Below are 115,343 nucleotides of genomic sequence, written 5' to 3' on the forward strand. Positions count from 1 at the left end.
CATATTTAGGATTGTTGCTTTTTAAATCTTCAATAATTTGTGATGCCTTCTTGCAATGAGGACAATTCTGCAAATAAAACATGGTAACTTTTTTCATTGTATAATCCTTTCTTTATCATATATTTTTTTAATACAATAACAAATATTTAATTTACAAACGGGTTCCCTAATTTTTCAGATTTTATAGTTGTAGGTGAATTATGTCCAGGATACAATATTATATCATCATCGTATTTAAATATTATTTCTTGAATTGAATTAATAATTTCATCGAATGACCCACCTGGTAAATCAGTTCTTCCAATTGATTTATTAAAGAGAGTATCACCAGTCATCATTATATTATCTACTTTAATACAAATTCCACCTTTAGTATGTCCAGGAGTATGAATTATATCAAATTCCAAATCACTCATTTCAACTTTATCTCCGTCTTTAAGTTTTACATCTGGATTTATAGATAAGTTCTTTCCAAACATAACCTTTGAGAAATTAGATTTGCTATCATTTAAAGTCTGCACATCTTCTTCATGTACATACACAGGTATATTGTATTTTTCTACTAATTCATCGACTGCTCCAATATGATCTCCATGAGCATGAGTTAATATAATCATCTTTGGATTTAATCCTAGTTCATTAATTTTTTTATCAATTCTATCAAATTCTGCCCCCGGATCAATTATAGCTGCTTCTTTAGTTTTATCACTTCCAACAATATAACAATTTGCATAATATGAGCCAACAGCCATTGCTTCAAAAATCATAAGTATCCTCCTAAAATAATTTTTTGCTATCTAGTAATATTGTAACAGGCCCATCATTTATTAATTCTACTTGCATATCTGCTCCAAATTCACCAGTTTCTGTTTTAATCCCATTATTTTTAAAATTTTGAATAAAGTTCTCATAAAGTGGTATTGCTAATTCAGGTTGAGCCGCATTAATAAAACTAGGTCTTCTGCCTTTTCTTGCATCTCCTAGCAATGTAAACTGAGATACAATTAATATGCTACCTTTAACATCTATTAAACTTTTATTCATTTTACCATTTTCATCTTCAAATATTCTTAAATTTGTAATTTTATCACACATATATTCTACGTCTTTTAAGTCATCATTGTTCTCAATGCCGAGTAAAAGCATTATTCCATGGTTTATACTACCAATTATTTTACTATCTACTGAGACCTTTGCGCTTTTAACACGTTGAACTACACTTCTCATTTGTCCACCTACTTTTTAACATATATCATTTTATCTTTTATTTCTTACTTCTGTATACTTCTAAAACTCCGTCAAGTTTTTTGATTTTTTTAATTAAGTCCTGTATCTCTTTAGTTTCATTTATTTCAAAAGTTATGTCTATTATAGCAATTTTGTCTCTACCTATCCTTAAATTCAAGGAAACGGCATTTAATTTTGCTTCTCCATATAAACCCGTTAAATCTTGCATTAAATTTGGTCTGTCTATGGATTTTATTTGTATTTCTATCAAAAATGTAGCTTTTTTCCCTGTATCCCATTCAACTTCTAAAAACCTTTGATCCTCAGAATCCCTTAAGTCATGTATATTTGTACAATCTGATCTGTGTATAGATACTCCTCGACCTCTTGTTATATATCCAACAATTGCATCTCCAGGTACTGGACTGCAACATTTTGAAAATTTAACTTTTATATTATCTATTCCTTTTATTATTACACCTGAAGCGTGCTTTTCTTTCTGAGAAAGAGGTTTTTCTAATATTATTGAATTCTTCTCTATATTTTCAAGTTTTTCAAGTGCTAATTTATCCTTATTCTTTTCTAAATATATTAATTTTAATCTATTTACTATTTGAATATCAGTAATTCCACCGTTACCTACAGCAGCATAAAGATTACTAATAGAATACATGTTGTATTTTTCTGCAACAGTTTTTAACCATTCTTCTTTTAAAAAATCTGAAACAACATAACCTTGTTTCTTGATTTCTCTTTCTACTAATTCTTTACCTTTTTCAATATTAAATTCTTTATCTTTTTCTTTAAAAAATTTTCTAATCTTAGCTTTCGCTTGACTACTTGCAACAATTTTCAACCAATCTCTGCTTGGACCTATACTAGATTGAGAAGTTAATACTTCTACTTGATCACCATTTTTCAACTTTGTATCTATCGGTACAATTCTTCCATTTACTTTAGCTCCAACACATTTATTACCAATAGCACTATGAACTCTATAAGCAAAATCTATAGGTGTTGAATTAATTGGCAAATTAATTACTTCTCCCTTAGGAGTAAAGACAAAAACTTCATCTGTATATAAGTCAATTTTCAATGATTCCATAAATTCTTGAGGATCATTAGTTTCTTGCTGCCATTCAAGCATTTGCCTCAACCAATTCAATTTTTCTTCAAATTTAGTTTGATCATCAATTCCTTCTTTATATTTCCAATGTGCAGCAATACCATATTCAGCAGTTCTATGCATATCCAAAGTTCTAATTTGTATTTCAAAAGGTTCTCCATCAGGTCCTATTACAGTTGTATGAAGGGACTGGTACATATTTGGTTTAGGCATTGCAATATAATCTTTAAACCTTCCTGGTATTGGCTTCCATAGGGTATGGACTGTACCTAAAGCACCATAGCAATCCTTTATAGTATCAACAATAATTCTTACAGCAATTAAATCGTATATTTGATCAAAGGATCTTTTTTTATAATACATCTTTTTATATATGCTATATAAACTTTTAGGTCTACCTTTAATTTCTCCATGAATATCTGCTTCTTCAAGCTTTCCATTAATTATTGATATAATTTGATTTATATAATCTTTTCTTTTCTCATTTTTTTCTTGAACCTTCTTTTGTAAATCTCTATATCCATCAGGATCAAGATATTTTAAACTTAAATCTTCTAATTCCCATTTTATTGATGCCATACCTAAGCGATTTGCTATAGGAGCATATATTTCTATCGTTTCCATAGCTTTTTGTTTTTGCTTTTCTGATGGCATATATTGAAGGGTTCTAATATTGTGTAAGCGGTCAGCAAGTTTTATAATTACAACTCTAATATCTTTAGACATGGCTATTATCATTTTTCTTAGAGACTCAGCCTGGCGTTCTTCTTTATTTCTATATTTAACTTTACTTAACTTTGTAACACCATCAACCATATTTGCGATTTCTTCACCGAATTCATTCTTTATCTCATCATAGGTTATGCCAGTATCTTCTACTACATCATGTAATAAGCCAGCAGCTATAGTCTGAACATCAACATGTAAGTCAGCTAAAATAAGCGCGACATTATAAGGGTGAGTAAAATATCTCTCCCCTGAAAACCTCATTTGTGCATTAGAATGAGCCATTTCTGCAAAATTATATGCCTTTATTACTACTCCAATGTCAACATTTGGACTATATGATTCTATTTGATTTATTATATTTCCTAGCATAAATTCACCACTTACTATTAAAATACCTATATTTTGTGTTAATTTAATTATATGTTTTTAAATATAGACGGTGAGCATAAAATGCGCTCCCTACATTGTTTCTAGTATTTAATTAGGGATTCTACCCTATAATTTGCAAGTTTGTCTCTTCCTTTTAATTCTTCTAGTTCAATTAAAAAACCTAAACCTGCTACTACACCACCAAGCTGTTCTACCAGCTTTGCTGCAGCTATCATTGTACCACCTGTAGCCAATAAGTCGTCGATAATTAATACTTTCTGTCCTGGTTTTATAGAATCTTTATGAATTTCTAGTGAATCCGAACCATATTCTAAAGAGTATTCATATTTTATTGTATCTCCAGGTAATTTACCTGGTTTTCTTACAGGTACAAAACCAGTTCCTAATAAATAAGCTAACGGTGTTGCAAAAATAAACCCTCTTGACTCGGGTCCAACAACTAAATCCACTTTTACATCCTTAAACTTTTCAGCCATTTGGTTAATACTTTCCTTTAATCCATCTGCATCCTTCAACAATGTAGTTATATCCTTAAAACTGATTCCTTCTGTTGGAAATCCATCAATAACTCGAATTTTCTCTTTTAGATCCATAATTCCTCCGCTTTATAGCTATTTTTAAATTATCTCTTAATATACAATATATCATTTTTCAATACATATTGAATATTTTCATTCTTCTTTAGTATGCACATAATTTCTTCAGCAGTTGTTTTTGTATTATATATTTTATTTAACTTTTCTACAAGTAAAAATATATCAGTTTTAATTATTTTTGATTTCGATTTATTAATCATTGAATTCAAAATTTTATTTTTGTTTTCATCTACAATATAGTCAAAATCTTCAGGTTCTCCAACATTTAATAAAACTAACTGTAAGTTACTCTTACCATTATACTCATTATTTTCAATTGAAACAATGTAAGATGATGGCTTAGTTAATACTTTTTCTAAAATATTAATTTTACTAAAACCAATAACAGGTAACTCTTTATTTTTATCTGATAGTCTAAAACTTAAATGATTTTGATTTTTTCCTACCCTTCGAATATCTTTTATATTAGATTTTTTAAGAGCAAAAACTGGTTTAGGATTACCATGTCCAAATGGTTCAAACATTGTTATTTCATTATATAGCTTATATGATATATCTTTACATTCAATAAATGTATCTACTACTATATCCTTAACTTTATCTTCTTCTGATATGTTCGTTTCTATATAATTGTTGAGTTCGCATGCAAATTTGCTAATATTTTCTTCTTTAATTGTTAAACCTGCAGCCAACTTGTGTCCACCATATTTAACTATATATTGATCTGCATACTTAAAAGCTTCATAGATATTTAAATAATTCATACTTCTTGCAGATCCCTTGCCTATTCCATCTTTAACGGAAATAACAACAGATGGTCTATCGTATTTTTCAGTCAATTTAGAAGATACTATTCCAAGAACTCCTTCATGCCAGTTTGTCCCAAAAACTACAAGGATATTTTTTTTGTATAATAAATCTGCTTCAATTTTTCTTACAGCTTCTTCAAAAATATCTTGCTCAGTTTGTTTTCTATAATCATTTAATTTTTCCAGTTCTTCAGCTAATAATGTTGCTTCTTTTTCGTCCTGAGAAAGCATAAGTTTTATAGCCTTTTTAGCTGAGCTCATTCTTCCAGCTGCATTAATTCTTGGAGCTAAAATAAAACCTATATGATAGGATTCTATTTTTTTACTCTTAATTCCTGAAATTTCAATTAATTTTTTTATACCTATAATCTTAGTTTCATTTAATTTCTTTAATCCATTATAAGTTATAATTCTGTTATCACCTTTAAGTTCAACTATATCTGCAACAGTTCCAAGACATGCAAGCTCTAATAACACATCCTCAACATCCTTGATTTTCAAATAATTGTTTAAATACCTCAAAAATTTAAAAGACAGTCCTGCTGCGCATAACTGCTTATTTTTAGAAGGACAATTCTCTTGTTTTGGATTTATAATGGCAAATGCTGAGGGTAATATATCGCCACATTGATGATGGTCTAATACTATTACATCTTTATTAAGTTCAGTAATTTCTTTTATTTTTTCAACTTCTGCAATACCACAATCAACAGTTATTAGTAAATCTATATTTATTATATTTGTTTTTAATTTTTGAATAAATTCAGAACTGATGCCATATCCCTCAGTTTCTCTTTCAGGCACATAATAGGATATATCTGCACCAGCCCTTGATAATAGAATAACAAATTGACTTATTGAAGTAACACCATCAACATCATAATCCCCGTAAATTAAAATTCTTTCTCTTTTATTTACAGCTTCTAAAATTCTCTTACAGCCTTTTTGTACATCTTTATAATTCTCAGCATCTTCAAAATATTTGAAGTCTGGATTCAAAAATTCCTTAATTTCATTTTCATTACACAAATTTCTATTTAAAAGAACTCTTGAAGATATATCAGTAAGTTTAAACTTTTTACTAACTAAGTCTACATCTTTTTGTTCAAAATTATTCACTTTCAACTTCACTTTTTTCATTACTTAAATCAATACCTTCGTCTTTATTATCTGTTTCTTCATTTGCATTTTGTAACTTGTCATTTAATTTTTTAATTGTTTCTACATGTACATTGTTTGTTTCCTCTAGTTTTAAAGCTTTTGTCTCAAGTTCATTATTACTCTCTCTAAGTGTTAGAATATCAGATTCCATTGTTTTTATGTTATTTTCAAATAGAATTTTATCATTTTCTAAAACCTTGATTTTATTCTTCAATTCTTTAACTTCAGAACATTTTCTAAATTGTCTGTAAGTACCAAGAAGCAAAACTATAATTGCACCAAGGATTAAGCATACCATAATGATTACTGCCAGCGGAATATCATACTGAGCTAAAAACAAATCTACTTCTACTGGAGTACCGTTTTGTATTGCAAAAATCGCAACAAAAATTGCAATAATCAATATTATTATAAAACCGACTTGCATAGTAACTCTCCTCTCTCGTATTAAATTAGTTTTTTATATTATACTACATATTAGTATATATTTACCACCATTTTTTTAATTTAAACTTTTCTTAGTAACTTATTAATTTATTGTAGTTTAGCTTTTATAAATATTGAACATTCTATTCTCTTTTTTTCAAGCTCACATCCTACATTGTATGGAACTTTAAAGTCATTGTTAAAATTATATGCATTTGCGTGACAGCCTCCACTACAATAGTATTTTGCCCAACAATCTTTACATACAGGTTTTTCATTTACTGATACATTTCTAAACATATTAACTACTTCATCATTAGTTATACCATCATCAACATTTCCTATAATAAACTTTTTTTCTCCAACAAATTGATGGCATGGATAATAATCACCTTCTGGTGTTACAGCTACATATTCAGTTCCTGCTCCACAACCTATTGAACGTTTATATATACAAGGACCTCCATCTAATTCAATATTAAAATGGAAAAATTGAAATTTTTTATCATTATTTTTATAATCAATATATAATTTAGCCAATTTTTCATATTCAGATTTTAATTTTTCAATATGCTCTTCTTTTAATGCATATTTTTCTTCTGGTTTTGCAACAACAGGTTCAACTGATATTTTATCAAAACCTAAATCTCTCATATGCTTAACATCATCGGCAAAGTCAAGATTATAAGCAGTGAATGTTCCTCTGGCAAAATAATCCTTATCTTTTCTTTTGTCTACAAGTTTTTTAAAATTCTCAACTATTATGTCGTAGCTTCCTTTATTATTTACAGTTTTTCTCATTCTATCATTTATATCTTTTCTACCATCAATACTTAAAACTACATTGTCCATAACTTCATTGATATAATCTCTTTTTTCTTCATCCAAGAGCACACCATTGGTTGTTATAGTAAACCTAAAATGCTTATTGTATTTTTCTTCTAAAGATCTACCATAATCAACTAGTTTTTTAATAGTATCGAAATTCATTAATGGCTCTCCACCAAAGAAGTCAACTTCAAGGTTTATTCTATTACCTGAACTTTTAACTAAATAATCAAAAGCTTTTTTTCCAGTTTCATAGCTCATATACGCTCTTTCACCATTATATGTTCCTTGAGAAGCAAAACAATACTCACATCTCAGATTACAGTCATGAGTCATATTAAGGCACATGGCTTTCACTGCAGGCTCTATCCGATTTACAATATTGTTTTCCTCTGTATAAAGCATTTTATTATCAATAAGATATTTAATTTCTAAAAGAGCTTCATCAATAATATCTTGTCCATATTTTACACATAATTCTTGTAATTTATTCTCATTTTTAAAATTCTCTTCTATTAATAAATCATATATAATTTCATCAACAGAATGAACTAATCCACTATTAGTATCTATAACAAAATGCATATCTTCTATTTTATAAACATGTATCATTTTTTCCTCCAATCCTCCAATTAAATTGAATAATATAAAAAGTAGTGGCTTCGCCACTACAAGTTTATTTATTCTCGCACTTTTGATTTCCTACAGTACAAGAAGTCTTACAAGCAGATTGACAAGAAGTTTGACATTCTCCACAACCTTTTGAGTTAATATTATCAGTTAATTTTGTTTTGTTTAATGTTTTAATATGTATCATCTTAAACCTCCTTATTAGCTTTATAAATTATAGCATCTTAAGGGATTTTTGAAAAGTACTTTTTTTATTTTTTAATATTTACTCCTATTACACCCCCGAGAATCGATATAGGCAAATAAATTATATGTTGTAATATGTTAGATTCAAATGCAAATTGAAAAACCAACTTCAATAAAAGTATTATTCCCATGTATATAATCCATATTTCTAAACCTCTAACTAATCCTCTCTCATGAATATTTCTAGAATATAAAAAAGAAATAATAAACATACATATTGGAACAATAAAATAATAGGCAATTTCAATACTTGGTTTATTTGAGAAGAAATATAAATACGTTGTAAGAATTAAAAATGTTATTAATATAATCAATAATAAATATAACGAATATTTAAGTAACACACCTATTTTCATAACTAGCCTCCCTAGTAATATACTACAGTATATATTATTCTAATAATTATAAAAAAGAACATATATTTAAATTGCATCTCAGTGTCGCACTAAAACCTATATCTAAACCAATGCTATAGAGATATTTACATCATATAACTCATTATTCATTGTAGAATTTTACATTATTTTAACAATTAATGTTCTTTACATTATGAAATTATGATGTTATACTTAGCTCATTCCAAAATTAGTAAGTAACTAAAGGGGAGTAGTTTTAAATTTTTAGTCAACATCTTGAATTCTATAATTCTGGCTAAAAATCCGCTTAGGTAACAAGACTTTTAGTATATTTTTTTATTTTTTATAAAAGATATGCTAAAGGTCTTTTTTTTCGCAAAAAATTTATATTAAAGGAGAAATTATGTTTTATAAAAAAAGTGTAGATGAAACATGCTCTGTATTAGGTTCAGATGTAAAGAATGGTCTTAGTTTAAATGAATCAAAAAAAAGATATGAAAAGTATGGACCTAACACTTTAATTGAAAAAAAATCTAAAACTAAAGTACAAATGTTTTTATCACAACTAAAGGATACAATGATATATATATTGTTTGCTGCTGCTATTATCTCTGTTTTTCTTGGAGAAATTAGCGATGCTTTAATTATCCTTGCGGTTGTTCTTGTAAATGCAATAATAGGAATGGTTCAAGAGTCTAAAGCTGAGCAAGCACTTGTAGCTTTAAAAAACCTATCAAGTCCAAATGCAGTGGTAAGACGAGATGGTAAAATAATAGAAGTACCAGCTAGTGAGCTTGTAATAGGTGATATTGTAGTATTGGAAGCAGGCCGTATTATACCTGCTGATATGAGATTGCTATCAACTGTTAATCTAAAAATAGAAGAATCAGCATTAACTGGTGAATCAGTACCAGTTGATAAAGATTCTAATTATGTTGCTAACGAAGATATAGGTATTGGTGACCAAATAAATATGGCTTTTTCATCTACAAGTGTAGCATATGGTCGTGGCGAAGGAATTGTTGTTTATACAGGAATGAACACTGAAATAGGCAAAATAGCAACTCTAATCAATGAAACTAGTGATGAGTTAACTCCTCTTCAAAAACGTCTTAATGACTTAGGAAAAGTTCTAGGTATAGTTGCTATTGTAATTGTTATAGCCATGTTTGGTATAGCAGTTATTCAAGGTAGAGATATAGCGGAAATGTTATTAACCGCGATATCATTAGCTGTTGCAGCAATTCCAGAGGGACTAACAGCTGTAGTTACTATAGTTTTAGCTCTAGGAGTTCAAAGAATGGTGAAAGTTAATACAATAGTACGTAAATTACCTGCTGTTGAAACTTTAGGGGCAGTTAGCATTGTTTGTTCAGATAAAACTGGTACCCTTACACAAAATAAGATGACAGTCACTAAAGTTTATTTAAATGGACAAACAAAAGATGTTAATGAAATTTCATACGAAAAGGATAAATTATTTATAGATGGATTCGTTCTTTGTAATGATGCTTCAACTGAAAATAATGTAAGAATAGGTGATCCTACTGAACTTGCTCTATTAGACATGGGTGACTTTGCTAACGTAACAAGAGAAGGTCTTGAAAAAAAGAATCCAAGAATAAACGAACAGGCATTCGATTCAGGGCGTAAAATGATGACAACAGTTCACAAAAATGAAAATGGCAAAATTATGAGCTACACTAAAGGTGGAATGGATATACTCTTAACTAGGTGTAAAAAAATACTAATCAATAATGAAGTAACTAATATTACGGAAAAACATATTGCAGAAATTAATATAGCTGCTGGTGAAATGGCTAAAGAAGCTCTAAGAGTATTAGCTTTAGCTATAAAGGAAGATGATGATTCTGCAAAGGAAGAAAATCTTATATTTACTGGTTTAGTTGGTATGATAGATCCTCCTCGACCAGAAGCAAAAGATTCTGTTAATGTATTTAAGGATGCTGGAATTAAAACAATTATGATAACTGGCGATCATAAAGATACTGCTCTTGCAATTGCAAAAAATCTTGGTATTGCTAATGACGAAAGCCAATGTATTACTGGAAATGAATTAAATAATATAACTCAAGAAAAATTAAATGAAAAAGTTAAAAATTTACGTGTCTTTGCTCGTGTATCACCTGAACATAAAGTTATGATTGTAAAAGCTTTTAAATCGAATGGAAGTATCGTGTCTATGACTGGTGACGGCGTTAATGATGCTCCTTCATTAAAATCAGCAGATATAGGTGTAGCAATGGGGATTACTGGAACTGATGTTGCTAAAGGCGCTGCTGACATGATTCTCACTGATGACAATTTTGCAACTATTGAAAAGGCTGTAGCTGAAGGAAGAGGAATTTATCAGAATATTAAAAAGACTGTACTATTCCTTCTTTCTTCAAACTTTGGTGAAGTAATATCTATGTTTACTGCCATTGTTGCTGGTCTTGCATCTCCATTAAAAGCTATTCACATACTATGGATTAACTTAATAACAGACTCCTTGCCAGGTTTAGCTTTAGGTGTAGACACTAAAGATGATGATATCATGAAAGCCAAACCTAGAAATCCAAATGAAAGCTTATTTGCTCACGGTGGTATGGCTTTTACCATATATAATGGATTCATGATTGCAGCTTTAACTTTAGGTGCATTCTTGTTCTCTCCTATTAAAGAACTAAATATAACTGGTCAACAAATTACATTAGAAAGTATTAAAATAACATTACAAAATCCTAATATATTAATTCATGCACAAACATATGCATTTACAACTTTAGGTGTATCGCAACTATTTCATGCAATTGGTATGAGAAATTATGATAAATCGCTATTCAAAATGAATCATTTTGAAAACAAAGCTATGATAGGTGCATTCTTTGTAGGACTATTATTGCAAGTTGCTGTAACTGAAATACCATTCTTAACAGAAGCATTTCAAACAGTTCAACTTTCATTACTAGAATGGATTGATTTAATACTATTATCTATGATTCCATTATTATCACATGAATTTGTTGTACTATTTAAATATTTATTTAAAAAGTAGGGGACGCATTTTATGCGTCCCGCAACAGTGTCACTGGATGACGAAAAGAAAATTGTCAACAATAAAAAGAGTTGCTTCGCAACACCCGCTAGGGGGACCTATGTCCCCCTTCGGCGTAAAAATGCTTTATTAAAGCATTTTTACTGAGCACCCCCCTTAACGGCAAGGACGTTCCGTCCTTTGCAATCCTCGTTTTTTATTATATAGGAAAGGAGAACTTTCCTATATAATAAAAAAAGGAGCAATGCTCCTTTTTAATATGTAATTTATTCTTTGTCCTCATCAACTTCTTCAACAATTTCTTGCTTATCTTCTATTTTTTCTTTACCTTTTTTTACTACGCTTCCAATAGCCCATTTAGAAAATTCTATTCGTTGCTTAGCATGTGATAATTCTACAACAACTATTTCATCACTTACTTTGACTACCTTACCATGAATGCCACCTATAGTTATAACTTCGTCTCCTTGAGACAAGGTATTTCTCATGTTTTGTACTTCTTTTTCTTTCTTTTTCTGCGGTCTTATCATCATAAAATACATTATTGCAAATAAAACCACTAACATAATCAAACTGCCGTATTGTGAACCCATAATTCCTCCTAAATATTTTTTCTAATAACCATAATTTTCATAAAATTCTTTTTTGAAATCCATGAAATTATCTTCCATAATACTAATTCTAATACTTTTCATCAAATTAATCAAGAAAAATAAATTATGAATAGATGCAAGTCTTGCACCCAGAATTTCCTTTTCATTGAAAAGATGCCTAATATAAGCTCTTGAATAATTTCTACAAGTATAGCAATTACAATTTTCATCAATAGGTGAAAAATCATTTTTATATTTTGCATTTTTAATAGTCAATTGCCCTTTGCTTGTTATAAAAGCTCCATGTCTCGCCATTCTTGTTGGTAAAACACAATCTGCCATATCAATTCCTCTTTCTACTGCTTCAAAAAGGTAATCAGGACTACCAACGCCCATGAGGTATCTTGGTTTATCCTTAGGCAATAAATCCACTGTATAATCCATTACTTCACACATTAAATCTCTAGGTTCGCCAACACTTAATCCACCTATTGCATATCCAGGAAAATCCAAATTTGTAATTTGCTTAGCACTTTCTTTTCTCAAATCCTCAAACATACTACCTTGAACTATTCCAAACAAAGCTTGATTATCAGTATTTTTATGAAAATCCTTACAGCGTTTCGCCCATCTAGTAGTTCTTTCCATTGAATTTTTAGCATATTCATATGTAGCTGGATATGGAACACATTCATCAAAAGCCATCATAATATCTGAACCTAAATTATTTTGTATTTCCATCGACTTCTCTGGACTTATAAAATGTTTTGAGCCATCTACATGAGATTGGAATTCAACACCTTCCTCAGTGATTTTTCTAAGTTTACCTAAGCTAAACACTTGAAATCCGCCGCTATCAGTTAAAATTGGTCTATCCCAATTCATAAATTTATGAAGTCCACCAGCTTCTCTTATTAACTCATCACCTGGTCTTAAATAAAGATGATAAGTGTTTCCTAAGATTATCTGTGCTTCTAAATCTTTCATTTCATCTGGAGTCATTGCTTTTACTGTAGCTTTAGTTCCAACTGGCATAAATACAGGTGTTTCTATAACTCCATGATTTGTATGTACTTTACCAAGCCTTGCCTTGCACTCCTTAGATTCTTTTATTAATTCATATTTAAACATAACTCACCTGCTTTTTTATTTTATAAACATAGCATCTCCAAAGCTGAAAAATCTATATTCTTTGTCTACAGCTTCTTTATATGCTTTTAATATATTTTCTTTGCCACACAAAGCACTTACTAACATAATTAGAGTAGATTCTGGTAAATGAAAATTAGTAACTAGAGAATCTACTACTTTGTACTTATAGCCAGGGAATATAAATATATCAGTCCATCCTTTTTGACCTTTTACTAATCCATTATGATCTCCTATAGTTTCAAGCGTTCTAGTACTAGTAGTTCCAACTGATATTACTTTATTTCCTTGTTTTTTTGCATTATTGATTTTTTCTGCTTCTTCATTAGTAAGTTCGTAATATTCTGAATGCATCTTATGCTCTGAAATAAATTCAGATTTAACTGGTCTAAAAGTCCCTAATCCAACATGAAGTGTAAGCTTAGCTAATTTAACTCCTTTTTTTTCAATTTTATCCAATAATTCATCATTAAAATGAAGACCTGCTGTAGGCGCTGCTGCTGACCCAGGATGCTTAGCATAAATAGTTTGATATCTATTTTTATCCTCTAATTTTTCATGAATATATGGTGGCAAAGGCATTTCGCCTAATTGATCTAATATTTCCTCAAAAATACCTTTATATTCAAATTCTATAATTCTATTTCCATCTTCATGTACATCGACTATTTTTCCCGTAAGTAGATTTTCCTTAAATATAAGTTCTATTCCTTTTTTAGCCTTTTTTCCCGGTTTTACAAGGGTTTCCCATTTATTATCATCAATTCTTCTTAACAAAAGTAACTCAATTACTGCGCCTGTATCCTTCCTCACACCAAAAAGCCTTGCTGGCAAAACTTTTGTATCATTTATTACAAGACAATCACCTTTATTTAAAAAATCTAATACATCATAAAAATATTTATGTTCCATTTGTCCAGTTTTTTTGTCTAAAACTAACAATCTTGAATGATCTCTGTCTTTCAGTGGTGTTTGAGCTATTAATTTTTCTGGTAAATCATAATAAAAATCACTTGTTTTAAAATTTATTTCTGTCATCTAATATTTACTCCAGTATAGTAATATTTAAGTATTTTTTCATAATCAAATCCTTCTTCTGCCATTTCTTTTGCACCGTATTGGCTCATACCAATACCATGTCCCCATCCTCTACCATTAAAAGTATATTTAGAAGAATTTACACTTTCTATGGTAACTCCTTTTGAGCTTATAAAAGCTACATTCTCTTTATTTAATTCATAATTACCATTACTTGATATTACAGCTCTTCCATTTAAAGCACCAGAATCTAAAAATTCACTAGAATCTGATAACTCATCTTCTTCTAATATAGAACCTATTATACCATCTTCATCTGAATTTGATTTAAAATTACTAAAGTAATTTTCATTTGTAAAATAAAAGAAATTACCACTACCAATCATGAACCATGAACTTTTAAGTCCTAATAATAATCTTGCGTTTTCCTTCTTATATGAAATTTCTCCAATATCAGTTGAAAATATACATTCTATAACTCTGTTATTCTCAGATATATCTGTTATTTCAATTCCATAAATTCTATTTATGGCATGTCCATCTTCTCTTAACATATCAATAATATCATCTTTTGAATAAGATATTTCCCATTCATTATGAGGTGAGTCCGAATTATTTGAAAATTCATCATCTACGCCTCTTAAATAAGGAACCTCTTCATACCAAATATTCTCAGAATCTTCAGTCATGCCCCCACTTGTAGAATGATAAAATGCATGTATTAGTTCTCCATCATAATAAATCATTTCTCCCATAGTTTCATCAACAGCTTTATTAGATAATTTATTTTCACTAAAATATCCCCTATATACTTGGCTGTTTTGATTATCGTCTAAATCATAGCCATAAGATGAATTAGGAGTTATACAAGAAACAGCATAAGTTCTAGCTGCTACAGATTGAGCCTTTATTGACTCAATATGCCATGATGCTGAAATCTCATTAGGTACTACACCATATAAATAACTTTCTAAATCTACATAATTTATTGATATTAATTTATAATTTTCAATTATATAAAATCCAATCATCCCTCTATATGGCCTGTTATCAATTTTTATCATTTCTACTTCTTCGCCACTATTGTAGGAAGTAAAGAAAATATTGTAATTCTTACTATACATAAATTCTATATCATTATTATCATTATAAATAACGACATTTTGACTTTCACCATTTTCAATTATACTATCTAAACCATTATCTTCTAAAACAGTCACTAATTCATTTGCCTGCTTTTCATCAACATAGGAACCAGAGTAAATTTCATATTCCGAACCATTATAAAAAGGGTAAAATTTAATTCCAGTTCTTTCATTAAGTATCTCAATTTCATTTTCAACTTCTTCATAAGTAAAAAAACTATCTTTTAGACAAACATGATATGGTCCAACAACTGCACCGTTTCCTTTTCCTTCAAAAAAATTGAATTTGCTATCATAAAAAGAATCAAGCAATATACTCAAATTGTTATCTGTTTTAAATAATAGTTCCATATTGTCATTTTTATTCTTATACACAGATATATTATCATATCCATCAAGTTCAGCTTGTTCATTATATTGCCTTGGGGATCTAATTCTAACCCTTACATTATATTCCTCATCTTCAAATGCTAATACAACATTAGTTGAAAACAGAATTGTAATTATACATATTGATAAAATTATGTAAATTTTTCTCATAATACCCACCTGTCACTATTCTAAGTCAATAATAATTTGATTAGAATTAGAATTATTTTTTACCTTATTTACATGTTTATAACCTAGTTCTGTAACAACTCTTCCTCTAGGCGTACGATTTATAAATCCAATTTGTAGAAGAAAAGGCTCATAAACATCTTCTATGGTTCCTTTTTCTTCTCCTATTGATGCTGCAAGAGTATCTAATCCTACAGGACCACCTTTATAATAGTCAATTATAGTATTCAAAATTCGTCTATCTAACTTATCTAGCCCAATTTCGTCTATTTCAAACATTCTTAATGCCTTGTCTGCAGTACTTATATCAATAGAGCCATTAGATTTTACTAAAGCATAATCTCTAACACGTTTTAAAAGTCTATTTGCAATTCTTGGTGTCCCTCTAGAACGCTTAGCTATTTCTTTAGCTCCTTCTTCGCTAATCTCTATATTCATTATGACAGCTGAACGTAAAACAATTCGTTGTAAATCTTCATTATTATAAAAGTCTAAATTGCACAATACTCCAAATCTATCACGTAAAGGTGATGCAAGCATACCTGATCTAGTAGTTGCTCCAATTAACGTGAACTTAGGTAAGTCTAGTCTTATTGATCTAGCAGATGGTCCTTTACCTATAATTATATCTAATGCATAATCTTCAAGAGCAGGGTACATTATTTCTTCAACACTTTTATTAAGCCTATGAATTTCATCTATAAAGAGAACATCATTTTCATTCAAATTAGTTAATATTGCAGCTAAATCTCCAGGTCGTTCAATTGCTGGTCCAGAAGTTACTCTAATATTAACATTCATTTCATTTGATATAATATTCGCCAAAGTAGTTTTACCTAAACCTGGTGGCCCTGATAAAAGAACATGATCTAAAGGTTGATTTCTCATTTTTGCAGATTCAATAAATATTTCTAATATTTCTTTAACTTTATCTTGGCCAACATACTGGGTAAGCTTTTGAGGTCTCAGACTTAGCTCAATATCTTCTTCCCCTGGTTTAAGAGTGCTAGTAACTATTTCATTTTCTCTATCATTCATCCCATTACCTACCTACCTATTTATATTTTTTAATGCCTCTTTTATTATATCATTTTCGGATTTTCCAGTTAAATCCATATTATCTAAAGTTTTTTTAGCTTCAAATTGATTGAAACCAAGAGATATTAAAGCATTTAAAACATCAGAAGTTTCTGAATTACTTTGAATAGAAATTTCATCTATTTTATCATCAGAAGTTATGCCTTCCAATGTACCAACTTTATCCTTTAGTTCAAGTATAATTTTACTTGCAGTTTTCTTACCAATACCAGGAACTTTTGACATTTTGACTGTATCATCTTTTAGTATTATCTCTTTAATCGTATTTATATTATAAGTTGACAGCACTGAAAGTCCAGCCTTTGGACCTATGCCATTTACTAATATAAGTTTTTTAAACATTTCAAGTTCCTCAGATTTTAAAAAACCATATAAAGCCAATATGTCTTCTCTTATATGTAAATATGTATATATACAAACATTATCCCCTTCGTTAAGCATTTTTAATGTAGAAAGAGAAGTGCTAATAAAATATCCTATATTATTATTTTCTATAACTAAATAATCTAAACCTTTTTTTATAACTTCACCTTTAATAAAGCTTATCATAATTCTCCTCTCTAAACACATGTTATCTTGAAACTGCTAACTTTTCTTTAATCTAATATTTCAGTATTTTAAAATTTTCAGCATATTTCAGTGAATGAGCATGGCAAATTGCAACTGCTAATCCATCAGCAACATCATCTGGTTTTGGTATTGAATCTAATTTAAGAATTATTTTTACCATTTCTTGTACTTGTCTTTTTTCTGCCCTTCCATAACCAACTATACCTTGCTTTATTTGGAGAGGAGTGTATTCATACAAAGGTATTGAATTATTTACTGCTGCCAAAAGATGAACACCTCTTGCTTGTGCAACTGCAATGGCAGTTTTAACATTTTTGTTATAAAACAATTCCTCTATTGCTACAGCTTCAGGCTTGTACATTTTAAACAACTCACTATAACAGTCATATATTTTTTTTAACCTTAATGGAAATTCTTCGCAACTTTCAGTTGTAATAGCTCCATACTCTAAAACATCAAATTTATTCCCTATATAATTTAAAACACCATAACCTGATATTGCAAGGCCAGGATCTATACCAAATATTATCATTGTAATTCCTCTAATTCTTAATCTTGACAAATATGTTTACCTATTCCTTTACTATCGTTCATTATAGCATATGTTACTTCCTTTGTTAAGAATAATTTACATATAGTTCTTAAGAAAAAATATAATATGAAGCTTTAGAACTAGGAAAAATTATATTTTGCAATATATTAAATTGTGATATAATATATTCATTAAGACAATTGGAGGAATTATGTTTAAGAAGGAAAGCAAACTTAAAAGGTTTGATTTTATATTGTTTTTTACATCAATATTTTTATCTATATATGGTTTTATAATTATTAACAGTGCAACAATGAGTAAAGTTAACGGAAGTGAGCCTTTTTTAAAAACACAAATAATAGCTTTTATTTTAGGATTGTTTATAATGTTGTTTTTGCTTTTTATTGATTATGATATTTATGGAAGCTTTTACATTCCAATTTATGTTATATCTGTTGGACTGTTGTTATATGCTTTAATTAATTCTGTAAGTGCATCTGATTGGGGGGATGTAAGGAGTTGGATTGCAATAGGACCAATTGTATTTCAGCCATCAGAAGTAGCTAAATTCGGCGTTATTATATCATTGGCGAAATTTATTGATTTACACAAGGAAAGTATAAATGAACCAATTGTATTATTGAAAATATTAGCATTTGCACTATTCCCTGTTTTTCTGATTTTGTTGCAACCTGATTTAGGAACTTCTTTAGTTTTTATATTTTTCATTGCAATTATGATATTTATATCAGAAATTAATTATAGATATATTATGACAATATTAATTATTACATTAGTACTTCTTATTATTGGACTAGGTGCATTCTTCTATATAATGCAAGATTACACATTAGGAGACAATTATCAATTTGATAGAATTGTTACATTCTTTTATCCTGAACTTGATCCCGAAGATACTGGTTATCAAGTAATTCAGTCAAAAACTGCAATCGGATCTGGTATGCTTTATGGTAGAGGACTTTACAACGGAGTACAAAATCAGCTTGGATACCTGCCAACAAAGGAAACAGATTTTATATTTGCCGTTATTGGTGAGGAATTAGGATTGTTAGGTGGACTTCTATTATTGATTTTGTATGCTATTTTATTGTACAGATTAATTAAAATAGCTAAACATGCTGCAAATTTATTTGGCTCCCTAATTGTTACAGGTATTACAGCTATGTTCTTATTTCATATCTTTGAAAATGTAGGGATGACAATGGGACTTATGCCAGTTACTGGTATACCTCTCCCCTTCATTAGTTATGGAGGAACATTTATGTTAATTAATATGATAAGCATCGGACTAGCTTTAAGTGTTGGAATGAAACGAGGTAAAATTGATTTGAACGATTTATAAATAAATGTAGTGTCGCATAAAATGATATTCGGGTCGCATGCAATGCGACCCCTACTACATTTATTCGAAACAGCTTCCTCCAATAAACTCTCTTAAAATAGATGTATTAGGAATAGCACTTTCACATTCTAAAGTTTTAAAGTAACTTAAAAACTTTAATAGTCTTTGTCTTTCAGGGAAAAATTCACTGTCTTCATCAATTTCCTTTATCAACGGTAAAGCATATTTTTTTAAAACACATAATTCATATACTAATGCAGAATTAAATATAGCGTCTGCATTTTCTTGATATGGGAAAATATATTTCTCCGCACCTCGCAATACATTATCCCATAATTCCATTGTTTTTAGAGCATTATTACCTCTATGAGTATTATCTCTTACTATACGTCTAATAAGTCTTAAATCAGAGGTAGCAATATGATTATGATTATCAATATTTAATTGTGTTAACGCACTTATATAAATTTTATATTTATTCTTGTGAGGAATATTTTTAGTCAACTCGTCGTTAAGACCATGGATTCCCTCAACAATTATTATATGTTCCTTTGATAATGTAACTGGTTCTCTCGTAAATTCCCTTTCTCCAGTAATAAAATTATAAACTGGAATATTAACCGTATCACCAGCCATTAAATCTAATAATTGTTCATTAAACAAATCTAAATCTACAGCTTTTATTGTTTCAAAATCATAATCTCCGTTTTCATCTTTTGGTGTAAGGCTTCTGTTTACAAAATAATCATCTAATGATAGTGCATATGTTTTTTTACCATTCACCCTTAATTGAATTGAAAGCCTTTGTGCAAAAGTTGTTTTACCAGAAGAAGATGGACCTGAAATTAATACTATTTTAATATTTTTGTCACTTGTTATTTCATCTGCTATATATGCAATTTTTTTCTCATGTAATGCTTCGTTGATGCGAATCATATCTTCAATAGTACTATCTGCTATTTTATTATTTAAAGCACCAACATATCCAACATCCATTATTTCCCCCCATTCTTCTGTTTCTCTGAAAACTTTAGATATCTTCTTTTGTTCAATATATTCAGGAAGCTCGAAATTGTTTTCTTTTGTTGGGAAATTTAATATCACTCCAGGATAAAATAACTTTAAATCAAACTTATCTATAACATTCGTATTTGGAGCTAAATATCCATAAAAATTATCATAATAATCTTCTAGCTTATATACTCTAATTTTATCCTTATTCCAATGATTCAAAAGTTCTACCTTATCATCCATTCCCTGTTTGTTAAAAATTTCCTTTGCATCCTTAACATTTAAAAATGTTTGTTCTATAGGTTTTTGATCATCTATTATTTCTTGCATTTTGATTTTAACTTTGCTGACATCATTTAAGTGAATTGCTTTTTTATTTTTAATTTCAATATATAAACCCTTATTAAGAGAATGCTCTATAGAAACATCTATATTTTCAAATATATCCTTACATGCCTTAATAAATACTAAACTTAATGTTCTAACATAAACCCTATGACCATCATTATCTTTTATATCTAAAAATTCTATTTTGTCATTTTCTGTAAATGAACTACTTATTAATTCTTGTAACTTATTATTTACTTTAGCAACAAGAAACCTTTTATAATCATCTTTATAAATTTTTTTTGCCAAACTATATAATGTTTCATTATTATTAACTTCTACTATTTCATTGTTTCTATTAACTAAAATAATCTTCATTTATTTCCTCCCTGGTTTTTAGATATTATCTCTCTTTCTTTTATATCAGATTTTATTATCTTACCATTTAAATAAGCTAATTCCTCTTCATAACCGTTTAATATTAATTTATATGCATGTAGCACTTGATATTTTTCATTGTCCTTTTTCCCATACTTTTTATCACCAACAATAGGGTGTCCAATTGAAGATAAGTGAGCTCTAATTTGGTGGGCTCTCCCTGTTTCAAGTTCAATTTCAATCCAACTATACTTACCTTCATTTTTAATGGGATGAGCGTATGTAACTATTTTTTTTGTATTTTCTCCTTTCCTTTTCACAACTTTAACCATATTCTTATTTTCATTCTTAATTAAATAGTCACTTAATTCTAAATCATCACTAATTATTCCATGTATTTTTGCAATATAATATTTTTTTATATTCCTTTCTCTAATAGCCTTATTCGTCTGCTTTAAAGTATTGTAATTTTTAGCAGCAATTACTAATCCCGATGTATTTTTATCAAGTCTATTACAAACTGCTGGTTTAAAAGTGAAACTTATATTTTTCTCTTTTGCATCTAAATACATCTTAATTTCATCTACTAGACTTTTTGTACTAGTTGCGTCAGGTTGAGTACTTAATCCTACAGGTTTATTTACAATTAATATATTATCATCTTCGTAAACTGTCTTAAAATGTATGCTAGTTTCTTTTAAAGATTTCTTTTCTCTAAACTTAGAAATTGTTTCATCAGATAAATAAATTTGAACTTTATCATCTATTTTTAATATTATTTCAGGTTGTATTCTTAAATTATTTAACTTAATATTCTTTTTTCTTATCATTTTATGAATAAAAGATTGATTTGCCTTATTTAAGTATTTTTTTAAAAACCGATCAACCCTTTGCCCTGCTTCGTTATTTGTTATAATTATTTCCTTCATAATTTCTCCATTTTTACTTTTTATTAATTATATCAAATTATAAGAAAAGTTTATACAATAAATTGAAAATATTAACATGTTTTTATTGAATGAAATTATTGAAAATGTATTCTTTTTATGTTAATATATTATGTGGTAGTTATAAATTGACGAGGTGTACATATGAAAAAAATAATAAATGCCATAAGAGATTTTTTATACAATATAACTGACTATGGATTGATAATTGCTGTAATTGTAATTATGGTTGCTATCTTGGCATGGAGGTTTAACTTATTATTTAATAAAGATATAGAAAAAGAAGTAATTGCTGATGGAGCAGACATAATACAAATTGATGATGAACACGATTCAACTTCTAACCTTAATGATAATACTGATGAAATAGATGATGAAATAGATGATGAAAAACCTGAGGTTTCTGATAATGAGGATACGGAAGAACCAGATAATACTGATACAAAGGAACCTGATGATACTGAAGGCAATAATGTAAGTGATGTTATTGCTACAATTGAAATTCCAGAGGGATCTTTTCCATCTAGTATAGGCGATATTCTTGTAAACTCAAATTTAATTAATAATAAAAATGAATTTTTAAATAGATCTGTTGAATTAGGACTTGATACACGATTGAGAAGCGGAACCTTTGAAATTGCAGTTGGAACTTCATTGGATAATATAATCAAAATAATAGCAAACGCAAATTAAGCGAAGGAACTAATGCGGGACGCATGCAATGCGTCCCCTACAAAAATGGGCGAATTAATCGCCCATTTTTAATATTTTTGATTTACGTAATAATCAATAACTGATTTTTTTCTTTTATCTAAAAATACATTCTCTTTTTTTAAAACTTCTAACAACCATAAGCACTTTGAATGCAAAACTGCATATTCATAATTACTAAGTACTATTTCGTATAGTTTACCTTCTAGATTTAAAGACTCCATTTTAATAAAATATGCTTCAACATTTTCATAATGTAAAAATCTTAAGAGTCTAAATGTAGTTTTATCCTTTTCGTTATAATAATAATCAGCTTCATTTAAATATTTGTTATAGAAACTTATGTGTTTACCCTTATCCTTAATTTCTTGAGCAATCATCCTGTGGTATTTAGCCATCATATTATAATATTGATAATTGTACATTCCCTTTTCAAAACTATCAATTCTTTGAAATGGTTTAATGCTTTTTTCTAGCATATATTTATAATTGAGCTCTAAATATTCTTTTTTATTAATATCTCCATTCATATGTTGAATAATCAACATATCTCGATGCTCAAAAAAATCATCAAAAATTGTTTTATTAGGTTTAAAATAATTCATAAATTCACTCTTTCTAATTTGTCATTCCTTACTAAGAACTACATCAATTTTAACAGAATGTACAAACTTTAGCAAGAGCAAAACATTTAAATTTAATCTAAACTTAAATGAATCCACTGACTAATCGCCAGTGGAATTATTTTCTAATTTAACTTATAACTCTATCTTTTAGTACTTCTGGAACAGCCTCTTTATCATGGTTTACACTCATTACAAAATCAACATCAAATTTTTTTGATAAAAAATCTAATCTTTGTATTACAGTTTCTAATTTATCCATATTTGCTTGGGCAATCTTGTATAATCCATCTATGTAAACTAGTTCTACATCATAATCAGTTGCTATTAATCCACATACAAAACCTTGAAATTGCTCATCATTGGTCAACCCAAACTCTTTAGTGTTAATATATCTGATCTTATAATCTAAATCAAATATATGCCTATTGCTAGCTTCTAGGAAAACCATCTTACCTTGAATACCATCAATATAATTGTTTGCCATTTCAATCATTCTTTTTGTTTTGCCTGTACCATTGTGTCCACAAACTAATTGCACCATAATAATCACACTCCTATTCCATATTTTTATAATTGTATACCTATATATATTGTACCACAAATTGAAAATGTTTACACTAATTATTTTCAATTTTAATAAATAGATTTCATCCCCTGATACCTTTTTTCATTATTCATTTTATCCAAAATTTCATCTTTAATTTTCCACCAACTCATACCCCAATTCACAAAAATAGAATTTTCTTTTGGAGCTCTACCTATTAACCTCTGTACAACTATATTTTTATTTAAATTCTCAAGAAATGTTATTACTCTCTCAATATATTCATCTTTTGATATTAAAGTAAACTCTCCATTTTTATACTTTATTCCCATAATTGTATTTTCCATTAAATACAAGGAATGAATTTTTACTGCATCAATACCTAAAACAGACAATATTTTAGCAGTTTCAATAGTATCTGATATATTATCTTTTGGTAAATTTAAAATAACATGTGTACATATTTCAAATTCATATTTCTTTATTCGCAATACTGCATCAATAAAAGAAGCAAGAGTATGTCCTCTGTTTATATCTAGTAATGTATGATAATTTACAGTTTGTAGTCCAAGTTCAATTGTGATATTTATATTAGTTTCTTTTTTAAAGTTATAGAGAAATTCAAGATATTCATCTCCTATACAATCAGGTCTCGTTGAAATAGAAATTTCAACTATATTATCAACTGCTGCCTCTCTAATATAATTTTTAAAGTTTTTGAGCTCCATATACGTATTTGTATAATTTTGAAAATATGCAATGAACTTTTTAGCATTATATTTTCGTGAAATATAATCCATATTCTTATTAATTTGTTCCTTGACACTTAATGTGCTTTCAAGCATTTCAAATCCGGTGCCTATTTCTGCACAAAAAGTACATCCACCATACCCTATTTTTCCATCTCTGTTCGGACATGTTACAGGAAGATTTATAGGAAGTTTATAAACTTTTTCATTATATTTTTTTTTCAAGTATTTTGAATATTCGTTAAATAGTTCGGTCATTTTTATTCCCTTTTTAATTTACAAATTCAATTTTATTATTTATTTTAATTTTATTTCTTTATTTTATTATAAGCATTAATTATATTAAAATCAATATTTTATCATAATTTGTTTATATTAATATTATTAATTAAAGATTTATCTTCTTTTCCATTAATTAATTTAAATTATTTTAATTATATTGTAAATAATAATAATGCAAATTAATATATTGGAGGTATGATATGCACATTAAAGAAGGAATGATTCCTACTGTATTAGGAACAGTTGCTACTGCAACAGGTTTAGCTTTAAGAAACTCTAATCTACCTGAATCTTATAGAAATGGTATTATTGGTTTTGGATTAGCCAATATAGCTTTAGGTTCAGCTGAAATGATGAGTAATAATATTCAAAATCGTGATATGATGGGAAAAATAACAAAGGCTATTAATATGAAATAAACATAAAAGAAGCATGCTTTTTAGCTTGCTTCTTTTATACTTTCAGGCAAATATAACGTAGAACAGTGTATATAGTCCAGCAATTCCTATTAATATATAAAATATTCTACCTAATTTGTTATTCCAACCACCAAAAAAATTTTCTACTATATCAATTTTTGCTATTCCATATAAACCCCAATTCAAAGCGCCTATTACTATAAGAATTGATGCTATCGCCGCTAATATTTTCATATTTCCTCCTATATACTTTTTATTACATTATATTGAGCAATCAAAGGAAATATGTACATACTTACATAAAATTTTAATTAATATTGAATATCTTAGACAATTCAAAAGAAACTGCTGAATTATTATTATCATATTTTGATATCATATTAGATGACTTAATACAACTTTCAGTTCCATTTTTCATGGCTATACCTAGCCCTGAATTAAATAATAATTCAATATCATTATTATCATCTCCAAAAGCTATTATCTCTGATGGCTTCACGTTAATTCTATCTAAATATTTTTTTAAAGCTCTCCATTTACAACCATTTACATGCAAGAACTCTAATAAAGCTCTATTACTTATATTCCTGTTGCAAATTACATTATATTCTCCATTTATTGTTTTTCTTACCTTATTACTAAAAGTATCAAGAACTTCAAACTCAGCTAAATAACAAACTGATAAAATATTCATAATATCTTTTGGCTTAAATTTAACATATTTTACTCTTCTATCTTCTTTTTTTACATAACCAAGATAGGCTTCTTCATAATCTTCATTTTCAAATATCATATCAAATCCATTATCATATTCATCTACATGTATAACAGGATTCAAGTTATACTTCAAACCCTCCTCGTATATACTTGAAAAAATTGTAGAATCTAAATAACTGTGCTCTATTAGTTCATCATTGTATGAAAGTCTACTTATAGCACCATTATTTGCTAAAATAATAGGCTTAGTTTCTTTAATCCGCTCTGTGAGTTTTTTAGCCATATAATAATTTCTACCAGTAGCTATTACAATTTGAATACCTTTAGAATATAATTTTTTAAGAATAATTTCATCTTTTTTACTTATGATCTTTTCGTCATTTAACAAAGTTCCATCAAGATCCAATACAATAATTTTATAGTCCATCATATCATCTCCAATATTATTATACTATTAATAGTCATAATAGTCTAGTTGAAATAAGATAAATGAACGTTCAAAATCATATTACGCAACACCCGCTACCCCCCTTAACGGCAAGGACGTTCCGTCCTTTGCAATCCTCGTTTTTTATTATATAGGAAAGGATAACTTTCCTATATAATAAAAAAAGCAGCTCACATTGTGAACTGCTTTTTAAAATTCTAATTATTGAACTATTTCAGCGTATCTGAAATCCCATTTATTTGTTAATGTTAATTCTACTCCTTCTACTATTGACTCATCAACTATATTTGTAAAAGTATAATAGTAAATAGGTGCTACAACATGGTTGTTCATTAAAGCATCTTCTGCTGCTTTTAAAGCTGCATCTCTATCTGTACCAGTTGTTAAACGAGATTCATTAAGAGCATTTTCAAATTCTTCTTGCTCTGGATTCAATGTAGTGTCATGTGGTGCAACTACAGGTTCTTCTTTATATCTCCATTGTGGGTCGTTGTTTCCAGAGTTAGAAGCAAATAAATCTAGCATAGTCATAGCATCACCGTAGTCACCTAACCAACCACCTCTAGCTATCATATATTCTCCAGCTCTTCTAGTTTCTTGGAATACTGCCCAGTCTTGGTTAAGAAGTTCAACATCTATACCAAGGTTTTGCTTCCACATACCTTGTAATGCTTCTGCTATTTTCTTATTATTCTCATTTGTGTTGTATAAGAATGTTATTTTTGGTAATCCTTCACCATTTGGATAACCTGCTTCAGCCAATAAGGCTTTTGCTTCTTCAACTAAAGCTTTATTAGGATCTATACCATACTCATTTACTGGTACACCATCTTCATTTAATTCTCTTATTTCATTTCCATCAGAATAAATTAATCCAGTTGGAATAAAACCTGTTGCAGGAATTTGTCCACCCTTAGTTACTTGTTCAACAAATTGAGTTCTATCAATAGCTAATGAGAATGCTTTCCTTATTAAAGGATCACTAAACACTTCATTATCAACGTTAAATTGAACATAATAAGTACCTATATGTGGCGTAATTTTGAAGTTAGGATCTTCTTTTTGAAGTCTAGGAATTTGTTCTATAGTAATACTATCAAGAACTTGGATTTCTCCATTTTCATATCCATTAAGAGCAGTAGTTCCTTCAACTATCATAAGACCTTTAATTCCAGCTAATTTAACACTATCAGCATCCCAATAATTTTCATTTTTAACCATTGTTAAATGATCACCAGTCTTATATTCAGTTAAATGGAATGCACCATTTGAAATACAAGTTTCAGGATTCTTTTCCCAACCTTCACCGTTAGCTTCAACTATATCTTGTCTAACTGGCATATAAGTATAGAATGAAGTTAAACTTAAGAAGTATGGTACTTGGAATTTCAAATTAACTTCTAAAGTAGTTTCATCAATAGCTTTAACTCCAACATCATCTCTTGAAGCTTCTCCATTGAAGTATTCATCACCATTAACTAAATAGTTAGTTACTAAGAATGAATAATCTGAAGCTGTAGCTGGATCACATGCTCTTTTCCAAGCATATTCAAAATCTGCTGCAGTCAAAGGTTCTCCATCTGACCATTTCAAGCCTTCTCTTAAATGGAAAGTATAAGTAGTTCCATCTTCAGAAATATCCCAAGTTTCTGCTGCTGCTGGTTCAATACCATCTGCAGTTTCTCTTGTTAAACCTTCAAACAAGTTTTGAATTATGTGTCCACCATCAGATGCACTGTTTAGAGTTGGATCCCAAGTTTGTGGGTCAACTGCTATATTCCAAACTAAATAGTCTTCGCTTCCAGCAGGTGTTTCATCTGCAGGTGTTTCATCTCCTGGTGTTTCTGTTTCATCTGTTGCTGGTGGTTGATCTTGTTGTGCACAACCAACTGTTACAGATAATACCATTGTAAGTACAACTAATAATGATAGTACTCTTTTTAACATAATATCCCTCCAAAAATCTATGTATTTACAGTTAACAAAAATTAACTGCATTTATATTATCCTCCATTTTATACAATGTGTCAAGATTAACTTATCATGTATAAAATGGAAGTAATATCTAATTATTTATCAAGAAGATGACATGCTACATAATGTTCACTACCTATATCCTTAAATTTAGGATTTTCTTGAGAACATATATCCATTGCATATCTACATCTTGTTCTAAATTTACAACCTGAAGGTGGATTAACCGGACTAGGTACATCTCCCTCAAGTACAATTCTATTAGAAGATTCTGCTACATCAGGATCAGGTATTGGAATTGATGATAGCAAAGCCTGTGTATATGGATGAACTGGATTATTATACAATTCATTACTTGCAGCAATCTCTACAAGACTTCCTAGATACATTACACCTACTCTATTTGATATATGCTTAACCATTGAAAGATCATGAGCTATAAACAAATATGTCAAGTTTCTTTCATTTTGTAAATCTTCAAGCATATTTATAACCTGTGCTTGTATTGATACGTCAAGAGCTGATATCGGCTCATCACAAATAATAAACTCTGGGTCTACAGCCAAAGATCTTGCTATTCCTATACGCTGTCTTTGTCCTCCAGAAAATTCATGAGGATAACGAGCTGCGTGGTCCTTGTTTAACCCTACAGTATCAAGCAGTTCATAAATTCGCTCTTGTCTTTCCTTGCCATGAGCAAGATTGTGAATATCCATAGGTTCACCAATAATATCTGAAACTGTCATTCTAGAATTAAGGGATGCATATGGATCTTGGAAAATCATTTGAATCTTCTTTCTATATGGCATTATTTGATTTTTATCAAATTTAGCTATATCTTTGCCATCATATATAATCTCACCTGCTGTTGGGTCGTATAGTTTAATTATAGTACGTCCAGTAGTAGATTTACCACAGCCAGACTCCCCAACAAGACCAAATGTTTCTCCTTTTTTTATATAAAACGAAACATCATCAACTGCCTTTGTAATTTCTGGATTTTTCTTAATAAATCCTTTATTCTTTATAAAGTACTTTTTTAAGTTCTTTACTTCAATCAATTTATCATTACTTGCCAATTCTTACCCCTCCCTTCAAACTTTCATAATTTTCATTTTTAGGTGCATCAGGGTGGAGTAGCCAACACATTGACTCATGTTTTCCATCTTCTGATTTAAAGTAAGGAGGCTGTTCTTGATTACAAATACGCATAGCGTAATCACATCTTGCATAAAATGGGCATCCTGTAGGAGGATTTAATAAATCAGGTGGTGTACCTGGTATAGGAATTAATTTTTGTTTTAAATCTGATGTAACTTTTGGTATTGATTTTAATAATCCCATTGTATACGGATGTCTTGGTTCATAATAAATATCTCTAATTGAACCTTTTTCCATAATAAGTCCGCCATACATTACAACTACTCTAGAACAAACATCTGCAACAACTCCCAAGTCATGAGTTATTAATATTGTAGATGTATTTAATTTCGAATTTAAAGTTTTAATAAGTTCGAGAATTTGAGCTTGAATAGTAACATCAAGAGCTGTTGTAGGCTCATCTGCTATTAAAAGCTCTGGTTCACAAGAAAGCGCTATTGCTATCATAGCCCTTTGTCTCATTCCACCTGAAAATTCATGAGGATAATTTTTTATCCTTTTTTTAGGATCAGGTATATTAACTAAATTAAGCATCTCTAAAGCCTTTTCATGAGCTTCATGTTTCGATAATTTTTGATGCTTCATTATTGCTTCTGAAATTTGATCTCCTATTGTATAAACAGGGTTTAATGATGTCATAGGATCCTGAAAAATCATTGCTATTTCATTACCTCTAATATTCATCATCTCTTTATTAGATTTTTTTGCTAAATTTTTACCATTAAAAAATATTTCTCCGTCAACTATTTTTCCTGGATATAATAAAAGTTTCATGATTGATAGTGAAGTAACACTCTTACCACTACCTGACTCTCCTACTATACCAATAGATTCTCCTTTTTCTACGTCAAAACTTACGCCTCTAATTGCTTTTACTTCGCCTAAGTGAGTGAAAAAAGATGTTCTCAGATTTTTAACTTCTAATATTTTTTCTGACATTTTTATACACCTCACTTTACTTTCTTTGTTTTGGATCTAGAGCATCTCTAAGACCATCACTGAATAAATTAAAAGCTAATATTGTTATTGAAATAGCTGCCGCTGGTATAAACAACTGATATGGATATGTCATATATGTTAGTAAAGCGTCATTACACAATGAACCCCAAGATGCTTGAGGAGCGGATACTCCTAAGCCTACAAAACTTAAGAAAGCTTCCGTAAATATAGCTTGCGGTATTTGCATTGTTGCTGATACCATTATAGGTCCCATCATATTTGGAACTAAATGTCTTAACATAATTCTTTTTGATGACGCTCCTAATGTATGAGCAGCCAATATAAATTCTTGTTCTTTTAATCCTAACACTTGTCCTCTTACAAGTCTTGCCATAGGAAGCCAATAAGTTATACTTAAAGCAATTATAATAGGCATCATTCCATTTCCTAAAACTACCATTAATAGTATAACATATAATAATGTCGGAATTGCACTTATTACGTCAACAATACGCATCATGATATTGTCAACCTTTCCTCCAATATAACCAGCTATACCACCATATAATACTCCAATAATTAAGTTTACAAAGGCTGCAACGAAACCAACTATTAAAGAAATACGTCCGCCATGTAGTACTCTTATGAACATATCTCTTCCCAGATTATCTGTTCCCATTATATATGTTTTATTATGAACAGAGTTTACAGGTAAAACCTCTTTATCATCCATAAGAATTTTTACTTTTTTTGTATTGTCTAATTTAAATTTTGCTTCAACAAGATCTATTGAAGGATCTCGCCTTGCTTTCTTTTGTAAATTTTTATATTCTACATTTGCCTCAAAATAAGGGCTATAATCTACAATTACTTCTTGTCCATCAAAATCATATAAATATCTTTTGTTTTCCAAATCATCCTTAACTAAAGGACGCTTTTGTAATAAAGTACCATCTTCTGATACATCTATAAGATAATATTCTCCGTTCATATAAAAATAATTTCCATCAATTTCATAGATATCCATCATTATACCTATATTTCCGAAATCTAGCACCTGATCTTCAAATGTTATAGGATAAAACATAGGTACTAAAACACAGGCCAAAATGATTATTACTATAGCAACCAAAGAAACCATTGATACTTTATTTTGTTTTAATCTTCTTTTTGCATCCTGCCAAAATGTTAGACTTTGTCTAGATACTTTTTCCGCATCTTTTTCTGATTTTTCTAAAGGTGTCCACATGTCAGGAGACATTTTAAAGTTATTTCCCATTTTAAATATTCCTCCTAATCATATTTTATACGCGGATCTATAAATACATACAGTATATCCACTAATAGTGTTGCTATTACGATAAAAATTCCAAAGAACACTGTAATTCCCACTATAAGAGTATAATCTCTGTTTGTAATGCTTGTAGTAAACAATGAACCTATACCAGCTATACCGAATACCTTTTCAACAACAAATGACCCAGTTATTAAAGATGCAATCATTGGTCCAAGATATGTAACTACAGGTATCAATGCATTTCTCAAAGCGTGTTTAATTATAACTATACCTTCTGATAGTCCCTTAGCTCTTGCAGTACGTATATAATCTTGCTGTAATACATCTAGTACTGAAGTTCTTGTAAGCCTAGTTACATAAGCAAGTGAAAACATACCTATACAAAGAACTGGACCAATATAATGCTTCCATGTATCTGCTCCAAAGGAAGGAACCCAGCCAAGTTTTCTATTAAAAATATAAAGAAATAATGTTGCAAAAACAAAACTTGGTATCGTTGCCCCTAATGTAGCAATAATCATTGAAATCCTATCTGGTACTTTATTTTGCTTAAGAGCAGAAACTATACCTAAGAAAATACCTACAATAATTATAAACACTGAAGACCAACCCCCAATTCTCAATGAATATGGAAATCCATCTGCAATAATTTGATTAGTAGTTAATCCTATTTTTTGGAAGGATACACCAAAATCTCCATGCATGAAATTTTTTAAATATGTTACATATTGCTCAAATAAAGGTTTGTCCAATCCATACTTAGCTTCTACAGCTGCTCTTACTTCTGGCTGCAAAGCCTTTCCAGTCGAAATAGGATCACCTGGAATGGCGTTCATTAACACAAATGTTAAAGTCATAATAAACCATATAGTAATTATTGCTGAAATAATTCTTTTTACTATATATCTTGCCACTTTTATTTTCTCCTCTCTAATATAATAGTGATATAATTATAGCACAGGAATTCTTAAATATCAATATTTTAATTTATATGCCAAATTTGTTTAAATATGTAAGAAATCGTTTATTATAATCATGAAAACGTGTTCATATTCTAGGGTTTCTATTCTTTGCTTTGTATGGAAATATTTTAAATCGTGCATATTTATGCATGTTCTTACTTCTGAAAAGGTAAAAAAAGCGTTTTAATTGCAACCAAAAATATATAATTGTAAGTATTTTACAAACAGCGGTAATCTTATTCTACCTTTTCTAAGTATTAAATTACTATATGTTTGTTTAATGCTAAATATTGTACTTTAATTCTTTATCCTCTTTAATATTTCACATGTAAGTTTATAAATATTATCTATTGATTTAATACTAATATGTTCATTTGGTGAATGTACTTCCCAAGCATCGGGACCAAATGAAATTGCATCTAAACTGTCTATTTTTTCCATCAACAAACCACATTCAAGACCTGCATGTATAGCTTCAATTTGCGGCTCTTTACCATACATTTCTTTATATGTCTCTATACAAATGTTTCGTATTTTTGAATCTTTAGCATACTCCCAACCAGGATAATAATTTCCAACTTTACATTTAATATTTAATATATCTCCAATTTGCTTTATAGTTTGTTCAAAGCTATGTGTCAGTAATGTTTTAACAGAACTTCTAGCTTGATTATATAATTTTATACTTTCTTCGTCAGTAGTTATAACACCAAGGTTATTAGAACATACTACAAGATCAATTTCTGTACTTTTTGACAAAACACCATTAGGAGTTAGATTAATCGCAGATATTACTTTATTGAAAATCTCCTTATCTAAAGGTACTTCTTTTGTATTATTTTCTATTAACAATACACTAATTGATTTATCAGTAAAAGCATATTCACTCTTGAGAATATCATTCCATTCTACTACTTTGTTTTTTACTGATTCTAAATTAAGAATAGTAATTTTAGCACTGGCTTCTCTTGGAATTGCATTTGTTTTTGAACCTCCATTAATACTAACTAAGTCTATTTCATCTTTTAAATCATAAAGAATTCTTGCTAATATTTTATTAGCGTTACCTTTTTCTTTATCTATATCTGTACCAGAATGCCCTCCAGATAGCCCTTTTATCATAAGTTTATAAGTATTTTTTTCTTTAATATTTTGTAATTTAATAGGTATTTCTAATATAGCTTCACATCCACCTGCACAACCGCATGTAAATATACCTTCTTCTTCACTGTCTAAATTCAAAAGATATTTACTATTAAAAATACTTCCATCTAATCTTTGTGCTCCAGTCATACCTTTTTCTTCATCTGTTGTTATCAAAACTTCTATTGAAGGATGTACTAATTCATCTGAATCTAAAATAGCAAGGGCCATTGCCACTGCTATTCCATTATCTGCACCTAAAGTCGTTTCTGTGGCATAAATACAATCGTCTATTATCCTCAATTTTATTGGATCTTTTTCAAAGTCATGAACAATACCTTCGTTTTTTTCGCAAACCATATCCATATGTCCTTGTAACATTACAGTAGGCGCATTTTCATAACCTTTTGATGCTGGTTTTTTTATAATTATATTCAAATAATCATCCTGTATTACATCCCAGCCTTTATTAATTGCTAAATTATAAAGATAGTCTGAAATTTCCTTCTCATTACCTGAACCTCTAGGAATTTTGGAAATCTCCTCAAAATAGTAAAATACCTTTTCTGGCTTTAAACCCTGTAAAACTTTTGACATTTAGTACCTCCTTTATTTTTCTTCGTAGAAATTTGATTAACAATGAGATATTTTTATTCTACTTTTCCCATTCTATTAAATGGGAAAAATCTAAACAATACTTTTCCAATTATTTGTTCTTCTGATATATATGGATTGTTCCAATACCTTGCATCAAATGATATTGGTCTATTATCACCTAAAAAGAAATACGATTTGTCTGGAACTTTGAAAATTTTTGCTTCCCCTTTAGACTCTATAACATATGGCTCATCTAATTCTTCACCATTTATAAAAACACTTCCATCTTCTTTTATTTCAATTTCTTCTCCTGGTAAACCTATTAACCTTTTCACTAATCTTTTATCATCAAGTTCTTCAGACTTAAACACAAGTATATCACCACGTTCTGCATTTTTAATATTAAATAATTCATTAACATACAGTCTGTCTCCAGGAATAATTGTATCCTCCATAGAGCCTGTTGGTACTGTAACTAATATAAAAACAAATTTATTTAAAAATAACACTATAATTAAAGCTATAACTATAGGTATAACCCATTCTTTAATAAAATACTTCATTATACCACTTCCTATTCATTTTATTTTGCTGTATTATTTAAATATTTCATTTAAAATCCTGTAGAAATTACCACCTATAATAAGCTTCACATCATCTTCATGTATTCCTCTTTTTAAGAGTTCTTCCGTCAAAAGATAAACATCAGCATGGGACTTCAGACTATCACTGTCTTGTTCTACATAATTGAACTTTAATTCACTATCATAGTAATTATTGCATAAATCAAAGCCATATCCTACATGTTCTGCACCTACTAAGTTAATTATATACTCTATATGGTCAGCTAATTTTTCAATAGGATTATCTTTTTCTTCAACTCCTGCAATATTTTTATATGCATTAATTCCTATTACACCGTTTCTTTCTGCTATTGCCTTAATTTGATCATCATTTAAATTTCTCATCCTGTTATGTATGCTTCTGGAGTTTGAATGAGAAGCAATGAATGGCTTGTTTGTAAACTTAACTATATCCCAAAATCCTTCATCATTTAAATGACTTACATCTATAACCATATTCATTTCTTCCATCAATTTTACTACCTCAACCCCAAAATTAGTAAGTCCGCCTCTTTGACCTTCTTCAACAGGATTAAAGCTACAGCCGTCTGCAACAAAATTTCTTCTGCTCCAAACTAATCCTGCAGCTCTTACACCAAGTTCGTAGAATATTTTTAAAAGACCTAATTCGTTTCCAATAGGCTCTAATCCCTCAAAAGATAAAATTATTCCAATTTTATTTTCATTTATTACTTTATTTAGATGCTCTTTTGTCTTTACTAAAATTACTTCCCCATTACATGTTTTTATATCTTCCATAATAGCATTTATTTGACCAAGAGCAACTTTCAATGCCATTTCAGGGAGAAATATGCCATCAATATACAAAGATGACACAATTATATTAAATCCACCTTTCTTAAAATTTTCAAGATATCTATTTTTGATTACATCTTTTTCTCCTGCCATATATCTATTGTATATTTCTCCAGCTAAATCTAAATGTGTATCAATAATTATATTATTTTGATGCAAATTTAATGCCACTTTTTTATAATCCATTAAACGCTCCTTTATGATTATTATTGATTATATTATAAATACTTTAAGTGAAATATACAAGTTAATTTTGAGAACGACTCTGATTATAACAAAAAAACAGAACGCAAAAGCGTTCCAAGACTTTCTTATCATACCTAACAATTGTAGGGTATGCATTGAATGCATACCGCGGTACGCATAGAATGCGTCCCCTACGTTTGGGATGTTGCAGGTCGCATGCAATGCAAAAACAGGACGCATAGAATGCGTCCCCTACAATTAGTTTTTGATAATTTGTATTTCTTTTGTCGCTTTATTTAAAATCTCGTTGCCATTTTCTGTTACTGCAACTATATCTTCTATCCTCATTCCTACTTTTCCAGCTATATATATGCCAGGCTCAACGCTAAATACCATTCCTTCTTCTAAATATCTTTGATTACTTGCTTTAATGTCTGGAGACTCATGAACAGAATATCCAATACCATGTCCAAGTCTAGTGAAGAAATATTCTCCATATCCAGCCTTTTCTATCACTTCTCTAGCTGCTTTATCTACATCTGGTATATAAGCTCCATTAACTGCTGCTTTTTCTCCAGCTTCTTGTGATTGTAATACAATTTCATATATTTTTCTTTCTTCATCAGTAATATCACCTACAAAAACTGTTCTAGACATATCTGCACACATATCATTATATTTACAACCCCAATCAAGAACTATAACATCTTTTTCCTGTATAACTCTTTGATCGTCATTATAATGAGGATAAGAAGAATTAGGACCTGAACAAACCATAGTAAAACCTTCATCAGCGCCTTTCGCTTTGAAAATTTCATTCATTTTCTTAGCTATATCTGCTTCTTTTATACCTGGTTTAATAAATTGCAATAATTCTTCATAAGATTCATCTGTTATACGTGCAGCCATCCTCAAATTATCAAGTTCGTCAGCATCCTTTATCATTCTCATTTCTTCTAATAGAGGCTTTCCGTTTACAAATTTAACATTCACTGCTTCCATAATTTGAAGTATAATAAAAGCCCTTTCTGTTGAATTAACTCCAATAGTTTTACCTATTAATCCATTTTCCTGAAATGCCTTCTGTACAGTATCAATAAAATTGTCACCGTCAAACCATCCATAAACCTTAATATCAGGACCTAATACCGCTTGTACTTCATCTACCGTCAACAAATTACATATGTAAAAATATGTTCCGTCACTTTTTATAATTAACCCTTGAAATCTTTCACACAAATGTGTATTATGTCCCATAATAAATTCCATTTCTTCTGATGGAGCAATTAGTAACGCATCCAATTTTCTATCTTTTAAAATATTGACTAGTTTATCAAAATATTTTTGTCTCATATTATATTTCTCCCTTCAACCTATTGTTCTTATTATAATTCCATATATTAAATAAATCAACATTAGTTTCCATAAAATCTTCGTTGTTCTAAACTACTGATGGTTCAAGTAATAAATTTCCTGTTTTAAATCTATTTAAATTCAGCATGCTTACATCGATAGTAGGTTCCTCATCTAAAATCATTTCTGACATCACTATTCCTGTAATAGGACCAAACATAAAACCATGTCCACTGAAACCCACAGCCATATAAAAACCTTCAACATCTTTTGATTTTTCGTATATAGGTTGTTTATCAGGAGTCATATTATAAAGACCCGCCCACTGTCTGACTACCCTTAACTTAGATATTGGAGGAAGAATTAAATCGATTGTTTTAGCCATTTCTTCAATGAATTCCCAACTTGAAGTCATTCTTAAATCTCTTGGTTCATTAGAATCTCCTCTTCCCATTATAAAAGAACCTTCCGGTGATTGTTGAACATAAAGATTTAAACCAAAGGACATTACCATAGGACCTTGCATAGGTTCAACTGGTTCAGTTGCTAAAATTTGATGTCTTTCTGAATATACAGGAATATCAATACCCACCATTTCTGATATTTCTTTAGACCATCCATTAGTTGCATTAACTACGCAATTTGTAGCTATATTTCCATTATTAGTTACTACACCAACTACTTTATCACTTTTAACAATTATATTAGTTACTTCAGTGAAAGTATTAAACTCTACTCCTAATTTTTTAGCAGCTTTATAAAATGCATCAGTTGTATGAAATGGATTCAAAAATCCGTCTTTTTCACAATAAGCAGCACCCTTTAAAATACTAGTATTTAAGTATGGTACGATTTCTCTTGCTTCATCTAAATTTAACATACGCGAAGGTATTCCATATTTATGCTGTATCTTTATATTTTTCTTAAACTGTTCAATTTCTTTATCAGTATCTGCAATTAACAAATATCCACTTTGCTTAAAATCAACATCCCTATCATATTCTAGTATTTCATTTGCATGTTCATAAAATTCTATACTTTTTTTAGCTATTTTACAGTTCATATCTGTTCCCCACTGCATCCTTACTCCAGCACCACATCTTCCTGTGGAACCACTACAAATATAACTTTTCTCTAGTACAATTATATTTTTAACTCCTTTTTTAGCTAAATTGTATGCTATTGAACAACCAGAAATTCCTCCTCCTATAATTACTATATCTGCACTAGTCTTCATCTTTTCTACCCTCCTCTGCAATTAATCCTAGTTTTACACCTACAACAGGAGGTCTATTTGTTTGAAATTTTACATCTTTTATATTTTTGCCTGTTGCTAAAGCAATTTCCCTCATAACTAGTTGACCGCAAGTTTTTCCCTGACAAGGTCCCATTCCTATACGGGTTATTCTTTTTATTTCTTCAAAAGTTATATACCCTTCGCTTATTAAATTTCTTACTTCTTTTAAGGTAACGTCTGAACATCTACAAATAATTGTATTTTCATCCATTATAACTATACCTCCACTTTTATATTTCTTATATCATATAAATATTTCCTATCAATTTCTATTGTAATTATTGGAGTTCTATCAAAAGATTTTGGATTTAATATCTTTAACACCTTTGCATCTGTTATGTAATTTCCTTCTCTATCTAACCCCTTTACTATTTCATCTTTTTTAGGTAATGGCAAAAATTCATAAGGTATCTTTACTTCTACTGTATAATTTGATTTGGAACCATCCACTATCATTATAGCTAAACCCGGACATTTACTTAAACAAATTCCACAACCAGAACAATTCTCAAAATTCACTTTAGGGACACTATTAATATCTGTTCCTACTTTAATTGCATCTAACTTACAAGCAGTTTGACATGGATTACATGGTATTTCTTTATAACACTCAACTACAGCAACTGGCCCCCTATTAATTCTATCTACTAAAGGAAACTTTTCCATAATCATATCTTTACTTGGAATTCCCGTTTGTTCGAACATTTCATACCTCCTTTATCTATTTACAATTTGCTCAATTCCAATCAAAATTTTTTGTCCAACTGGTCCTGAGCGTAAGTTATATAATTGTTTCTCAAATTCTGCCCTTTTTACTTCATAGTCATTAGACTTATGTCCTATTTTCGCTGCTGCACAAAGGCCAGCTAAATATCCTTCTACCATTGCTGAACTTGCTTCTTCTATACCACATGCATCACCTGCTACAAATACATTTTCTATAGAGGTTTCGTAATTATCGTTTCTCACGGGAACAGAACCGCTTAATTGGGGAACATACTTCATTTCACATCCCCTCATTGATAACAACTCATTTAAAGGAGTAAGGCCAACAGAAATGCACATAACATCAACATTAAATTCTTTTTCCGTATCACTAATTTGTTCAAATTTATCATTAACTTTACATACTATTACTTTTTCTAAACAATCTTTTCCAATAGCCTCTTTTACCGTATGAGAAGTTAAAATAGGTACACCCATTCTCCTAATTTTTGAAGCATGAACTAAATATCCTCCAATTTTTGGAGCTGCATCAAGAATAGCTACAACTTCTACACCAGCTTGCATCAATTGATAACTTACTATGAGACCAATATTTCCAGCCCCTACCATAAGAACTTTTTTTCCTGGTTTAACACCATATACATTCATTAATGTTTGTACCGCTCCTGCACCATAAATTCCTGGTAAATCATTATTTGGAAATGCTAGGTATTTTTCAAAGGCTCCTGTTGCAACAACAATAGCTTTTGGCTTTATTTTAAAATAATTGTCTTCTTTATGTAAAATAGTGATTACACCATCTTCATACATACCAACAACAGTAGAATCCATCATTACTTTAACGTTTTCATATAACATTTTTAATTCATTTACTAATATTTCTTTTATGTCAATTCCTCTTGTTGAAGCATATTGTTTTTCTGAACCAAAAAACATATGTGTTTGTTTAACTAATTGACCGCCGAAGTCTTTGTTTCTCTCTATAATAAGTACCTTTGAACCACTTTTAGCAGCACTTATTGCAGCACATAAACCTGCTGGACCACCACCAATTACAACTAAATCGGCCTCTTTCATTTTATCACCCCTTTTCCTTCCTGAGTTTCAACTATCATCCCTTCTTTTAAATCAGTAACACAAGTTTTAATATTAGGTACACCATTAACTACCATAAAGCAAGATGAACAATTACCAATTGCACAAAAAAATCCTCTTGGTCTGTTAGAAAATAAACTTTTGCCTAAAACCTTTACACCTGCTGCATGCAAAGCTGCAGCTATCGTTTCTCCTTCATATCCTTCTACTTCTTGTCCATTAAAAGTAAATTTAATTATTTTTTTTCTTTTAAATTCAAGAATAGGATGGTTTTCAATTCGCATCATTTAAACACTCCTTTAATATTTTTACAGCAATATCATAATTTAACACAAATAGACGAAACATACATCTATTTCCTATTTATACTTTATTAGAGCAATTACCATGCCAATACAATATAAAATTATTACATTTTATAAACCTCAAATTTGAACTAATTGAATTAACTAATAATTTACTGCATATATATAATGTCAAATTTATGACAATTCGTCATATTTCTGACATGTCAGTTTTTCGATAAGATACTAATATGTTTTCACATTAATTACTTTAATTATTCAGAAACTTTATTAATTATATATATTATAACTATATGATAAAATGAAATAATAATATTATTGACATGCTTAAATAAACTAAAATTACAATAAAATCAAGATTAATTTTCATTTTATTAGTATTATTATATTTATAATAATTTGTATAGAACTATAAAAATTATTGATTTATAGTATGTCATGTGCTATACTATTTGGAATGTAGCCTAATGCTATACTTTTTATTGGAGGAAATTAATGAAAATAATTATAGTCGGTGGAGGTAAAGTTGGTTATACTCTAGCTCAACAACTCTCTACTGAAAATCATGATATAACGCTAGTTGATAACAATTCTAATGTATTGAATCGTGCTGATGAAACCTTAGATGTTATGTGTATAAAAGGAAATGGAGCAAGCGCAGAAATATTAAAGGCAGCTGGTGTTAGTCATACAGACCTATTAATTACCGTTACAGATAGTGATGAATTAAATATGATTTGTAGTGTCATTGGTAAAAAGTTAGGTGCATTGCACACAGTTGCTAGAATTAGGAATACAGATTATTCCAATGAGCATAAAATGCTAAAGCAAGAGCTTGAGCTTGACATGGTTATAAACCCTGAAATGGATGCTGCTGCAGAAATATCAAGAACATTGCAGTTTACTTCTGCCACCAATGTTGAAACTTTTGCAAATAATATGTTAGAAATGGTTCAATTTCGAGTATTAGAAACAGACCCTATAGTTAATAAAACATTAATTGATTTAGCTAAAACCAGACCATCAAATGTATTGTTCTGTGCAGTTAGCAGAAATAACGAAGTCTTTATACCAAAAGGAAGCTTTGTATTTAATCCAAATGATGTAGTTTATGTAATTGGAGAAAGAGGCGATATATCAAGTTTCTTTAATTATTTAGGACGCAGTTCTCAAAAACCAAAAAATATTACTATAGTTGGTGGAAGCAGAATTAGTATTTATTTAACATGGCTTTTAAGTGAAATTGGAATGAATGTAAAAATAATTGAACTTAAAAAAGAGAGATGTCTTCTCTTAAATGAAATTTTATCTAATGCATTGATAATTTGTGGGGACGGTACAGATCAGGAAGTTTTAGACAATGAAAATATTGTTTCAGCTGACGCTTTTGTAGCTCTTACTGACAGAGATGAAGAGAATTTAATTAGCTCTCTATATGCACATCAATGCAATGTGCCTAAAGTAGTACTAAAAATAAATCGTTTAAATTATGTGCCAATTGTTAAAAAACTAGGTTTAGACAGTATAATTAGTCCAAAATATACAACTGCTAATAATATATTAAGATATGTAAGAGCACTGAATAATTCAAAAGGAATCGCTGTAGAAAAATTATACAAAATTATGGATGATAAAGCCGAAGTTGCTGAATTTACTGCAAAAAACCCAAACGAATTAGTAGGACTTTTAAATATTAAATTAAAAGATTTAAACTTAAAAAAAGATATATTGATAGCAGCAATAGTTCGAAATAAAAAAATTATTATTCCATATGGTGATGATTTAATAAAAGCAGGGGACAAAGTTATTGTTGTTACAAAAAAAGGATTTATAACTGATTTAAAAGAAATTCTAGAAGCTTAATTGGAGGCACTTGAATGAATATACGAATTGTACTTAAAGTGATTGGTACAGTAATGTTTTGGGAAGCATTTTTAATGTTCCCATCTCTTATAATTTCACTTGTAGACAAGAGTTATGATATTAACGCCTTTCTTATATCAATAATATTAATAGGTATAATCGGTGCTATATTAAAAAACTTTAAAACAAATGGATCTCATATGAGAAAACGTGAAGGTTTTGCTGCCGTATCTATTAGTTGGTTAGCAATGTCCATATTTGGAGCCCTTCCATTTTATATAAGCGGTTCAATTCCTTCTTATATTGATGCACTTTTTGAAACAGCTTCAGGATTCACTACTACAGGAGCTAGTATATTACTAGATATTGAAAGTTTACCAAGAGGATTGTTATTCTGGAGAAGTTTTACTCACTGGATAGGTGGTATGGGAGTTCTTGTTTTTACATTAGCATTAGTTCCTTCATTAGGTGCTCGTTCAGGTTTCTTAATGAAAGCAGAAAGCCCGGGGCCTTCCCCTGGGAAACTAGTTCCTAAACTATCTGAAACTGCAAAAATACTATATATAATATATGGTGTAATGACTGGAATTTTAATAATTTTCCTTGTGATTTCTGGTATGTCTGTTTTTGATTCATTTATACATGCATTTGGAACAGCAGGTACAGGTGGTTTTTCTAACCGTGCATTAAGTGTTGGGGCATATAATAATCCATGGATTGATTGGATTATTACGATTTTTATGTTTTTATTTGGAGTAAATTTCTCCTTGCATTATTTTATATTAAGAGGTGACTGGAAAAATGTATTTAAAAATGAAGAATTTCGCTTTTATGGTATAACTGTTTTAATAGCTATACTATTAATTTGCATAAATATTTTGCCATTAAATGATTTTTCTATAGCTGATTCATTAAGGCAATCAGCTTTTCAAGTATCAACAGTAGTTACGACAACAGGATATGCTACAACTGATTTTAATCTATGGCCTACCTTTTCAAAAACAATTTTGATGATGCTTATGATTTTTGGTGCTTGTGCTGGTTCTACAGGTGGAGGTATTAAGTTTGTTAGAATTTTAGTTTTAGTTAAATCTGTTTACTATGAAATTAAACATACTATACATCCTAATTCAGTAAGAACTGTAAAGGTTGATGGTAAATCACTTGATACAGATACACTAACAAGCATTATGATTTTCTTTTTTGCTTATGTTGCAATTTTAATAATAGCTGTAATTATTATATCTTTAGATAATTTTGATTTTATGACTACTTTTTCATCTGTAATTGCAACCCTTAGTAATATTGGTCCAGGTTTTGAGATGGTTGGACCAATGGGTAATTATGAAGCCTTTTCAAATTTAAGTAAAATTGTTTTAACAGCTTGTATGATTATAGGTAGATTAGAAATAATACCAGTCATCGTTCTACTCTCACCATCTATTTATAAGAAAAACTGAGGGTATGCATATAATGCATACCCTCACAACCTATCTATTTTTTATGCAAATATCTTCCTACTACGTACATCATCATATCTCCCATTTTTTATTTATTAATATAGTTGTAAAATACGATATATCTTCTTTTTTCATATCACTTATATTTTTATATATCACTTCTTCGTTTTTAGATGAATTACTAACTGCTATGGCATATCTTTCAAGTTGTTCATCTATCAAAAGGTTAATAATTTCATCATAATCTTTATATACTTTCATTATTACGATAGAATTTTCGTTTATTATGTACCTTTTCAATTTATCAATTCCAATTGTAGCTGGTATAATTACCAATGAATCATTCCCCTCAACTAATGGAAAATTATTATTTGCAGCAATATCTAAAAATGATGTTATACCAGGTATTGTAATTATCTTTACTTTGTCTTTTAATAATTTTAATAAATAAATATATGTACTGTACACCATTGGGTCTCCAATAGTTACGAATCCAACTTTTTTATCTTCTAGAACATCTTTTTCAATTTCATTTGCTATTGCTTTCCAAGTATTTTGCAATTTTTTAGTATTGTAATTCATTGGAAAATATCTATCTTTAATAATAATATTATCTTTTAAATAGCATTGAACTATATTATGAGCTACGCTAAATGAATCTAAATTTTTAGCAGTTGGAACAAATAAAATATCTAACTCTTTTAAAATATCAATGGCTTTTTTTGTAATTGTATCGCTACTTCCAACTCCAACTCCTATTCCGTAAAACATTTTTCCCTCCTGTCTAAATATCATTTTACATTTTAAACTGATATTTACTTATATATCGTAAAGCAGAGCATTACAAATTGCTGCTGCAATATTACTGCCACCTTTTCTACCCTTTGCCACAATAAATTCTACATCGTCAAGGCTCATTATAAGCTCCTTTGCTTCAATTACATTTACAAAGCCTACTGGTACTCCAATTATAAGTTCAGGTATAAAATTACCTTCTTTAATAATTTCATATAGCTTAATTAATGCGGTAGGAGCATTTCCAATTGCAAAAATTACAGGTCCATTTATTTTAGATGCTCTTTCCATTGAAATTGTAGCTCTTGTTTCTCCCCGCAATTCAGCTTCCTTTAATACATCTTCATCTGCCATAAAGCAATGAACATTTACACCAAATTTGGCAGCTATCTTTTTATTTATACCAGCGTAAACCATATTAGTATCTGTTATAATAGTCGCACCCTTTTTTATTGCTTCTTTGCCTCTTTTAACAGCATCTTTTGAAAATTTCAATGAATTTAAATAATCAAAATCCGCTGATGTATGTATTGCTCTTTTTATTATTGGTTCTATTTCAGGACTTAATTTTATATCACCAATTTCTTGTTGTATTATCTTAAAACTTCTTTTTTCAATATCATGGGGTTCTACAAATTTTATATTGTTCATATTTCCTCCAGTTCTAACAACTTTTATATTTAAAATCAATATCAAAATTATCTATAGCTACAGCTACTGTTATAGAATTTTTAACTGTTTTCTTTATTGTAAGTTTATGTGAATTGCTTCCAATAATAGCTGCTCTTTCGCAAACAGTATCAACACCAGTTATAGAATTTACAAAATTTGATTTTGAAAATTGTCCATTAATCTTATTTAACTCATCTTTACTATAAGTAAAAAATGGTACTTTAAAAATGCGTGCTGTTTTGATAATAGCTTCTTCATCTTTTTTTAAATCTATTGAATTTAATGATTTTATTGCCCAATGAGATATATTATTTTCCGTCAATACATCTTTTATTGCATAATATATATTTTTAAAATTTGTGTTTTTTCTACAACCAACTCCAACAGAAACTATCTTTGGAATTACATTTAAAGTATTATCAAAGGGTTTTTTATTACTATCTAAACTTAAACATATTCCTATTTCATTTTGATTTACATCTATTTCAGGAGGAAATTTTTCTGTTATTTGAAAATCACTTGCAAGTCCTATTTTTTTATTCTCTAATATGTCTGCTGCTATATCTCTTGCAGCTTTAAGGCTAAATAAATGCATATTTTTATTAGCTGCCCATTCATCAACAGCAAATTTACCATTAATATCAGTAGCTGTTGTAATAATTGGATTTCCCCCTACTATATCAGCAATTTTAATACTCAATTGATTTGCTCCACCAATATGCCCACTTAATAAAGAAATGATATTCTGTCCTTTTTCATCTATACATATTATTGCAGGATCTGTTTTTTTGCTTTTTATAAAAGGTGCTATAGCTCTAACTGCAATTCCAAGAGCGCCTATAAAAATAATACAATTTTTTTCTTTAAAAGATTTTTTAGTGCTGTTATATAAATTATCTTGTCTAACTTCAACATAACGAGCTGAATATACATACCTTTTAGGTACAAAAGCTTCTATATTATGCTCATTTAATCCTTCAATAATTTTATCACACAATTTTGCACCGTTTCCAGAAAATGCATATATATCTATATTCAAATAAATGCCTCCCTTCTTATAGAATACGCAAGCCTAAAGTATTCCTATAATTTTATATATTTTCTTTATATTAATAGCCTCTCTAACAGAGTTTGCCAAAATATCATACTGACTTTCCTTATATTCTGCTAAATCAAAATTAACTAATTCGTCTGAATTTAAGCCTTTTTGTTTCATAAGTATTTCTACTATTGTATTTGCTATTTTGCTGTTGTCAAAAATTCCATGTATATAGCTACCTGCGACATTGTCACAAACACATCCTTCTAATTTTAAACCAATATTATTCAATGGTTCTCCTTCAGATATTTCTGTATTGCCCATATGAATTTCATATCCCCAAATTTCAATATCAGATAGCTGTTTGAAAAGACCACTAATGCTATTTATATTGCCTCTAACTTGAGTCGTTGTTTTACTATGGTTAAATGTTGTTTTAGTTTTCAGTAACCCTATTCCATTGATATTGCCTCCGCCTTCTATATTGTCAGGATCATTTATACTTTCACCTAACATTTGATAACCTCCACAAACACCAAATACAGCCTTTCCTTCATTAGCATGTTTTATAATTCTTGTTTCGAGTCCAGATTGCCTTAGCCATTTCATATCATTGATAGTATTCTTTGTTCCAGGTATAATTATCATGTCAGGATTTCCTAACTCTTTTGTATTAGAAACATACCTCAGTGATACACCTTTAATTAGAGAAAATATATTAAAATCAGTAAAATTTGAAATATGAGGCAACTTTATTACCCCAATATCTATAAGACTAACATTATACTTATTAGTGAGTTTTTGTGATAAACTATCCTCATCATCAATATCTACATTTAGATATGGTACGACACCTAACATATCAACCTTTGTTATATCATAGAACATATCCAACCCAGGTTTTAGTATGTCTACATCACCTCTGAATTTATTAATGACAAATCCTTTTACTCTTGACTTTTCATCATCATCAAACAACAACATAGTTCCAGCTAAGGATGCAAATACACCACCTCTGTCTATATCTCCTACTATTATTACAGGAGCATCTACTAATTTTGCTAACCCCATATTTACAATATCATATTCTTTTAAATTGATTTCTGCAGGACTTCCAGCACCTTCAATAACTATTATGTCATAATCATCTGATAAAGAATTATAAGCTTCCATAATATGAGGTATTAATTCTTCTTTATATTCATAGTATTCCTGAGCTGTCATGTCTTTTAAAACCTTTCCATTCAATATAACCTGTGAGCCTTTATTACCCATAGGTTTTAGTAATATTGGATTCATTCTTACATCAGGTTCTATGCCTGCTGCTTCCGCCTGCATAACCTGTGCTCTGCCCATTTCTAATTTATCCTTAGTTATATATGAATTTAAAGCCATATTTTGAGACTTGAATGGTGCAACTCTATATCCATCTTCCTTGAATATTCTGCATAATGCAGCTGTTATTAAGCTTTTACCAGCATTAGAAGTAGTTCCTTGAATCATTATAACTTTAGCCATTTAACAATCATTCCTTTCACTTTCTTTAATACTCATTATAATGTCAACACATCCCTTTTCATGTTTCCCTGTTTTTGAACTAGTTTGATGATCAGATACTATAATTAAATTTATTTTCTCTTGAGTGTTTTTATATATTGGATTTAAAAATTCTCTATCTATTTTTTCTATAAATTGTATCTTTCCCCAAAGGTCCTTCCTATGGGACACTTCGTCCGTTCCATTTATATGAGCTATTACAATATCATGTGTTTTTATTTCGCCAATAACTGCATTTGCTTTTTCATATAAATCTGTATTTGTATCTCCAGTTGAGTTTTTTAAATCAACAACATCAATTTTCATCGCTTTTGCTATACCTTTTACTATTTCAGCATTACAAACACAGGAACATGATTTATTGTGTAAACTTGAAAAAACAGGCAATTTTATTTTTTCTGATACTCCCCATGGATAAAACATATAATCATTACTTTTAATTACAATTTGATTTTTCTGTACAAATTCATTTAACTTTTCTATTTTTCTAATATCATTAATCATAGTTTCCATACTTTGTCCCATATTTTCATGTGGAGGCACATCTTTTAATGAGACTATGTCTTTATCTTTTTTTACAACTATTATGTTTCTATATTCGCTTATGTGATAAAACTTTAAATTATTTCCTGTCTTTACATTATGAGAGACACTTTCTAATTCGTCAATAGACAAGCCTTTTCCATAAAAAGTTTCTAATTTATTATCTTTTACACTTATCAAATTACACCTTAACACAACTTCATCATCTTCAATGTTAATATCTGAAGCTATCGCCTCTAAATATGCTCTATTTTTAGGTATACAGCTTTCTGCTACACCTAATATTGTAAGTATGCAATTTAGACTATCAGGATTTCTGCTAGTCGGACAAAATGTTGTTTTACTATGACTGCCTTTTTTTATTATTTTATTTAAAGTTGGTGTTTTTGCATATTCTAAGGGAGTCATATTATTAAGTTCCGGTACTTTTTCTTCACTAACTCCATCTAATATAATTAAAATTGTTTTCATTTTGCTCTTATTATCTCTTTCAATTTTTTTATAAATAATTTATTTTCATCTTTAGATTTAACAGCAATTCTATAATAATGATAATCTAAATTCATATAATTTGAACAACTTCTAATTAAAATTCCTCTTTTAAGCATCTCTTCTTTTAAATCTATTTTTTCAATAATCTTAAAAAGTATATAATTAGCATAAGACTCATAAACTTTAATATTAAGATTTTTCATTTCATTAGCTAAATATTTTCTTTGTTCAGTTACATAGATAATAGATTTAGCTAAATAATCTCTTTCTTTTAATGCTGCTAGTCCTGAAGCCTGTGCTATTGTCGATACATTCCAAGGAGGTCCTGAATTTTTTAGGCCTCTTATAATTTCAGTATTTGATGACAAGCAGTATCCAAGTCTAAGTCCTGGTATAGCATATGTTTTAGTAAATGCCTTTAAAATAATAAGATTATCATATTTTTTTAAAATATTACTTACACTGTACTTTTCTTTATCTTCAACAAAATCTAAAAAACATTCGTCTATAACGACAACTACACCTATGCTCTTACTGTGAGAAATTATTGTTTCTAACAATTTTTTATCTGTTATTTGACCAGTAGGATTATTTGGGTTGCAAATAAATACAATATCGACTTCATCATTAATGCTATTTAATATTTTATCTGTAACTTTAAAATCATCTTCTTCAATAAGATTAAAATACTTTATATTAGTACCTACTGTTTTCAAAGCTTGTTCATATTCACTGAATGTAGGTGCCAATAGAAACCCATTATGAGGAATGAAATTAAGAGCTATTCTATATATTGCTTCAGCTGCACCATTAGAAGTAAATATCCATTCTACTGGTATATTTTCATATATAGATATGCTATTTACTAATTCTCTACAATTTATATCAGGATATCTATTTGAGTATTTTATTGAATCTATTGCTGCTCTCTGAACGCCTTTTGGTATTCCTAAAGGATTAATATTTGATGAAAAATCAATTATTTTATTTTCACTTATTCCTAATTTTCTTGCTGCAGTGTAAATATCTGCACCGTGTTGTTTTTTTTTCATTATTACACCTACCTAGTCATTACTGTTATAGAATTATCTTAATTACCAGTCCTATTATCAGACAAATTAATGATGTTGCATACATTAACTCATTTGCCCTTTTTATATCTTCTGTTTTAATTTCCCTTATATCGTCGCCAATAGTTGGTTTAGATACTAATTTCCCACCATAGTAGTTGTTTCCTCCAAGCATAATACTTAATGCTCCAGCACATACTGACTCTGTCTGGGCTGAATTTGGACTTCTATGATTAAATCTGTCTCTTTTATAAATTTTATATGCATTTTTATAATCTATTTTTAAAAAATAAGATGCTATAATCATTAAATTAGCTGATATCCTTGAAGGTATATAATTTACAACATCATCAGCAATAGCTGAAAATCTCCCTATGTTAATATACTTTTCATTTTTATATCCAACCATGGAATCTAAAGTATTTATTGCTTTATACATAAATCCCAAAGGTGCTCCTCCTATTAAAATAAATATTATTGGAGCAATAACACCATCTGATGTATTTTCTGCAATTGTTTCAACAGTCGCCTTTATTATTGATTGTGAATCAAGATCTTCAGTATCACGTCCCACAATGTAAGATAACAATCTACGAGATTCAATAATATTATTCTGCTTTAGCGTATAATAAACTTTCATACTTTCATCTTTCAAACTTTTAGTTGCAAGAATATAGTAGTTCATTATGCTTTCTATTATTATTGCTGCAACAATATTTATCTCTGATACAAAAAATAAAATTACGTAAGGTATAATAAATGATATCCCTACAACAATTAACCACAGTATTATTCCAGCCCTTATTTCAGAATGTTGATTATCACAGTTTTTTCTCAACCTTTTTTCGATACTATTAATTGTTTTTCCTAATAGTCTTATCGGATGCGGAAATCCTTGAGGATCTCCAAAAATTAAATCTAATATGTAACCTATTCCTAATGAAATCATTGTTTTATCCTTTTTTCATATTCTATAATTTACCTTTACCACTTATTATATATATTGGATTTTGACCAATCATCATATCATGAATTCCTGCTTTTTTAGACTTTGATACTGATACATTAACTATTTCAACATCAACAAATTTATACTTTCTCATACACTTTAATGCTTCATTTAAGCTTTGCAATGATATAGCATTTATTACAATGCTTACAAAGGGATTTTTATTTAATACAACTTTTATTATTTCTTCTAATTTTCCAGCACTACCTCCAATAAATACACAATCAGGTTTTGGAAGGTTAATTAACCCATTTGGTGCAGCAGCATTCACTAACTCAATATTATATGCTTTAAACTTTTTAATATTTTGTTTAATCAATTCTATTGCACTTTCATTTTTTTCAATAGAATATATAGAGCCATTATATAGTTTTAGTGCAATTTCAATAGATACAGTACCTGTTCCTGCTCCAATATCATATACAATTGAATCGTTAGACAAATTAAGTTTACTTATGGAAACAGTTCTAACTTCAGATTTTGTCATTGGAACCTTGCCTGAGATAAAATCTAAATCCTTAATAGAGCGTAATCCTAAATTCTTTTCTAAAGCTTCATCATTATGTATAATCATTACAGCAAGATTTCCAAATTGCATTTTAGCAATTTTTGATGCCTTATCTTCTACAATTCTTTCTTCGTTATATGAAAGATTTTCACCAACACTTACCAAAAGATGCCCTAAATTTTTAGACACAAGAATCTCACATATATTATTAGGTTTTAAATCTCCGCCTGTTAAAATAAATACTTTCTTATTAAACATAACATTTGAAATAATATTAATTTTTCTTCCATGGGCACTAACATATTTTATATCTTCCCAAGACAAGTTTAACTTTGAACAAAAATACTGCAATGAACTTAATGCTGATATATTTTCAACATAAATATTATTCTTAGTTAATATATCTGTCAGTTTTTTTGAAAGACTATAAAATCCTGTATCTCCTGAAACTAAGACACTAAACTTGTTATGCTTACTATTTAATATATATCTATATATTTCTTCTGGATTAATACTTTCAAAAATTTGTTTATTTAAATTAGAAAAGCTATTTATCATCCTTGTTGCTCCAATAATACAATCTGATGATTCTATAGCTTCTATAGTTGCTTTACTTAATAAATCTTCATTACCAATCCCATATCCAACAATGCAAACTTTTTTCATTTTATTAGCTCCCTGAAAATATTACAAATTTCTTTTAATGTCATACCTTCCTCATGTGGTTTTCTAATGACTAGACATTTTGTTCTAGAATTTATACATGCTTGTACTTTTTCATTAAATCCTCCAGTATTAGAACTTTCTTTAGTTACTAAATATTTTATATCTAAACCATTAATCAAAGCACTATTCATTTCTTCAGTAAAAGGTCCTTGCATGCATATTATATTTTTATTTTTGTAACCTAAATCAATACACCTTTTTAATGAACTTTCCATTGGAAGTATTCTAACGAAAATTCTATCCTCATAATTCATTATTTTTGTAAATTCATCAAGATCTTTACTTCCTGTAGTTAATAAAATATTCCCTGAACAATTATTTAAATAATTTATAATTTCAATTAATTCATCAAAATATATATAGTTATTATTGTATTCAGCAGATTCTCTAATAATCCTAAAATAATTAATGTTACAATATGTTGTAGACTTAATTAAGTTTTCTGTAACTATTCTTGCAAAAGGATGAGTGGCATCCACGACATAGTCGTATTTATTATTTGAAAATAAATATATCATTTCTTTATCGTCTATTCGTCTTTGATAAATTCTGATATTTTTAATATTTTCAATAAATTGTTGTCCATAATTGGTAGTAATAAACAAATCTGCTTTTAAATTTATTTGTGACAAATACTTTGCAAACAACCTACCTTCTGTAGTACCACCAAATATACAAATACGTGGATTTTTCATCACATTTTACCTTTTCTATATTCATGAGTAAAATTTGGGTTGTATAATTCGCTTCTATTGTAATCATTACCTAGAAAATTACCAATTAGAATTAAAGCTGTTTTATTTATATTGTTTTTTTTCATAGTTTGTGGAAGGGTTTCAATTGTACACTTAAATATTTTTTCATCTGGCCATGTCGCTTTATATACTACTGCAACAGGAGTTTCCGGCTCATATCCTCCTGCAACTAATTCAGCAGATAATTTATCTGTTAAATTAGAACTTAGAAATAAAACCATAGTTGATTTATGGACTGCAAAAGAACGTATACTCTCCCTTTCAGGCACAGGAGTTCTTCCCTCCATACGTGTTATAATTACAGATTGACTAACACTAGGTAATGTATACTCTGCCCCTAAAGCAGCAGCAGCTCCACAGAAAGAGCTTACTCCTGGCACAACCTCATATTCAATTTTTAGTTTATTTAACATATCAATTTGCTCTCTAATTGCCCCGTATATACTTGCATCTCCTGTATGCAATCTAACAGTCATCTTATTTTCTTTTTCTGCAATTTTAACTACATCTATAACTTCTTCTAAAGTCATATGTGCACTATTATAAATTTTACAGTTCTTTTTTGTATATTGTAAAAGTTCAGGATTTACTAATGAACCTGCATATATTACAACATCTGCCTTGCATAACAATTTTTGTCCTCTTATAGTAATTAAATCTACTGCTCCAGGACCTGCTCCTACAAAATATAACATATTTAATCTCCTTTAATCTAAAATTCCAAAATTATTTGAAAAAATTATAACTTTATTTTTATTTTATTATCAACCCTTTTACTTATATAATATTATTTCATTTTCTATTAGCGATTTTTTTATATCTATAATTCTTTGATTAGTAGAACCTCTGAACCTAAGATTGTTTTGAAAAAACTTCTCATCGTATCTACCGTCAACTAATACATCGCAAAATTTCAGCAGCTTAAAATATTTTTTATTTTTTAGTATCTCTTCATAGGTGTGTCCGCTGTATATCCATATATCCTTACAGGTATTGGTTTTGATTTTTTCAGCAAGCACAGCAAGAGGCTCCGCTTGCATCATTGGCTCGCCGCCTATAAATGTAATGTTGGTAAAGGTTCCTATAATTTTTTCAAAGACTTCATCAATTTTCATGGCATATCCCGAATTAATGTCCCAGAGTTCTTTATTATGACATCCTTCACATCTTAAATCACACCCGCTTAAATAGAGAGCCATTCTTCAATACAGTCTCAACTTTGTCATCAGGTTTTAATTTTTCGCTTTCAAGCCACATTCCCGACATAAGCATAGGAAATTGCTTTTTTATTGCAGTACTCTGAAATACATATCTGTCATAAAGCTGTTCTGCAGACACGTCTATGCATTTTTGAAGTTTTTTAAAAAACTCTCTTTTCTTGTCGGTAAGGCTTTCCATATCCCTACATTCCAATGCAAGCTTAACTATATTAATAGTTGTGAAGGATAGATTCATCTGTTATTTCTTGTGCGATTTGCTTTGCCATTCCTATATCTTGTCCCATAGCTGTGTGGCTCATTGCCTTAAGTATGGCATCAGATATTTTGTTTTTATCAAATTCTATCAATCTTCCATCTCTTTTTATAACATTCATTTAGTACCCTCCTCGAATTCATTCCCAAATAATTCACTTTCATTTTTGTAAAGTTCTTTCCCCAAATATTTATGGACCTTAACTAAAAATGGTTCTTCCAATTCAGCTTTATCTAAAATTTCCTTATTAAGAAATATCATTTCCTTTTTTCCTTCAAACAGCACATATCCCTTGTTAAGTACATATATATAGTCACACATTTCATAAATAAAATTCATATCGTGACTTGAAACCACAATGGATTTTTCTTCTTTATCGCTCAGTTTTTCTAATATGTTCTTAACATTTTCTTGTGAACTGTAATCTAAGCCTGCAGTCGGTTCATCAAAAAAAATAATATTATGATTCATTGCCACCACACTTGCAATTGATACGTTCTTTCCTTCCTTCTGATTACTTAATATTTTGCCTCATAACCTCTTTTAGTTATAATTTTATTATTTTTAATATATGTTGAGCTGTTGCCCACTATTACTATGCTTAGCATATCAACCGTTTCATAATCAATTGTATCCATTGTACAAATTTGAACCTCTTGATTTTCCCTACATGCATTTTTTACTATGCCTACAGGAGTTGAATTGGATTTATATTTGCTCATTATTTCAAAAGCATTTTTCAAATAATCCGGTCGTCCCTTGCTCCGAGGGTTGTAAATGCATATTACAAAATCACCCTCTGCTGCTAAAGCAACTCTTTTATATATTAAATCAAGCGGTGTTAATAAATCACTTAAGCTTATGTGACAAAAGTCGTGCATGAGAGGTGCTCCCAATACAGCAGCAGCTGCTGTGGATGCTGTTACTCCACTGACAATCCTGACTTCTTCATCCTCTGACAATTCTAAAATCAAGCCAGCCATACCATATACCCCTGCATCTCCCGAGCTTATAACCGACACTGTCTTGCCTGTCTTTGAAATTTCTATTGCCTTTTTAACTCTATCTATTTCCTGTTTCATACCATTTGAAATAACTTCCTTTTCTTTGAGTAAATCTTCAATTAGATTTATATATGTTTTATATCCAACTATGACATCTGATTGTTCAATTGTTTCCATTGCCTTATATGTCATTGTTTCCTGGCTTCCGGGGCCTATACCCACAACGTTTATCATACTAACTCCCATCTTTTATTTATAATCTTCTTTAATCTAAAATTCCAAAATTATTTGAATAAATTATTAACTTTATTTTTAATTTATTATCAACCCTTTTATTTATATAAAATTCTGCTCTTTCCCTTATTTTGCTTAAAACTTTGTTTTCAATATTTTCCCTTATTAAAATTTCAACTACTTGTTCGGTAGTAATACATGATAAAATTTCTTTAATTACTTCCTTTCCTACTCCGTATAAAGCTGCATAACAACTTAATATCTCCATCCTAAAGTCACCATTATTAGAATGAGTGTTCATCATACCCCCAGCAACTTTAACCATTTTTCCGATATGCCCAACTATTAAAATTTCATTAAAATTTAGTTCAATTGCATAGTCTAAAACTTCACCTAAGTAATTGCTAAATTTTAAGCTGTTTTCTCCTCTAATTCCTAATGATTTATCTATAAAAGACTGAGCATAATTACCTGGAAATGCTAAAAGCTCATTGTAGCCCTTTTCTTTTATAACCCTCATTTCAACCTTTAAACTTTCAACTAATGCCTTTTCACTCATTGGTTCAACTATACCTGTTGTACCTATTATAGAAATTCCTCCTTTAATGCCTAAATGCGGATTGAATGTTTTTTTGGCAACTTCTTTTCCATCTGGTGCTGAAATTATTACGCTAATACCTCCATCATATTTATATTCACGACAAACTTGTCTTAAATTATCAATTATCATCTTTCTAGGAACAGAATTTATCGCAGCACTACCTACAGGGCAATCAAGACCTTTTTGGGTAACTCGTCCTACTCCCTCACCTCCATCTATGCTAATTTTTCCAGTTTCATCAAGTTTAATTTTAGCAAAAATTAGTATACCATCTGTTACATCAGGATCATCACCACTGTCTTTTTTTACACAGCAACTTACTCCTTGACAATCAAAAGTAGGATCTATTATTTCAATTAAAACCTTATTTTCATTAGGCAGTTGAACATAAACTTTATTTACTATTTCTCCAGAAAAAATCATACGAGCTGCTGCCACTGCCGCTGCTGTAGCACATGTTCCCGTCGTATAACCACATCTTAACTTTTTGCCATTTTTAATAATAAACTCTTTCATAATTTTCTCCAAAATAAAAAAGTCTTCCAATTTTCGGAAGACGTAATAAGCTTATAATATTCTCATATCAATAAATTTATTTTAGATAATCCTCCCGAAAATCTACAAATACTAAACTTGGCAGGTCTCCTGACTATCGGTTCATCTAATGTTCACCTTCCCATGTTTTAAAACACAGTGGTATAAAAGCATTATCACCTTTCACAGTAGCGGGGGCTGTAACAGATTCGACTGTTTTCCCTATTAAAACTTACGTTACCAAATTTATCAATATTCTATTTGTTTTGAATTATATATTAAGTTCATTTGAATGTCAACAGCCAAATTAAACTATTATAGAGATAAAGGCTTGTTTTTACCCATAATAATAATTTTTAGTTATTATAAGAGGAATTTTTCATAAGATTAAATAAGAAAATAAATTGGGGGAGCTTATGGAAAATACTATTAAGAAAATTAATATAATATTTGCAATAGCATTATTAATTGTAATAATTATTACTCTTTGTATTGATACTACAAAGTCTACAGAAACTATAGATGCATCAGAAAAAGAAATATCAAATAAAATAAAAATTCTCATTGATCCTGGTCACGGAGGAGTTGACCAAGGAGCATCTGGTAATCTAAAAAAACCTGAAGCACCAATAAATTTAGAAATATCACAAAAATTAATGAAATTTTTAGAAGCAAGCGGCTTTGAGGTTTTTATGACACGTTATGAAGATAAAGGTTTATACACAGAAAAATCTACTACTATAAGAGCCAAAAAAAATGAAGACTTAGCTAACAGAGTAAAGGCAATTAATAACTCTGAAGCTGACTTAGCAATTTCTATACATCTTAATTCTTTTACTCAAAAGCAATATTATGGAGCACATGTATTTTATCAAAAAAAATTTGATACAACTAAAGTAGCTGCCGATATTTTACAGGATAATATGATAAAAATACTTGATAACAGTAATAATAGAGTTGCTCAAATTAAAAAAGATATAAAAATAATGGATGATACTAATATTCCAACAATACTAATTGAATGTGGATTTCTTTCAAACGCTGAAGAAGAAAAAAAGTTAATTTCAGAAGAATATCAAGAAAAAATTGCATGGGCTATTTACGCAGGACTAATTCAATACTTTAATCAATTGTAATCAATCACTATATTCTAACAGATTTCACTAGCAATTGCTTCACACTGTTTCAACGAGTTATATATTGCCTCGTTATAAGTATGGAGACTTGCTTTTTTTTGTTATTTTGAGATTTTTTGTAAAAATACTCGTTATTTAACATATTTTAATTGAAATAACAAACATTTTGTAGTATAATTTATTAGATGTATTTAAATGGAGGACAGTTATGAATTTTAAGGAAATCGAATCTTTTTTAAATAGTATAAAATCTGTCATATCATGCAAAATTATTGCTGATAAAAATAACATTACTGAAATACATGTATTGTCAGATAGCAGTAGACACACTAAACAAGTAGCTAGAGATATACGTTCAACTTTATTGTCACAATTCGATATAGTTGTTGATTATAAAGTAATCAGTGTGGCACAAATTATAAAAAATTTATACATTAATTCTAATTTCAGACTTGTATATGAAGGACATACAAACGAATTTACTTCTGACAGAGTAAAAATATGTACAATTCTTTCTTGGGATGATAAAGAATATACAGGTGAATCTGATGGAATTAAATCAGAAAAAAACACACTGAATGTAGCTGCAATGTCTGCCCTTGATGCTATAAAAAATGCAATTGGATTAGATTGTTTCATTGTTGAAGATATTCAATTAGCAAAAATAGCTGGACAAGATACTATTTTAACAGCAATTACACATATAGACCATGGTACAGAAGATGTACTAATTGGTTCCTCAATGATAGTGAATAATAAAATAGATTCTGTTATAAAATCAACATTAAATGCAATAAACCGTAAAATATGTTTATATTTTAAAGAATGATTGGGCTGACAAAACTTTTAAAACTAGCGTAGCGAATCCTTCCTGTTCTCTTAGCGAACAGAGCAGAGATATCTTTAGGAGGGGTTTAAATGAAAAAGTTAATGCCTATAATCGCATCAATAGTTGCTTTAATATTAGCAAGTGGTGCAAACTATACAGCACTTTAAGAAAATATAATTATGTCAGCCCTTCATTATATATGTGAGGTATAAAAATGAATATTAAATTACAAAAAAAAAATCTTCAATTATATACATATGTTTTTATACTATCTCTTTTAGCTATTGTAGTTTTAGCATTTTTAATAAAGTCATATCAAATAACAGATATAACATTACTTATTGTATTTTCAATTCTTTCAGCTATTGCTGAAACTTTTCTAATACCTTTACCTGTATTTGGAGCAATATCCGTCAGCTTCGCATTAACATTCTCATCAATTTTATTAACCGATCCACTAACTGCAGCAATAATAACAGTTTCAGGCGTTTTCTTTAGATGTCCATATGTAGATGGTAGAGGTAGAGTTAACATATTAAATAGTCAAATTTATAAAACTATATTTAATATAAGTCAAAGCATAATAAATGCAGGAATAGCTGGTGTTATATATGTGTATACAGATAAAGTTTTTAATTTTGGTTTTGATTTCTATAACCCTATTGCCGGCTTATTAACTTTAATTGTATACTTATTACTTAATTCTTGTTTTATGGCAAAATTAATGTCTATAATACTAGCCGAAAGCTTTGCTAACGTATGGAGAAATTATCTATTAGGATTCATAAATATTGCATTAGTTAGTCTTTTAGGAATAGTAATTGCTTTTTCATATAATAGCTATAGTTTAGGAGGAATATTATTATTCTTCATTCCACTACTTCTTGCTAGATACACATTTAAATTATATTTAGATATGAGAAAAAATTATTTTGATACAATAAATATGCTTATCCGCACAATAGAAGCTAATGACCCTTATACAAGTGGTCATTCCATGCGTGTCAGTAATTATGCTGAAAGTATAGCTAGAAAGTTAAATTTACCTCAAAATAAGATAGATATCTTAAAAAGTGCTGCTTTACTTCATGATATAGGAAAGATTGGAATTGATAAAAAAATATTAAATAAAACTGGAAAATTAGAGGATTATGAATTTGAAATAATTAAAAAACATTCAGAAATAGGAGCTACAATAATATCTGATTTAAGTTACATGGCTAATATTTCTGATATTATAAAACATCATCATGAAAGAAATGATGGTAAAGGTTATCCAGACGGGCTTAGTTATAATAATATTCCACTGGAAACATCTATTTTAACAATTGCTGATTCCTTTGATGCTATGACATCAGACAGGCCTTACAGATATGCCTTATCTTTGGATGATGCCCTAGAACAAATAATGTCAAATTCTGGTACTCAATTTAATCCAGACATAACTGATAATGCTATAATTGCATTAAAAGAAACTTATTTAAAACTATCACAATTGAATAGTGGGTGAATTATGCTTATAGAAATGGTAATTATATCAATAATATCTTTAATTATATTAATGATACGAAAAAGAAAAACTGTAATTTTATCAAAAATAGATATAGAAATAAAGGGTTACAAAATAATTATAATAATGGCAATAATAGAAATTACTGCTCAATTTTTATTTAAAAGATTCAATAACAGTAATTTATTGCAGATATTATCTTTAAATTGGTTGATTTATCTCGGAATACTAATTATAGCTATTATAAATATTAAAAAACATTATATGAAAATATTTTTAATTGGAACACTATTAAACTTTATTGCTATAATTACAAATAATTTTAAAATGCCAGTTTTAGTTTCTGAAAGCCTTTTAAATTATAAAGCTAATATATTATTTTTAAAATCGGGGCAAGATTTGGTACATTCATTACTTACAGATGCTACACACTTTAAAATATTATGTGATATCATAACATTACCTCCACCCTATCCTTTCGTTAAAGCAATAAGTATTGGTGATGTTTTTCTTTTAATTGGTGTTTTTATCTTTTGGCAAGAAACTTTTGGTAACAAAGAAAGAGAGAATGCATAAATCCAATAATAATCTACTTTATACTAAAACATATATTGGCTAACTATAAAAGCTGCTAGTAACGATGCTACATGAGCAATAATTCCTACTTTAACAGTATAACGAGTCTGAGTTATACCTACAGCACCAAAATAAACTGCTATAGTATAAAATAGCGTTTCTGAAGAACCCATCATAACAGAAGCACATCTACCGATTAAAGAATCAGCTCCATATTTTTCGATTATTGTTTGAACAACTCCTAATGATCCTCCACCTGACAACGGTTTTATAATTACTAAAGATAATAACTCTGAGGGAAATCCTATTTTTGAAAAAATGGGACTTAATAATTTTACTATAAATTCTTCAGCTCCTGATTGTATAAATAAATTAATTGCAAAAATTATTGCTAATATATATGGAAATATTTTTAAAGCTGACATTGCACCTTCTAATGCTCCTTCAATAAATTCTGAATAAATGTCTACATCTTTTATTATTCCATAAACTAAAATCACACCTATTAATACAGGTAAAATCAAATCAGATATATTCATGATATTTAAATCCTTTCATAGTATTTAGCAAAAACAACAGCAATTATAGTAGAAAAAGTTGTTGCTAATAATGTAGGCATAATTATATCTGTTGGATTTACAGCCCCTGCTTCTGCCCTAATCTTTATAATACTCAAAGGGAGTAACTGTATGGATGATATATTTATAATTAAAAGCATGCACATAGAATTAGTTGCAATTTTTTTATTTTTATTTGTCTTTTGAATTTCTTGCATTGCTTTAATACCGAGAGCAGTTGCAGAATTTCCCATTCCAAGAAAATTTGCTGCTATTGTCATTATTATTGCATTAACTGCTAGAGAATTATTTTGAATATCTTTAAATAAAAATTTAATTAACGGCCTTATTACATAAGCAATTTTATTTAGTATTCCTGATTTTTCTACTATACGCATCATACCAGTCCAAAAAGCCATAATGGAAACCAAGCTTAATATTAAATCTACAGATTTTTGTATGTCATAAAATAAAATATTAGAAATTACCTCAGGTTTATTATTTAAAAAGGAAAAAATTAATCCAAGTCCTATCAACCCAAACCAAATATTTCTCAAATATAACCATCCTTTCATTCAAATATTAAAACACAAAAAAACAAACATATTATTTAATAATATGTTTGTTTCCATTTATAAATACATATTTTGTATATCTATCTTTAAATCACATCACATTCTCTATTAACTCTTTCTACTTTTATTTCTAAAACTTTTTTTGCTTCTGCTTTTGTAACGGTAATATCCAAATTTTTATATGAAATTTTATCTCCTTCTTCAGGAATTTCTTCAAAAATCATCGTAAGCCATCCATTAACAGTAGTAACATCTAGTTCTTCGTCCTGTTCAATATCAAATAAATCAAACATATCATCAATATCTGCATTACAGGATATAAGAAACTTTTCATCTCCTACTTTCTTAAACCATTCTATTACCTTGTCATGCTCATCCCAAATTTCACCTACAAGTTCTTCTATTATATCTTCCATCGTCACTAAGCCTTCTGTACCACCGTACTCATCTATAACTATTGCCATATGAGCTTTTGACAATTGTAAGTCCCTTAACAATTCTGATATTTTTTTATTGGGTGTTATAAATAAAACCTTTGATATAAGTTTTTTAATATTCTTTTCTTTTCGATTAAGTGATTGATAAAAATCTTTTTCATGTAAAACACCAATTATATGATCAATATCTCCTTGAAAAACAGGAAGTCTTGAATATCCACTGATTAAAAAAATATCTTTTATATGTTCCAGACTATCATTTTCTTCAATTCCCAATATATCAATTCTAGGTGTATAAATATCTTCAACTATAGTTTCGTTAAATTCTATAGCAGATCGTAATAAATCACTTTCACTTTTATTTATTACTCCTTCATTTTCTACTTCATCAATCATTGATTTTAATTCATCTTCTGTAATTGAAGGTTGTTCCTCTTCTTTTACTATTTTGCTACATATTTTTTTCCATGAACAAAAAAATATATTTAGAGGTTTAAATAGTATTACTAATATTCTAATTATTGGTGCTGATAACATAGCTGTTTTTTCTGGAGCCATATTAGCTAAACCTTTTGGTAGCATTTCACCAAATATAACTATTACAATTATTGTAATTATCGTTGCCATTGTAATACTAATATTTTGAAAATTTTTAGAAATAATAAATAATGATAAAGATGTTATAGTAATATTTACTATTATATTACAAATAAATATAGTAGCCATTAAACTATCAAAATCTTCATCTAACTTCAAAGCCAAGTCTGCTTTTTTATTATTTGAATTTGCTAAGTATTTCATTCTTATTCTATTATAATTAATATATGCATTTTCAGTACCTGAAAAAAATCCTGACATAATTAATAACAATAAAAATATACTGACCTGACTTATCCCGTCACTGTCCATTTTTGTAAATCACTCCCAATATAATTATTTAATCTATATATAATTATAATGTATATACAAGATGGTGTCAACAACATTAAATTTATTAAAAGCTCCAAAATAAATTTATCTTAATTTATTCTTTAGACTTTATAACTCGAAATTTTATATGTATAATTTCACCAATTACTTTTCTGCTGAAATTGCTAAAAATACTAATTTAATTCTACCTTATTTGTATTCTAAAAACTATATACCCTCCTCTATACTTCCTTCTGTTTCAATATATGCCTTACAAAGCTCTTTATATTGTTCTTCGGTTGCATTCCAGTACCCTCGTTCTTTAGCTTCTATCATTCTCTCTATTATGTCAGAATATGCCCATTTGTTGTTATCTTTCATTCTTTCTCTAATATTTTCATTAGCTATATAAGTTGAATGCAGATTGTCGAATATCCATCCCTCAACTTCGTTTGTAGTAGATGCAAGTCCTATAATATTTTCAAATATTTTTTCTATTTTCTGTGCTCCATGATATTTATTCTCCAGCATACCATCTATCCATTTAGGATTTAATAGTCTTGTTCTAACCCCTCTAGCTATAGAATTTTGCACGTTATCGGTTTCTATTTTTTCACCTGTTGTGTCATTTATATATATTTTTACTTTTTCACCTTTAGATACTTCAACTGCTTTTGCCATACCTCCAAAATGAGTATAGAAATCATCTAAATCAGTAACTTCATAACCATGATAACTTCTAATTTGAGTTACTAAATCAACTTTCGAAAGCATCTCATTGAATAAGCCTTCTATTTTTCTTCCTCTATAATTTTTAGTGTAGATATTTCCTGTGTTTTGTATAAACAAATTTCCTAATTGTGATTCATCTTTCCAATTTCTTGTTTCTATTAGTTTATTTACGCCATTGCCATATTCCCCTTCTCTCGGACCAAATAATCTGGAATAGGATAATTCTTCTGCCTCACATTTTTCGTAGCCTTGATTTATAAGACTATCATAAATTTTCTTGCTATTTGCTTTAAAATAGTTGAAATCATCTGGTTCATCTAACAAATATATATCTCTAAAAATATTATTTAACTCATCTACCATATTAGGATACATGTCTCTAAAAAATCCTGACATATCAATTGTTATATCTGTCCTTGGGTGGTTTAATTTTTCCATTGGGATTATTTCATACTGGAAGTTGAATTTATTTTTGTTATTGCCTATTTTCACTCCTAAATAATTTAATATTTGCCCTAATGTTTCACCCTGTGTTCTTGATGTTTCAATTCCCCAAAGAACAATTGCTACACTTTTAGGATATTGACCTGTTTCAGCTTTGTATTTTTCTATTGTATTTTCAGCTATATTTTTTCCTCTTTCATATGCAACTGCTGTAGGAACGGAATATGGGTCAAACTGATACATATTATAGCCAGTAGGTAAAACTTCAGGATTTCTAAATACATCTCCTGACATCTTTGCTGAAAGGTATTCACCGTTTAAAACCTTTAGCAGTCCATTCATTTCATTACAATTTCTAACAGCTTCCATGCATTGCTTACCAAAGTTTAGTGCATCTAAATAACAGCTATCAACTTCACCCTTATCTATAAAATTATCTATAATTTCATTAGAAAAAACATCTAATCTTTTCAATAATTCTACATTATTTTGTTTTAATTCTTCATCATAATTTAATCCTTCTTGTTCGCATATTAGTCTTTTTAAAGATTTAGTTTCTGTTCTATCGTATCTTAATACAAATTTCATAAAATTAATTGCTTCTTCTACATTATATCCCTTTCCAAATGTATGTAACCCACAAGGTATTAAGGACCTTTTCATTCTATATAGTTCATTTTCAAGTTCATCTAAATTCTCTGCACAGATGTTTAACTTTTCTGCCTTTTCTTTAATATTACTAAAAATATCTTTGCATTTTGTAGCATCTGTATGTTCTGCTACATGATATTCATTTATTAGTGATTCTATTAAAATTAAATCTCCATATAGTTCTCCCTCCGTGAAATTAGGGGGTTGATAACTAATCATAACAGCATGAGCACGTCTTTTTGCTATAGATGACTCAGCAGGATTAGTAATATTATAAATATAGGCATGTGGCATATCATATACCATAATATCTGGATAGCAATCTGATGACATACCACATTCTTTTCCCTTTAAAAATTCAAGTGTACCATGTGTACCAACATGAACTATTATATCTGCCTCAAACTCTTCTTTTAACCATTTATAGTATGCTTGGTATTGATGATGCGGCGGAAGAAATCTATCATGATATGTTTTTTCAGGGTTTTCATGAATACCTCTAGTTGGCTGAAGCCCAACAAATACATTTTGAAAAATTTTCCCTGGTATTAAAAAATCATTTCCTTCTACCATTATATTTCCAGGTGCTTCTCCCCATGTTCCACAAGTATCCTTATAGTTAACTACATTTTTAATTTCTGAAATATAATTTTTCGAATTATATTTAATCATATGTTTACTTGTGTCTTCTGTACTCCACTTTCCTGAATTTACTATTTTGCCCGCAGTGAAATAACCCATCAGATCTTCTTTGCTTATAGAATCTACGCTGTAACCTTCATTTTTTAAATTGCTAAGTATGTTTTCTACTGATTCAAATGTATTTAAAAAAGCACCTCCAAAGATATTTCCTTCTGATGGTGGATAATTGTAACATATTATTGCAACCTTCTTGTCCTTGTTTTGTTTATGTCTTAGATTAATCCACTTTTTAACTCTTCCAATTAACTTTTCAACTCTATCTTCTATTATGTCTAATTCAATAATTTCAACGTTATATTGTTTGTTAAAGCTATTATTCTTTATACCTCCAACTGGGTACATTTCAATAGAACCATCTAATTCTGGAAGCATTACAGTTGTTAAAAACTCCCCTGTACTAATTCCCTTATCAGATGCTTCCCATTCTGCAATTTCTCTCTTTGCCATGAAGAAAGGATGTATGCAAGGCACATTTAGCTTCTTTAGTAAATCAAGATCATGTTGACTTTCTTCTCTCATAGGTCCTGACGCCAATCTAAATGCCATAAAATTTAGTATAATATCTATTTTAGGAGAATTTGGTGATAATAATATATTCTCTACTTCATTTAAATGCCTTCTGCCATAGGAAGTAAATGCAATAGGAATTACATTTGCAAATTGGGATATTCTATCTGATATCTTCCCTATTTGATCTTGTGTCCTATTTGGTCCACTATTTCCATAGTAGAGTATTGCAACTGTTGGTTTTTCATAATTAATATATCCTTGTTTTATATAATCATCTAAATCTAGAAATCTCTTCATATTTGATGGGTCACAAATTGATATTGGCTTAGGTTTGACTGGAGGTTGAGGTTCTTTGATTTCTTTATGATTTTGATAATCTCTTAAAATTAAATACAACATGTTGAGGATTTCTTCTACTCCTGCATTCTTCCAGTATTGCCTAATATATATATAATTTCGTATGTCTTTATTGTTAACTAACTCAGTATTTTCATATGATCCTGTTACTTCTATAGCTTCTATTTGTGATGGGTGCTCTTTTACTAAAAATTCTCCTAGCCTTGAAACAGTGTTTAACTTATATCTTTCTCCATTGCCTATTATAACTAGATTTTTATTATAATGTTTACAACTATTAAAGCATGTTTTACCTATTTCAGGGCTACTTCCCATTAAATCAAGTATGATGAAATTGCTCTCTACTATTGAATTTTCTATCTCTTTCAAACTATCTGGGGAAACCTTACTTCCCACGTAAAACAATTTTAAATCCAAGAGATTACCGTATTTTTCTTCTATTACACTTTTTGCTTTTATAATGTCTGATATAACTGGATTAGACACTGTTACTATCACTAGCTTTAACATATTTGCCTCCACACTACATAATCATACTTTCTTTTACAGCTCCAACTATTTTATCTGCTGCAAGATCTCCTAAGCTATAATATTTAGAGTTCATTGCATTTGCAATTTGTTTAGCAAGCCCAAGCTTTACGAAACCTTGTTCAGTATCTATAACAAGTGATTGTATGTTTGATTTATTAATTTTAATAGCCATATTAATTGCCTCATGAAAAGCATCCCCACCATCTAATGATGAATTAGCTCTTCCATCAGTTACAAGAACTATGACTGGCAACATATCAGGATCTTTCCTCATATTAGTCTTTATAATTTCATACCCCTTAGAAAGACCTACTGCTAAAGGTGTTTTACCTCCTGTTGGAAGCACTCTCAAACTCTTTTGAGCTAGTTCTACACTTCTTGTAATTTCCAACAAAACTTCTGCATCTTTTTTCTTAAAAGCAATCATACCTACCTTGTCCCTTTTTTGATATGCATCTGTTAGTAAAGATAAAATTGCTCCTTTAACTTCTGTCATTCTTTTTTTAACTCCCATTGAACCACTTGCATCTACTATAAACAATATAGTGCTTCCTATCCTTTTTTCTCTCATCTTTACTCTAAAATCATTTTTATCAATAGATATAGCAAGATTATTTTTTTCTCTTATTCTCTGATATGGTGCTGCCGCTCTAATTGTGGCATCGAAAGCTATATCATTTACTTTTTCTTTAGTAAATCTATATTTTACATATCTGCCTTGTTTCAAATTTGTTTTTGTTTTACTTCTTTTCCCACTACCTTTATAAATTTTTCTAATTTGCGCATCTATTTTTAGTGGCTTAATTGAAAAGATACTACCAATATCATCTATATTACTATCATATTTGTCATCATTGTCTGTTTCTTTTTCATTATTTTCAAAATTTATATTATCTTCCGATTTGTTTTCTTCTTGTTCTATTTCATGCTCATTATTATTTTTGTTTTCATCTTGATTTTCTTTTTCTTTTTCATTATTGTTTTGTTTATTGTTTTTTTCATCTTTATTGTCTTCGCCATTGCTTGTTTTAGGAGGCAATTCGCGTATTCTATGAGCAAGTGCAAATCTCGCTGCTTCATAAATGTCCTCATTACATATATTTGTTCTATTATCAAATGCAGCTATAGCCTTTGCAGTTTCTATAATTATTATCTCTGCTCTATGTCCCTGACAATTAGATTTTACGGATAATTCTGCTGCTAATTCCATTGAACTTACTGATACTTCAATTCTTTCAAGACAGTTCTTCGCACATATTATTCTATCATAAAGCTTATTCGATTCTTCTTGCCATTTTTCTATATATTTAACTGGATTATTATCGTATTCTAATCTTCTTTTTATTATTTCTTTTCTATCTTCTATGACCTGTATTCCCTTAACATCAACATACAATCCAAATCTATCTAAAAACTGTGACCTCAAATTTCCCTCTTCTGGATTCATAGTTCCAACTAAAACAAAATTAGATTTATGCGAATATGATATTCCTTCCCTTTCAACATAGTTTATTTTAGATGATGATACATCTAATAAGCTGTTTACAATATTTTCACTCAATAAATTAACTTCATCAACATATAAAAAGTTGCCATCTGCTCTTTTCAAAATACCTGCTTCATAATTTATTTCACCATTTATGATTGTTTTTTGAATGTCAATTGTTCCTATCAATCTATCTTCGGTTACATTTAGTGGTATTTCAACTACTTTTAATGAATGCATTAACTCTGCTAAACCTCTAACTAATGTAGATTTTGCATTACCTTTTTCGCCACTTATTAAAACTCCGCCAATTAAAGGATTTATTAAATTTAATATTAGAGCTCTTTTTATTTTTTCCTGGCCAATAACTGCTACAAAAGGAAATACATAAGTTTTTTCCATTTTATAATCACCCCTATTCTACAACTCGGCTATGCAATTTATTATTTCTTCAACTTTAGAAAAATCTAATAAACCTTCCTCGAATGGTCTTCGTCTCATTCTGTGTGGGAGTGTCAATTCTGCTGCTTCTATCATATCTCTATTATTTATTTCATCTCTACCATCAAAGGCTGCTATAGTCATTGCAGTTTTTATAATACTTATATCTGCTCTATGTCCGTCTACTTCCATTTTTATACTAATTGTAGCGGCCATTTCAAGTACTTTATCACTTATTTTAACTAGTCTAAGCATCTTTTGTGCATTTAATATTTTATCCGTTAATTGATTTTGTTCTTCTATGTAGTTTTTTATGAAAACTGAACTATCCATTTCATATTTGAGCCTTCTTTTTATAACTTCTACTCTTTTTTCTGTTTCTCTCTCTCCTACCACATCTACGACCATTCCAAATCTATCTAATAGCTGTGGTCTTAAGTCGCCTTCCTCCGGATTCATTGTTCCCACTAAAATGAATTTGGCAGGATGACAAAACGATACACCTTCTCTTTCCACTGTATTTACACCCATGGCTGCTGAATCTAATAAAATATCTACTACATGGTCATCAAGCAAATTCACTTCATCCACATATAATATATTTCTATTTGCATATGCTAAAATACCTGGTTCAAATTTCTTCTCACCATTTTTTATTGCATGTTCAATATCTAACGTACCTACTACTCTATCCTCTGTAGCACTTATGGGTAAATCTATAACTTTCATTTTACTATTTGTTGAATTTAGTGTTATACCATTATTAATTTTTTCCATACATTCTGTACACATACTGCTTTTATCATATGGATCACATCCAAAAACACATCCTTCAACAATAGATTTTTGGGGTAAAAGCTCAGCTAATGCTCTAACTGCAGTTGATTTAGCTGTTCCTTTTTCACCTCTGATTAAAACTCCTCCCAAAGAAGGATTTATAACATTGTATATCAATGCTTTTTTCATATTTTCTTGTCCAACTATTGCCGTAAATGGATATATTGCATTTGTACTTTTCATTTATAATAACTCCTTTCCTTATCACTCGATATTGCTTGATATAACTTTATTCAGCTTTTTTACATCCTCTTATACCTATAACAAATACTATTAAAAAATAACACACTAATATTAGAGGATGAATAATTAAATTTGTTATCTCTTCACCGTTGCTTCTTAAACCTAAACTTGTATGGGTAAGTGGTAATATCCATATAACACCTTTCATTACGCCTGGCATTTTGTTTAAGGAAAAAAATGTTCCACATAAAAACGACATTGGAGTTATTACAAAGCTTGAAAATTTAGACAATGTTCGATGAGAATTTATTAATATTCCAGCTGCAAATCCAATAGCAGCAAAAACTAAACAATTAAGAATGACAATGAGAACAAAATATAATGATAATTCTAATTCAATACCACATATTAATGTCAAAAAAATTATTAGAAAAGCTGAATATATTCCCATTAATGCACCTGAAACAATTTTGCCCAAGGCATAGGAAGTCAAAGTAATGGGTGCTATCATAAATGATTCAAATGTTTTATAAAAAATTCTAGATACATTTACTGATGTTGCTGTATTGTTATAGCTTGATGACATTGTAGTCAATGCAACAATACCAGGAATAATAAATTTAATATATGATTGACCTTCTACGGTTACTCCTCCACCCAGCCCCCAACCAAAAGCAATTAAATATAATATTGGTGAAACCATGGAAGCTAAGGTTATAGTCCAAAATTTTCTTTTAAATAGCACATATTCTTGCCATAAAATACTTAAAAAAGCTGACATTATTCACCCACCCTTTTATTAGTCAATTTTATAAACACATCTTCCAAATTAGATGGTCTAATATTTATACTTCCTGTTAAAGTATCCGCAAAAGAAGCTGCTTCTTCTTTTTTCTGAAAGAATTCGCTTTTTGTTGTTCCATTTTCATAATATTCAACGGTATATTTGCCAACCCCTTCAATTAAACTTTTAGGGCAATCTAACCGAATTAGCTTCCCTTCATCTATAAGCCCAACTCTATCACACAAAACTTCTGCCTCTTCTATATAATGTGTAGTTAATAATACTGTCAATCCATCTTCCTTCAACCTTTTTAACAAATCCCACATTTTACGTCTCGCTGCTGCATCAAGTCCAACCGTTGGTTCATCTAAAAGAAGTAATTCAGGATTATGCATAAGTGCTCTTGTAATCATTAGTTTTCTTTTCATTCCTCCTGAAAACTCATTAACAAGCTTATCAGCTCTATCACTTAATTCTATAAAATCTAAAAGTTCATTTATTCTTTTTCTTCTAATATCTTTAGGTATGTTGTAAATCCTGCCATTTAGCTCGAGATTCTCCCATGCTGTCATTTCTACATCTAAATTGTTGCCTTGTGGTACAACTCCTATTTTCATTTTTACTTCTTTTAAATTTCTATCCATACTTTTATCATTAATAATAATATCTCCAGATGTTTTTGGAGTTAATGTGCTTATCATTCTAATAGTTGTTGTTTTACCCGCTCCATTTGGACCTAAAAGTCCAAAAAACTCCCCTTTATTAATTTTTAAATTTAAATTATTAACTGCAATTAAATCATTGTATTTTTTAGTTAGATTTTTAATAACTAACAATTTTTGTTCCTCCAAACTCAGATTATAATTTCTTAATATACTAAAAAAGAAACTACTTTAAAAAAATCTGCCCCAATGGCAGTTTTTATTATTCAAATTAAATTTTAATATAACTTAGAAATCAACTAAGCACTTGCTATATATTATGCTATAGTTTTTCTAGGTATAAAGAACGGACAATTATTAATTTTATCATCATATATGTCTGCATCTATCCTAAAAATATCTTTCAACAAACAACTGCTAATCACATTTTCTGGTTCACCAAAATCACATAACTCACCATTATTTATAACTAATATTTTATCAGAATACCTAGCGGCTTGATTTAAATCATGTAAAACCATAACAACAGTAAGACCTAATGTTTCATTTAATTCTTTAATTAATTCTAAAACTTCCAACTGGTAAGATATATCTAAAAAAGTTGTAGGTTCATCTAATATTAAAATTTTAGGCTTTTGTGCCAATGACATAGCAATCCAAGCCCTCTGACGCTCCCCGCCAGAAAGTGTTATAACAAACCTTTTTCTCATATCCTGTAACCCTGTTTTCTCTAATGCCCAATCTATAATATCTTTATCTTCTTTCCCTAACCTTTTACCAAATTTAATATGAGGATATCTACCATAAGAAACTAATTCCTCTATTGAAATATCAGAAGATACATTTTTTACTTGTGGCAAAACTGCTAGTTCTTGAGCTATATCCTTTGTTTTTTTCTCTTTTATATTAATTTTATCTAAAAAAATATCACCACGAGATATTTTCAAACATCTGCTAACCGCTTTTATTAACGTAGATTTTCCAGAACCATTTGGACCTATTATTGTAGCAATTTCACCAGTATTAATGTGGAAACTAACATCCTTAACTATTTTTTTATCAGTATATTTAACATCTAAGTTCTTTACTGTTAATTCCATTTTAATTCTTCTCCCTTCTTCTAAGCAAATATAGAAAAAACGGTGCTCCTAATGCTGACATTATAATTCCAACAGGTATTTCCATAGGGGCAAAAATTACCCTCGATATGGTATCACAAATAACTACTATGCTAGAACCTGTAAAAATTGTTGCAGGCAATAAATACCTATAATCTGATCCGATAAACAGCCTCGTAATATGTGGCACAATCAGTCCAACAAATCCTAGTAGTCCTGCTACACTCACCGCTGCCCCTGCGAGTAAAGAAGAAATTATAATAAATAAAAATCTTGTTTTCTCTACATTTATTCCGAGTCCAGTTGCAACCTCATCACCTAACATAAGTATATTTAATTTATTGGGTATAAATAACAATAATATTATACCAATAGTAGCATATGGAAATATTGTCGATACATGTTTCCAATTAGTAGCAGATAATCCTCCAACCATAAATCCAATTATTCCTGAAACCTTATCTGGATAAAATGTCATAATAGCATTAGTTCCTGCCCCTAAAAGTGATGAAACTGCTACCCCAGCTAATATAAGTCTCATTGGAACTACTCCTTCTTTCCATGCAAGAAAATAAATTAGAAGAGTAGCTAATAAAGCTCCCACAAATGCTCCTGCAGGAGCTAAAAAGTAATAACTAGGAAAAATTATAAGCACAATCAAAGTTAAAAGACCTGCACCTGCAGAAACTCCGATAATATTTGGTCCTGCCAAGGGGTTTCTCATCACACCTTGTAATATCGCCCCTGATAAAGCAAGACATGTTCCTACCAATGCTGCAACAATAGTTCTTGGTAATCTAACATTCCATATTATTTGATAATTCACAGTAGCTTCTTCAAATAAAACTGCATTTAATATTTCTTTAAATGATATCTTGACGGCTCCGTTGCCGATACTTATAAAAAAACTCAACACAGCTATAATTATAAAGATTAATAATATAAGCTTTTTCTTGATGCCTTCCTGCTTTGTATTGCTGCTATTCATTATGCCTAATCTCCTTAATTACTTTTATTTATATACCTCTGGATAAAGAATCTCAGCTAAACCTTGGTACGCCTCTGGATATCTATCATTTGGCTTATACATATATAAATCCTTTGGTAAAACTATATATTTATCATTCTTTACTGCTTTTAAAGAAGCCCATGCTGGATTATCTTGTGCATCAGTTTTTAATCTTTCCATTATTTTTTCATGGTCACTTCCCATAGTTTGTACAAATATAAAATCTGGGTCTTCTTGAATTATTTTTTCCATACTAAATACCTTAGCATTTGATGGATCTGTTTGTGTATCTGATATGTTAATTGTATTTAAATCTTTTAACATTTCACCAACCATTGATTCAGAATTTCTTACAGTAAGACTTTTAGCTGATGCAAACAATATAAGAACTTTATAATTTTCATCTGTTGGTGCTTTTTCAACTATTTCATCAACACCTTTTTTTACTTTATCCATTTGTTCTTTATACAAATCTTCTCTTCCAGTAATTGCAGTGAATAACCTTACTGATTTATAATAATCCTCTAAGTAATCATTCTTAATTGCTATAACTTGTATATTATTTTCTTTTAATGTAGGAATCATTTCTGTTTGTCCACTAAATCCACTTGTCATGATTACTAATTCAGGCTGAAGTGCTAATACTTTTTCTAAACTTGGAGCTCCTGATGTTCCAACTACTTCAGCTTTTAGAGATTCTTCAACTGGTTTTTCTTCTGATTCTTCTACTCTTCCTACAACTTCTCCACCACAACTATAATAAATATCTAAGTACGAATTGTATAAGCATACTACTCTTTCAGGATTCTTTTTAATAGATACCATTTCTCCTGTATAATCTTCGAAAGTAACATATTCTTCATTTATAGTAACTCCATATTCAGAAACAACTTCATTATTTGCTGGTGTTTCTGTTGTATTGTTTTCTTCTTTGTTGCTTTCTTCTGTACTAGGTGCTGAAGTTTCAGGAATAGCTTCATTTGAATTATCCTTGCTACACCCTGTGATTAATGTAATTAGCATTAAAGCTATAATTAATAATGCTAAAAATTTAGTTTTTTTCATTTTCTTCTCCAAACAATTAATATCATTTTTTAACTAAACAAAATCTTCATATAAATAAAAAAACCATAGCCGTACGGCTATGGTTAATATGCTGAATAAACATAAAAATAATAACTTCCCACCGAAGACTTATTCATAAAATTCATAGGCAGGTCTCCTGACTTATGGATTAACCTACTCTCAAAACCTTCCCAGAAAGTGCTCCAGTGGTATACTTTGATTTCGTTCCAATTACAGTAGCGGGGGCTGCAGCGGATTTTAACCGCTTTCCCTTTTAATCATATAAACCTATAATTTTTATTATTTAATTTTCAAATTCTTGTATTCATTGTTATGATTTCTCAATTGAGTAATTAAACTCTATCATAACTGTTTTTTAATGTCAAGAAAATTCTTTTAAACCCAGCTCTGAAAATTCTCACTTTTTAAAAATTTGTTGCTGAATTTATTACTATCTTTCTCAATAAGCATAAACAGTAAAAATAGTGGAATACTAATAATATTTCTATTAATCTTTAAATGTAAAATATAAAAATCGTTTTCACCAAAATTAAAGTAATGTTAAGAATTAATTAATTGATATAATTAACAAAAATGCTATATTACAAGCATAAAGAAGTTTATTTGACTGAATGGAGGTAATTGATTTGTTATCATTTATTAGTTTATTTAATTTAACTATATTTTTATTGTTTACAGGATTTTACTTATATCAAATATATTATATACCAATTTCATTATTTAATAAGGGTAATGACTACATTTCTAAGGAAAATCATAAATATGCTGCAGTAATAGCTGCAAGAAATGAAAGTGCCGTTATAGGGCAATTAATTAATAGTATAAAAAAGCAAAAATATCCGGCATCTTTAATTGATATATATGTTATAGCAGATAATTGTACAGATAATACTGCTAATATTGCTAGAAGTGCAGGTGCTTTTGTATTTGAAAGGTTTAACAAAAATAAAGTTGGTAAGGGATACGCTTTAGATTATGCTTTTAAAGCTATTATGAATAACGATAAACACTATGATGGGTATTTTGTTTTTGATGCTGATAATTTGTTAGATGAAAATTACATAGCTGAAATGAACAAAGTATTTGACAATGGTTATAAAGTTGTAACAAGTTACAGAAACTCTAAAAACTATGATACAAATTGGCTATCCGCTGGGTACTCATTATGGTTTTTAAGAGAAGCAAAGTATTTAAATAATTCAAGGATGTTACTAAAAACTGGATGTGCAATATCAGGAACTGGATTTTTAGTTCATAATGATATAATTAAGAAAAACAACGGATGGAAACATCACTTATTAACTGAAGATATCGAATTTTCTATTGATTGTGCTATACAAGGAGAAACTATTGGATATTGTGGTGATGCAGTATTATATGATGAACAACCATATATTTTTGAACAATCTTGGAACCAGCGATTACGTTGGGCTAAAGGATTTTATCAGGTGTTTGGTAAATATGGTAAAGATTTAGTAAAGTGCATTATATTTAAAAAAAGCTTTTGTTGCTTTGACATGCTTATGACAATAATGCCAGCTCTTTTTCTATCATTATTTAGTGTTGCTGTAAATTTGACATTATTAACTATTGGTATGTTAAATATCGGAACCTCTACAATTATTGTAAAGGAAACAACAAATGCCATTATTATGTCTTCTGTAAATTCTTATTTAGTATTTTTTATGTTAGGGCTTTTAACTACAATAACTGAATGGAATAAAATAAATACAACACCTATAAAGAAAATAAAATATGTGTTTACATTTCCATTTTTCATATTCACTTATGTTCCTATTTCAATAGTAGCATTATTTAAGAAGATTGAATGGAAGCCTATAACACATAATATAGCAAAATCAATTGAAGAAGTAAGTCAGTAAGTAAAGAATCTATAAAGGGTGCAAACTATGTTTACACCCTTTATATTTTTTCTTTTATATATATTTTTTATCTACATAACTACTTGTTGTGGCTCTCAATAAACTAGAATAACTAAGCTTAAAGTTTACTATATCTCCAACTTTATAATTTTTATCAGATTCAGTAACGTCCAATATCAAGTGGTCTGAACTAGCACCTAGTATATCAATTTTAGAGTCTATAGGATGCAGGTTGTCAGAATCTATATCCTGTCTACCTACTGCTATTATGGCCCTTTTTATTATTCCTCTGTCTTCATATACAGGTTTATTCCCAAAGGCATCAACTCCTGTTTCACCAATAGGAACTGATTGTTTTTCTTTAAGTTCGATAATCTCTGCTTCTAACACAAAAGCATCATCGCAGAATCCTTCCAGCATATTACTGTAAGCAGTTTCATTACCTAATAAAAATGCCTCACCTACTCTTAAATTGTTTATTTCCTTTGGTAATTCATTTCTTTCAATTAAATAAACAGAACTTGAATTACCGCCAGAAATCATTTCTAACTTAACATTAAATCTTTTCTCAATTTTATGTGCAGTATCAACTAATACTGATAAATTTTCATTTTTAGGAATAACAGCACCATAACATGTTAAATTAACACCAAGTCCAAAAAAATCAATATTATTAAACTTAAGTATTTCTTCAACTGTTTGATAGATTTCATCTTCATTTTTATAGAATATACCTTCTCTTAAGTCTCCTAAATCTATCATAAGCAATACTTTATGCTTTTTCCCTTGTCGCTCTGCTGCATCATTTAGTTTTTGAATTGTTTTAATTTCAGAATTCAATGATATGTCTGCAAAACGAACAACATCATCTGCTTCAGACCCCATAGGCAGCCTTAATAATACCTTTTCTTTTTTTGAATTCACATAATTTTTAAGATTTTGAATGCGTGAATCAGCCAAATAATCTATTTTAGAATCTTCTAGTATTTTATAAATTTCAAGATCAGCACAGTATCCTTTTGTCACTATCATAAGAGAGCACCCTGCGCCCTTAACAATCTCAGTTATTTTATCCAGGTTGTTTTTAATTTTATTTAAATCAATTACTAATCTTGGAAACATGACTTTCTCCTTATATAATTCTTAAGCTTTTCTTCATCAAAAGAAGTGCATCTGAAGGATAACTTTTAGAAAGAACACCTAAAGAAGAAAAGATATAATCTTCATCAATCAATACTTTAGCAGTTTCTGTTGGATACAGTTCCTGCTCTTTTCCATGAACTTTAACTTCTTCTAATATTCTTTTATTCCCAGGTAATCTTGTAAGAGCTCCACCTGTTCCTATAATAAACTTTATAGCTGTTAAATCCTTTCCTTCTGCAACAGTCTTCTTCCCTGATGCTGTATAAAAGTAGCGTAAATGTCCTGCATGTCTTTCCAAAGATGTAAGCACAGCTTCTTTTGTAAGTATTTCAACAAACTCTTTTTCCCTATCATTAATAGGTATTGGTTTATAATTTGCTAATAATTCGTTTACATCAGGAAATTCTTTTGTCAAATTATCTATTCCAATCTTTTCAACAACATGGTTTACATTAACGTAAACACCTAAGTCTCCTTCAACTGTTCTTTTAGCAATGGGTTCTGGACTTATTAAAATTGAGTTAATCTCTTCAGAACCTTGAGTTACAGAATGAACGTCTGTAGTAGCTCCACCAACATCAAATATAATTAAATCACCTAAGTCTTCTTTTAAGACTTTTGCTGCTTCCATTACTGCACCTGGCGTAGGAATAATAGGCCCTTTAACTAAATCTCGTACCTTTGACATTCCAGGAGCATGTATAATATGTTCTTCAAAAGCATCTTGAATTATTTTCCTTGTGGGTTCTACAACAAGAGTGTCAATTTTAGGATATACATTTTCAACTATATAAACTTGATTCTCTGCTTCTTCGCACATCAACTTTACTTCTTCCTGATTTTCAATGTTACCGGCATAAATAATAGGAATTTTTAATCCCATGGAAAGTATCATTTCCAAATTGTATAGAGCTGTATCTCTTTCACCATAATCAACACCACCAGCAACAAGCATAATATTTGGATTAATCTCTTGTATCTTTTTCAAATCTGTTCTTCTCAATTTACCAGAGGTTATCATTTTAATAATACCTCCTGCACCAAGAGCTGCTTCTTTTGCAGCACGAACAGTCATATCATATACAAGACCATGGACAGTCATTTTTAACCCGCCTGCAGCACTACTTGTAGCCAGCATATCATCCCATGTTATATTATCAGCTTTAAGATTTTCCTTTAAACTGTTTATAGCACCATTGAGCCCTACCGTAACATCACCATTTAAGACAGTGGTAGGCGCCTGCCCCTGTCCAGCAAAAACTGGACTGGGAGTGCCTATTCCATTGAATGCATTGACTACTGTAGTGGTACTTCCAATTTCAGCTACCAATACGTCAATTTTCACTATTTATTCATTTCCCTTCTTCTTTTAACTAAGAAACTTGCTACATCAATACCATGACTTCCTCTTCCAAAACCAGCGTCAAGGCCAGCTTCAACAGCAATTTCATTACTTACTTGAGTTCCACCGCAAATTATCATAACTTTATCTCTTATACCTTTTTCGATACAAAGATTATTAATTTTTTTCATATTTTTTACATGAACATCATCATGAGTTATTATTGTACTTACTAAAATAGCATCTGCATTTGTTTCAATAGCAGCATCTACTAATTTTTCAACTGGACAAGAAGTTCCAAGATATTCATACTTAATACCAAAACCTTCTATACCACCATGTTTGATATCTAATGTTTCTTTCAATCCAACTGAGTGTTCATCTTCTCCTACAGTTGCAGCTACAACAAACATTGATTTATCTTGAATATCCTTTCTAATTTCAGCTTCAGAAAGCACTTCTATTTTTTCTGGTATAATTAACTCATTTACATCGATATCAAAATTAACTCTTCCTTTTATTTCTACATAAGTTCCTTCCGAAGGATGCATTACTTGTTTGTGAACAACTGTTACATCTTCTAGTCCCATTTTCTCACCACATTTAATTCCAGCAAATTCTGCTGTTCTTTCATCTACAGGTAAGAAAATTGAAAGTAATACTGTTCCATCAGCTCTCCATTCAACTTCAGGTTTTACAAGATTTGAATCATAATATTTATTTGCTTCTTCAAGTCTATTGTTTACATTATCATTTTCATCTAATTCATCGATATAAATTATCTTTGAATGATCTTCAAATGTATCTCCACCTATTGCATCACTAGCTTTAGTAAATTGTGTTGGAACTTTGTTATATCCATAATGTACAGATACAGGAGCGAAATAGTCTTCATCTCTTTCATAAATAAATCCATATCCAATACCGCCTTCAATTTCTCTTGCGATACCATCTCCATTTCTTTCTGGATATTTACCACTATCTACAAAGAATCCTTGTTCAACAGCTTTAAAGTAGCCACCTACTTCAATCATTTCTTCCATGAACAATATTGCTCTTTCTTTTAATTCACGTACATCTTTACCAAGTACACCATCTCTATCTAACTTAACTAATTCTCTAAATCCATCCATTCCAGTCAAAGCTTGCTTAGCTGTCATTACACCTGCAATATTATTGTAATGCCATGGAACATTTCTTCCTTCATCAGGAGTTATAGTAGATTGAATATCAGCACTTGTCAATCTTGAAATAACCATATTCAAAGTATGAGTAACAGCTGCTTCTCTAGTATCAGATTCCATATACTTAGTATTTTGTTGAGCTCTCATTTTATATTCTCTAAATAAATCACGTAAAGCAACTGCATATGGCATATCAAGCCTCATACATGGCGCTGGAGGTGCAGTAGGAGGTACAGTTGATAACGCAATATTTTCTGGTTTAATTCCAATTTTTCTTGAGAATATACTATTAATTGCATGCTGTACCATTAATTCTGGCATTACTTTCCATGCTTGCATTGCTGTAGCATTTGCATTATGTGCACCATCAATTTGAAGCATTCCAGCCCAAGCCATAACTTTTTTAGCTTCACAAGCGTCAACAAAACTTCTAACCATATTAATATTTCTATATAATATATTGTATTGAGGATCTTGATGAGCTCCATTTACTCCTTCTTCAGCAAACATAACAGCTATATCTGGTCCTGCTACTCCTGAAATATAAGAATGGAAATTAATAGGACGACCAACTTCATCTTCTATTAAGTCTAACGCCTTTCTGCTTGCTCTTACTTGCTTTCTAGTAACCATTATACCACCAATACCTTGGTTTGTACCTTCAAGCAATGAATCTATATGTGACTGTCCTGCTGTTCTAATAACCATTATGTGATCAGCTCCATGCCAAGCAGCCATACGCATTCTTCTTATATCATCTTCAAATCTACCTGAAGCTATTTCAGTAGTAATAACACAATCTGGTTGTGGGTCTATATATCCAAAACCTCTGCTTCCAGGTAAAGGAACAGAATTCTCAAGTGCTTCTGAAGCTTCATGATATTCAAAATCACCTATGTTTCTTGGTTCATTACTTCCTTCTCTCCATGTCCAGTTACGTCTTCTAGGTTCATATTTATCTAAATCTTTTAATAGTTCTTTTATATCTATCTTTTTGTTAGGATCTAATTTCATCTAAATACCCTCCTTAAAATAATGTATCTACATCGTCCCAGTGTCTACCATTAGCCAATTCCAAACCAGCTTCACGTACAGAAACACCGAGTTTTTGTGATAATTTCCATACAACATTACCAGCACCTTTGCCCATTAAACCTTTATTCATAACACCTTCTACAATTGGTTTAACTTCAAGACTAGAAAATCCCATCCTTAATAAAATACTTCTTTCCACAGATGGTGTTGTATTTTTTCTTCCTAATTCTAGAAGAGGGTCAACTATTTGTTCTGCTAAATTCCAAAACTTCTCATATAATTGTTCATCTGTAAGATTAGCTAAATGAGTTCTTCTTTGTTCAAAATCGTCAGCTCTTTTCATATTTACTCCTCCGTTATTTTATATTTTTTATTCTTTATTATAAAGAAGCTATAACATTTTTTACATAATCAACATTTGTTTTAGTTTCAACAGCTAAAAATTCTAAATCTTCTGCTGTTGGAGTTACATTGTACGTTTTTATAGCATTCTTAATTAATGATTTTCTCATATGATCTAAATCTGCATCTTGTGCTTTTATCTTAGAAGGATGCGATGGTAAAATAATATTTTTACCTGGTACTTCATCCTTTGGATCACCAAATAATATTTCTATACCATTTTCTCTCGCAAATGATAATTGAGGTTGAATGTGCTTTCCTGCTCCTGTATACTCTGTTTCTTGTACAACAATCATTTGATCTTCATCCATTTCTTGTGCTAAAGAGAATGCTGCTGTTAATGCTGTATTTCCTGCTGGACCTTTTTCTAATCCTTCAAGACTCGCTAATGCTTCTGTTATATAAAACACTTCTCCTTGATGTATAGTCAAATATCTATCCATATATCTTAATGGTCTTGCTGCAGATCGTGGAACATCCGATCTATCTGGCCATGTTGAAAATGGCATTCCAAATCCTGTATGTCCAGTTGTAAATGATTTTTTATTGAACTGTATATCTGAAGCCATATGTAATCCTGACAAATCTACACTAGCTCCTACTATCTTAGTTTCAGCTCCGGCTTTTCTAAGTCCTCTTGCTGTTCCTGTTAAGTTTCCTCCACCTGCATTTGTAGCCATTACTACATCTGGATCTTTTCCATATTTTTCTCTGAATTGCATTGCAATTTCATATCCTAATGTTTCAACGCCTGCTATACCAAATGGTGTATATAGTGATGCATTAAAGTAACCTGTTTCTTCTAATAATACTAAAAATGAATAGAATAATTCAGGTCCAACAGATAATTGTACTACTTCTGCCCCTAATGCTTCACATTTTCTTGCTTTTTCAATTATTTCTGGCTGACCTACACCTCTTGAATCATAACATTCTTGAACTACTATACATTTTAACCCTGCTATAGCTGCCTGGGATGCAACTGCTGCACCATAATTACCGCTTGTTGCTGCAATTACACCTTTGTAACCTAGTTTCTTTGCATGATATACAGCTGTTGCTGCTCTTCTTGCTTTAAAACTTCCTGATGGATTTGAAGCTTCATCTTTTATAAATATTCTTGCTCCTTTTCCTGGAGCTGCGCATTTTCTTGCTAAAGCTGTTAAATTTCTTAGTTCTAAGATTGGAGTATTTCCTACTCCTGTTTGTCCTTGTATCTGTTGTATTTCTTCTAGTGTATAACCTGCTTCTTTCATCATTTTTTCATAATCAAAAGCTATTGATCCACTTTCAAATTTAGAGAAGTCAATTTTAGTTGATTGTTTCATTATTTCTGATTTTCTTTCATTGACTGCTGCATAACTCATATCTTTACTCATTATCAGCACCTCCAAACAATATATCTCTTACTTGTTCGTTTACTTTTAATAGTTCTGGAACAAATTTACCAAAATCATGTTTATAGTATGGATTTACTTCTAACAACTTACCTTTTTCTATACGTTTTGTTCTCGTTAAAACTGTAACTTCATCTCCAATATTTGCATCTTCCTGCAAATATCCTTTTACCCACAACTCTAACGGTACTCTTTTTGTATCGTCGGGTACTTGAGGTGCTCTTGCTGATGGCTCCATAACTATTCTATGAATTAAAACCCATTCACCTTTTTTAATCATTATTACACTTCCTTACTATTTTATTGAATTTTTCATATTTTCTATTATCACACAATCTCTAAGTCTCTCATCACAAATTTATTTAACTATTTTACATTCAGGATCAATTCTATCTCTCATGTCACCCATTATTGCCCTTGGTACTGGTAATGAAATCATAGTTTGTAATCCTGCTTTAGCATTTATTATTTGAGGTATCATATTTACAACCATTGCTATTGTTCCAATTCCACCTGGCACCTCTGGTGAGTTAACCATATTAATATCTGGAGTTCCTTTTATTATTACGTAATCACCAGTATTTACACCTACTTGTTCTGGTTCAATTTGTTGTGGATGATCCATTTCTATTTTAACTTCTCCGTCAATATATCCATAACCTTTCATAGCAACTCCAGCTACATCTCCTGCCTTTGCAAATCCATAAGGAGCTTTTCTGTCAACATCAGTTACTATTGGATCCATCGATTGAGTAACCTTATCAACATTCCAACCAATTGCTTCAGCTATCATATTAATTGATTCATGAAAACCAACGTGTCCAGCCATTGTACCATCTTCTACACGTTTTTTGAATTCATCTACTCCTAAACCAATACCTTGTTCTTCCATAACAGTAGGTCCAAATGGTGATAAACTATTAACTCTTCTTGAAACTACATGATCAATAGATTCACAACATCCAGTCATAACTACTACTAAAAGGTCCATAATTAAACCAGGATTAATACCTGTTCCAAGTATTGATACTCCATTAGCTTTTGCTAATTCATCGATTTGTTTAGCTAATTCAGGTTCTTGTGCTTGTGGGAAGGCCATTTGTTCAGCACTAGAAATTACATTTATCTTTTTCTCTAAAACAAACTTAAACTTATCAAAAGCATTTCTTGTAAAAGAATCTGTAACACATAAACAAACATCAGCGCATCTTTCTTTAATTACTTCTTCAGGAGTTCCGACTATAACATCTGCCCTATTGCCTCTTTCAACTCCAACTAACTCATACATACTTTTACCAAGTTTAGCACCTATATCTATAGCACCTACAATTTCAACGCCTTTTTTCTTTAATAGCATTTTTGCCATACCAGAACCCATTGCACCCAAGCCCCAAATAATTACTTTTACATTTTGCATTTGTATACCTCCATAATTTAAATAAATTTTATTTTTTGATTTATATTATATATAAATATCTATAATTAATATATAGCAATAACTATGCCATTTAAATTTAAGTATTTTTATAAATTCTTACTTAAAGCCTTAATCCGTCATTTTTGAACTATAAATAATTTTCCCACTATTTAATAATTAATACAAGTATTAATTATTAATAAAAATTCAAATCGGTATATTTATAAAAAAGCAAAAATATTTGCTGCTTGTGCAAATATTTTTGCTTTTTTATATTTTTTATTATATAGGAAAGTTCTCCTTTCCTATATAATAAAAAACGAGGATTGCAAAGGACGGAACGTCCTTGCCGTTAAGGGGGGTGCTCAGTAAAAATGCTTTAATAAAGCATTTTTACGCCGAAGGGGGACATAGGTCCCCCTAGCGGGTGTTGCGAAGCAACTCTTTTTATCTTATCTTATATTTTTTAATTTTATGTTGTAATGTTTGTCTTTTTATTTTTAATTTCCTAGCAGCATTTGTTATGTTGAAATTATATTCTCCTAAAGTTTTAATTATAATATCCTTCTCTAAATTACTTAAATATGAATCCATTCCTACTTCTTCAATATCTTTAATACTATATACTGAACTAAACCTATCAGTTTCATGTATATTTAAATGTTCTACTGTTATCTCATATTCTTCATCATCTGCCATACTCATTGCAGCCATTATTATATTCTCCAACTCTCTTACATTACCAGGATAATCATAATTAAGAAGTTTTTCTTTAGCTTCATCATTTAATTTTAAATCTCTTTTAGCAAATCTCTCTTTATGTTTATTGATAAACATATCAGAAAGAATTAATATATCATCTTTTCTCTCTCTAAGTGGTGGAATGTAAAGAGGAATTATATTTAGTCTATAAAACAAATCCTTCCTAACCTTTCCATTTTCTAATATATACTCAGGAGATTCATTGCTAGTAGTAATTATTCTCACGTCTATTGGTATATCCTTAGTACCTCCTACACGCCTTATATAATTTTCTTGTAATACCCTTAAAAGTTTCCCTTGTAACTCATAAGGCATAGAATTAATTTCATCTAAAAGAAGGGTTCCACCACTTGCTTGTTCAAAAAGTCCCGATCTATCAACGGCTCCTGTAAATCCCCCTTTTGTTGTTCCAAATAGCAAACCTTCTAATAAAGATTCAGGAAGTGCTGCACAATTTTGTGCAATAAAAGGCTTATCCCTTCTAAGTCCTTCATAATGTATACTTTGTGCTATTAACTCTTTACCTGTTCCTGTCTCACCATAAATAAATACCGAAGCTGAATTTTTGGAAGCTTTTTTCGATTTTTCTATAATTTCTACAAAGTTGCTACTACGTCCAATAATATTATTAAAGTTATACTTTTTAACTTTTTTAGATTTAGCTTTTGCAGGTTTTTCTATTTCATTTTGTAGTTTTAATATTTTATGTGACATTTCTTGTATTTTAGTAATATTTTTTGCAACTTCTGCAGCGGCAACGATTTCATTATCTATAATTACTGGAAAAGTAGTATTTATTGTAGTGATTTCCCTGCCATCCTTATTTAAATAAGTTTGTTTTTGTTCAGTAGTCTTTGTTCTCGTCTCTAAAGCCTTTAGTAATGTACTATTTTCGCTGTTTAAATTACCAAAAACTTCACTGAAGGGTTTTTTTAATACATCCTTAGTTTCCATCTTTTCCAACTTTGACATTGAATCATTATAAATTATCGTATTTCCATGTTTATCTAAAACGTGTACACCCTCATCAACTAACTGCAAAATTTTTTGCAGTATAGCCATGTACTCTTTTGCTTTCATTATATCCTCCATTTTTGGATTATATTTTATTATAGCATATAAATAATGGATTTTCAATCTTGGTAGTTTACATTTGCGACTTATCAGTGTAAAATTATATAATAAATAGTAAGGAGACCAATATGAAAAAAATAGAGAGTTTTCAAGTAAATCATTTGAATTTAAAACGAGGTATCTATGTTTCAAGAAAAGATGTAGTTGGAGAAAACATTATAACTACTTTTGATTTGCGAATGAAAGAACCAAATAAAGAACCTGTTATTAATACAGCTGAACTTCATGCAATGGAACATTTAGGAGCAACTTTCCTTAGAAATCATTCTATTTATGATGAACTTACTGTATATTTTGGACCTATGGGATGTAGAACTGGTTTTTATGTTATTTTTAAAGGTAACTTAGATTCTAAAGATGTAGTGGATATAATTAAAGAAATGTTTGAATTTATTAAAAATTATGAAGGTGATTTGCCAGGAGCTGATGCAAAATCCTGTGGAAATTACTTAGATATGAATCTTAACATGGCTAAATATGAGGCTGCTAAATATTATGATGAAGTACTATGTAATCTAAAAGAAGAAAATTTAAATTATCCAAATAATATTTGATGTAGGGGATGCATTGTATGCATCCCAAATTGAGCATGCAATACGTCCCCCAACAATTAATTAGTTTTTAATCTGTTTCCTTGTTTTCTTCTTTCTATTTCACTTAAATATCTTTTTCTTACTCGAATGTTGTCAGGTGTTACTTCAACAAGTTCATCATCATTTATAAATTCCAAAGCTGTTTCTAATGTCATAATTCTAGGTGGTGCAAGCTTTATAGCATCATCTGCCCCAGATGACCTTGTATTAGATTGTTTTTTTGCTTTAGTAGGATTTACTACAATATCCTCCCCACGAGCATTCATTCCTATAATCATACCTTCATATACTTTTTCACCGGGACTTATAAATAAAGTTCCTCTACTTTCTAAATTATTGAGAGAATATGCAATAGCTTCCCCTTGATCATTAGAAACAAGAACTCCGTTTGTTCTTTGTGGTATTTCACCTTTATATTTATCGTAATGATCAAAGCTTCTTACCATAGTTCCTTCGCCTCTAGTATCATTTATAAGTTCAGTTCTATAGCCGAGAAGACCTCTAGTTGGAACCATATATTCTATTTTTACATAATTTCCATCTGGAGTCATTGATTCCATCATACCTTTTCTTAAGTTAAGCTTTGATATTACAGATCCAGAATATTCTTCTGGAACATTCACTATAACTCTTTCAATAGGCTCTTTAACTACACCATCTTCCCGATGTAATATTACCTCTGGTCTTGAGACTGATACTTCATATCCTTCTCTTCTCATATTCTCTAGAAGTATTGATAAATGAAGTTCTCCCCTTCCTGAAACTTTATAGCCATCTACACTCTCTAAAGGTTCAACTCTTAACCCAACATTTACTTCTAACTCTTTTTCAAGTCTTGCTTTTAAATGTCTAGTCGTAACATATTTACCTGACAATCCAACAAAAGGTGATGTATTAATTAAAAAATTCATAGATAATGTAGGTTCTTCAATTTTAATTGATTCCATTGGAACAACTTTATTTTCATTACATATAGTGTCACCTATTGATATGTTTGGAATACCGGAAATTACAATAATTTCGCCACTAGTAGCTTCAGTAACACTAATGCGTTTTAATCCTTCATAAACAAAAATATTTGATATTTTTTGTTTTTCAACACTTCCGTCGGCTTTTGCAACTGAAACTGTTTGACCTTCTTTAATAGTACCAGCAGTCACTCTACCAATACCAAGTCTTCCAATATAATCATCATAACCTAATGATGAAATTTGAGTTTGTAAATCATCATTATTTCTATTAGGATATGGGTCTACATGTTTAATTATAGTTTCAAATAAAGGATCAATATTTTCACTAGGTTGGTCTAACTCATACTGAACAATTCCCTCTTTTGCTATTCCATATAATATAGGAAAATCTAATTGTTCATCATTTGCATTTAACTCAACAAATAAATCGAAAACCATGTCAACTACTTCTTCAGCTCGATTATTTTTCTTGTCAATTTTATTTATTAATAATATCGGTTTTAATCCAATTTCTAAAGACTTCTGCAATACAAATCTTGTTTGTGGCATAGGTCCCTCTATAGAATCAACTAATAATATTACTGTATCTACAGTTTTCATAATACGTTCAACTTCAGATGAAAAGTCAGCGTGTCCAGGTGTATCTACTATATTTATTTTAATGTCATTATGCATAACTGAACAGTTCTTTGAATAAATGGTTATTCCTCTTTCCCGTTCTATGTCATTGGAATCCATTATTTGTTGTACTACTTCTTGATTCTCTCTAAATACTTTACTTTGTTGCAGAAAGGCATCTACTAAAGTGGACTTACCTGCATCTACATGTGCTATTACTGCTATATTAATTATTTCTTTCTTCATATTATCCTATCCTTTCATATACCTCAGATAGTTTATTCTTTTTTTTGATATTTTGCAAGTTTTTTTTATAAATATTCTAATATTTTTTATTAAATTCAAAAATGGAACGCATAAAATGCGTCCCCTAACAATTTACAACATAAATTCTTCTATTATTTACTTATTGCTATAAACTACTTTTCCATCGATTATAGTCATTTCTGTTTCATAGTTTAAATCTATTAAAGGATTGCCTCTAAATATTGCTATATCAGCATCTTTACCAACCTCTATACTACCAACTCTATCATCAATACCTATTATTTCTGCTGGATTAATAGTTATAGCCTTCCATGCGTCTTCTTCTGACAGCCCACCCTTAACTGCCAACCCAGCGCACATACTTAAATATTCTATAGGAATTACATTTGAATCTGTTATTATGGCAATTTTAATTCCTGCATCTACTAATATTTTAGGTGTTTCAAAGCTTTTATATTTCAATTCTACTTTTGACCTAGATCCTAATGTTGGTCCAACTAAACACGGCTTACCTTCTGCTGCTAATTCATCTACAATAAGATGGCCTTCAGTACAATGATCTAAAGTTATATTAACATCAAATTCTTTTGCAATACGTAATGCAGTAAAAATATCATCGGCTCTATGAGCGTGAGCCTTTAATGGTATTTCTTTTTTCATAACAGGAAGTAAAGCTTCCATCTTTAAATCATAATCTGGTCTTTTATCAGGATCATCCTTTGATTCTTCTATTTCTATCATATATTGTTTAGCTTCATACAAAGTTTCTCTAAGCATTGCTGCAACTGCCATTCTTGTTACTGGCGATTTATGTTGTTCACTATACACTCTTTTAGGGTTTTCTCCAAAAGCAATTTTTATAGCTACAGGATCTTTAATAATCATTTTATCAACTCTATTGCCATAAGTCTTCATAGCAAGGAACTGTCCACCTATTACGTTAGCACTTCCTGGTCCTGTAACAGTAGTAGTTACTCCTCCTCCTATAGCATCCTTAAAACTTTGATCCATTGGATTAATTCCATCAATTGCCCTAAGATGTGGTGTAATAGGCTCCACATCTTCATTTCCATCTTCACCTTCAAAGCCAATACCTTCTTCCCACATACCTATGTGGCAGTGTCCTTCAACTAAACCAGGTGTTACAAGGCAACCTTTTGCATCAATTATTTCAACATCAATGGGCACTTCTATATCTTTACCTACAGCTTTAATTTTACCATCTTCAATAAGAATTTGACCATTTTCAATATCTTCACCGGCCATAGTCTTTATAAATCCATTTTTTATTAGTATCATCATGTCCTCCTAATTTATTCAACAATTAAAATCTTGGAATAAATCCTACTTTTTTATATACTTTTCTTAATGTCTTTCTTGCTACTTTCTCTGCCTTCTCTGCACCAGATATATAAATTTTTTCTAAATAATCTTTATTTTTTAGTAAATAATCTATTTTATCTTGTATTGGACTTAACTCATTTATGATAATTTCTGCAATATCATCTTTAAACTTTGCATAACCCTTACCTTCATATTCTGATACAATTTCTTGTGATGATTTATTAGTTATTTTAGAATATATATTGATTAAATTTTTAACCCCAGGTTGAGTGTCATTATACCTAACAACTCCTTCTGAATCAGTTACTGCTCTTTTTAATTTTCTTCTTATTGCATCAGGTTTATCCATTAAAAGTATATATGAATTCTCATTAGCATCTGATTTAGACATTTTACTAGTTGGATCCTGAAGACTCATAATTTTTGCACCATCTTTAGATATAAAAGGTTCAGGTACTTTAAATGTTTCACTAAAACGATTATTAAATCTTTGTGCGACATCTCTAGTTAACTCAAGATGTTGTCTTTGATCTTCACCTACTGGAACTAAGTCTGTTTGGTAAAGTAATATGTCTGAAACCATAAGTGTTGGATATGTAAACAATCCAGCAGTTATAGCATTGCTTTCCATTTTCTTTGATTTATCTTTAAATTGAGTCATACGTCCCAATTCACCATAATAAGTAAAACAATTCAATACCCAGCTCAACTCTGCATGAGCAGCAACATGAGATTGAATAAATAATGTTACCAATTCAGGATCTAAACCTGCTGCTATATAGTTAGCTAACACCTCAAGGGTATTCTTTCTTAAATCTTTTGGCTCCTTTGGAACAGTTATAGCATGCATATTAACAACACAGTAATAGCAGTCATATTCATTTTGAAGATTAACCCAGTTCTTTAATGCTCCTAAATAATTACCTAATGTTAGTGAACCTGATGGCTGCATTCCACTAAATATAACTTTTTTATCCTCCATTTTTACCTCCTAATTTATAATACAAAAAATTTTTATTAAAACAAAAAAACGAGCTTTCTTCCACAAAAGGACGAGAAAACCCGTGGTACCACCTTAATTCCATTACGGCACTTTTTGTTTAACGCACAATACGTCTAAACCTACTTTTTTCAGTCAGAAACTCCTAAGTCCATTCATTAGTTTTCATGTACTGAATTCCACCATTTTTCAGCTCTCTAGAACATTTTTTACTAATTACTAATCTTAATCATAGTTTTAAAAATTATACTACAATAAAATATATTTGTCAAAAAAAAAATTATATTTCCATTTCTTTTCATTTTCTTTATGTACATTTAAGGTTTATGATATTATAATTATATTATTAGGATAAATGGAGGGATATATGAGTAATATAAAATTATTTTCTGATAGTACTTGCGACTTACCTTTTAGCGAAATCGAAAGAATGGATGTTGGGATAATACCATTAATTGTAACCTTCGAAGAAGATTCATTTCGAGATGGTATTGATATAACTCCAATTGATATGTTTAAAATGGTAAAAGAAAGAAAAATATTACCTAAAACATCTGCCCCTTCCCCAATAGATTTTTACAATAAATTTAAACCTTTTGTTGATGATGGTAAATCTGTTATATACATAGGATTATCTTCAAAAATTTCTACAACCATACAAAACGCAAAATTAGCTGCTGAACATCTTGGTAATGATAAAGTTCATATTATAGATTCATTAAATTTGTGTGGCGCAATAGGAGGATTAGTACGTAATGCTTACAATTTTGCCAATAAGGGAATGACAGCTGAAGAAGTAACAAAAGAAATTAGGAGAATTGTACCAAATTATAAGTTATTTTTCACAATTAATACTTTGGATTATCTACATATGGGTGGAAGATGTAGTAGTACAGAAGCAATTTTTGGAAACATGTTAGGTATTAAACCTATTATTAGCATGTCTGCTGATGGTTTAGATGTATGGAAAAAAACTAGAGGTAAAAAAAAGGCAATTAAAATAATGATTGACGAAGCTGAAAAAGATAAAGACAAAATTTTATTTGATGAAATACATCTTGCTTATGCTGTTGGTAATGAAAAAGAGGGACATGAAATAAAAAATCAATTAATTGAAAAAACAGGAATAACAAAATTTCATGAATATTCTATTGGATGTGTAATATCAAGTCATTGCGGAGAAGGCACTGTAGGTTTTGGCTATTATCTTAAATAAAAAAGTAAACTTGTTCAGCTAAATCTGAACATCGGAGGTGAAATATGAAAAAGGGTTATATTCATATATATACTGGTAACGGAAAAGGGAAAACAACCGCTGCCTTCGGACTGGCAGCAAGAGCTGTTTTATCTGGAAAAAAAGTCTTTATTGCACAATTTGTAAAAGATATGAAATATAATGAAACAAAATTAGAAAGTTATTTTGATAACCTAGTTATTAAACAATATGGCAAAGGATGCTTTATTAACGAGCTACCTAAAGATGAAGATATTCAAGCAGCAAAACAAGGATTAAATGAATGCAATGAAATACTTTCAAATGGGGATTATGACCTTATAATATTAGATGAAATTTTTATTGCTTTATATTTTAAACTTTTCAATGTTACTGATGTTATAAAAATATTAGAAAGTAAAGCATCTAATACAGAAGTAGTGTTAACTGGAAGATATGCACCTCAAGAGTTAATTGATATAGCTGATTTAGTAACTGATATGGTCGAAGTGAAACATTATTATAGCCAAGGAGTTTTATCAAGAGACGGTATAGATCATTAAAGCTGATAAATTATCAGCTTTATATTTTAATAAGATATGTTATAATTAAAAATATTACTTGTATAATTTCTATAATGAAGCCTTCTATTGAACTAGGAAGAAGCTTTATTTTTTTATCAATTATACTTACTATAGCACCAGAAACCATATAAGTTATTGATAGCGGAATTACTAATTTATAATTAAACAGTGAAGCCAATATAAAGGAAATGCTAAAAGCTACTATCTTGTGATATTTACTGCAATATTTCATTATAGTAGTGCCTTCTTTATTTCTTTTAAAAACTGTACTTAATATTATTAACCCACTATATCCTACGACAGGCATTATAATCAAAGATGTAATTGGAACAAGCCTTATAATTGTAAAATAAATTAAGCATAAAATTATTATCCCGATTATACCAGATATTTGTTCTGATTGATTTTTTGGTTTTATTATATAGTTTAAAGTTTTATATGTATCTTTAAAATTAGTTGTTTTAGTAATTATTATATAATATGTAATAATTAGTATGCTAACAAAAAAGTCATCATAAAAAAATTTTAATAGAGAAATAAGGTATGCGAAAAAACCTATTACTAAACCTAATAAGGGCAATAACATTATTCCATTTTTAAAATCTTCTTCATTGTATTCAGAATATATGGTAATATCAACACATGTGTACTTTTTAAGCATGATAACAATGCCAATTACAAAACTTCTTAAGTCCAACATTTATACTAACCCTCTTGTTATTTTTACCATTATAACATAAAAAATGAAGCAAATGAACAATAATTTTAGCTAGAAACAATAAAGCAGAGGCTACTCTGCTTTATTTATAATTTTATCATATGAACTTTTATAAAATATCACATACCCTATCTAGCATTATATATACTTCTTGATAAGTACAATATTCATAAGGCGTTAGTTTATTTCCATCACCTTTAATTATTTCCTTATTAACTGCAAAATACAAATACGGTTTATCTATATCACTTATACCTTTAATATCAGAAAATTCGACCTCTTCATAATTAGAAATATCTATTCCAAGTTTATCAATCATTAAAACTAAAAGTTTGGATGCTTCTAATCTTGTTATCGGAGTTCCTAAATTCAAATCGTCATCTTCTTGAATTAATCCAAATTTATATGCGTCGTAAATATATTCCTCGTATTTTGTAGAATTTATATTATATATTTTGTCTACTTTATCTTCAATTACTATTTCTCCATTAATTGGATTAAGCTTAATGCCTTTTTCAGGTATCACCATATCAAAACTATTGTAAAAGTCTTCTTCTCCTAATTTTTCCTTTGCCAATTTTATTAACAAAATATAAAAGTCTTCTTTTGTTATATAAGCTCCATATTTACCATCAAAATCGTCAGGTATTAATCCTTCTTCTGTCATAACACTAATTGTTTCCAGCGCCCATTTATCAGGTGTAGTGGGAACAGCTTCAAGCCATAGTTTTGTATCTCCCTTTATTGAATCAAAAGTTTCATCAAAGAGATTTGCTAAATATACTACCTTTTTATGTATTATTTCTTTTTTGCCATAATTAACATTTCTCAAATCATCTGGTTTAACTTCAACATACCATATTAAATCTGCAATATCATCATGCAAACTGTTTGCTGAATGTTTATTTACAAATACTTTATTATAATCCTTTCCCCACTTGCCATATTCATAACCATTATTTAGTAATTCAAAATCACTTTTTAATTTATCATAACTGTAAATTTCAATTAAATAATCGCCTATAAAATGACCTAATTCGTGTACTATTCCATCACTTGAAGTAGAGTAAGTTTTACCAAAATAATTGTTAGTCAAAATATTTATATACAAATTAATAGAATTATCAGTTAATTTATAATTAGCATTTAAATCAATAATATTTTCTTTTTCTTTAATAATAATATTTGTTTCTATACCTTTAGTTAAATAATAATCAGTTATTTCCTTAATTATACCTTCAAAGAATTTTTCTAAACTACATTCTAGTATTTTAAAACTTTCAATTAAATCATTTTCATTAATATTATCTGAAACTATTACATTCACACCATATTTATTTTCAATATTTTTTTGTATATCAACTGCCGATGAATCTAGTGCATAAACTTGACTATTTATTATGCAAATGAAAAAAACTATACATATTATTTTATTTAATAGTTTCATATTTTTTACCTCGATATTAAATTTGTATAAAGATAGTAAAAATATTATAGCATATTTAAATCTTTTCTTCAATGATTTTTTTGTAAACGTTTTTTTAGTTTCTTAATAATTTTATTGCTTTTAATTATAAATTTAGTATATTATTATATTATGCTATGTTTTTTATAAAATGAATAAGGTGGATTAAAATGAAATTAACAATAATCTCAGTTGGAAAAATAAAAGAGAAATTTTTTTCAGATGCAATAAAAGAATATACTAAAAGACTATCAAAATATTGCAAGCTTATAGAAGAAATCATACAAGACGAAAGAGCAGATGAAAATTTTTCTCATTCAGAAATTGAACAAGTCAAAATTAAAGAAGGAAATAAAATATTGAACAAAATTCCTAAGAATTCTTATGTTGTTGTCCTTGATGTAAAAGGAAAACAACTAAGCTCTGAAGAACTTGCAGACAAAATTAATACATTGGGTATAGACGGAAACTCTGATATAACTTTTATAATAGGAGGAAGCAACGGCTTATCACAGGACGTATTAGATATATCAAATTTTAAGTTATCCTTTTCCAAAATGACATTTCCCCACCAACTTTTTAAAATTATATTATTAGAACAAATTTACAGAGCCTTTAAAATAAATGCTGGCGAGACATATCATAAGTAGTACTATAACGTAGGGGACGCATTGATATGTAGAAGCTAGAAAACCACCAGCTTTCACAGCTGGTGGTTCTCTCTAACCCTGTAAGGGCATACCTTTAAACTTCATTTACTCTTATATTACTGCTATCAAGTATATTTATGACTTTGGTTCCATCACCTTTTACATACTCACCAAATTTATTAAATGACCATTTAATGTTACCGCTTAATAAATCTACAGAATCTACAAATGCTTTTATCGTAACATCTGATATTTTATCAAGTCTAATATTTATATTATCCACTCTGTCAAAGGTCCATTGATTCTTAAAATCATTGAATATTAAATCTAGATTATAGCAATTCATTACCTCTACATCAATATTATCAGGAAGAAATATATCAAGACTTCTCATATTTGAATAACTATAATTATTGTTTATATTATTTATTGAGTAAATATATAAAGTGTTTCCAGACTTTTCATAACTTATATTGTCCAAAGATGCTAATTTATCTGCCTCTTCTTTATTTACGGCATAAACATTCATTTTACTTACACCACTAATTTTATTGTCCTCTGTTGCTCTGATAACTATATTAGTTGCATCGTCAATAATTATCTTATTTATATTTTCATCAATTACATATTCATTTATAGATTTATCCATAATGTAATTTTCAGTTAGAAGTGTACTTTGTATTTTATGTGTTAAGCCGCTTTCGCTGATTGCAAATATTCCTATATTCATAAGTAATATAACTAAGATAATAAATATACTAAACAAATCATATTTTATTACTATTTCTTTATCCTTAGATAAATATCTATACCATAAAATTTCCAAACCTATTAAAATTAAAATCATAGGCCATATGTTTAATACCATGTTCAGAGCTGAAAACTTATTAATTTGTGATAAAAATAAAGTCACTCCGAATATTATTAAAATGATACTCATTGAAATGGTTCCTACTCGTTTAATCTTCATCATTATTCTCCTCTTCTGTTTCATCATATGAAGATGAACTTTTTTTATTTTTCATCAGCATATATATACCTACAAGTATAAAAATTAAAGACACTACAGTTGTTTGAATATATCTACGAATTTCATAATCAATCAGTGGATACAACACTCTTTCCATTATAATCAATACACCTATGCCAATTAATGCAAATCCAATCCATTCAGGCTTTATATTTGGAAGTAACAACACTTGGTCTTTCATCTCTTCCTGAGAGCCTTCAGCTATATGCATGGCATCAAAGAAACTATAAAACCATATTAATGGAAGTAAAAATAATAACATTGATACTCCTAACCACCCCATAAAGAATATAGAAAAGAAGAAGGACCCCATAATGATTAAGCCTTTTTTTTGATATCCAAGATACATATGACCAGCACCGGGTATAACTGAAAGTGCCAATGAAATACTTTTCTTATTTAATGTTTTATCTGGTATTTCTAACTTCTCAGCACTATTATACAACTGTTTTATCTCAATATATTTCCAACTTGAAAATACATCTATTAAAGCAATAAGCCATAATAAAAGATAGCCTATAATTGTAAGCACCAGAAATACTTCGGCATAGGTTATTATAGCTAAGCCTATCCCTCCTGTAACTCCTACTACTAGGAATATAAAAAATATCAAAGCTCTTTCCTTCAATCCAATATATAAATGTGCCAAACCAGGTATAAATGACAACATAAATGCTACAATTTTACTTTTATCTTTCATTATTAGTCCTCCTATTATTTATATTACTATTATCAATACTTAATAAAAAACTTGATGTAATGTCTACAATACTGTCAATACTGTTTGAAAACCCAGATATCATGTTTTGACGATTTTCTGTAATTTGCATAGAAGCAGAAATCCTTGGAACTGCATCTACCAAATCAACATAAAATCCGCCTAAAGTTAAAATTACAGTTACACTAGCAACTGCTGCATAATAACCAAATTGATAATTAAATGCTTTTTTTGCTTGCTTAATTTTCAGTCTACCTTTTTGTTTAACTTGTTTTACCTTTGGAATATTACTTATTATATTAGATGTAAAATCATCAGATATTATTTCACCGGCTTTTTCTTCTTCTTTTTCATCAACAAGGGATAAAAAAATTTCCATACATGTATTACAGTTATATAAGTGTTGTTCCATCTCTACCGACTTTTCCTTTGACAACATTCTATTTTTATAAAACAGCCACTCAATGTAATCATAATGTTTCATTTTCTTCCCTCCATTTCTCTTTTAATAATATCTTTGCTCTATAAAGTCTTGATGCTATAGTCTTTATAGGTACATCTTCTTCCTTAGCAATTACCTTATAAGATTTATCCTGAAAATAATACTTTTCAATAGCCACTCTATAGATTTCCGGCATATTGCTTAAGGCTCTTTTAAGCACCTCTTTTCTTTCCTTATCAACTAAAGATATTTCAGGATTATCATTATTAGATACTGAATTATCTATTAAATCAATTGTATTTTCATCTGCTTCTTCACGAAATTTACTCTTTTTTTTTCTTAACCAATCGATTGATTTATTAGCCGCTATTTTTCCTATCCAAGCCTTAAAATTTTCACTATTATAGGTTGAAAGTGAAGTATGGATTTGTAGAAAAACTTCTTGAGCAACATTTTCAGCCTCTCCATAGTCCTTTATGAAGTTCAATATAATAGCAAAAATATAATTCTTATAATTATTTACTATAATCGCAAAAGCTTTTTCATTACCATCTATCGATTCTTTTATTAACAAGCTCTCCCTTTCCATACCTCCCCTCCTTTCCGTACATATATTATAACGCAATTTATTTATAAATTACTGCATAAATAAATAATTTAATTTTAAAAATATTTTACTAACAAAAAAAGCAGTTCAATATACTATCGTTCACGAGAAAATGCTTTAAACAAAAAATAGAGAACTTATATAAATTCTCTATCTACATTGAATTATGCTTATTTTACAATAACCTTTTTATAGTAATAACGCGTAGGGCACACATCGCATGTCCCGCGGTATGCATACAATGCATACCCTACAAAATAATAATATTAGTGTTCTTCTTCAAAAACTATATTATCATTAGATCATATCCTTTTTATCTTTCTGATATCTTACTTTCTCCTTTTAGCCTGGATTTCTTTAAAGTCAATTTTACAAGCGGTACAATCCACATAACAGCAAATACGATTAATATAACTCTAATAACCCATAATACCTCTACAATAACTTGCTTATTATAAACAAACGAAACTACAATTAAGACTATCATTGCGATTATTGCATACAACAATGCATTTATAACATTTTGATACGCTAATAATTTATCTTCTAAATCAGAATGAATTTGGATTTTTTTTTCAGTCTTAGGTGTTTCAACAATTAACAATTCTTTATTATATGATCCTGGTGATGTTGTTATCTGACCACTTCCAATTCCCCATGGCCTATACCTAATCTTTCCTATAGAGAAGTTAAGGTTCAAATTTTTTGTGAAAACCTTATATTCTAATTCTTTAAATAAATCCTGATATTCTCTACGCTTTTGTTCAGACATTTGACCAACCAATTCTACAGCATATTCATACTTATTAGGGGTGCACTTTTCAAATTCATAGATTAGTTTACCACACTTAACCAAACGATACCCCTTTTGGCTCATTTTATTGAGCCAATGTTCTTGTCCATCAACAAAATCAAAAAAATATTTAAATACTCTCATCGTCGCCCTCTCCTCCTAAAGCCATTTCAACTAAATTTAATATTTCTGCTAAACGTCGATTTTCGCTAACAACTTGCTTTTTTCCTAGTTCAGTTATTATATACTGTTTTTTTCTGCTATCATCTTCATTGTATGGAATTATCCAACTTTTTTTATAAAGAGTATTAATCGCACCATAAAGAGTTCCTGGACCAAGTCTAACTCTCCCATTAGTTTTCTCTTCAATAAACTGCATAATTCCATAACCATGATTCGGATTAAATAATGCCAGTAATATTAATAATGTAGTTTCAGTTAATGCTCCTCCTTGAATATTGTCTTTCATTTCTCCTCCGTATTACGTTTACTGTAATAATAATATATCACTAAACGTAGTATATGTCAACAAAAAAACCAAAGCTTTATTCCACTTCGGTTTTAAAGTATTCATTAAAATTACTAGATCTATTTATTTGACTTTATATGTACATCTCCATTAGTATCTCATCATAAAATTTTCCGTCAATATTGAAGAAATCTTTATGTTCTCCTACTTTGATGAAGCCTAATTTTTCGTATAGTTTTATTGCATTATCGTTGCCTTTTCTAACACCTAATGTCACATTTCTTATAGTTGCGGTACTTTTGGCGAAATTAATTAGCTCTTCCATTACAGCTGTTCCTATTCCAATATGCCAGTAGTCTTTTAGTACTGAAATAGCAATTTCACTGTTATGGGATATTCTTTTTCTTGAAGAAGCACTGATTTGCGCAGTACTAACCAACCTATTATCAATTAATCCCAACAACATCAAAGTATTAGGAGTGTTGCTTAAATTTTTAAGATATTCCTTTTCCTGTTCTATGTTTAAATGAAATTCATTTTTCCCAAAAAGAAGATTATCGCTTTGACCGCCTATAATATTTAGATATTCAATCATCTTTGGTGCATCTTCAACTTCTGCTTTTTTTAAAATCAAATTATATCCGTTTTTCAATTTTACTTCTCTTAAAATAACTGATTTACTCAATTTAACCTCCTCCAATTCACTCTATACTAAGCTTCGGTAGTTCCTTCCATAATAATCAACAAGATGAATATTTATCAACTTTATTATTTTCTGCTAGTTTCCGGCTTCTTACAGCAGTAGTAATATAAACCCCTATATATTAATTAAACAAGTTAACTTTGAATTTGTCTATCCAATCGGTAATAGGTCTTTTGATTGTATCAACAGAAATGACGCTTTTCATTTGTGTTTGAACGAAAAAACAATCTACTATATTTCCTCCATCACTTTGAATTCTGCTTTTCATAGAATCAAATACTGTACTTGGAGTTTTTTCATCAGACTGTGTCAAAAAAATATATACATTCTTATTTTTAAAGTCAGTTTTATCTAAAAAAGTATTAATTGGTGTACAACTTTTAGCTGCCCATACAGGTCCTCCCACAAACACATTGTCATACTCTTCAACAGAAAAATCTAATGGTTTAATTTTTCCCTTTATTCCAAGTATAGCAGATAATGCAGCCCATACAAACCCTGGTTCCTTTATACATTCTATTCTTTTCAAATCTCCCTCAATAAGTTTTGCTATTTCCTGTGCAACGACCTCAGTATTGCCACTCAAAGAATAATAAACTACTAAATTTTTCATAATTCTATACCCCCATTAATGTATACTTTTTCCATTATTATACTACTTGTTTAAACATCAATCAATCTGTATTTTAGCCTTATATTCCATTATCAAAGAAATAATATAAAAAAATGATATGGCACATGCTTTTATTTGATATAGATATCCCAATGAAGTAATCATAAATAATACAATAAAAAGTCACACATACTATGGAGTATAACAGACTTATTTTATTTATAAACTACTTCAAATTTTTCACATACAACTAATATATCTTCATTAAATTCTTTGCCTAATTCTTTTATTTCTCTGGAGAAATAGTCTTTATGGCATCTTTTCCAATACTCTAATGATTTGTCACCTTCTCCTTCTGTTGCTGCAAATTCTTCAGTTACATTCTTAAATGGAACAATATCAATATTGGAAGTTCTAATAATGCACTTTGCTTCCCCTTCCCAATTTGTGATAATGCTTAAGTCACCTACTTTTGGAAGCTCTTCGTTTTCAGAAGAATAATACAAATATAGCGATGCTGTTGCTTTCTTTGTTCCGTTAAAAACTAATTCAGCCAATTCATCAGCATCCTGTTTATTGTCACAAAAATACCATGATTCATATGTTCGATTTGTATTATTAGGCTTTTCTCCTAATGTTTCTAGATAATTTGTCCACATTTTTTCTACTGATTCTTTTTTCATAATTCACCTCTCCAAATTTAGTTTAATACTCCACTACTTTAAATTTATCGGATTTTTCATTTTCTTGAATTTCATCTGCATTACATACCACAGAAAATAGATTAATTAATAAAAACACTAAAACACTTGTGATTATACCTTTCTTTATGTACATAACTTCACCTCGATTTATTTTGCATATATACTTATAATATAATATGACGCTTTATTATTATATTTGTTCCTGTAAAACACTTACTTCAATTATACATAAAAAAAGTAAAATTGTCTTTATTATTTTTAATAGAGAGGTTGACAAAACGTTTACCTAAAAATATAATGGTAATTAGGAATAAAATTAAAAATAGGAGGATGTTATGAAAAAAGGCAAAAGAATACTATCATTACTTTTAGTATTAATAATGTTATTTTCAATGATCGGATGTCAGTCAACTGAACCAACAAGTGAAGATCCGGCCAAAACTGAGGATCCGTCAGAAGAAACTGATGCATTGTACACTCCTGGTACATATACCGGAAAAGGTGCAGGAATTAATGGAGATATCGAAGTAGAAGTAATTGTAACAGAAAATGAAATAACTGATGTTAAAGTATTGTCACATAATGAAACTCCTGGTGTAGGTGATCTTGCATTATCAGATATACCGGCAGGTATTGTTGAACATCAAAGTTTAGGAATAGACGCAATAGCTGGTGCTACAGTATCAAGTGAGGGTATTCTTGAGGCAGTAGCTAATGCTCTTGAGCAAGCTGGTGCAGATATCGAAGCATTAAAAGCAGTAAAGGTTACAACAGAGAAAGAAACTCTCGTAACAACTGAAAAAGAAGTAGATGTTGTTATTATAGGAGCTGGTGGTGCTGGATTATCAGCTGCAGTTTCTGCTCACCAAAACGGAGCATCAGTAATAATATTAGAAAAGATGCCTAAAGTTGGAGGTAATACAATAATTTCAGGTGCAGCATATAACTGTGCTGATCCAGGAAGACAAGTACCTCAAGGAATCGAAGACACTATAGAAAAACATTACCAACAAACATATGAAGGCGGGGATAAAGTAGGAAACCCTGATTTAATCAAAGTTTTGGTTGAAAATGCTTATCCAACATTAGAATGGTTGGAAAGTTTAGGAATGGAATTCAACCCTGAAGTATTTACAGTTCTAGGTGGATTATGGCCAAGAGCACATAAACCAGTAATGCCTTTAGGAACGGGATACGTTTCTACATACATGAATTATATTGAAGATAATAATTCTGATATAGAAATAATGCTTAACACTGAAGCTACCAATGTTATAATGGAAGATGGCAAAGCAGTTGGTGTTAAAGCTGAAGGTCCAGAAGGTCCTGTTATTGTTAAAGCTAATAATGGTGTTATAATTGCGGCCGGTGGATTTAGCAAGAATATTGAAATGAGAAATGAATATAACAAAGCTTGGGCTGATTTAACAAATACTTTATCTACTAACCATCCAGGAGCAACAGGTGATGGAATAAAAATGGCAGTTGAAGTTGGTGCTAACCTTGTAGGTATGGAGCATATTCAGCTATTACCATTAGGTGACCCTGAAACAGGAAGCTTGGCAGGTAATATCGAACAAGCTGTTGAAAATCGTATCTTTGTAAATAAAGACGGTAACCGATTTGTTGATGAAGGTGGCCGAAGAGATGATATGACAAAAGCATTGTTTGAACAAAAAGATGCATTTTTGTGGATAGTACTTGACAGCCATAATTATCCTACAGGAGATGTTAAAAATAACTTTAATGAAACTATAGATGAGTTAGTAGAAGCTGGAAGAGCTTATAAAGCAGATACATTAGAAGATTTAGCTGAACAAATAGGAGTGAATGCAGACAATTTAGTTGCTGCTGTAGAAGATTTTAATGCCCATGTTGAAAGCGGCGAACCTGATGAATTTGGCAGAACTTTATATCAACACAAAATGGACACTCCTCCATATTATGCAGGACCAAGAATGCCAACCGTTCACCATACTATGGGTGGTATTGAAATAAATACAGAAACACAAGTTATAGATACTTCAGGAAACATTATACCAGGACTTTATGCAGCCGGTGAAGTAACAGGCGGCATCCATGGAACCAACCGTCTTGGCGGAAATGCATTAGCTGATGTTAATACTTTCGGAAGAATTGCAGGTATTAATGCAGCAAACAATAAATAAATAAAATATAGGACAGTGAGTATGATCTACCGCAACTAAGCGGACATACTCAACTGTCCCATTTTTTATTATATAGGAAAGTTCTCCTTTCCTATATAATAAAAAACGAGGATTGCAAAGGACGGAACGTCCTTGCCGTTAAGGGGGGTGCTCAGTAAAAATGCTTTATTAAAGCATTTTTACGCCGAAGGGGGACATAGGTCCCCCTAGCGGGTGTTGCGAAGCAACTCTTTTTACTACCATTCAGTTAAATTCATATCCTGTTACATATTATTCACTTCAACAAGCTCATACTCCATTGTTCCCATTCCTATTTTTTCTGCGTGTATAAGGGACGGTCTACCTTTTTCAAAAAGTTTTTCTCCGCTACTTTTCTGAACTAAATCGAGGCATGCAGTATCCATTGCAACAGGATCCTTTCCCGCAAGAATACCGATATTGCCTGCAATTGGTTTCATATGTGTTCCAGCACAGTCACACTCCTTGGTAATATTATGAACAAATGTGATATATATAATATCTTTGTCTTTTGATGCCCCATAGGCATACTCAGAAAGTTTCTCAAGAAAATTTGATCCTCCCCAGGTATTTTTAATTGCGCCTTGAGGACAAACAGCAATACACCCTGCACAACCAACACATTTACTATCATCTATTTCTGCAGTAACTGTTGTTTGGATAGCACCATAGTTGCATTTTTTCACACAAATGCCGCAAGAGATACACTTTTCAGAATTAACTACAGGTGATATACCAGAATGTTGCTCCATCTTTCCTGCTCTAGAAGCAAATCCCATACCTAGTTGCTTTAAAGAACCACCGAATCCTGCTTCTACATGTCCTTTAAAATGGCTCATTACAATAAATTGTTTATATTTTCTATATTCCTTGCCTATTTTACACTTACTAATATAATCTTTATTTATTTCTATTTCATCATACTCTGTTCCAATATCTCCGTCAGCAATTATAATTGGAATTTGCGTAAAACCATGAATTTTTGCTGTTTCAAGATGAAGCTCTGTTGTAGTCCTTGATCCTCTATATAGCACATTGGATTCAATATAAAACGGAGATACTCCTTTTTCTTTCAGATAATTTATAGTTGCATCATAGCATTTTGGCGGAATAAATGTTTTGTTTCCCTTTTCTCCAAAATGAACCTTTATAGGTACTTCTTTTTCAAACCTATGTCCGGTTTCTGATACTATTATTTTCAATAGTTTCAAAGCATCTTTTCCAAGTTTATCATAATCAGATCCTGTATTTTTAATAAAGTATAATTTACTCATGTCAACACCTTCTCTTTTTAAATTTTATTTATGGAATAAATTGTTCAACTATTTTCTTGTCTTTAAGTAATATTTTTTATCCATTTCTTAGATATAATCCTAGGTATAATTACTATTACTTTAATCAATTCTTCTATAGATACTATTGCATAAACCATATAAACTGGTATATCTAGCAACATTGCACCAATAAAGGCAAGTGGTACTCCTACAATCCATACTGAACCAATATCTATAATCATTCCAAAAGTTGTATCTCCTCCACCTCTTAATACTCCTACTATTCCTGTGGAATTAAATACTCTAATAATAAATGTCATCCCCATAATAATCAGGAGCTTTCTAGATACCTCATACAAACTTTGATCTAATCCACTAAATAGTTTTAAGGTTAAGTTAGGAGTTGTAGCTTGAATTGTACCCAAGACAAGTCCTAATATTATTGATAATACCATGAAATTTTTAGCATATTCAAATGCCTCATCCTCATCTCCACTACCAATTTTACTCCCAATCATTACTGTGCAAGCATTAGCTAACCCTCTTACTAAAACAAAGAAAATATTTTGTATTGTATTGGTAATTTGTACTGCTGCTGTTGCTTCCTCTCCTAGTTTTGCATAGGCAATTGAATACATTACCTGTCCTAAAGACCAGGCTGCTTCTGCTAATATTACAGGATAAGTTGTTTTTAGATATCTTTTTACAAAATCCTTGTTCCAACTTAATAATTCTTTAATATTTGCTGCTAATACACCTTTTGTAGAATACACTGCATAAAGAGTTACTCCTATTTCTATAAATCTTGATATAAGAGTTCCCAAAGCTGCTCCCTTTACACCCATTGCAGGTAATCCAAGTTTTCCAAATATAAATATATAGTTAAATACTGTATTTGTTACAAAGGAAATAGCAGAAATCTTCATAGGTATTTTGGGTTTTCCTGTAGTTCTTAGAGCCACACTAAATGCAAAGCTAATAGCAGTTGGAATATATGATATTGATACAATTCTTAAATAATCACTACCTATTCTTATAACCTCTGGCTCATCAATCAGTATTCTCATTATTAATTGTGGAAATACTAATGCTACTGCAGTAAATATAACTCCCACCAATGAGCTTAATGATACTGCCAGTCCTAAAACCTTCCTAATACTTGGTATATCCTTTTTCCCCCAATATTGAGCGATAAAAATAGAAGAACCGCTATTAATTCCAAAAGTTATAAGAATATAAAAGAAAAAGAACTGGTTTGCCAACCCTACAGCAGCAATACTAGTTTGCCCTAAACTACTTATCATCAATGTATCTACCATATTCACTGATGATGTAATTAGATTTTGTAATGCAATAGGCAATGCTATAGCGAGCATTGATTTAAAGAATATTTTGTCTTTAAATAATTTCATAAGTTCTCCGTTAAAATTTATTATAAAATATCATACCACATTCAAGAATTAAAGTCACTAACACAATTCTTCTTATTACAAAATTTATAAAATAAATTACTAATTACATAATTATTTTCGTTAAATTTGAATGTATGAATTTTTATTATGCAAAAAAATATATCTAAACTTTTTTTCATTTTACATAAATAAATTTGTGAAATATAATACAATTAATGGGTCAATTATATAATTGGAGGAAAAAATGGATAATAAAATCAAAGAAATTAAAGAAAGTGTACCTTTTTTCGAAAGTAAAAAAGGTATAATACTTGCCGGTGGTATTGTTGGCGCAATAGCTGTACTGTTAGTGGTTTTGGGAAATCCCAAAAATATGGGATTTTGTATTGCCTGTTTCGAAAGAGATATTGCAGGAGCTTTAGGCCTTCACAGAGCAGAAATTGTCCAGTACATAAGACCTGAAATTATTGGACTAATATTAGGAGCATTTATAATGTCTGTAGCAGGAAAAGAATTTAAGTCGAAGGGAGGTTCATCTCCAATAACAAGATTTTTCCTTGGGATAGCAGTTATGATAGGCGCACTTATATTCTTAGGATGTCCCTTAAGAATGGTGCTTCGAATTGCCGGAGGAGATTTGAATGCAATAGTTGGTTTACTTGGCTTTGCCGCAGGAATAGGAATAGGTATTATATTTTTAAATAAAGGTTTCAGCTTAAAAAGAAATTATAAGACATCAACATTTGACGGCTATATTATGCCAGTATTTTCTTTAGGTTTATTAGTATTATTAATAGCCGCACCTGCATTTATTTTTTTCAGCAAGGAAGGACCCGGAAGTCAATATGCTCCAATATATATTGCTTTGGCAGCTGGGCTCATAGTAGGTATTTTAGCACAAAAAACTAGATTATGTATGGTTGGAGGTATGCGAGATAAGGTTATGTTCAATCAAAACTATTTATTGTTAGGTTTTCTTGCAATAATTGTTGTAGCTGCTTTTGGCAATATGTTAACTAGCAACTTCAAGTTAGGATTTACAGAACAGCCTGTAGCTCATACTGATGGTTTATGGAACTTTTTAGGAATGGCTTTAGTTGGATGGGGCTCTGTACTTTTAGGAGGATGTCCATTAAGACAATTAATTTTAGCAGGCGAAGGTAATTCTGATTCAGCTGTAACTGTTATGGGTATGTTAGTTGGTGCTGCAGTATGCCATAACTTCTCACTTGCTTCAAGCGGAAACGGAACTACACCAAATGGTCAAATAGCTGTTATTATATGTTTTGTATTCCTGCTTGTTATATCAGTTGCAAACTCAAGTATGATTAAAAAAAATAACTAAGAGGTGATAATATGAAAATAGATACATGTGGAACTTCTTGTCCTCAGCCAGTTTTAATGACAAAAAATTGTTTGAAAAAAAACCCCGATGAAATAGAAGTAATTGTTGACAATAATACTTCTAAAACAAATGTTAAAAAGTATCTAATAAGTCAGGGTTACTCAGTTGATATTGATACTCAAGAAGATATTTCAATAGTGAAAGGGCAAAAATGATTTATACTGTTGTTTTTTATACTCATTCTGGTGCAATAAAATACAGTAAAAAAATGGAACGTATGAACATTCCATGTACATTGCAGCCTGTTCCAAGAAAATTAAGTTCAAGCTGCGGAATATGTGCAAAAATCACATGCAACAATATAAATGAAGAATTTTATGATTCTGAAGTAGAAAGTATTTACAAGAATATTTCTAAAACACAGTTCAAATTGGTTTATATTGATAAGAACGCTTAAAAGCAAGGCATTGCCTTGCTTTATTTATTATTGCTGAGATATCCTTTCATTGTTCCAATCCTTCATGCCTACTCTGTTACTCAGTCATTTGCTCTGCAAATTGAATTTTAACACCATTTGGATCCTGTATTATAAAATATTTTATTTTTGAGTTAGGCTGAACTGGACCTGTAATTATATTAATATCTTTTTTCTTTATAAAGTTAAGCATCTCATCCAATGATTCAACTTTAAAGCCTAATGTTACACGATTACCAGAATTTATATCCTTGAAATTTTCATTGTATATAAGCTCAATTTTTGTTTCACCTTCACCTAAAAATGATATTTCCATTTGAGGCCCTGCTTGAAATCTGTCAACTAATTTAAGGCCCACTATTTCTTCATAAAATTTCAAAGAATCATCCATATTATTCACAAGTATTGTAGTCCATAAAAATTTCATTGTTTCCCTCCAAATAAATTATTATATTTTTATTATTTATATTACCATAATAATTCATGTATTTCATTATAGTAATAAATTTTTTTATACTCTCAATATGTCTTTTATCATTTCAGTTCGAATTTCCCAGATATTTGCCTGTATTCTGAAAATATCCCACTTATCAATATCAAACACTCTAGTCCAACTATCTATTACTCTTTTTCTTTCCTCTGGATAAAAGTGTGCAATTTTTTCATCAATAAATGAATAGGAATTTTTAAAGCCTTTCATTTCCATGTCTTTAGCATATTCCTCAGCATCCTTATCGTTTTTTGGGACATAATGATGATTTAAAACATAATCCCATTTCATACCATCAAAATATATAATTTCAGATTTATCAACTTCCAAAACATACACTATTTCATTTAAAGTAGGTCTTAGCATATATTCCTCACTAATTGAGCACCATATAGGAAACTCTACTTCTTCCGGTTTTGGGGCTTTTTTTTCTGCTTCATTCACAAACCATTTGTATAAATAAATAATATGGTCAGATATAACATCAAATTTTTCCTCTAAGTGTTTTCTTGTTATTCTTATTACTCCGTTATTTTCCAAGTCATTCAGGCTTCTGATATCTTGCCTTGTCCATAGAATTACTTTATTCATATAAACACCTACTAAAAATTGAATTATTTTTTTGCACTGAGTTTTGCTCCTGTGTAATAAAGAGGATCTCTTGGTATTGAATACGGCGGTGAATAAGCTAAATCAAGGTGCATTAAATCTTCTGCACTTGCTTTTAAGGTAATGGCAGTTACGAGCACATCTAATCTTTTATCAACTCCTTCATAACCGATTAGCTGGGCACCTAATAACCTGCCTGTTTCCTTTTCTGAAACAGCCTTGATTACAATAGGTTTTCCTCCCATATATTTCGGCTTATTTGGTCTTTTATCAATTGAAACTGACACATTATATCCTAATTTTACTGCTTCTTCTTCAGAAAAACCGGTCATCCCCACTGTAATATCGAAAACTCTAAATATGCCAGTACCAAGTATACCTCTAAATTCATCATTTTTGCCGACTATATTACTTCCTGCAATTGTACCGGTTTTGTTTGCAGTAGAACCCAAAGGCCTGTAAACAGGAGTTTCATTAATAGTATAAAACATTTCTATACAATCACCACAGCTGTAAATATCATTTAAATTTGTCCTCATATACTTATCAACCTTAATAGCACCAGATGCTCCAAGTTCAATACCCATACTTTTTGCAAGCCCAACATTTGGTTTTATACCTGTTGCAAGAAGTACAATATCAGCTTTGATAATACTGCCCTCACTTATAACAACTCCTTGATTATTAATTTCCAAGGTCTTAGTATTTGTATAAACATTAACTCCTTTTTTTCTTAAATGCTCTTCAATATATAAAGACATATCATTGTCAATGCCTTTTGCAATTTTAGACCTAGCAATAATCGAAACATCCATTCCTAAGTACTTAAAACTTTCGCACATTTCAAGACCTATGAATCCACTTCCAATAATAACAGCTGATTTGGGTTTCTTTTCTTCAATAAAACTCCTAATATTATTCATATCATTTATATTTCTTAATAAAAATACATTATCTTTATCTGAGCCTTTCAAATCAGGTGTTACTGACATAGCTCCAGTTGATATTATTAACTTATCATAACTGTCATCAAAGATTTCACCTGATAATTGATTTTTTACTCTTAATGTTTTATTTCCCGGATTTACAGACATTACCTCATGTTCAGTATAAATATCAATATTATGCTTTTCTTTGAAAAACTCTGCATTTCTTGGTACAATATCTGAAAAATCATTTACTTCATTGCTTATAAAAAAAGGCATTCCGCAACCTGCATATGAAATAAATTTATCTTTCTCATAAACTATTATTTCTGCTTCTTTATTGTTTCTTCTTATTTCAGTAGCAGCTGAAGTTCCTGCCGCCACAGCTCCTATAATAACAATACGCATATAGCCTCCTTAAAATATACTATACTAAATATATATCCACAATTTAATGAATTAAACACTATTTCTTCATAATTAAACAAAATTTAACGGCATTTTATAACTGATATTTTATCATAAAAGCACCATCTTTCTCATTCTATATTGACGATTTTTCTGTTTCACATAATGAGATTCTTTCTATCACCTCAAAACATTGTTATTAAAATTTAAAAAACTCGTAGTAGCGATTATTGCCTTGTTTAACAACAAGTGAAAATAAATTTTTACTTAAAAGTTAACCGCCAAAGCAGCCACTTTGACGGTTAAAATGTTTTAGCCATTAACTTGGAAGCTAACCGTTTATTCGGTAGTTCCTTTTATTTATTTATTTTTATTATAATTCAACTAAAAATCATTTTCAAACAAATTTGCAATTTTTTACAAACCGCTCACCTTACTACAATGCTGGAAATTCACCAGTTTCTTTTAAATAATTAATTCAATCATTTTTAAATTCATCTAAGCTTTTCCCTAATATCTCATCAATATCTTTAGGTTCTTTCATCCCAACTTTTTAGTGTATCCAATTCAAAAGTCCATTGAGGTGTAATTAATTTCTCTTTGCCCTTTAATGAATACCATGGACTAATATCCTCGTCCATTGGATTTATAAGCAATTGTGTTTGCTGAGCGGGCATGTAGGACTGTGCCAACAAAAAAATCTTCTCACCGTTAGAATTGACAGCCATATCAACAACTATTACAGCATGGCCGGGATTTCCGCCAACAATAAACACATCCCCTATATTCATGTTATCAACACTTACACTTTTCAACTCTTTTTCCAAAGAAAGAGTTCCGGAGTAAGCAAAAACCATATCCATATACTTTCTAAAAACTTCATATGAATTTGAGGGTTCTGCAGCTTTATAATATTCGGCATCATTTCCCTGAACATCTATTCTATAACCATCAATCCACTTCTTATACTCTGCCTTAAATCCTGATACAAAATTAAAGCTGATTTTATCATATTGTCCTTGTGAGTACAGGTACTCTGCCCTTAATAGCATAATAGCATCTGCACATTGATGGAGGTCCCTATTTCCTATATCTACATCAAATGCACTGTCATAAATACCATTTGAAGACTTTTCTCTCCCATCAAAATATAAAACCTTCTCACCATATGGTTTAAGCTTTTGATTCCTCAAAAATTCCGCAAAGGTTCCTTCAGCATATTCAGCCCTAATATATCCTTCTATTGGCAGATATCTATCCCTGATAGTCATACCTTCTTTATTAATATAATCGACTTCAGTGTTTTCTTGGTTATTGGGCATATCAAAAGGCAACTTGATTGGTTCTTCAAAAAAGCTGTTATTTTCACATCCGGTAATGAATAATCCTGTCAATATAATAAATAAGCTTAATAATTTTCTAATAAACATAATTGTCATTTTCTCCTTGCCGTCAATAAATTTAATAGCATCTTTTTAGCTTACCTTATTTATGATAAAATAACCTATTTTGATTTATGCTTGCAAATCTTATATTTGCATTCGTCTTAAAAATCTGCAATCCTGTTTTGGTAAATACAATCAATTTGTAAGGAGCACTGTCTTCGAATATGCTGTAAACATATCCTTCTTCAGTGTTAACTAATTCCCTAACACGTCCACCCGGATTTACAGAAATACTCTCTCCTAATTTAAATAATTCAAGTCCCTTTTCTTCTACTGAAACATAATAAACTATATTATTTAAAACTGTGAAATCACTTACAACAAAATCTGTCAGCTTCTCTGCTTTATTGCCGTCAACAAGAGAAATTTTATATAAAAATCCATCTAAATCCATGAAATAAATCATATCTCTTTCAATCATAAATTTTTGAACAGCTTCCTCGAATATTCTAAAGGTTTCTCCTGTATTAATATTTACTCTGTGGATTCCCGTCGTAGCTTTTTCATCATTAAACTTATATGCTAATAAATATATTTCATTATCAATTTTATATAAATCATTACTTCGGCTTTGTCCCGCATTTTTAACCCAACCGTAAACATAATCAGCACTTCCTAAAGCTTTGAATTCTTCTTCCCCTTCTCTTTTCATTGAAAGATTGTTTGGAAAAGGTGGTGGGAAGTGACTGACATCAACAATGATATTGCCGAATGCATCACCAAAAACTTTCCTGTTTAAATAACCAACAGCAAAAATTTCATTGGTACCATCATCATTAAGTATTATTTTATAATCGGTTCCCATTGTTGCTCCTCCCACATGGTATGTCAACATTGCAATACCATATCCAAAATTTCTGGTTTCGTCTGTTTCAAGACTTGGATAAACATAGCTGTCTCCATAAGTCCACATGGGAAGTTCGTACACTGCCTTTTTAATACTTGTATTATCTATTGGTGTTTGATAAATTATTCCTTTTTCTCCTTCGAAATAAATGTAATCACCGGCAACAGTAAATGCCCCGTTATGAAAATCTCTTTTACCTGCAACAGGTAATTTTACCTCAGTAACCTTAAGACCAGTATGTGTTGGATTGCTTATTTCAAGACCATTTTCTTGAGTAAATTTGTAATCCCATCCAAATTCATCAACTGCAAATCTCCATGTAAGCGGAAAATATGTAACATTTCTAAATACTAAAAGCGGATATTCTTCCTTGCTGTTATCAATTGATTTTCCATTCACTTCCACATTAAAATACGGAGTTGTTGCAGTATATCTTGATTTATTTGCAGAAGAATTATAATCCACATATCCATGTTTGCTTTCACTTTTGCTTATTTTCAATCCCGTATTTTCGTCCCACTTAGTTTCCAAACCTAAAAAACGGCTGTCATGAAAGGTCATAGGAAAATATGTAATGTCTTTATATACAATCAGCGGATACTCTCTATTTTCGTTGTCTATTTCTATATTGTTCACTCTTACATCAAATGTTGGCAATGTAACGTTTACATTATAAGCAAATACATTAGATGACAATACAACCAGTAAAATTGCAGCGATAATTATGACCTTAAATTTTAACTTCATATTTTTTCCTCCTAAACAATTACAAATTCCTAATGATACTAATATATTTAGACGTAAATATTAATAAAATGTTCAAAACGATCACTCATCTTTGTTCTCCTCTGTATACTCAGAAATTATTTTTCTTCTAATACAAAAAAGCATTATCTAATATATCACTATTCCTTATTTCGTGGTTGTTCATTTTATTTTGTAGATTTATAATTTTTTAAAATGATTGTATCCTTATAGCCAAGCAACGGGCATGCTTACATTCTTTTCATTAATATGAATTATATTTTCATACATACAAATAATACATCCCGTTCCCACATTTATAC

At 29.7% G+C, this 115,343-nt stretch carries 115 protein-coding genes, 2 riboswitches and 1 other annotated feature (2 of these 118 only partly in view); of the genes, 19 read left to right on the forward strand and 96 right to left on the reverse strand.

From position 1 onward, the window contains the following. From U8307_RS01440 to U8307_RS01485, 10 genes are all read right to left on the reverse strand, one after another. Positions 1–97 carry the start of a glutaredoxin family protein gene (locus U8307_RS01440; protein WP_326909548.1) on the reverse strand. 161 nt of this gene lie to the left of the window's left edge, so the window shows 97 of its 258 coding nt (coding positions 1–97); it begins with the start codon at positions 95–97; its stop codon lies off the left edge, out of view. 49 nt (positions 98–146) lie between these two features. Continuing rightward, positions 147–767: an MBL fold metallo-hydrolase gene (locus tag U8307_RS01445; RefSeq protein ID WP_326909550.1), complete on the reverse strand. Its 621-nt coding sequence runs from the start codon at positions 765–767 to the stop codon at positions 147–149. Positions 768–777: 10 nt separating this feature from the next. Next, positions 778–1,227: a D-aminoacyl-tRNA deacylase gene (gene dtd, locus U8307_RS01450; RefSeq protein WP_326909552.1), complete on the reverse strand. Its 450-nt coding sequence runs from the start codon at positions 1,225–1,227 to the stop codon at positions 778–780. 37 nt (positions 1,228–1,264) lie between these two features. Further along, positions 1,265–3,451: a RelA/SpoT family protein gene (locus U8307_RS01455; RefSeq protein WP_326909554.1), complete on the reverse strand. Its 2,187-nt coding sequence runs from the start codon at positions 3,449–3,451 to the stop codon at positions 1,265–1,267. Between the two features lie 101 nt (positions 3,452–3,552). Then, positions 3,553–4,065 carry an adenine phosphoribosyltransferase gene (locus U8307_RS01460; RefSeq protein ID WP_326909556.1) on the reverse strand — a complete coding sequence of 171 codons (513 nt, stop codon included), beginning with the start codon at positions 4,063–4,065 and terminating at the stop codon, positions 3,553–3,555. A 29-nt stretch (positions 4,066–4,094) separates the two neighbouring features. After that, positions 4,095–6,017, reverse strand: coding sequence for a single-stranded-DNA-specific exonuclease RecJ (gene recJ / locus U8307_RS01465; RefSeq protein WP_326909558.1), 1,923 nt, complete (start codon positions 6,015–6,017; stop codon positions 4,095–4,097). Beyond that, positions 5,989–6,465, reverse strand: coding sequence for a LapA family protein (locus U8307_RS01470; protein ID WP_326909560.1), 477 nt, complete (start codon positions 6,463–6,465; stop codon positions 5,989–5,991). The genes recJ and U8307_RS01470 overlap by 29 nt, the downstream gene beginning before the upstream one ends. A gap of 107 nt (positions 6,466–6,572) precedes the next feature. After that, positions 6,573–7,904 carry a thioether cross-link-forming SCIFF peptide maturase gene (gene scfB, locus U8307_RS01475; RefSeq protein ID WP_326909561.1) on the reverse strand — a complete coding sequence of 444 codons (1,332 nt, stop codon included), beginning with the start codon at positions 7,902–7,904 and terminating at the stop codon, positions 6,573–6,575. 64 nt (positions 7,905–7,968) lie between these two features. Further along, a complete protein-coding gene (gene scfA / locus U8307_RS01480) occupies positions 7,969–8,109 on the reverse strand; it encodes a six-cysteine ranthipeptide SCIFF (RefSeq protein ID WP_326909563.1) in 141 nt (46 codons plus the stop codon). A 64-nt stretch (positions 8,110–8,173) separates the two neighbouring features. Then, positions 8,174–8,524, reverse strand: a complete 351-nt coding sequence (locus tag U8307_RS01485) for a TIGR04086 family membrane protein (RefSeq protein WP_326909566.1) — start codon at positions 8,522–8,524, stop codon at positions 8,174–8,176. A 403-nt stretch (positions 8,525–8,927) separates the two neighbouring features. Between U8307_RS01485 and U8307_RS01490 the strand changes: the two genes are divergently transcribed. Continuing rightward, on the forward strand, positions 8,928–11,582 hold the full coding sequence (locus U8307_RS01490) for a cation-translocating P-type ATPase (RefSeq protein WP_326909568.1): 2,655 nt from the start codon (positions 8,928–8,930) through the stop codon (positions 11,580–11,582). Positions 11,583–11,848: 266 nt separating this feature from the next. Here the strand turns inward: U8307_RS01490 and yajC are convergent, their stop codons facing one another. From yajC to ruvC, 7 genes are read right to left on the reverse strand one after another with little or no spacing between them, the layout of a single operon-like run. Then, on the reverse strand, positions 11,849–12,175 hold the full coding sequence (gene yajC / locus U8307_RS01495; RefSeq protein WP_326909570.1) for a preprotein translocase subunit YajC: 327 nt from the start codon (positions 12,173–12,175) through the stop codon (positions 11,849–11,851). A 21-nt stretch (positions 12,176–12,196) separates the two neighbouring features. Next, the gene (tgt, locus tag U8307_RS01500) at positions 12,197–13,306 is read right to left on the reverse strand and encodes a tRNA guanosine(34) transglycosylase Tgt (protein WP_326909572.1); all 1,110 of its coding nucleotides are present in this window, start codon (positions 13,304–13,306) and stop codon (positions 12,197–12,199) included. Between the two features lie 15 nt (positions 13,307–13,321). Then, a complete protein-coding gene (gene queA / locus U8307_RS01505) occupies positions 13,322–14,362 on the reverse strand; it encodes a tRNA preQ1(34) S-adenosylmethionine ribosyltransferase-isomerase QueA (RefSeq protein ID WP_326909574.1) in 1,041 nt (346 codons plus the stop codon). Beyond that, the gene (locus tag U8307_RS01510; RefSeq protein ID WP_326909576.1) at positions 14,359–16,047 is read right to left on the reverse strand and encodes a SpoIID/LytB domain-containing protein; all 1,689 of its coding nucleotides are present in this window, start codon (positions 16,045–16,047) and stop codon (positions 14,359–14,361) included. Before U8307_RS01510 ends, queA begins: the two co-directional genes overlap by 4 nt. A gap of 15 nt (positions 16,048–16,062) precedes the next feature. Beyond that, on the reverse strand, positions 16,063–17,103 hold the full coding sequence (gene ruvB, locus U8307_RS01515; protein WP_326909578.1) for a Holliday junction branch migration DNA helicase RuvB: 1,041 nt from the start codon (positions 17,101–17,103) through the stop codon (positions 16,063–16,065). 12 nt (positions 17,104–17,115) lie between these two features. Continuing rightward, positions 17,116–17,712: a Holliday junction branch migration protein RuvA gene (gene ruvA / locus U8307_RS01520; protein ID WP_326909580.1), complete on the reverse strand. Its 597-nt coding sequence runs from the start codon at positions 17,710–17,712 to the stop codon at positions 17,116–17,118. 52 nt (positions 17,713–17,764) lie between these two features. Next, a complete protein-coding gene (gene ruvC / locus U8307_RS01525; protein WP_326911516.1) occupies positions 17,765–18,265 on the reverse strand; it encodes a crossover junction endodeoxyribonuclease RuvC in 501 nt (166 codons plus the stop codon). 211 nt (positions 18,266–18,476) lie between these two features. Between ruvC and rodA the strand changes: the two genes are divergently transcribed. Then, on the forward strand, positions 18,477–19,628 hold the full coding sequence (rodA, locus tag U8307_RS01530) for a rod shape-determining protein RodA (RefSeq protein WP_326909582.1): 1,152 nt from the start codon (positions 18,477–18,479) through the stop codon (positions 19,626–19,628). A gap of 60 nt (positions 19,629–19,688) precedes the next feature. On the opposite strand, the gene U8307_RS01535 is transcribed toward rodA, so the two are convergent. Then, positions 19,689–21,344 carry a nucleoside kinase gene (locus U8307_RS01535; RefSeq protein WP_326909584.1) on the reverse strand — a complete coding sequence of 552 codons (1,656 nt, stop codon included), beginning with the start codon at positions 21,342–21,344 and terminating at the stop codon, positions 19,689–19,691. Beyond that, complete coding sequence (locus U8307_RS01540) at positions 21,341–22,273, reverse strand: RluA family pseudouridine synthase (RefSeq protein WP_326909586.1); 933 nt, start codon at positions 22,271–22,273, stop codon at positions 21,341–21,343. Before U8307_RS01540 ends, U8307_RS01535 begins: the two co-directional genes overlap by 4 nt. 162 nt (positions 22,274–22,435) lie before the next feature. Between U8307_RS01540 and U8307_RS01545 the strand changes: the two genes are divergently transcribed. Further along, the gene (locus U8307_RS01545; protein ID WP_326909587.1) at positions 22,436–22,984 is read left to right on the forward strand and encodes a hypothetical protein; all 549 of its coding nucleotides are present in this window, start codon (positions 22,436–22,438) and stop codon (positions 22,982–22,984) included. Between the two features lie 68 nt (positions 22,985–23,052). Here the strand turns inward: U8307_RS01545 and U8307_RS01550 are convergent, their stop codons facing one another. The 3 genes from U8307_RS01550 to U8307_RS01560 form a co-directional block, all read right to left on the reverse strand. Further along, the gene (locus U8307_RS01550) at positions 23,053–23,607 is read right to left on the reverse strand and encodes a DUF6648 family protein (protein WP_326909589.1); all 555 of its coding nucleotides are present in this window, start codon (positions 23,605–23,607) and stop codon (positions 23,053–23,055) included. A 148-nt stretch (positions 23,608–23,755) separates the two neighbouring features. Beyond that, complete coding sequence (locus tag U8307_RS01555; protein ID WP_326909591.1) at positions 23,756–24,169, reverse strand: ATP-binding protein; 414 nt, start codon at positions 24,167–24,169, stop codon at positions 23,756–23,758. A 92-nt stretch (positions 24,170–24,261) separates the two neighbouring features. Continuing rightward, positions 24,262–25,179 carry a TIGR01212 family radical SAM protein gene (locus tag U8307_RS01560; RefSeq protein WP_326909594.1) on the reverse strand — a complete coding sequence of 306 codons (918 nt, stop codon included), beginning with the start codon at positions 25,177–25,179 and terminating at the stop codon, positions 24,262–24,264. A gap of 224 nt (positions 25,180–25,403) precedes the next feature. Here U8307_RS01560 and U8307_RS01565 point away from each other — a divergent pair, with 224 nt between their 5' ends. Beyond that, positions 25,404–25,622 carry an asparagine synthase gene (locus U8307_RS01565; protein WP_326909596.1) on the forward strand — a complete coding sequence of 73 codons (219 nt, stop codon included), beginning with the start codon at positions 25,404–25,406 and terminating at the stop codon, positions 25,620–25,622. 42 nt (positions 25,623–25,664) lie between these two features. On the opposite strand, the gene U8307_RS01570 is transcribed toward U8307_RS01565, so the two are convergent. The 16 genes from U8307_RS01570 to U8307_RS01645 form a co-directional block, all read right to left on the reverse strand. Next, complete coding sequence (locus U8307_RS01570) at positions 25,665–25,856, reverse strand: DUF378 domain-containing protein (RefSeq protein WP_326909598.1); 192 nt, start codon at positions 25,854–25,856, stop codon at positions 25,665–25,667. Between the two features lie 73 nt (positions 25,857–25,929). Beyond that, positions 25,930–26,769: an HAD family hydrolase gene (locus U8307_RS01575; protein WP_326909601.1), complete on the reverse strand. Its 840-nt coding sequence runs from the start codon at positions 26,767–26,769 to the stop codon at positions 25,930–25,932. A gap of 219 nt (positions 26,770–26,988) precedes the next feature. Further along, positions 26,989–28,734 carry a peptide ABC transporter substrate-binding protein gene (locus U8307_RS01580; protein WP_326909603.1) on the reverse strand — a complete coding sequence of 582 codons (1,746 nt, stop codon included), beginning with the start codon at positions 28,732–28,734 and terminating at the stop codon, positions 26,989–26,991. 122 nt (positions 28,735–28,856) lie between these two features. Next, positions 28,857–29,840 carry an ABC transporter ATP-binding protein gene (locus U8307_RS01585; protein WP_326909605.1) on the reverse strand — a complete coding sequence of 328 codons (984 nt, stop codon included), beginning with the start codon at positions 29,838–29,840 and terminating at the stop codon, positions 28,857–28,859. After that, positions 29,830–30,861, reverse strand: a complete 1,032-nt coding sequence (locus U8307_RS01590) for an ABC transporter ATP-binding protein (RefSeq protein ID WP_326909607.1) — start codon at positions 30,859–30,861, stop codon at positions 29,830–29,832. The genes U8307_RS01585 and U8307_RS01590 overlap by 11 nt, the downstream gene beginning before the upstream one ends. 16 nt (positions 30,862–30,877) lie before the next feature. After that, positions 30,878–32,140, reverse strand: coding sequence for an ABC transporter permease (locus U8307_RS01595; protein WP_326909609.1), 1,263 nt, complete (start codon positions 32,138–32,140; stop codon positions 30,878–30,880). A 14-nt stretch (positions 32,141–32,154) separates the two neighbouring features. Next, a complete protein-coding gene (locus tag U8307_RS01600; RefSeq protein WP_326909611.1) occupies positions 32,155–33,072 on the reverse strand; it encodes an ABC transporter permease in 918 nt (305 codons plus the stop codon). Between the two features lie 345 nt (positions 33,073–33,417). Next, a complete protein-coding gene (locus U8307_RS01605; RefSeq protein WP_326909613.1) occupies positions 33,418–34,860 on the reverse strand; it encodes an aminoacyl-histidine dipeptidase in 1,443 nt (480 codons plus the stop codon). A 53-nt stretch (positions 34,861–34,913) separates the two neighbouring features. After that, a complete protein-coding gene (gene lepB / locus U8307_RS01610) occupies positions 34,914–35,423 on the reverse strand; it encodes a signal peptidase I (RefSeq protein WP_326909615.1) in 510 nt (169 codons plus the stop codon). Between the two features lie 33 nt (positions 35,424–35,456). Further along, complete coding sequence (locus tag U8307_RS01615; RefSeq protein ID WP_326909617.1) at positions 35,457–36,485, reverse strand: dipeptidase; 1,029 nt, start codon at positions 36,483–36,485, stop codon at positions 35,457–35,459. A 258-nt stretch (positions 36,486–36,743) separates the two neighbouring features. After that, a complete protein-coding gene (locus tag U8307_RS01620) occupies positions 36,744–37,838 on the reverse strand; it encodes a Xaa-Pro peptidase family protein (protein WP_326909620.1) in 1,095 nt (364 codons plus the stop codon). Positions 37,839–37,926: 88 nt separating this feature from the next. Continuing rightward, positions 37,927–39,075, reverse strand: a complete 1,149-nt coding sequence (locus U8307_RS01625) for an NAD(P)/FAD-dependent oxidoreductase (RefSeq protein WP_326909622.1) — start codon at positions 39,073–39,075, stop codon at positions 37,927–37,929. Beyond that, positions 39,065–39,346, reverse strand: coding sequence for a (2Fe-2S)-binding protein (locus U8307_RS01630; RefSeq protein WP_326909624.1), 282 nt, complete (start codon positions 39,344–39,346; stop codon positions 39,065–39,067). Before U8307_RS01630 ends, U8307_RS01625 begins: the two co-directional genes overlap by 11 nt. Before the next feature lie 5 nt (positions 39,347–39,351). Next, a complete protein-coding gene (locus U8307_RS01635; RefSeq protein WP_326909626.1) occupies positions 39,352–39,840 on the reverse strand; it encodes a 4Fe-4S binding protein in 489 nt (162 codons plus the stop codon). Positions 39,841–39,852: 12 nt separating this feature from the next. Next, positions 39,853–40,938, reverse strand: coding sequence for an NAD(P)/FAD-dependent oxidoreductase (locus U8307_RS01640; protein WP_326909627.1), 1,086 nt, complete (start codon positions 40,936–40,938; stop codon positions 39,853–39,855). Then, the gene (locus U8307_RS01645) at positions 40,935–41,240 is read right to left on the reverse strand and encodes a (2Fe-2S)-binding protein (RefSeq protein WP_326911518.1); all 306 of its coding nucleotides are present in this window, start codon (positions 41,238–41,240) and stop codon (positions 40,935–40,937) included. The genes U8307_RS01640 and U8307_RS01645 overlap by 4 nt, the downstream gene beginning before the upstream one ends. A gap of 516 nt (positions 41,241–41,756) precedes the next feature. On the opposite strand from U8307_RS01645, the gene trkA reads away from it, so the two are divergent. Both trkA and U8307_RS01655 read left to right on the forward strand, forming a co-directional pair. Next, entirely contained in the window at positions 41,757–43,124 is a 1,368-nt protein-coding gene (trkA, locus tag U8307_RS01650; protein ID WP_326909629.1) for a Trk system potassium transporter TrkA, read from the forward strand. A gap of 14 nt (positions 43,125–43,138) precedes the next feature. Continuing rightward, positions 43,139–44,584 carry a TrkH family potassium uptake protein gene (locus tag U8307_RS01655; protein ID WP_326909631.1) on the forward strand — a complete coding sequence of 482 codons (1,446 nt, stop codon included), beginning with the start codon at positions 43,139–43,141 and terminating at the stop codon, positions 44,582–44,584. 72 nt (positions 44,585–44,656) lie between these two features. On the opposite strand, the gene cobI is transcribed toward U8307_RS01655, so the two are convergent. The 16 genes from cobI to cbiD form a co-directional block, all read right to left on the reverse strand. Then, on the reverse strand, positions 44,657–45,355 hold the full coding sequence (gene cobI / locus U8307_RS01660; RefSeq protein WP_326909633.1) for a precorrin-2 C(20)-methyltransferase: 699 nt from the start codon (positions 45,353–45,355) through the stop codon (positions 44,657–44,659). A gap of 48 nt (positions 45,356–45,403) precedes the next feature. After that, entirely contained in the window at positions 45,404–46,030 is a 627-nt protein-coding gene (locus U8307_RS01665; protein ID WP_326909635.1) for a precorrin-8X methylmutase, read from the reverse strand. A gap of 13 nt (positions 46,031–46,043) precedes the next feature. After that, positions 46,044–47,090, reverse strand: coding sequence for a cobalt-precorrin 5A hydrolase (locus U8307_RS01670; protein ID WP_326909638.1), 1,047 nt, complete (start codon positions 47,088–47,090; stop codon positions 46,044–46,046). 33 nt (positions 47,091–47,123) lie between these two features. Further along, on the reverse strand, positions 47,124–48,608 hold the full coding sequence (locus U8307_RS01675; protein WP_326909640.1) for a cobyric acid synthase: 1,485 nt from the start codon (positions 48,606–48,608) through the stop codon (positions 47,124–47,126). Continuing rightward, positions 48,609–49,661 (reverse strand): hypothetical protein, encoded by a 1,053-nt coding sequence (locus U8307_RS01680; RefSeq protein WP_326909642.1) that lies wholly within the window; start codon positions 49,659–49,661, stop codon positions 48,609–48,611. It abuts the gene before it with no gap. After that, positions 49,658–50,734: a threonine-phosphate decarboxylase CobD gene (gene cobD, locus U8307_RS01685; RefSeq protein WP_326909644.1), complete on the reverse strand. Its 1,077-nt coding sequence runs from the start codon at positions 50,732–50,734 to the stop codon at positions 49,658–49,660. Before cobD ends, U8307_RS01680 begins: the two co-directional genes overlap by 4 nt. A 25-nt stretch (positions 50,735–50,759) precedes the next feature. After that, entirely contained in the window at positions 50,760–51,701 is a 942-nt protein-coding gene (cbiB, locus tag U8307_RS01690; RefSeq protein WP_326909646.1) for an adenosylcobinamide-phosphate synthase CbiB, read from the reverse strand. Between the two features lie 22 nt (positions 51,702–51,723). Continuing rightward, positions 51,724–52,935: a precorrin-6y C5,15-methyltransferase (decarboxylating) subunit CbiE gene (cbiE, locus tag U8307_RS01695; protein WP_326909648.1), complete on the reverse strand. Its 1,212-nt coding sequence runs from the start codon at positions 52,933–52,935 to the stop codon at positions 51,724–51,726. Continuing rightward, positions 52,932–53,690 (reverse strand): precorrin-6A reductase, encoded by a 759-nt coding sequence (gene cobK / locus U8307_RS01700; protein ID WP_326909650.1) that lies wholly within the window; start codon positions 53,688–53,690, stop codon positions 52,932–52,934. Before cobK ends, cbiE begins: the two co-directional genes overlap by 4 nt. Then, positions 53,690–54,445: a precorrin-4 C(11)-methyltransferase gene (gene cobM / locus U8307_RS01705; RefSeq protein ID WP_326909652.1), complete on the reverse strand. Its 756-nt coding sequence runs from the start codon at positions 54,443–54,445 to the stop codon at positions 53,690–53,692. The genes cobK and cobM overlap by 1 nt, the downstream gene beginning before the upstream one ends. A 78-nt stretch (positions 54,446–54,523) precedes the next feature. Continuing rightward, positions 54,524–54,949: an anaerobic ribonucleoside-triphosphate reductase activating protein gene (nrdG, locus tag U8307_RS01710; RefSeq protein ID WP_326909655.1), complete on the reverse strand. Its 426-nt coding sequence runs from the start codon at positions 54,947–54,949 to the stop codon at positions 54,524–54,526. Beyond that, entirely contained in the window at positions 54,924–55,205 is a 282-nt protein-coding gene (gene nrdD, locus U8307_RS01715) for an anaerobic ribonucleoside-triphosphate reductase (protein ID WP_326909657.1), read from the reverse strand. Before nrdD ends, nrdG begins: the two co-directional genes overlap by 26 nt. Next, positions 55,180–55,344: an ATP cone domain-containing protein gene (locus tag U8307_RS01720; protein WP_326909659.1), complete on the reverse strand. Its 165-nt coding sequence runs from the start codon at positions 55,342–55,344 to the stop codon at positions 55,180–55,182. The genes nrdD and U8307_RS01720 overlap by 26 nt, the downstream gene beginning before the upstream one ends. Then, positions 55,341–55,694: a hypothetical protein gene (locus tag U8307_RS01725; RefSeq protein WP_326909661.1), complete on the reverse strand. Its 354-nt coding sequence runs from the start codon at positions 55,692–55,694 to the stop codon at positions 55,341–55,343. The genes U8307_RS01720 and U8307_RS01725 overlap by 4 nt, the downstream gene beginning before the upstream one ends. A 47-nt stretch (positions 55,695–55,741) precedes the next feature. Then, complete coding sequence (cobJ, locus tag U8307_RS01730) at positions 55,742–56,461, reverse strand: precorrin-3B C(17)-methyltransferase (RefSeq protein ID WP_326909663.1); 720 nt, start codon at positions 56,459–56,461, stop codon at positions 55,742–55,744. 31 nt (positions 56,462–56,492) lie between these two features. After that, positions 56,493–57,578, reverse strand: a complete 1,086-nt coding sequence (gene cbiD / locus U8307_RS01735) for a cobalt-precorrin-5B (C(1))-methyltransferase CbiD (RefSeq protein WP_326909665.1) — start codon at positions 57,576–57,578, stop codon at positions 56,493–56,495. A 102-nt stretch (positions 57,579–57,680) separates the two neighbouring features. Beyond that, a riboswitch (cobalamin riboswitch) is annotated at positions 57,681–57,856 on the reverse strand. Positions 57,857–58,012: 156 nt separating this feature from the next. Between cbiD and U8307_RS01740 the strand changes: the two genes are divergently transcribed. The 4 genes from U8307_RS01740 to U8307_RS01755 all read left to right on the forward strand — a co-directional run bounded on the left by U8307_RS01740 (position 58,013) and on the right by U8307_RS01755 (position 61,647). Next, positions 58,013–58,732: an N-acetylmuramoyl-L-alanine amidase gene (locus U8307_RS01740; protein WP_326909667.1), complete on the forward strand. Its 720-nt coding sequence runs from the start codon at positions 58,013–58,015 to the stop codon at positions 58,730–58,732. Between the two features lie 208 nt (positions 58,733–58,940). Further along, entirely contained in the window at positions 58,941–59,561 is a 621-nt protein-coding gene (locus U8307_RS01745; protein ID WP_326909669.1) for a hypothetical protein, read from the forward strand. A gap of 214 nt (positions 59,562–59,775) precedes the next feature. Then, the gene (locus tag U8307_RS01750; RefSeq protein WP_326909671.1) at positions 59,776–61,071 is read left to right on the forward strand and encodes an HD-GYP domain-containing protein; all 1,296 of its coding nucleotides are present in this window, start codon (positions 59,776–59,778) and stop codon (positions 61,069–61,071) included. Positions 61,072–61,074: 3 nt separating this feature from the next. After that, positions 61,075–61,647, forward strand: a complete 573-nt coding sequence (locus tag U8307_RS01755) for a DUF5317 domain-containing protein (RefSeq protein ID WP_326909673.1) — start codon at positions 61,075–61,077, stop codon at positions 61,645–61,647. Between the two features lie 23 nt (positions 61,648–61,670). On the opposite strand, the gene U8307_RS01760 is transcribed toward U8307_RS01755, so the two are convergent. The 11 genes from U8307_RS01760 to U8307_RS01810 form a co-directional block, all read right to left on the reverse strand. Next, positions 61,671–62,186, reverse strand: a complete 516-nt coding sequence (locus U8307_RS01760) for a spore maturation protein (RefSeq protein ID WP_326909675.1) — start codon at positions 62,184–62,186, stop codon at positions 61,671–61,673. Between the two features lie 5 nt (positions 62,187–62,191). Continuing rightward, entirely contained in the window at positions 62,192–62,761 is a 570-nt protein-coding gene (locus tag U8307_RS01765; protein ID WP_326909677.1) for a nucleoside recognition domain-containing protein, read from the reverse strand. Positions 62,762–62,865: 104 nt separating this feature from the next. Further along, positions 62,866–64,125: a hemolysin family protein gene (locus U8307_RS01770; RefSeq protein WP_326909679.1), complete on the reverse strand. Its 1,260-nt coding sequence runs from the start codon at positions 64,123–64,125 to the stop codon at positions 62,866–62,868. 228 nt (positions 64,126–64,353) lie between these two features. Then, positions 64,354–68,031, reverse strand: coding sequence for a cobaltochelatase subunit CobN (locus U8307_RS01775; protein ID WP_326909681.1), 3,678 nt, complete (start codon positions 68,029–68,031; stop codon positions 64,354–64,356). Between the two features lie 13 nt (positions 68,032–68,044). Then, a complete protein-coding gene (locus tag U8307_RS01780) occupies positions 68,045–69,940 on the reverse strand; it encodes a magnesium chelatase subunit D family protein (protein ID WP_326909683.1) in 1,896 nt (631 codons plus the stop codon). A gap of 18 nt (positions 69,941–69,958) precedes the next feature. Then, complete coding sequence (locus U8307_RS01785; RefSeq protein WP_326909685.1) at positions 69,959–70,999, reverse strand: ATP-binding protein; 1,041 nt, start codon at positions 70,997–70,999, stop codon at positions 69,959–69,961. 46 nt (positions 71,000–71,045) lie between these two features. Further along, complete coding sequence (locus U8307_RS01790) at positions 71,046–71,780, reverse strand: ABC transporter permease (RefSeq protein WP_326909687.1); 735 nt, start codon at positions 71,778–71,780, stop codon at positions 71,046–71,048. Then, positions 71,780–72,619: an ABC transporter ATP-binding protein gene (locus U8307_RS01795; protein ID WP_326909689.1), complete on the reverse strand. Its 840-nt coding sequence runs from the start codon at positions 72,617–72,619 to the stop codon at positions 71,780–71,782. The genes U8307_RS01790 and U8307_RS01795 overlap by 1 nt, the downstream gene beginning before the upstream one ends. A 143-nt stretch (positions 72,620–72,762) precedes the next feature. Further along, complete coding sequence (locus U8307_RS01800) at positions 72,763–73,545, reverse strand: ABC transporter ATP-binding protein (RefSeq protein ID WP_326909691.1); 783 nt, start codon at positions 73,543–73,545, stop codon at positions 72,763–72,765. Position 73,546: 1 nt separating this feature from the next. After that, complete coding sequence (locus U8307_RS01805) at positions 73,547–74,551, reverse strand: FecCD family ABC transporter permease (RefSeq protein ID WP_326909692.1); 1,005 nt, start codon at positions 74,549–74,551, stop codon at positions 73,547–73,549. A gap of 24 nt (positions 74,552–74,575) precedes the next feature. After that, positions 74,576–75,637, reverse strand: coding sequence for an ABC transporter substrate-binding protein (locus tag U8307_RS01810; protein ID WP_326909694.1), 1,062 nt, complete (start codon positions 75,635–75,637; stop codon positions 74,576–74,578). Between the two features lie 130 nt (positions 75,638–75,767). After that, a riboswitch (cobalamin riboswitch) is annotated at positions 75,768–75,944 on the reverse strand. A gap of 325 nt (positions 75,945–76,269) precedes the next feature. Here U8307_RS01810 and U8307_RS01815 point away from each other — a divergent pair. Beyond that, a complete protein-coding gene (locus tag U8307_RS01815; protein ID WP_442985527.1) occupies positions 76,270–77,541 on the forward strand; it encodes a glycosyltransferase family 2 protein in 1,272 nt (423 codons plus the stop codon). Positions 77,542–77,595: 54 nt separating this feature from the next. On the opposite strand, the gene orr is transcribed toward U8307_RS01815, so the two are convergent. The 8 genes from orr to U8307_RS01855 all read right to left on the reverse strand — a co-directional run bounded on the left by orr (position 77,596) and on the right by U8307_RS01855 (position 87,303). Continuing rightward, on the reverse strand, positions 77,596–78,663 hold the full coding sequence (gene orr / locus U8307_RS01820; RefSeq protein WP_326909698.1) for an ornithine racemase Orr: 1,068 nt from the start codon (positions 78,661–78,663) through the stop codon (positions 77,596–77,598). Between the two features lie 10 nt (positions 78,664–78,673). After that, positions 78,674–80,029, reverse strand: a complete 1,356-nt coding sequence (locus tag U8307_RS01825; RefSeq protein ID WP_326909700.1) for a GlmL-related ornithine degradation protein — start codon at positions 80,027–80,029, stop codon at positions 78,674–78,676. After that, complete coding sequence (gene oraE / locus U8307_RS01830; RefSeq protein ID WP_326909702.1) at positions 80,029–82,224, reverse strand: D-ornithine 4,5-aminomutase subunit OraE; 2,196 nt, start codon at positions 82,222–82,224, stop codon at positions 80,029–80,031. The genes U8307_RS01825 and oraE overlap by 1 nt, the downstream gene beginning before the upstream one ends. 13 nt (positions 82,225–82,237) lie before the next feature. After that, positions 82,238–82,588 carry an ornithine aminomutase subunit alpha gene (locus U8307_RS01835; protein ID WP_326909704.1) on the reverse strand — a complete coding sequence of 117 codons (351 nt, stop codon included), beginning with the start codon at positions 82,586–82,588 and terminating at the stop codon, positions 82,238–82,240. 37 nt (positions 82,589–82,625) lie between these two features. Next, positions 82,626–84,026 (reverse strand): 2-amino-4-oxopentanoate thiolase subunit OrtB, encoded by a 1,401-nt coding sequence (ortB, locus tag U8307_RS01840; protein WP_326909706.1) that lies wholly within the window; start codon positions 84,024–84,026, stop codon positions 82,626–82,628. Further along, a complete protein-coding gene (ortA, locus tag U8307_RS01845) occupies positions 84,019–84,324 on the reverse strand; it encodes a 2-amino-4-oxopentanoate thiolase subunit OrtA (protein WP_326909708.1) in 306 nt (101 codons plus the stop codon). Before ortA ends, ortB begins: the two co-directional genes overlap by 8 nt. 78 nt (positions 84,325–84,402) lie before the next feature. Then, complete coding sequence (ord, locus tag U8307_RS01850; RefSeq protein WP_326909710.1) at positions 84,403–85,461, reverse strand: 2,4-diaminopentanoate dehydrogenase; 1,059 nt, start codon at positions 85,459–85,461, stop codon at positions 84,403–84,405. Positions 85,462–85,908: 447 nt separating this feature from the next. After that, complete coding sequence (locus tag U8307_RS01855; RefSeq protein WP_326909713.1) at positions 85,909–87,303, reverse strand: sigma-54 interaction domain-containing protein; 1,395 nt, start codon at positions 87,301–87,303, stop codon at positions 85,909–85,911. Between the two features lie 122 nt (positions 87,304–87,425). On the opposite strand from U8307_RS01855, the gene U8307_RS01860 reads away from it, so the two are divergent. Continuing rightward, positions 87,426–87,911, forward strand: coding sequence for an S-ribosylhomocysteine lyase (locus U8307_RS01860; protein WP_326909715.1), 486 nt, complete (start codon positions 87,426–87,428; stop codon positions 87,909–87,911). Between the two features lie 56 nt (positions 87,912–87,967). Here the strand turns inward: U8307_RS01860 and typA are convergent, their stop codons facing one another. From typA to trpS, 3 genes are all read right to left on the reverse strand, one after another. Then, the gene (gene typA, locus U8307_RS01865) at positions 87,968–89,785 is read right to left on the reverse strand and encodes a translational GTPase TypA (protein ID WP_326909717.1); all 1,818 of its coding nucleotides are present in this window, start codon (positions 89,783–89,785) and stop codon (positions 87,968–87,970) included. Between the two features lie 156 nt (positions 89,786–89,941). Beyond that, positions 89,942–91,105, reverse strand: a complete 1,164-nt coding sequence (locus tag U8307_RS01870) for an amidohydrolase (protein WP_326909719.1) — start codon at positions 91,103–91,105, stop codon at positions 89,942–89,944. A gap of 25 nt (positions 91,106–91,130) precedes the next feature. After that, on the reverse strand, positions 91,131–92,132 hold the full coding sequence (trpS, locus tag U8307_RS01875) for a tryptophan--tRNA ligase (protein ID WP_326909721.1): 1,002 nt from the start codon (positions 92,130–92,132) through the stop codon (positions 91,131–91,133). A 63-nt stretch (positions 92,133–92,195) separates the two neighbouring features. Beyond that, positions 92,196–92,392 (reverse strand) — a binding site (T-box leader). A gap of 125 nt (positions 92,393–92,517) precedes the next feature. On the opposite strand from trpS, the gene U8307_RS01880 reads away from it, so the two are divergent. Further along, positions 92,518–93,366, forward strand: coding sequence for a DegV family protein (locus U8307_RS01880; RefSeq protein ID WP_326909723.1), 849 nt, complete (start codon positions 92,518–92,520; stop codon positions 93,364–93,366). A 44-nt stretch (positions 93,367–93,410) separates the two neighbouring features. Further along, complete coding sequence (cobO, locus tag U8307_RS01885) at positions 93,411–93,926, forward strand: cob(I)yrinic acid a,c-diamide adenosyltransferase (RefSeq protein WP_326909724.1); 516 nt, start codon at positions 93,411–93,413, stop codon at positions 93,924–93,926. Between the two features lie 19 nt (positions 93,927–93,945). Here cobO and U8307_RS01890 read toward each other — a convergent pair whose 3' ends face one another. Further along, the gene (locus U8307_RS01890) at positions 93,946–94,647 is read right to left on the reverse strand and encodes a hypothetical protein (RefSeq protein WP_326909726.1); all 702 of its coding nucleotides are present in this window, start codon (positions 94,645–94,647) and stop codon (positions 93,946–93,948) included. A 127-nt stretch (positions 94,648–94,774) separates the two neighbouring features. After that, entirely contained in the window at positions 94,775–96,112 is a 1,338-nt protein-coding gene (locus tag U8307_RS01895; RefSeq protein WP_326909728.1) for an S-layer homology domain-containing protein, read from the reverse strand. 188 nt (positions 96,113–96,300) lie between these two features. Between U8307_RS01895 and rlmH the strand changes: the two genes are divergently transcribed. Then, positions 96,301–96,780: a 23S rRNA (pseudouridine(1915)-N(3))-methyltransferase RlmH gene (gene rlmH / locus U8307_RS01900; protein ID WP_326909730.1), complete on the forward strand. Its 480-nt coding sequence runs from the start codon at positions 96,301–96,303 to the stop codon at positions 96,778–96,780. Between the two features lie 94 nt (positions 96,781–96,874). On the opposite strand, the gene U8307_RS01905 is transcribed toward rlmH, so the two are convergent. From U8307_RS01905 to U8307_RS01950, 10 genes are all read right to left on the reverse strand, one after another. After that, positions 96,875–97,753: a LiaF transmembrane domain-containing protein gene (locus U8307_RS01905; RefSeq protein WP_326909732.1), complete on the reverse strand. Its 879-nt coding sequence runs from the start codon at positions 97,751–97,753 to the stop codon at positions 96,875–96,877. Further along, positions 97,740–98,510, reverse strand: a complete 771-nt coding sequence (locus tag U8307_RS01910; protein WP_326909734.1) for a hypothetical protein — start codon at positions 98,508–98,510, stop codon at positions 97,740–97,742. Before U8307_RS01910 ends, U8307_RS01905 begins: the two co-directional genes overlap by 14 nt. Beyond that, positions 98,500–99,012, reverse strand: coding sequence for a hypothetical protein (locus U8307_RS01915; RefSeq protein ID WP_326909736.1), 513 nt, complete (start codon positions 99,010–99,012; stop codon positions 98,500–98,502). The genes U8307_RS01910 and U8307_RS01915 overlap by 11 nt, the downstream gene beginning before the upstream one ends. Beyond that, a complete protein-coding gene (locus U8307_RS01920; protein WP_326909738.1) occupies positions 98,999–99,559 on the reverse strand; it encodes an RNA polymerase sigma factor in 561 nt (186 codons plus the stop codon). Before U8307_RS01920 ends, U8307_RS01915 begins: the two co-directional genes overlap by 14 nt. A gap of 331 nt (positions 99,560–99,890) precedes the next feature. Further along, a complete protein-coding gene (locus tag U8307_RS01925; protein WP_326909739.1) occupies positions 99,891–100,514 on the reverse strand; it encodes a DUF2812 domain-containing protein in 624 nt (207 codons plus the stop codon). After that, positions 100,501–100,839 (reverse strand): PadR family transcriptional regulator, encoded by a 339-nt coding sequence (locus U8307_RS01930; protein ID WP_326909741.1) that lies wholly within the window; start codon positions 100,837–100,839, stop codon positions 100,501–100,503. Before U8307_RS01930 ends, U8307_RS01925 begins: the two co-directional genes overlap by 14 nt. A 133-nt stretch (positions 100,840–100,972) precedes the next feature. Next, on the reverse strand, positions 100,973–101,524 hold the full coding sequence (locus tag U8307_RS01935) for a GNAT family N-acetyltransferase (protein ID WP_326909743.1): 552 nt from the start codon (positions 101,522–101,524) through the stop codon (positions 100,973–100,975). 139 nt (positions 101,525–101,663) lie between these two features. Beyond that, the gene (locus U8307_RS01940; RefSeq protein ID WP_326909744.1) at positions 101,664–102,155 is read right to left on the reverse strand and encodes a flavodoxin family protein; all 492 of its coding nucleotides are present in this window, start codon (positions 102,153–102,155) and stop codon (positions 101,664–101,666) included. Positions 102,156–102,370: 215 nt separating this feature from the next. Further along, positions 102,371–102,838: an ASCH domain-containing protein gene (locus U8307_RS01945; protein WP_326909746.1), complete on the reverse strand. Its 468-nt coding sequence runs from the start codon at positions 102,836–102,838 to the stop codon at positions 102,371–102,373. 22 nt (positions 102,839–102,860) lie between these two features. Continuing rightward, positions 102,861–102,992, reverse strand: coding sequence for a hypothetical protein (locus U8307_RS01950; protein ID WP_326909747.1), 132 nt, complete (start codon positions 102,990–102,992; stop codon positions 102,861–102,863). 202 nt (positions 102,993–103,194) lie between these two features. Between U8307_RS01950 and U8307_RS01955 the strand changes: the two genes are divergently transcribed. Continuing rightward, a complete protein-coding gene (locus tag U8307_RS01955; protein WP_326909749.1) occupies positions 103,195–105,027 on the forward strand; it encodes a flavocytochrome c in 1,833 nt (610 codons plus the stop codon). Between the two features lie 263 nt (positions 105,028–105,290). On the opposite strand, the gene U8307_RS01960 is transcribed toward U8307_RS01955, so the two are convergent. Continuing rightward, on the reverse strand, positions 105,291–106,319 hold the full coding sequence (locus U8307_RS01960) for a DUF362 domain-containing protein (protein WP_326909751.1): 1,029 nt from the start codon (positions 106,317–106,319) through the stop codon (positions 105,291–105,293). 62 nt (positions 106,320–106,381) lie between these two features. Continuing rightward, positions 106,382–107,731 (reverse strand): MATE family efflux transporter, encoded by a 1,350-nt coding sequence (locus tag U8307_RS01965; protein WP_326909753.1) that lies wholly within the window; start codon positions 107,729–107,731, stop codon positions 106,382–106,384. Positions 107,732–107,975: 244 nt separating this feature from the next. Here U8307_RS01965 and yedE point away from each other — a divergent pair, with 244 nt between their 5' ends. Genes yedE through U8307_RS01980 form a run of 3 tightly spaced genes read left to right on the forward strand, consistent with a single transcriptional unit; the run spans position 107,976 to position 109,533 of the window. Continuing rightward, positions 107,976–109,076: a YedE family putative selenium transporter gene (gene yedE / locus U8307_RS01970; RefSeq protein ID WP_326909755.1), complete on the forward strand. Its 1,101-nt coding sequence runs from the start codon at positions 107,976–107,978 to the stop codon at positions 109,074–109,076. An 11-nt stretch (positions 109,077–109,087) separates the two neighbouring features. After that, positions 109,088–109,291, forward strand: a complete 204-nt coding sequence (locus U8307_RS01975; protein ID WP_326909757.1) for a sulfurtransferase TusA family protein — start codon at positions 109,088–109,090, stop codon at positions 109,289–109,291. Next, entirely contained in the window at positions 109,288–109,533 is a 246-nt protein-coding gene (locus tag U8307_RS01980; RefSeq protein ID WP_326909758.1) for a DUF3343 domain-containing protein, read from the forward strand. The genes U8307_RS01975 and U8307_RS01980 overlap by 4 nt, the downstream gene beginning before the upstream one ends. A 76-nt stretch (positions 109,534–109,609) precedes the next feature. Here the strand turns inward: U8307_RS01980 and U8307_RS01985 are convergent, their stop codons facing one another. The 6 genes from U8307_RS01985 to U8307_RS02010 all read right to left on the reverse strand — a co-directional run. Then, positions 109,610–109,978: a VOC family protein gene (locus tag U8307_RS01985; protein ID WP_326909759.1), complete on the reverse strand. Its 369-nt coding sequence runs from the start codon at positions 109,976–109,978 to the stop codon at positions 109,610–109,612. Positions 109,979–110,062: 84 nt separating this feature from the next. Beyond that, positions 110,063–110,632: a DUF3841 domain-containing protein gene (locus U8307_RS01990; protein ID WP_326909760.1), complete on the reverse strand. Its 570-nt coding sequence runs from the start codon at positions 110,630–110,632 to the stop codon at positions 110,063–110,065. A 23-nt stretch (positions 110,633–110,655) separates the two neighbouring features. Next, positions 110,656–111,984, reverse strand: a complete 1,329-nt coding sequence (locus tag U8307_RS01995; protein WP_326909761.1) for an FAD-dependent oxidoreductase — start codon at positions 111,982–111,984, stop codon at positions 110,656–110,658. Between the two features lie 530 nt (positions 111,985–112,514). Further along, positions 112,515–113,306 carry a DUF4846 domain-containing protein gene (locus U8307_RS02000; protein ID WP_326911520.1) on the reverse strand — a complete coding sequence of 264 codons (792 nt, stop codon included), beginning with the start codon at positions 113,304–113,306 and terminating at the stop codon, positions 112,515–112,517. A 163-nt stretch (positions 113,307–113,469) separates the two neighbouring features. Further along, entirely contained in the window at positions 113,470–115,023 is a 1,554-nt protein-coding gene (locus tag U8307_RS02005) for a DUF5050 domain-containing protein (protein ID WP_326909762.1), read from the reverse strand. Between the two features lie 225 nt (positions 115,024–115,248). Continuing rightward, positions 115,249–115,343: the end of an ATP-binding protein gene (locus tag U8307_RS02010; RefSeq protein ID WP_326909763.1), read on the reverse strand. Its footprint extends 1,129 nt past the window's final position; only the last 95 of its 1,224 coding nucleotides appear in the window; the start codon falls outside the window, past its right edge; it ends in the stop codon at positions 115,249–115,251.

This window comes from Sedimentibacter sp. MB31-C6 (assembly GCF_035934735.1).
Lineage (GTDB): Bacteria > Bacillota > Clostridia > Tissierellales > Sedimentibacteraceae > Sedimentibacter.

Coding starts and splice junctions, on each gene's coding strand:
- U8307_RS01535 (WP_326909584.1), bottom strand. CDS start 21,344: ATGAAGATTATTTTAGTTAATAGAAACAATGAAATAGTAGAAGTTAAT.
- ruvA (WP_326909580.1), bottom strand. CDS start 17,712: ATGATAAGCTTTATTAAAGGTGAAGTTATAAAAAAAGGTTTAGATTAT.
- recJ (WP_326909558.1), bottom strand. CDS start 6,017: ATGAAAAAAGTGAAGTTGAAAGTGAATAATTTTGAACAAAAAGATGTA.
- U8307_RS01510 (WP_326909576.1), bottom strand. CDS start 16,047: ATGAGAAAAATTTACATAATTTTATCAATATGTATAATTACAATTCTG.
- U8307_RS01540 (WP_326909586.1), bottom strand. CDS start 22,273: ATGAAGGAAATAATTATAACAAATAACGAAGCAGGGCAAAGGGTTGAT.
- lepB (WP_326909615.1), bottom strand. CDS start 35,423: ATGAAGTATTTTATTAAAGAATGGGTTATACCTATAGTTATAGCTTTA.
- U8307_RS01755 (WP_326909673.1), top strand. CDS start 61,075: ATGCTTATAGAAATGGTAATTATATCAATAATATCTTTAATTATATTA.
- U8307_RS01955 (WP_326909749.1), top strand. CDS start 103,195: ATGAAAAAAGGCAAAAGAATACTATCATTACTTTTAGTATTAATAATG.
- cbiD (WP_326909665.1), bottom strand. CDS start 57,578: ATGAAAGAGTTTATTATTAAAAATGGCAAAAAGTTAAGATGTGGTTAT.
- U8307_RS01965 (WP_326909753.1), bottom strand. CDS start 107,731: ATGAAATTATTTAAAGACAAAATATTCTTTAAATCAATGCTCGCTATA.
- U8307_RS01470 (WP_326909560.1), bottom strand. CDS start 6,465: ATGCAAGTCGGTTTTATAATAATATTGATTATTGCAATTTTTGTTGCG.
- ruvB (WP_326909578.1), bottom strand. CDS start 17,103: ATGAATGATAGAGAAAATGAAATAGTTACTAGCACTCTTAAACCAGGG.
- U8307_RS01750 (WP_326909671.1), top strand. CDS start 59,776: ATGAATATTAAATTACAAAAAAAAAATCTTCAATTATATACATATGTT.
- U8307_RS01980 (WP_326909758.1), top strand. CDS start 109,288: ATGATTTATACTGTTGTTTTTTATACTCATTCTGGTGCAATAAAATAC.
- U8307_RS01460 (WP_326909556.1), bottom strand. CDS start 4,065: ATGGATCTAAAAGAGAAAATTCGAGTTATTGATGGATTTCCAACAGAA.
- U8307_RS01625 (WP_326909622.1), bottom strand. CDS start 39,075: ATGAAGACTAGTGCAGATATAGTAATTATAGGAGGAGGAATTTCTGGT.
- U8307_RS01770 (WP_326909679.1), bottom strand. CDS start 64,125: ATGGACAGTGACGGGATAAGTCAGGTCAGTATATTTTTATTGTTATTA.
- U8307_RS01870 (WP_326909719.1), bottom strand. CDS start 91,105: ATGATACTAATAAAAAATGGATTTATAAAGACTATGGCCGGTGAAGAT.
- U8307_RS01785 (WP_326909685.1), bottom strand. CDS start 70,999: ATGAAAAGTACAAATGCAATATATCCATTTACGGCAATAGTTGGACAA.
- U8307_RS01545 (WP_326909587.1), top strand. CDS start 22,436: ATGAAAAAAATAATAAATGCCATAAGAGATTTTTTATACAATATAACT.
- ortB (WP_326909706.1), bottom strand. CDS start 84,026: ATGAGTAAAGATATGAGTTATGCAGCAGTCAATGAAAGAAAATCAGAA.
- U8307_RS01565 (WP_326909596.1), top strand. CDS start 25,404: ATGCACATTAAAGAAGGAATGATTCCTACTGTATTAGGAACAGTTGCT.
- U8307_RS01815 (WP_442985527.1), top strand. CDS start 76,270: ATGGAGGTAATTGATTTGTTATCATTTATTAGTTTATTTAATTTAACT.
- U8307_RS01675 (WP_326909640.1), bottom strand. CDS start 48,608: ATGGCTAAAGTTATAATGATTCAAGGAACTACTTCTAATGCTGGTAAA.
- U8307_RS01990 (WP_326909760.1), bottom strand. CDS start 110,632: ATGAATAAAGTAATTCTATGGACAAGGCAAGATATCAGAAGCCTGAAT.
- ord (WP_326909710.1), bottom strand. CDS start 85,461: ATGCAAAATGTAAAAGTAATTATTTGGGGCTTGGGTGCAATGGGTTCT.
- U8307_RS01485 (WP_326909566.1), bottom strand. CDS start 8,524: ATGAAAATAGGTGTGTTACTTAAATATTCGTTATATTTATTATTGATT.
- U8307_RS01760 (WP_326909675.1), bottom strand. CDS start 62,186: ATGAATATATCTGATTTGATTTTACCTGTATTAATAGGTGTGATTTTA.
- cobD (WP_326909644.1), bottom strand. CDS start 50,734: ATGAAAAAAAAACAACACGGTGCAGATATTTACACTGCAGCAAGAAAA.
- U8307_RS01925 (WP_326909739.1), bottom strand. CDS start 100,514: ATGAGAGTATTTAAATATTTTTTTGATTTTGTTGATGGACAAGAACAT.
- U8307_RS01630 (WP_326909624.1), bottom strand. CDS start 39,346: ATGGATGAAAATACAATTATTTGTAGATGTTCAGACGTTACCTTAAAA.
- typA (WP_326909717.1), bottom strand. CDS start 89,785: ATGAAGAAAGAAATAATTAATATAGCAGTAATAGCACATGTAGATGCA.
- nrdG (WP_326909655.1), bottom strand. CDS start 54,949: ATGGCTCTCTATTTAAGCGGGTGTGATTTAAGATGTGAAGGATGTCAT.
- U8307_RS01890 (WP_326909726.1), bottom strand. CDS start 94,647: ATGTTGGACTTAAGAAGTTTTGTAATTGGCATTGTTATCATGCTTAAA.
- U8307_RS01940 (WP_326909744.1), bottom strand. CDS start 102,155: ATGAAAAATTTAGTAGTTTATTATTCTTTGAGTGGCAATACTGAGGTC.
- U8307_RS01920 (WP_326909738.1), bottom strand. CDS start 99,559: ATGGAAAGGGAGAGCTTGTTAATAAAAGAATCGATAGATGGTAATGAA.
- U8307_RS01575 (WP_326909601.1), bottom strand. CDS start 26,769: ATGATGGACTATAAAATTATTGTATTGGATCTTGATGGAACTTTGTTA.
- U8307_RS01995 (WP_326909761.1), bottom strand. CDS start 111,984: ATGCGTATTGTTATTATAGGAGCTGTGGCGGCAGGAACTTCAGCTGCT.
- U8307_RS01455 (WP_326909554.1), bottom strand. CDS start 3,451: ATGCTAGGAAATATAATAAATCAAATAGAATCATATAGTCCAAATGTT.
- U8307_RS01790 (WP_326909687.1), bottom strand. CDS start 71,780: ATGTCAGCTTTTTTAAGTATTTTATGGCAAGAATATGTGCTATTTAAA.
- rlmH (WP_326909730.1), top strand. CDS start 96,301: ATGAAATTAACAATAATCTCAGTTGGAAAAATAAAAGAGAAATTTTTT.
- cobO (WP_326909724.1), top strand. CDS start 93,411: ATGAAAAAGGGTTATATTCATATATATACTGGTAACGGAAAAGGGAAA.
- U8307_RS01910 (WP_326909734.1), bottom strand. CDS start 98,510: ATGAAAGATAAAAGTAAAATTGTAGCATTTATGTTGTCATTTATACCT.
- ortA (WP_326909708.1), bottom strand. CDS start 84,324: ATGATTAAAAAAGGTGAATGGGTTTTAATTCATAGAATAGTTATGGAG.
- U8307_RS02000 (WP_326911520.1), bottom strand. CDS start 113,306: ATGCCCAATAACCAAGAAAACACTGAAGTCGATTATATTAATAAAGAA.
- U8307_RS01555 (WP_326909591.1), bottom strand. CDS start 24,169: ATGGTGCAATTAGTTTGTGGACACAATGGTACAGGCAAAACAAAAAGA.
- U8307_RS01620 (WP_326909620.1), bottom strand. CDS start 37,838: ATGAGACAAAAATATTTTGATAAACTAGTCAATATTTTAAAAGATAGA.
- U8307_RS01780 (WP_326909683.1), bottom strand. CDS start 69,940: ATGGAAAAAACTTATGTATTTCCTTTTGTAGCAGTTATTGGCCAGGAA.
- U8307_RS01810 (WP_326909694.1), bottom strand. CDS start 75,637: ATGAAAAAAACTAAATTTTTAGCATTATTAATTATAGCTTTAATGCTA.
- U8307_RS01725 (WP_326909661.1), bottom strand. CDS start 55,694: ATGAATCATAATATTATTTTTTTTGATGAACCGACTGCAGGCTTAGAT.
- U8307_RS01905 (WP_326909732.1), bottom strand. CDS start 97,753: ATGATGAAGATTAAACGAGTAGGAACCATTTCAATGAGTATCATTTTA.
- cobJ (WP_326909663.1), bottom strand. CDS start 56,461: ATGATAAACGTTGTGGGTATAGGCCCCGGAAGCCAGGAAACAATGACA.
- cobK (WP_326909650.1), bottom strand. CDS start 53,690: ATGAAAAATCCACGTATTTGTATATTTGGTGGTACTACAGAAGGTAGG.
- U8307_RS01960 (WP_326909751.1), bottom strand. CDS start 106,319: ATGAGTAAATTATACTTTATTAAAAATACAGGATCTGATTATGATAAA.
- U8307_RS01915 (WP_326909736.1), bottom strand. CDS start 99,012: ATGAAACATTATGATTACATTGAGTGGCTGTTTTATAAAAATAGAATG.
- U8307_RS01680 (WP_326909642.1), bottom strand. CDS start 49,661: ATGAAAACAATTTTAATTATATTAGATGGAGTTAGTGAAGAAAAAGTA.
- U8307_RS01665 (WP_326909635.1), bottom strand. CDS start 46,030: ATGAACAATATAAAATTTGTAGAACCCCATGATATTGAAAAAAGAAGT.
- U8307_RS02005 (WP_326909762.1), bottom strand. CDS start 115,023: ATGAAGTTAAAATTTAAGGTCATAATTATCGCTGCAATTTTACTGGTT.
- U8307_RS01860 (WP_326909715.1), top strand. CDS start 87,426: ATGAAAAAAATAGAGAGTTTTCAAGTAAATCATTTGAATTTAAAACGA.
- U8307_RS01445 (WP_326909550.1), bottom strand. CDS start 767: ATGATTTTTGAAGCAATGGCTGTTGGCTCATATTATGCAAATTGTTAT.
- U8307_RS01745 (WP_326909669.1), top strand. CDS start 58,941: ATGAATTTTAAGGAAATCGAATCTTTTTTAAATAGTATAAAATCTGTC.
- U8307_RS01740 (WP_326909667.1), top strand. CDS start 58,013: ATGGAAAATACTATTAAGAAAATTAATATAATATTTGCAATAGCATTA.
- scfB (WP_326909561.1), bottom strand. CDS start 7,904: ATGATACATGTTTATAAAATAGAAGATATGCATTTTGTTATAGATACT.
- scfA (WP_326909563.1), bottom strand. CDS start 8,109: ATGATACATATTAAAACATTAAACAAAACAAAATTAACTGATAATATT.
- U8307_RS01570 (WP_326909598.1), bottom strand. CDS start 25,856: ATGAAAATATTAGCGGCGATAGCATCAATTCTTATAGTAATAGGCGCT.
- U8307_RS01640 (WP_326909627.1), bottom strand. CDS start 40,938: ATGAAAGAGGCCGATTTAGTTGTAATTGGTGGTGGTCCAGCAGGTTTA.
- U8307_RS01580 (WP_326909603.1), bottom strand. CDS start 28,734: ATGTTAAAAAGAGTACTATCATTATTAGTTGTACTTACAATGGTATTA.
- orr (WP_326909698.1), bottom strand. CDS start 78,663: ATGTTTCCAAGATTAGTAATTGATTTAAATAAAATTAAAAACAACCTG.
- U8307_RS01560 (WP_326909594.1), bottom strand. CDS start 25,179: ATGACCGAACTATTTAACGAATATTCAAAATACTTGAAAAAAAAATAT.
- cbiB (WP_326909646.1), bottom strand. CDS start 51,701: ATGATTTCATTAGGAATAGGTTACATATTAGATTTAATTTTTGGAGAT.
- oraE (WP_326909702.1), bottom strand. CDS start 82,224: ATGAAATTAGATCCTAACAAAAAGATAGATATAAAAGAACTATTAAAA.
- U8307_RS01655 (WP_326909631.1), top strand. CDS start 43,139: ATGAATATACGAATTGTACTTAAAGTGATTGGTACAGTAATGTTTTGG.
- U8307_RS01855 (WP_326909713.1), bottom strand. CDS start 87,303: ATGAAAGCAAAAGAGTACATGGCTATACTGCAAAAAATTTTGCAGTTA.
- U8307_RS01590 (WP_326909607.1), bottom strand. CDS start 30,861: ATGTCAGAAAAAATATTAGAAGTTAAAAATCTGAGAACATCTTTTTTC.
- U8307_RS01985 (WP_326909759.1), bottom strand. CDS start 109,978: ATGAAATTTTTATGGACTACAATACTTGTGAATAATATGGATGATTCT.
- U8307_RS01950 (WP_326909747.1), bottom strand. CDS start 102,992: ATGTACATAAAGAAAGGTATAATCACAAGTGTTTTAGTGTTTTTATTA.
- dtd (WP_326909552.1), bottom strand. CDS start 1,227: ATGAGAAGTGTAGTTCAACGTGTTAAAAGCGCAAAGGTCTCAGTAGAT.
- U8307_RS01635 (WP_326909626.1), bottom strand. CDS start 39,840: ATGTTCGAACAAACGGGAATTCCAAGTAAAGATATGATTATGGAAAAG.
- queA (WP_326909574.1), bottom strand. CDS start 14,362: ATGACAGAAATAAATTTTAAAACAAGTGATTTTTATTATGATTTACCA.
- U8307_RS01945 (WP_326909746.1), bottom strand. CDS start 102,838: ATGAAAAAAGAATCAGTAGAAAAAATGTGGACAAATTATCTAGAAACA.
- cobM (WP_326909652.1), bottom strand. CDS start 54,445: ATGTTATATTTTGTAGGAGCAGGTCCTGGAGCAGTAGATTTAATTACT.
- U8307_RS01595 (WP_326909609.1), bottom strand. CDS start 32,140: ATGGGAAATAACTTTAAAATGTCTCCTGACATGTGGACACCTTTAGAA.
- nrdD (WP_326909657.1), bottom strand. CDS start 55,205: ATGAATCTATCCTTCACAACTATTAATATAGTTAAGCTTGCATTGGAA.
- cbiE (WP_326909648.1), bottom strand. CDS start 52,935: ATGAAAAAAGTTTGCATTGTTGGATATGGGATTGGTAATGAAGATTTA.
- rodA (WP_326909582.1), top strand. CDS start 18,477: ATGTTTAAGAAGGAAAGCAAACTTAAAAGGTTTGATTTTATATTGTTT.
- U8307_RS01550 (WP_326909589.1), bottom strand. CDS start 23,607: ATGAATTATTTTAAACCTAATAAAACAATTTTTGATGATTTTTTTGAG.
- U8307_RS01775 (WP_326909681.1), bottom strand. CDS start 68,031: ATGTTAAAGCTAGTGATAGTAACAGTGTCTAATCCAGTTATATCAGAC.
- U8307_RS01490 (WP_326909568.1), top strand. CDS start 8,928: ATGTTTTATAAAAAAAGTGTAGATGAAACATGCTCTGTATTAGGTTCA.
- U8307_RS01895 (WP_326909728.1), bottom strand. CDS start 96,112: ATGAAACTATTAAATAAAATAATATGTATAGTTTTTTTCATTTGCATA.
- U8307_RS01835 (WP_326909704.1), bottom strand. CDS start 82,588: ATGAAAAGAGCTGACGATTTTGAACAAAGAAGAACTCATTTAGCTAAT.
- trpS (WP_326909721.1), bottom strand. CDS start 92,132: ATGGAGGATAAAAAAGTTATATTTAGTGGAATGCAGCCATCAGGTTCA.
- cobI (WP_326909633.1), bottom strand. CDS start 45,355: ATGTTTTACGGAATAGGAGTTGGAGTTGGAAGTAGCGATACAATTACA.
- U8307_RS01720 (WP_326909659.1), bottom strand. CDS start 55,344: ATGAATGTTATAAAAAGAGATGGAAGATTGATAGAATTTGATAAAAAC.
- yajC (WP_326909570.1), bottom strand. CDS start 12,175: ATGGGTTCACAATACGGCAGTTTGATTATGTTAGTGGTTTTATTTGCA.
- U8307_RS01645 (WP_326911518.1), bottom strand. CDS start 41,240: ATGCGAATTGAAAACCATCCTATTCTTGAATTTAAAAGAAAAAAAATA.
- U8307_RS01930 (WP_326909741.1), bottom strand. CDS start 100,839: ATGAAAGACAATATTCAAGGAGGAGCATTAACTGAAACTACATTATTA.
- U8307_RS01615 (WP_326909617.1), bottom strand. CDS start 36,485: ATGGATTATAAAAAAGTGGCATTAAATTTGCATCAAAATAATATAATT.
- U8307_RS01880 (WP_326909723.1), top strand. CDS start 92,518: ATGAGTAATATAAAATTATTTTCTGATAGTACTTGCGACTTACCTTTT.
- U8307_RS01975 (WP_326909757.1), top strand. CDS start 109,088: ATGAAAATAGATACATGTGGAACTTCTTGTCCTCAGCCAGTTTTAATG.
- tgt (WP_326909572.1), bottom strand. CDS start 13,306: ATGTTTAAATATGAATTAATAAAAGAATCTAAGGAGTGCAAGGCAAGG.
- U8307_RS01605 (WP_326909613.1), bottom strand. CDS start 34,860: ATGTCAAAAGTTTTACAGGGTTTAAAGCCAGAAAAGGTATTTTACTAT.
- U8307_RS01805 (WP_326909692.1), bottom strand. CDS start 74,551: ATGAATAGCAGCAATACAAAGCAGGAAGGCATCAAGAAAAAGCTTATA.
- U8307_RS01800 (WP_326909691.1), bottom strand. CDS start 73,545: ATGGAATTAACAGTAAAGAACTTAGATGTTAAATATACTGATAAAAAA.
- ruvC (WP_326911516.1), bottom strand. CDS start 18,265: ATGATAATATTTGGTATAGATCCTGGCCTTGCAATATCAGGTTATGGT.
- yedE (WP_326909755.1), top strand. CDS start 107,976: ATGGATAATAAAATCAAAGAAATTAAAGAAAGTGTACCTTTTTTCGAA.
- trkA (WP_326909629.1), top strand. CDS start 41,757: ATGAAAATAATTATAGTCGGTGGAGGTAAAGTTGGTTATACTCTAGCT.